Annotated in this window: 92 protein-coding genes and 3 pseudogenes; 46 read left to right on the top strand and 49 right to left on the bottom strand. The window is 62.7% G+C overall.

What is annotated here, in order from left to right; all coding sequences use genetic code 11:
- The coding region (locus BM160_RS16435) for a dihydrodipicolinate synthase family protein (protein ID WP_092007250.1) at positions 1 to 905 on the bottom strand (905 nt) is incomplete at its 3' end.
- Positions 906 to 1,730: 825 nt separating this feature from the next.
- Positions 1,731 to 2,675 (bottom strand): LysR family transcriptional regulator, encoded by a 945-nt coding sequence (locus BM160_RS16425; RefSeq protein WP_092007249.1) that lies wholly within the window; start codon positions 2,673 to 2,675, stop codon positions 1,731 to 1,733.
- Between the two features lie 112 nt (positions 2,676 to 2,787).
- On the opposite strand from BM160_RS16425, the gene BM160_RS16420 reads away from it, so the two are divergent.
- From BM160_RS16420 to BM160_RS16410, 3 genes are read left to right on the top strand one after another with little or no spacing between them, the layout of a single operon-like run.
- The gene (locus BM160_RS16420) at positions 2,788 to 4,626 is read left to right on the top strand and encodes a gamma-glutamyltransferase family protein (RefSeq protein ID WP_092007248.1); all 1,839 of its coding nucleotides are present in this window, start codon (positions 2,788 to 2,790) and stop codon (positions 4,624 to 4,626) included.
- Between the two features lie 52 nt (positions 4,627 to 4,678).
- The gene (locus tag BM160_RS16415) at positions 4,679 to 5,644 is read left to right on the top strand and encodes a Bug family tripartite tricarboxylate transporter substrate binding protein (protein ID WP_092007247.1); all 966 of its coding nucleotides are present in this window, start codon (positions 4,679 to 4,681) and stop codon (positions 5,642 to 5,644) included.
- Positions 5,645 to 5,666: 22 nt separating this feature from the next.
- Positions 5,667 to 6,227 (top strand): GAF domain-containing protein, encoded by a 561-nt coding sequence (locus tag BM160_RS16410; RefSeq protein WP_092007246.1) that lies wholly within the window; start codon positions 5,667 to 5,669, stop codon positions 6,225 to 6,227.
- A 14-nt stretch (positions 6,228 to 6,241) separates the two neighbouring features.
- Here the strand turns inward: BM160_RS16410 and BM160_RS16405 are convergent, their stop codons facing one another.
- Positions 6,242 to 6,433 carry a hypothetical protein gene (locus tag BM160_RS16405; protein WP_092007245.1) on the bottom strand — a complete coding sequence of 64 codons (192 nt, stop codon included), beginning with the start codon at positions 6,431 to 6,433 and terminating at the stop codon, positions 6,242 to 6,244.
- On the opposite strand from BM160_RS16405, the pseudogene BM160_RS22975 reads away from it, so the two are divergent.
- A pseudogene (locus BM160_RS22975) lies at positions 6,431 to 6,675 on the top strand (hypothetical protein); the annotation flags it as partial. The gene BM160_RS16405 and the pseudogene BM160_RS22975 sit on opposite strands and share 3 nt — an antisense overlap.
- A 267-nt stretch (positions 6,676 to 6,942) precedes the next feature.
- Entirely contained in the window at positions 6,943 to 8,184 is a 1,242-nt protein-coding gene (locus tag BM160_RS16400; RefSeq protein ID WP_092007258.1) for a M24 family metallopeptidase, read from the top strand.
- A 268-nt stretch (positions 8,185 to 8,452) separates the two neighbouring features.
- Here BM160_RS16400 and BM160_RS16395 read toward each other — a convergent pair whose 3' ends face one another.
- The gene (locus BM160_RS16395; protein WP_092007244.1) at positions 8,453 to 8,956 is read right to left on the bottom strand and encodes a MarR family winged helix-turn-helix transcriptional regulator; all 504 of its coding nucleotides are present in this window, start codon (positions 8,954 to 8,956) and stop codon (positions 8,453 to 8,455) included.
- Between the two features lie 169 nt (positions 8,957 to 9,125).
- Here BM160_RS16395 and BM160_RS16390 point away from each other — a divergent pair, with 169 nt between their 5' ends.
- Genes BM160_RS16390 through BM160_RS16380 form a run of 3 tightly spaced genes read left to right on the top strand, consistent with a single transcriptional unit; the run spans position 9,126 to position 11,371 of the window.
- Positions 9,126 to 10,013, top strand: a complete 888-nt coding sequence (locus BM160_RS16390) for an alpha/beta fold hydrolase (protein ID WP_092007243.1) — start codon at positions 9,126 to 9,128, stop codon at positions 10,011 to 10,013.
- 24 nt (positions 10,014 to 10,037) lie between these two features.
- The gene (locus tag BM160_RS16385; RefSeq protein WP_092007242.1) at positions 10,038 to 11,027 is read left to right on the top strand and encodes a Bug family tripartite tricarboxylate transporter substrate binding protein; all 990 of its coding nucleotides are present in this window, start codon (positions 10,038 to 10,040) and stop codon (positions 11,025 to 11,027) included.
- Between the two features lie 56 nt (positions 11,028 to 11,083).
- A complete protein-coding gene (locus tag BM160_RS16380; RefSeq protein ID WP_092007241.1) occupies positions 11,084 to 11,371 on the top strand; it encodes a helix-turn-helix domain-containing protein in 288 nt (95 codons plus the stop codon).
- A 39-nt stretch (positions 11,372 to 11,410) separates the two neighbouring features.
- Here BM160_RS16380 and BM160_RS16375 read toward each other — a convergent pair whose 3' ends face one another.
- Positions 11,411 to 11,959, bottom strand: a complete 549-nt coding sequence (locus BM160_RS16375) for a PaaI family thioesterase (RefSeq protein WP_092007240.1) — start codon at positions 11,957 to 11,959, stop codon at positions 11,411 to 11,413.
- Positions 11,960 to 12,007: 48 nt separating this feature from the next.
- Between BM160_RS16375 and BM160_RS16370 the strand changes: the two genes are divergently transcribed.
- From BM160_RS16370 to BM160_RS16340, 7 genes and pseudogenes are all read left to right on the top strand, one after another.
- Entirely contained in the window at positions 12,008 to 12,493 is a 486-nt protein-coding gene (locus BM160_RS16370; protein ID WP_092007239.1) for a MarR family winged helix-turn-helix transcriptional regulator, read from the top strand.
- A complete protein-coding gene (locus tag BM160_RS16365; RefSeq protein ID WP_092007238.1) occupies positions 12,486 to 13,742 on the top strand; it encodes an MFS transporter in 1,257 nt (418 codons plus the stop codon). The genes BM160_RS16370 and BM160_RS16365 overlap by 8 nt, the downstream gene beginning before the upstream one ends.
- Before the next feature lie 437 nt (positions 13,743 to 14,179).
- A pseudogene (locus tag BM160_RS16360) lies at positions 14,180 to 14,290 on the top strand (chemotaxis protein CheW); the annotation flags it as partial.
- 96 nt (positions 14,291 to 14,386) lie between these two features.
- The gene (locus BM160_RS16355; RefSeq protein WP_092007237.1) at positions 14,387 to 16,030 is read left to right on the top strand and encodes a methyl-accepting chemotaxis protein; all 1,644 of its coding nucleotides are present in this window, start codon (positions 14,387 to 14,389) and stop codon (positions 16,028 to 16,030) included.
- Positions 16,031 to 16,255: 225 nt separating this feature from the next.
- Complete coding sequence (locus BM160_RS16350; RefSeq protein WP_092007236.1) at positions 16,256 to 16,798, top strand: chemotaxis protein CheW; 543 nt, start codon at positions 16,256 to 16,258, stop codon at positions 16,796 to 16,798.
- 29 nt (positions 16,799 to 16,827) lie between these two features.
- Positions 16,828 to 18,561, top strand: coding sequence for a methyl-accepting chemotaxis protein (locus BM160_RS16345; RefSeq protein WP_092007235.1), 1,734 nt, complete (start codon positions 16,828 to 16,830; stop codon positions 18,559 to 18,561).
- A gap of 189 nt (positions 18,562 to 18,750) precedes the next feature.
- On the top strand, positions 18,751 to 20,439 hold the full coding sequence (locus BM160_RS16340; RefSeq protein ID WP_092007234.1) for a methyl-accepting chemotaxis protein: 1,689 nt from the start codon (positions 18,751 to 18,753) through the stop codon (positions 20,437 to 20,439).
- Positions 20,440 to 20,570: 131 nt separating this feature from the next.
- Here the strand turns inward: BM160_RS16340 and BM160_RS16335 are convergent, their stop codons facing one another.
- The 7 genes from BM160_RS16335 to BM160_RS16305 form a co-directional block, all read right to left on the bottom strand.
- The gene (locus tag BM160_RS16335) at positions 20,571 to 21,257 is read right to left on the bottom strand and encodes a DNA-3-methyladenine glycosylase I (protein WP_092007233.1); all 687 of its coding nucleotides are present in this window, start codon (positions 21,255 to 21,257) and stop codon (positions 20,571 to 20,573) included.
- A gap of 31 nt (positions 21,258 to 21,288) precedes the next feature.
- Complete coding sequence (locus BM160_RS16330; RefSeq protein ID WP_092007232.1) at positions 21,289 to 21,636, bottom strand: SorU family sulfite dehydrogenase c-type cytochrome subunit; 348 nt, start codon at positions 21,634 to 21,636, stop codon at positions 21,289 to 21,291.
- 44 nt (positions 21,637 to 21,680) lie between these two features.
- The gene (locus tag BM160_RS16325; protein ID WP_092007257.1) at positions 21,681 to 22,892 is read right to left on the bottom strand and encodes a SorT family sulfite dehydrogenase catalytic subunit; all 1,212 of its coding nucleotides are present in this window, start codon (positions 22,890 to 22,892) and stop codon (positions 21,681 to 21,683) included.
- A 54-nt stretch (positions 22,893 to 22,946) separates the two neighbouring features.
- Entirely contained in the window at positions 22,947 to 23,525 is a 579-nt protein-coding gene (locus BM160_RS16320) for a hypothetical protein (protein ID WP_092007231.1), read from the bottom strand.
- A 1-nt stretch (position 23,526) separates the two neighbouring features.
- Positions 23,527 to 24,075, bottom strand: coding sequence for an RNA polymerase sigma factor (locus BM160_RS16315; RefSeq protein ID WP_092007230.1), 549 nt, complete (start codon positions 24,073 to 24,075; stop codon positions 23,527 to 23,529).
- A 118-nt stretch (positions 24,076 to 24,193) separates the two neighbouring features.
- Positions 24,194 to 24,595, bottom strand: a complete 402-nt coding sequence (locus tag BM160_RS16310) for an RcnB family protein (RefSeq protein ID WP_092007229.1) — start codon at positions 24,593 to 24,595, stop codon at positions 24,194 to 24,196.
- A 118-nt stretch (positions 24,596 to 24,713) separates the two neighbouring features.
- Positions 24,714 to 25,925, bottom strand: coding sequence for a multidrug effflux MFS transporter (locus BM160_RS16305; RefSeq protein ID WP_092007228.1), 1,212 nt, complete (start codon positions 25,923 to 25,925; stop codon positions 24,714 to 24,716).
- Positions 25,926 to 26,057: 132 nt separating this feature from the next.
- Between BM160_RS16305 and BM160_RS16300 the strand changes: the two genes are divergently transcribed.
- Positions 26,058 to 26,276, top strand: coding sequence for a SlyX family protein (locus tag BM160_RS16300; protein WP_092007227.1), 219 nt, complete (start codon positions 26,058 to 26,060; stop codon positions 26,274 to 26,276).
- A 5-nt stretch (positions 26,277 to 26,281) separates the two neighbouring features.
- On the opposite strand, the gene BM160_RS16295 is transcribed toward BM160_RS16300, so the two are convergent.
- From BM160_RS16295 to BM160_RS16280, 4 genes are all read right to left on the bottom strand, one after another.
- Positions 26,282 to 26,986, bottom strand: coding sequence for a 2-dehydro-3-deoxy-6-phosphogalactonate aldolase (locus tag BM160_RS16295; RefSeq protein ID WP_092007226.1), 705 nt, complete (start codon positions 26,984 to 26,986; stop codon positions 26,282 to 26,284).
- Positions 26,987 to 27,017: 31 nt separating this feature from the next.
- Positions 27,018 to 27,905 (bottom strand): 2-dehydro-3-deoxygalactonokinase, encoded by an 888-nt coding sequence (locus BM160_RS16290; protein ID WP_092007225.1) that lies wholly within the window; start codon positions 27,903 to 27,905, stop codon positions 27,018 to 27,020.
- Between the two features lie 357 nt (positions 27,906 to 28,262).
- Positions 28,263 to 28,955, bottom strand: coding sequence for an NAD-dependent epimerase/dehydratase family protein (locus tag BM160_RS16285; RefSeq protein ID WP_255368962.1), 693 nt, complete (start codon positions 28,953 to 28,955; stop codon positions 28,263 to 28,265).
- The gene (locus tag BM160_RS16280; protein WP_092007223.1) at positions 28,855 to 30,585 is read right to left on the bottom strand and encodes a DEAD/DEAH box helicase; all 1,731 of its coding nucleotides are present in this window, start codon (positions 30,583 to 30,585) and stop codon (positions 28,855 to 28,857) included. The genes BM160_RS16285 and BM160_RS16280 overlap by 101 nt, the downstream gene beginning before the upstream one ends.
- A 354-nt stretch (positions 30,586 to 30,939) precedes the next feature.
- Here BM160_RS16280 and ettA point away from each other — a divergent pair, with 354 nt between their 5' ends.
- The 6 genes from ettA (at position 30,940) to BM160_RS16250 (ending at position 37,574) form a co-directional block, all read left to right on the top strand.
- Positions 30,940 to 32,601, top strand: a complete 1,662-nt coding sequence (gene ettA / locus BM160_RS16275) for an energy-dependent translational throttle protein EttA (RefSeq protein WP_092007222.1) — start codon at positions 30,940 to 30,942, stop codon at positions 32,599 to 32,601.
- Positions 32,602 to 32,743: 142 nt separating this feature from the next.
- Positions 32,744 to 33,286, top strand: a complete 543-nt coding sequence (locus tag BM160_RS16270) for a DUF1415 domain-containing protein (RefSeq protein ID WP_092007221.1) — start codon at positions 32,744 to 32,746, stop codon at positions 33,284 to 33,286.
- Between the two features lie 45 nt (positions 33,287 to 33,331).
- Complete coding sequence (locus tag BM160_RS16265) at positions 33,332 to 35,668, top strand: DUF1631 family protein (RefSeq protein WP_092007220.1); 2,337 nt, start codon at positions 33,332 to 33,334, stop codon at positions 35,666 to 35,668.
- 136 nt (positions 35,669 to 35,804) lie between these two features.
- Positions 35,805 to 36,182 carry a COG4315 family predicted lipoprotein gene (locus tag BM160_RS16260; protein ID WP_092007219.1) on the top strand — a complete coding sequence of 126 codons (378 nt, stop codon included), beginning with the start codon at positions 35,805 to 35,807 and terminating at the stop codon, positions 36,180 to 36,182.
- A gap of 36 nt (positions 36,183 to 36,218) precedes the next feature.
- Positions 36,219 to 36,731 (top strand): RNA polymerase sigma factor, encoded by a 513-nt coding sequence (locus tag BM160_RS16255; RefSeq protein WP_092007218.1) that lies wholly within the window; start codon positions 36,219 to 36,221, stop codon positions 36,729 to 36,731.
- 3 nt (positions 36,732 to 36,734) lie between these two features.
- Positions 36,735 to 37,574 carry an anti-sigma factor family protein gene (locus tag BM160_RS16250; protein WP_092007217.1) on the top strand — a complete coding sequence of 280 codons (840 nt, stop codon included), beginning with the start codon at positions 36,735 to 36,737 and terminating at the stop codon, positions 37,572 to 37,574.
- A gap of 6 nt (positions 37,575 to 37,580) precedes the next feature.
- Here BM160_RS16250 and BM160_RS16245 read toward each other — a convergent pair whose 3' ends face one another.
- From BM160_RS16245 to BM160_RS16200, 10 genes are all read right to left on the bottom strand, one after another.
- Positions 37,581 to 38,789 carry a M20 aminoacylase family protein gene (locus tag BM160_RS16245; RefSeq protein WP_092007216.1) on the bottom strand — a complete coding sequence of 403 codons (1,209 nt, stop codon included), beginning with the start codon at positions 38,787 to 38,789 and terminating at the stop codon, positions 37,581 to 37,583.
- Between the two features lie 22 nt (positions 38,790 to 38,811).
- The gene (locus tag BM160_RS16240) at positions 38,812 to 40,194 is read right to left on the bottom strand and encodes a TAXI family TRAP transporter solute-binding subunit (protein ID WP_092007215.1); all 1,383 of its coding nucleotides are present in this window, start codon (positions 40,192 to 40,194) and stop codon (positions 38,812 to 38,814) included.
- Between the two features lie 147 nt (positions 40,195 to 40,341).
- Complete coding sequence (locus BM160_RS16235; RefSeq protein ID WP_092007214.1) at positions 40,342 to 40,647, bottom strand: copper-binding protein; 306 nt, start codon at positions 40,645 to 40,647, stop codon at positions 40,342 to 40,344.
- Positions 40,648 to 40,667: 20 nt separating this feature from the next.
- On the bottom strand, positions 40,668 to 41,165 hold the full coding sequence (locus BM160_RS16230; RefSeq protein ID WP_092007213.1) for a DUF411 domain-containing protein: 498 nt from the start codon (positions 41,163 to 41,165) through the stop codon (positions 40,668 to 40,670).
- 30 nt (positions 41,166 to 41,195) lie between these two features.
- Entirely contained in the window at positions 41,196 to 41,708 is a 513-nt protein-coding gene (locus BM160_RS16225) for a cupredoxin domain-containing protein (protein WP_092007212.1), read from the bottom strand.
- A gap of 20 nt (positions 41,709 to 41,728) precedes the next feature.
- Complete coding sequence (locus tag BM160_RS16220; protein ID WP_092007211.1) at positions 41,729 to 43,126, bottom strand: multicopper oxidase family protein; 1,398 nt, start codon at positions 43,124 to 43,126, stop codon at positions 41,729 to 41,731.
- Between the two features lie 29 nt (positions 43,127 to 43,155).
- Positions 43,156 to 44,331, bottom strand: a complete 1,176-nt coding sequence (locus BM160_RS16215; RefSeq protein ID WP_143093275.1) for a TolC family protein — start codon at positions 44,329 to 44,331, stop codon at positions 43,156 to 43,158.
- Positions 44,328 to 44,663, bottom strand: coding sequence for a hypothetical protein (locus BM160_RS16210; protein ID WP_143093274.1), 336 nt, complete (start codon positions 44,661 to 44,663; stop codon positions 44,328 to 44,330). The genes BM160_RS16215 and BM160_RS16210 overlap by 4 nt, the downstream gene beginning before the upstream one ends.
- Positions 44,664 to 44,775: 112 nt before the next feature.
- Positions 44,776 to 45,207 (bottom strand): hypothetical protein, encoded by a 432-nt coding sequence (locus BM160_RS16205; protein ID WP_092007208.1) that lies wholly within the window; start codon positions 45,205 to 45,207, stop codon positions 44,776 to 44,778.
- A gap of 42 nt (positions 45,208 to 45,249) precedes the next feature.
- On the bottom strand, positions 45,250 to 45,528 hold the full coding sequence (locus BM160_RS16200; protein ID WP_092007207.1) for a hypothetical protein: 279 nt from the start codon (positions 45,526 to 45,528) through the stop codon (positions 45,250 to 45,252).
- 153 nt (positions 45,529 to 45,681) lie between these two features.
- Between BM160_RS16200 and BM160_RS16195 the strand changes: the two genes are divergently transcribed.
- On the top strand, positions 45,682 to 46,590 hold the full coding sequence (locus BM160_RS16195; RefSeq protein ID WP_092007206.1) for an ion transporter: 909 nt from the start codon (positions 45,682 to 45,684) through the stop codon (positions 46,588 to 46,590).
- A gap of 8 nt (positions 46,591 to 46,598) precedes the next feature.
- Here BM160_RS16195 and BM160_RS16190 read toward each other — a convergent pair whose 3' ends face one another.
- Positions 46,599 to 47,156: a YaeQ family protein gene (locus BM160_RS16190; protein WP_092007205.1), complete on the bottom strand. Its 558-nt coding sequence runs from the start codon at positions 47,154 to 47,156 to the stop codon at positions 46,599 to 46,601.
- Between the two features lie 112 nt (positions 47,157 to 47,268).
- Here BM160_RS16190 and BM160_RS16185 point away from each other — a divergent pair, with 112 nt between their 5' ends.
- From BM160_RS16185 to BM160_RS16160, 6 genes are all read left to right on the top strand, one after another.
- Positions 47,269 to 48,270, top strand: coding sequence for an LLM class flavin-dependent oxidoreductase (locus BM160_RS16185; RefSeq protein WP_092007204.1), 1,002 nt, complete (start codon positions 47,269 to 47,271; stop codon positions 48,268 to 48,270).
- A 156-nt stretch (positions 48,271 to 48,426) separates the two neighbouring features.
- Positions 48,427 to 49,101 carry a glycine zipper 2TM domain-containing protein gene (locus BM160_RS16180; protein WP_092007203.1) on the top strand — a complete coding sequence of 225 codons (675 nt, stop codon included), beginning with the start codon at positions 48,427 to 48,429 and terminating at the stop codon, positions 49,099 to 49,101.
- A gap of 46 nt (positions 49,102 to 49,147) precedes the next feature.
- Entirely contained in the window at positions 49,148 to 49,606 is a 459-nt protein-coding gene (locus BM160_RS16175) for a hypothetical protein (RefSeq protein ID WP_092007202.1), read from the top strand.
- A 70-nt stretch (positions 49,607 to 49,676) separates the two neighbouring features.
- Positions 49,677 to 49,958, top strand: coding sequence for a DUF427 domain-containing protein (locus BM160_RS16170; protein WP_092007201.1), 282 nt, complete (start codon positions 49,677 to 49,679; stop codon positions 49,956 to 49,958).
- 125 nt (positions 49,959 to 50,083) lie between these two features.
- Positions 50,084 to 50,521 (top strand): universal stress protein, encoded by a 438-nt coding sequence (locus BM160_RS16165; protein WP_092007200.1) that lies wholly within the window; start codon positions 50,084 to 50,086, stop codon positions 50,519 to 50,521.
- A gap of 43 nt (positions 50,522 to 50,564) precedes the next feature.
- A complete protein-coding gene (locus BM160_RS16160; protein ID WP_092007199.1) occupies positions 50,565 to 50,804 on the top strand; it encodes a YdcH family protein in 240 nt (79 codons plus the stop codon).
- A 108-nt stretch (positions 50,805 to 50,912) separates the two neighbouring features.
- Here BM160_RS16160 and BM160_RS16155 read toward each other — a convergent pair whose 3' ends face one another.
- The 7 genes from BM160_RS16155 to BM160_RS16130 form a co-directional block, all read right to left on the bottom strand.
- Positions 50,913 to 51,680, bottom strand: coding sequence for an SDR family NAD(P)-dependent oxidoreductase (locus BM160_RS16155; RefSeq protein ID WP_092007256.1), 768 nt, complete (start codon positions 51,678 to 51,680; stop codon positions 50,913 to 50,915).
- Between the two features lie 41 nt (positions 51,681 to 51,721).
- Positions 51,722 to 52,390, bottom strand: coding sequence for an RluA family pseudouridine synthase (locus BM160_RS16150; RefSeq protein WP_092007198.1), 669 nt, complete (start codon positions 52,388 to 52,390; stop codon positions 51,722 to 51,724).
- Positions 52,391 to 52,422: 32 nt separating this feature from the next.
- The gene (locus BM160_RS16145; RefSeq protein WP_092007197.1) at positions 52,423 to 52,743 is read right to left on the bottom strand and encodes a VF530 family protein; all 321 of its coding nucleotides are present in this window, start codon (positions 52,741 to 52,743) and stop codon (positions 52,423 to 52,425) included.
- A gap of 7 nt (positions 52,744 to 52,750) precedes the next feature.
- Entirely contained in the window at positions 52,751 to 52,894 is a 144-nt protein-coding gene (locus BM160_RS22650; protein ID WP_177219043.1) for a hypothetical protein, read from the bottom strand.
- 34 nt (positions 52,895 to 52,928) lie between these two features.
- Positions 52,929 to 54,239, bottom strand: a complete 1,311-nt coding sequence (locus BM160_RS16140; RefSeq protein WP_092007196.1) for an NAD(P)/FAD-dependent oxidoreductase — start codon at positions 54,237 to 54,239, stop codon at positions 52,929 to 52,931.
- 189 nt (positions 54,240 to 54,428) lie between these two features.
- The gene (locus BM160_RS16135; protein ID WP_092007195.1) at positions 54,429 to 55,703 is read right to left on the bottom strand and encodes a cytochrome c; all 1,275 of its coding nucleotides are present in this window, start codon (positions 55,701 to 55,703) and stop codon (positions 54,429 to 54,431) included.
- The gene (locus BM160_RS16130) at positions 55,700 to 56,467 is read right to left on the bottom strand and encodes a c-type cytochrome (RefSeq protein WP_092007255.1); all 768 of its coding nucleotides are present in this window, start codon (positions 56,465 to 56,467) and stop codon (positions 55,700 to 55,702) included. Before BM160_RS16130 ends, BM160_RS16135 begins: the two co-directional genes overlap by 4 nt.
- A gap of 154 nt (positions 56,468 to 56,621) precedes the next feature.
- Between BM160_RS16130 and BM160_RS16125 the strand changes: the two genes are divergently transcribed.
- On the top strand, positions 56,622 to 58,085 hold the full coding sequence (locus BM160_RS16125; RefSeq protein WP_092007194.1) for an aminotransferase-like domain-containing protein: 1,464 nt from the start codon (positions 56,622 to 56,624) through the stop codon (positions 58,083 to 58,085).
- A 92-nt stretch (positions 58,086 to 58,177) separates the two neighbouring features.
- Here the strand turns inward: BM160_RS16125 and BM160_RS16120 are convergent, their stop codons facing one another.
- The gene (locus BM160_RS16120; protein WP_092007193.1) at positions 58,178 to 60,682 is read right to left on the bottom strand and encodes a PAS domain S-box protein; all 2,505 of its coding nucleotides are present in this window, start codon (positions 60,680 to 60,682) and stop codon (positions 58,178 to 58,180) included.
- A 292-nt stretch (positions 60,683 to 60,974) separates the two neighbouring features.
- Complete coding sequence (locus tag BM160_RS16115) at positions 60,975 to 61,319, bottom strand: 2Fe-2S iron-sulfur cluster-binding protein (RefSeq protein WP_092007192.1); 345 nt, start codon at positions 61,317 to 61,319, stop codon at positions 60,975 to 60,977.
- Between the two features lie 132 nt (positions 61,320 to 61,451).
- On the opposite strand from BM160_RS16115, the gene BM160_RS16110 reads away from it, so the two are divergent.
- Positions 61,452 to 61,973: a GNAT family N-acetyltransferase gene (locus BM160_RS16110; protein WP_092007191.1), complete on the top strand. Its 522-nt coding sequence runs from the start codon at positions 61,452 to 61,454 to the stop codon at positions 61,971 to 61,973.
- 26 nt (positions 61,974 to 61,999) lie between these two features.
- On the opposite strand, the gene BM160_RS22355 is transcribed toward BM160_RS16110, so the two are convergent.
- Positions 62,000 to 62,179 (bottom strand): hypothetical protein, encoded by a 180-nt coding sequence (locus BM160_RS22355; protein ID WP_143093273.1) that lies wholly within the window; start codon positions 62,177 to 62,179, stop codon positions 62,000 to 62,002.
- A gap of 153 nt (positions 62,180 to 62,332) precedes the next feature.
- On the opposite strand from BM160_RS22355, the gene BM160_RS16105 reads away from it, so the two are divergent.
- The 4 genes from BM160_RS16105 to BM160_RS16090 all read left to right on the top strand — a co-directional run bounded on the left by BM160_RS16105 (position 62,333) and on the right by BM160_RS16090 (position 66,588).
- Positions 62,333 to 63,274, top strand: a complete 942-nt coding sequence (locus BM160_RS16105) for a DUF808 domain-containing protein (protein ID WP_218156623.1) — start codon at positions 62,333 to 62,335, stop codon at positions 63,272 to 63,274.
- Between the two features lie 27 nt (positions 63,275 to 63,301).
- A complete protein-coding gene (locus tag BM160_RS16100; protein WP_092007189.1) occupies positions 63,302 to 63,883 on the top strand; it encodes a DNA-3-methyladenine glycosylase in 582 nt (193 codons plus the stop codon).
- A gap of 264 nt (positions 63,884 to 64,147) precedes the next feature.
- Positions 64,148 to 65,398 carry a methyltransferase gene (locus tag BM160_RS16095; RefSeq protein WP_092007188.1) on the top strand — a complete coding sequence of 417 codons (1,251 nt, stop codon included), beginning with the start codon at positions 64,148 to 64,150 and terminating at the stop codon, positions 65,396 to 65,398.
- A 161-nt stretch (positions 65,399 to 65,559) separates the two neighbouring features.
- The gene (locus tag BM160_RS16090; RefSeq protein WP_092007187.1) at positions 65,560 to 66,588 is read left to right on the top strand and encodes a tRNA dihydrouridine synthase; all 1,029 of its coding nucleotides are present in this window, start codon (positions 65,560 to 65,562) and stop codon (positions 66,586 to 66,588) included.
- On the opposite strand, the gene BM160_RS16085 is transcribed toward BM160_RS16090, so the two are convergent.
- Positions 66,555 to 67,403, bottom strand: coding sequence for an IclR family transcriptional regulator (locus BM160_RS16085; RefSeq protein ID WP_092007186.1), 849 nt, complete (start codon positions 67,401 to 67,403; stop codon positions 66,555 to 66,557). The genes BM160_RS16090 and BM160_RS16085 overlap by 34 nt on opposite strands.
- A gap of 146 nt (positions 67,404 to 67,549) precedes the next feature.
- On the opposite strand from BM160_RS16085, the gene BM160_RS16080 reads away from it, so the two are divergent.
- From BM160_RS16080 to BM160_RS16070, 3 genes are all read left to right on the top strand, one after another.
- Complete coding sequence (locus BM160_RS16080; protein ID WP_092007185.1) at positions 67,550 to 68,518, top strand: Bug family tripartite tricarboxylate transporter substrate binding protein; 969 nt, start codon at positions 67,550 to 67,552, stop codon at positions 68,516 to 68,518.
- A 93-nt stretch (positions 68,519 to 68,611) separates the two neighbouring features.
- Positions 68,612 to 70,960, top strand: coding sequence for a cytochrome P450/oxidoreductase (locus BM160_RS16075; RefSeq protein ID WP_092007184.1), 2,349 nt, complete (start codon positions 68,612 to 68,614; stop codon positions 70,958 to 70,960).
- 182 nt (positions 70,961 to 71,142) lie between these two features.
- Positions 71,143 to 71,652, top strand: coding sequence for a DUF1993 domain-containing protein (locus BM160_RS16070; protein WP_092007183.1), 510 nt, complete (start codon positions 71,143 to 71,145; stop codon positions 71,650 to 71,652).
- 46 nt (positions 71,653 to 71,698) lie between these two features.
- Here the strand turns inward: BM160_RS16070 and BM160_RS16065 are convergent, their stop codons facing one another.
- Positions 71,699 to 72,286: a hypothetical protein gene (locus BM160_RS16065; protein ID WP_177219041.1), complete on the bottom strand. Its 588-nt coding sequence runs from the start codon at positions 72,284 to 72,286 to the stop codon at positions 71,699 to 71,701.
- A gap of 310 nt (positions 72,287 to 72,596) precedes the next feature.
- Positions 72,597 to 73,778 (bottom strand): NO-inducible flavohemoprotein, encoded by a 1,182-nt coding sequence (gene hmpA / locus BM160_RS16060; protein ID WP_092007182.1) that lies wholly within the window; start codon positions 73,776 to 73,778, stop codon positions 72,597 to 72,599.
- Positions 73,779 to 73,977: 199 nt separating this feature from the next.
- Here hmpA and norR point away from each other — a divergent pair, with 199 nt between their 5' ends.
- The gene (norR, locus tag BM160_RS16055) at positions 73,978 to 75,549 is read left to right on the top strand and encodes a nitric oxide reductase transcriptional regulator NorR (protein WP_092007181.1); all 1,572 of its coding nucleotides are present in this window, start codon (positions 73,978 to 73,980) and stop codon (positions 75,547 to 75,549) included.
- A gap of 128 nt (positions 75,550 to 75,677) precedes the next feature.
- Here the strand turns inward: norR and BM160_RS23055 are convergent, their stop codons facing one another.
- Complete coding sequence (locus tag BM160_RS23055; protein ID WP_092007180.1) at positions 75,678 to 76,406, bottom strand: hypothetical protein; 729 nt, start codon at positions 76,404 to 76,406, stop codon at positions 75,678 to 75,680.
- Between the two features lie 188 nt (positions 76,407 to 76,594).
- Positions 76,595 to 77,062 carry a DUF4864 domain-containing protein gene (locus BM160_RS16045; RefSeq protein ID WP_092007254.1) on the bottom strand — a complete coding sequence of 156 codons (468 nt, stop codon included), beginning with the start codon at positions 77,060 to 77,062 and terminating at the stop codon, positions 76,595 to 76,597.
- A 176-nt stretch (positions 77,063 to 77,238) separates the two neighbouring features.
- Here BM160_RS16045 and BM160_RS16040 point away from each other — a divergent pair, with 176 nt between their 5' ends.
- Positions 77,239 to 77,901: an alpha/beta hydrolase gene (locus BM160_RS16040; RefSeq protein WP_092007179.1), complete on the top strand. Its 663-nt coding sequence runs from the start codon at positions 77,239 to 77,241 to the stop codon at positions 77,899 to 77,901.
- A 127-nt stretch (positions 77,902 to 78,028) separates the two neighbouring features.
- On the opposite strand, the gene BM160_RS16035 is transcribed toward BM160_RS16040, so the two are convergent.
- Positions 78,029 to 79,282, bottom strand: a complete 1,254-nt coding sequence (locus BM160_RS16035; protein ID WP_092007178.1) for an MFS transporter — start codon at positions 79,280 to 79,282, stop codon at positions 78,029 to 78,031.
- Positions 79,283 to 79,562: 280 nt separating this feature from the next.
- Here BM160_RS16035 and gshA point away from each other — a divergent pair, with 280 nt between their 5' ends.
- Positions 79,563 to 81,116 (top strand): glutamate--cysteine ligase, encoded by a 1,554-nt coding sequence (gshA, locus tag BM160_RS16030; protein ID WP_092007177.1) that lies wholly within the window; start codon positions 79,563 to 79,565, stop codon positions 81,114 to 81,116.
- Here gshA and BM160_RS16025 read toward each other — a convergent pair.
- Genes BM160_RS16025 through BM160_RS16015 form a run of 3 tightly spaced genes read right to left on the bottom strand, consistent with a single transcriptional unit; the run spans position 81,113 to position 82,577 of the window.
- Positions 81,113 to 82,075 carry a ketopantoate reductase family protein gene (locus BM160_RS16025; RefSeq protein ID WP_092007176.1) on the bottom strand — a complete coding sequence of 321 codons (963 nt, stop codon included), beginning with the start codon at positions 82,073 to 82,075 and terminating at the stop codon, positions 81,113 to 81,115. The genes gshA and BM160_RS16025 overlap by 4 nt on opposite strands.
- A complete protein-coding gene (locus BM160_RS16020) occupies positions 82,072 to 82,293 on the bottom strand; it encodes an oxidoreductase-like domain-containing protein (RefSeq protein ID WP_092007175.1) in 222 nt (73 codons plus the stop codon). The genes BM160_RS16025 and BM160_RS16020 overlap by 4 nt, the downstream gene beginning before the upstream one ends.
- 5 nt (positions 82,294 to 82,298) lie before the next feature.
- Positions 82,299 to 82,577, bottom strand: a complete 279-nt coding sequence (locus BM160_RS16015; RefSeq protein ID WP_177219040.1) for a hypothetical protein — start codon at positions 82,575 to 82,577, stop codon at positions 82,299 to 82,301.
- 215 nt (positions 82,578 to 82,792) lie between these two features.
- Here BM160_RS16015 and ylqF point away from each other — a divergent pair, with 215 nt between their 5' ends.
- Positions 82,793 to 83,785 carry a ribosome biogenesis GTPase YlqF gene (gene ylqF / locus BM160_RS16010; RefSeq protein ID WP_092007174.1) on the top strand — a complete coding sequence of 331 codons (993 nt, stop codon included), beginning with the start codon at positions 82,793 to 82,795 and terminating at the stop codon, positions 83,783 to 83,785.
- Positions 83,786 to 84,193: 408 nt separating this feature from the next.
- Here ylqF and BM160_RS22345 read toward each other — a convergent pair whose 3' ends face one another.
- On the bottom strand, positions 84,194 to 84,448 hold the full coding sequence (locus tag BM160_RS22345) for a hypothetical protein (protein ID WP_143093272.1): 255 nt from the start codon (positions 84,446 to 84,448) through the stop codon (positions 84,194 to 84,196).
- Positions 84,449 to 84,892: 444 nt separating this feature from the next.
- On the opposite strand from BM160_RS22345, the gene BM160_RS16005 reads away from it, so the two are divergent.
- Positions 84,893 to 85,828: a DHH family phosphoesterase gene (locus BM160_RS16005; protein ID WP_092007252.1), complete on the top strand. Its 936-nt coding sequence runs from the start codon at positions 84,893 to 84,895 to the stop codon at positions 85,826 to 85,828.
- Between the two features lie 403 nt (positions 85,829 to 86,231).
- Here BM160_RS16005 and BM160_RS16000 read toward each other — a convergent pair whose 3' ends face one another.
- Positions 86,232 to 86,879, bottom strand: a complete 648-nt coding sequence (locus BM160_RS16000; RefSeq protein ID WP_092007173.1) for a GDSL-type esterase/lipase family protein — start codon at positions 86,877 to 86,879, stop codon at positions 86,232 to 86,234.
- A 374-nt stretch (positions 86,880 to 87,253) separates the two neighbouring features.
- On the opposite strand from BM160_RS16000, the gene BM160_RS15995 reads away from it, so the two are divergent.
- Complete coding sequence (locus tag BM160_RS15995) at positions 87,254 to 87,919, top strand: ankyrin repeat domain-containing protein (protein WP_092007172.1); 666 nt, start codon at positions 87,254 to 87,256, stop codon at positions 87,917 to 87,919.
- Positions 87,920 to 88,254: 335 nt separating this feature from the next.
- A complete protein-coding gene (locus BM160_RS15990) occupies positions 88,255 to 88,860 on the top strand; it encodes a hypothetical protein (RefSeq protein ID WP_092007171.1) in 606 nt (201 codons plus the stop codon).
- A 120-nt stretch (positions 88,861 to 88,980) separates the two neighbouring features.
- On the opposite strand, the pseudogene BM160_RS15985 reads toward BM160_RS15990, so the two are convergent.
- Positions 88,981 to 89,502, bottom strand: a pseudogene (locus BM160_RS15985) (IS5 family transposase); the annotation flags it as partial.
- Positions 89,503 to 89,605: 103 nt separating this feature from the next.
- On the opposite strand from BM160_RS15985, the gene BM160_RS15980 reads away from it, so the two are divergent.
- Positions 89,606 to 90,457: IS110 family RNA-guided transposase (locus tag BM160_RS15980; RefSeq protein ID WP_092007251.1), on the top strand; the 852-nt coding region annotated here is incomplete at its 3' end.

Here is a 90,457-nt window from a genome sequence, read left to right as displayed (position 1 = left end):
GACTGGTATTGAAGCGGGCGTGTTGCGAGTGCTTTGTTCACGATCGTTTCAATGTATTCACGCTCGGCGCCAATCAGCGGCAGGCGGGGACGGCGCATGTGCTCGGTGCTCACACCGGCCAAGACGTCGATGAGCTTGAGGTTTTGCACCAGCTTGGTGGACACGTCCAGGTGCAGCATGGGTGTCATCCACTGGTAGAGCTTGAGTGCCTCGGCGAACTTGCCGGCCTTCATCAGGTCATACAGCGCCACGGTTTCACGCGGGAAGGTGCAGCCGACACCGGCGAGCAGGCCGTCACAGCCCAGTGCCAGGCCTTCGTAAGCCAGATCATCCACGCCCAGAAAGAGCTGGTAGCGCTCGCCCAGCAGGTTACGCAAGTCGGTGATGCGGCGGATGTTGTCCGTGCTTTCCTTGATGGCGACAATCCATTCGCAATCGGCCAGCTCAACCATGTGCTCGGGCTTGAGGTCCACGCGGTAAGCGACCGGGTTGTTGTAGACCATGATGGGCTTCTTCGCAGCCTCGGCCATGGTGCGCACATTGAGCATCGCCTCGCGGGCGTCGGCGACATAGATGACCGAGGGCATCACCATGTAACCGTCCACGCCGAGTTCATTGGCGCCACGGATGTAGCGCAGCGCTTCGCGCGTGCTGGTTTCCGAGACGTTGGCCAGTACCGGGACGCGACCCGCACTGGCCTTGATGGCGATGTCGGCAACCTGGAGCTTTTCTTCCAGCGTCAAGGTGCTGGCTTCACCGAGCGAGCCGCAGGTAACCAGACCGTGGACGCCGTTGCGGATCTGAAAGTCGATGTGCTTGGCCGTGCCTTCGGCGTCTATGCTTTCATCGGCATGGAACTTGGTCGTGATGGCGGGAAAAATGCCTTGCCAGCGGGGATTCTTCATAAAGGCGGCTTCTTTATTGAGTGGAGAAAATCTATACGATTGCCTATCTGTTGATATATTAATAACATATCAATAATATTTTCAAGTATTTGTACTGAGTCGCTCATTTGCGTTTTGTGATATTTATGCTGCTCGCGATGCTCGACGTTTAGCCATCGCGGGGGAGCCTGTTTCGCAATCCAGCAGATTGCGTCGCCTTCGAGCCAGATCATCCAGCGCGCCGGAATCAACCTTCGCTGAGCTCACTCTGACTGGCGTGCTGGGGCACTGCCCACATTGCAATTCAGCAAACCTGCGGCTGTGCTTATGACGACGTAAGGCTAGGCGGCTGGGTGTGCGAATCGGTGCACATCTGGTCAAATCTGCTTCGGCATCATCAGAGCGGTCAACCAATCCAGCGAATCTCTGGCTGCTTGCGAGAGACAGGCGCTTGCGTAACCTTTAGATGGCCTACGGTGAGAGGCACAACGGGTACCTTGTTGCAGGCAGGTCGAACGTGTTCTTCCCGGCAGGGGCGCGAGCATGCGGAATTTTGCGTCACGCGAGATGCAGTCCAGCAACCCTTGATCGTGCACCACCGTGAATCTCCAAGGCAGCTGGTTGATTGCACTCGATACCTGAAAAGCAGCGTCGGTCAGCAGGCCAATGGCGGACTCATCCACCGACCTGGTCCGTCTAGTCGCGCATGGAACGGCGTCCGAAAATCGCTGCATTGAAATCCATGGCAAGGTACCTCCAAGGGCATCATGGATGACCAGTATTAGCTGTCAATGCCTGACCTAATTTGATGCCAATCAAAGTCAGCGTCGGATGCGCAGCTCCCCTTTATGCGGCCAGGCGTACAGCGGCCGCCAGTGCGGCAATGACAGCCGCCTTGGGTGAGTCGCGCAGCCACGCCAAACCGACTGGCGGCAGGTTCCACGGCAGCGGCTGCGGCAGCACCACGGCGCCGCTCATGTCTGCTACCGTCTGCGCGATATCGCGCGGTAGTACCGTGATGCCGCGCGGCAACTGCTGCAAGGCAGAGGCGATCGTGCGCGGCGCATCGGCCTCGATCAACGGGATTGGCACCGTCCGGCCGGCCGCGATAAAGATGGCGTTGATCATTTGCCGGATCGGCGTGTCCTGCGGCGGAAATATCCAGTCCATTTCCGCCAGCTGGGGGATATCCAACGCGGCCTGTTTTTTCAACCGGTCGGCGCAGGCCCCCGCCACGACGAGGCTGGCTTGCTGGTGGTAGAGCAACTGCTGTACCAAATCACCATCGGTGCTGTCGTGCGAGAAACGGCAAATGGCGCAGTCCAGCATGCGGCTGCGCACCGCCTGAATCAGGTTGTGGGTAGTGTCTTCGTGGGCCAGCAGCGCGAGCTGGGGGCGCAACGCAAAGAGATGCTGCCAGGTCGCATTGAGCGCTTGCGTTGACACATAAGGGATCACGCCAATGCGCAAGCGCCCCTGGCGACCGGCGCTGACGGCCTGCAGTTCCTGCTGCAGCGCCGCGTTGTCGGCCATGACCAGCCGGGCGCGCGCGAGCACCACGATACCGGCGGGCGTGGGCTCCAGGCCGCGCCGATGGCGAACGAACAGTGGCGTCATGAAGATGTCTTCGATATCGGCCAATGCCCGCGTCACTGTGGGCTGGGTCAGCGAAAGCTGCTCAGCCACGCGAGTGATGGAACGGTGCTTGTCCACCGCCACCAGCAGCGCGTAGTGCCGCATCTTGAGGCGAGTTTCCAGGCGGTGGGTGAGAGGGTCTGGCGAAGAAGGCATGGTCAACTATTACATAGAAGTTAATGCATGCAATCATAGAAAAACTGTTGAATTTGTCTATTTCATGCTTTTAAACTGGCGCTTTCCTTCACGCAATTGACGCAAGACAAGCATGAGCCAATTCACCACCCGACCCGAAATCACCGGCACCCACGGGGTTGTCGCTTCCACCCACTGGCTGGCCTCGCAGACTGCCATGGGCGTTCTTGAACGCGGCGGCAACGCCTTCGACGCCGCCGTCGCGGGGGGCTTTGTGCTGCAGGTGGTGGAGCCGCACCTCAACGGTCCGGGCGGCGAAGTCCCCATCCTGTTGTGGAGCGAGCGCGAGCAGCGCATGCTGTCGGTCTGCGGCCAGGGCCCGGCGCCAGCCGAAGCCTCGGCCGCGGCCTTTCGCGGGCTGGGCCTGGAGCAGGTACCCGGCATCGGGCTGCTGCCGGCCACCGTGCCCGGGGCCTTCGGCGCTTGGCTGACGATGTTGCGCGACCACGGCACCTGGTCGCTGGCCGACGTGCTGGCGCCGGCCATTGGCTATGCCCGCGATGGCTTTCCGCTGATTCCGCGCGCGGTGCAGGCCATCACGGCGGTGCAGGACCTGTTCCGCCAGGAATGGACATCTTCGGCCCAGGTCTGGCTGCCCGACGGGAAGGTGCCGGCGCCAGGTGCGCTGTTCCGTCTGCCGGCGCTCGCAGCCACTTACGAGCGCCTCATCCGCACGGCCGAGGGCCAGGCCCAGACGCGAACCGCCGTGATCGACGCCGCCCTGCAGACCTGGTACAAGGGCTTTGTGGCGCAGGAGATTGACCACTACTACCGCACGGCAAAGATTCGGGACAGTAGCGGGGAGCGGCACAGCGGCTTGCTGCGCTACGAGGACCTCGAACGCTGGACACCGACCGTCGAAGCGCCGCTGACCATGGACTTCGGCCGCTACACGCTGGCCAAGTGCGGCTTCTGGAGCCAGGGGCCAGCCTTTCTGCAGCAGATCGGCATGTTGCGCCACGCCGGGCTGGAACAGCATGCGCCGGACACTGCCGGCTTTGTGCACCGCATCGCCGAGGCCGCCAAGCTGGCCATGGCCGACCGCATGGCCTGGTACGGCGCCGCTCCCGGCGCCTCGCGCGAGGCCCAGATGGCACTGCTGTCAGACGACTACCTGCGGCAGCGCTGGCAGGGTGTCAGCAACCAAGCCGCGCGGGAACTGCAGCCTGGCGCGCCCGGCGGCCATCTGCCGCGCCTGCCGGACCTCGACGTGGCCCGCCGCACCCTGCTGACAGCCGACACCCGCTTTGGCGTCGGCGAGCCGACCTTCGCGGCACTTCCGCCGGTGTCCGAATGGCTGGAGCGCGAAGTGTTCGTCGGCGACACCTGCCATATCGACGTCATAGACAGGGATGGAAATATGGTCGCCGCCACGCCTTCAGGCGGCTGGCTCTCGTCGAGCCCGACCATCCCGGCGCTCGGCTTTTCCATCAACACCCGGCTGCAGATCACCTGGCTGGACGACGGCTTGCCCAACACCGTCACGCCCGGAGTGCGGCCCTGCACCACGCTCTCGCCTTCGCTGGCGCTGCGCGACGGCGAACCCTATATGGTCTTCGGCACGCCCGGCGGCGACCAGCAGGACCAGTGGTCGCCCGCCTTTTTCCTGCGCCATGCGGTGCACGGCATGAATTTGCAGGAAGCCATCGACGCGCCGGCCTGGCACATCAACCACTTTCCCTCATCCTTCTGGCCGCGCGAGACCATTCTCAACCGCCTGACTGTCGAGTCACGCTTTGAACCCGCCGTGATCGAGGCGCTGCGCGCCGCCGGCCACGACGTCAGGGTCGGCGACCCGTGGTCCGAGAGTCGCATGTCCGCCTGTAGCCGCAGCCGCGATCGGGAGGGGCGTTTGGTGCTGCGCGCCGCCGCCAACCCGCGCGGCATGCAGGGCTATGCCGTCGGACGTTGAAGCCGGCCCGCGTCGCTTTCGTCCTTATCCATTTTTTGAAGGAGTACTCGCCATGTTTTTCCGTATCCGACGCTATATGACCCTGACCGCACTGTGCGGTTTTGCCCAACTGGCCAGCGCCGCCTGGCCCGAGAAGCCAATCACGCTGATCGTGCCCTGGGCAGCCGGTGGCTCCACCGACATCCTGGCCCGGGCACTGGCTGAGCAATTGACCAAGTCATTAGGCCAGCCGGTGATCGTCGACAACCGTTCCGGCGCCTCCGGCAACATCGGCTCAAACTTTGTCGCCAAGGCCAAGCCCGACGGCTACACGCTGCTGATCGGCTCCATGAGCACCCATGTCATGAACCCGGCACTGATGCCCAAAATGCCCTTCCGGGGCGTGGAGGACTTCACGCCCATCGCGCAACTGGCCAACGTGGTCAACACGCTGGTGGTCAACGTCGCGGTGCCCGCGAAAAACGTCACGGAGCTGATCGCCTACGCCAAGGCCCACCCGGGCAAGCTGGCCTATGCCTCGGCCGGTGCCGGCTCTCCCAATCACCTGGGCGCGGTGCTGTTCGAAAAGGCCGCAGGCATAGAGATGCAGCACGTGCCCTACAAGGGGGGCGCTCCCGCCGTCGTGGACACTGTCGGCAACCAGACCCAGGTGCTGTTTTCCGCAGGGACCCAGACCCTGCCGCACGTCAAAACTGGCAAGCTGCGCCTGCTGGGTGTGACTGAGGCGAAGCGCTCCGCCTTGCTGCCCGAGGTTCCGACCGTCGGCGAGACCTTGCCGGGCTACGAACTCGGCGTCTGGTACGGTGCTTTCGGCCCCGCCGGCATGCCCAAAGACCTGGTGGCCAAGCTCAACGCCGAGACGAACAAGGCCCTGTCCAACCCCGAGGTCCGCGCCCGCATGGACGCTATCGGCGTGGAAATCGTGAACGGTACACCGCAGGAGTTCGCCACCGTGCTGCGCCGCGATGCGGACCGCTACGGCAAGATCATCCGCGAGCTGGGCATCAAGAATGACTGAGTCGCCTATTCGTGAAACGGCTATGCGCCAGGAATATGCGCTGTGCCTGCCGCCCGCCGCTTGCGTGGCGCTGTTCCAGGAGCTGCCGCGCGCGCCCGACCTCAACGCGGCGCTGTGCATTCTCGAGCAGGTGCGGCAGTCCCTGCTGGGTGACGGCCTGCTGACGATCAACGTCAACGTTACGCCGGACCGCGCCGAGGACGAGGCTGTTGAGTTGCAGCGCCTGTGGTCCTCCAAGCCTGGGGCCTATCCCGTGGGCGGCCGCAAGCACAAACCCATGACGCCCTGGGCACGTCAGTTGCTGCGCCGCGGCGAGATCTTCGTCGGGGAGGGTGATGCGACCCTGGCTGAGGTCTTCGACGACCATGCGCAAATGACGTCGATGGGCCTGCACGCCATCGTCAACGTGCCGCTGCTCGCTGGCGGCCGCTGCGTCGCGACCTTTAACGTGACGGGCTCTCGCTCGCAGTGGCAGCCGCACGAGGTGATGTTGACTCGCTTGCTCGCCGCGCTGGCGACCCCTTGGGTGCTGCAATCGGCCGCCGGGATCCAGCGAGCGAACGCTGCGTTGCCGCTGGCATAGCGAGACGCGACGAATCAGTTCGTCGCGAAGCCTCCGACGTGCTCGACGTCGGATACGTCGGATTGATGCCCAGTGGGGGCAATAGTTTTAATTTCGAGCGAACGTACGCTGATCTCCCGCGTCGCACTCAACGGAATCGCTGTATTGCCCTTGCCGGTGTGCAGCACACCGATGGTGATCATCGCCAACCATTTGCTTTCCGGCATGCGCCGACCGAGAGCTTCTGGGGATGATTGAAAACCCCAGCTTGTACGGCAGGAAGTTCGCTACGCGGCGCGAGGCGATGTATGTGGTGCTGGACTAGATGGCTTTCTAGAATCATCGACAGTTGCACTCGACTCTGGGATATCTCAGTCTGATGTCGTACGAGCAACACTGGGACGAGACACAGCGCAAAACGCTGCGTAATCCGTGGGCTAAGAACTCCACGGAAACAGGGGTAAGGTGACTTGGTGTGCACCTCAGGTTTTCAAAGTATTGCGGTACACCAAAATCGTCAGTTTGAGTATGCAAAAAAACACCTACAGATATTTAATACATATCTTTGTAATATATTAACAATCTGTTTGTTCAAATGGATTTCGATTCAACCGTTATTGTGAGTACGTCGAATGAACAACTTCTCGCTGACAAGATCTTCATCAAAGCTGCCTGTGAACCACACAGCCAGTATTTCAACCATGGGCGCAACAGCGGCCGCGAAACGGATACTTCTATGACTATTGGTGTAGGCGGAAAAACCCCGGCGCAGGCCCTGCAAGCCCTGCATGTCATGACTGCGGGGAGCACCCCCATCTCTTTGGCGCAATACCGTCAGCGCATAGAGACAGCCCAAAAGCGTATGCGCGAGCTGGGCATTGCGGCCATTTACCTGAATGCTGGTACCAACTTGCTTTATTTCACAGGCATGCAGTGGCGGCCTAGCGAGCGCCTGGTCGGGGCGCTGCTTCCGGCTGAAGGCGCACTGGAATTCATTGCACCGTGGTTCGAGGTGGGCACAGTGCAGGAATATATGGTGCTGCCTGGCGCCGTCAACGCTTGGCACGAGCACGAGAGTCCGTTTGCGCTATGCATACAAGTGCTGGCGCGCATGGGCGTGCAAGCCAGCCCAACGCAAGCTGTAACGCTGGGCATGGACGAAAGCGCGGCGTTCTTCGTTGCCGATGGCATTGCACAGTGCGCCCAGGGCCTGCGCGTAATAAACGCCTACGAGGTGACGGCGTATTGCCGCATGCGCAAATCCACCGAGGAAATAGCCTTGATGCAGCGCGCCAAGGACATGACCCTGGCCGTACATCAGGCGACCGCGAGCATGCTGCACGAGGGAATAACGACCACAGAAGTGGAAGCCTTCATTGCCCAGGCGCATCGCCAGGTAGGTGCGACGGGCTCTTTCTTTTGTATCGTGCTGTTTGGCCAGGCTACAGCCTTTCCTCATGGGGTGAAAGACCCGCAAGTGTTGAAGTCGGGCGATATGGTGCTGATCGACACAGGTTGCCGGTTGCATGGCTACCTCTCGGACATCACGCGCACCTACGTGTTTGGTGAGCCGAACGAACGCCAGCGCCAAGTCTGGAACGCGGAGAAATCCGCGCAAGCTGCCGCCTTTGCCGCAGCGCAGCCGGGTATACCGTGCGCAGACGTGGACCGTGCCGCGCGTCACCAGCTGGCGAACGATGGCTTTGGCCCCGGCTACACCTTGCCTGGCTTGCCGCATCGCACCGGTCACGGCATTGGACTGGACATCCATGAGTGGCCCTACCTGGTGCAAGGCGACGCCACACCGCTGGCCGAAGGCATGTGCTTCAGTAACGAACCCATGATTTGCGTTCCTGGTGAGTTCGGAGTGCGATTGGAAGACCACTTCTACATGACGGCGACCGGCCCGCGCTGGTTCACCACGCCCAGCCACAGCGTGGACGATCCGTTCGGCTTAGGCGCCGGAAGCTGTTCCTGAGGTCTGGCGAAGAATCGGCGACTGTGGAAGAACTGCGAGAGGCTCCCTTGCAGTCCTTGTCATTTTCAATTGGCTTGGGGCTGCTTTTAGCTGGCGTAGTCTGGCTGGACTGTCCTGATTGGGATGCTTGGGTTGCAATCGTGATGCGTTTGCCACAGCCTTTCCTGGCTGAATCGAATCGGAATGGGGGCTGTTTGAGCTGTACGACGCACTAAAAGCGTTGGTTACAGAAACCATTGCAAATCAGCAACTTGGACCTTGCTAATTGTTAGTACGGATCGGAAGGCTTGCTGGCTAGCCGCCAATGCTCCTTGCAGTTCCACTCTGGCCCATGAGCGCACAGCTTTTGCAGCAAGGCCTCGAATGTCCGCTGCTCCGCAACTGACAGGCAGGCCATCATGTCATCCTCACGCTGTTTGAGCGCAGGCATGAATCTGTCATGCATACGGCGTCCGTCGGCGGTGATGTGAATGATGAGCCGCCGCTGGTCTTGCGGATCGGACTCCCGGCGCACCAGCCCTTTGCCTTCAAGCGCTGTGATGGCCCGGCTGATGTTGTTCTTGAGGTGACCGGAAAAATCGCAGATGTCTGCGGCGGAGATGCCGTCCCTGAAGTACAGGAAGATGAGCGAAAGAATCTCCGGCCGCGTCAAACCGTGGGTCGCCTCGATGGCGCGAAACGACGGCTCGCGGTACGAGTTAATCATGTACCCCATCTTGTAGGCGAAGGGAATGGCTACCCCGTCGAGGATGTCACTGTGCGGACTGTTCATGGTGCGATTGAGCTGAGCATCCATCAAGTATAGGTAGCTGGCTGGCTGACCGACGCTGGTCGATGGCAGGCCTTTTGAGGGAAAACCCGCATCGCCATATGGTTCTATATGGAACTATATCGACCTATACTGCGCTCTGTTTTTACGCTCGAGATGGATCCAAAAGACAATGCAACGGACATACCTTTACTCCGGTACGGCGGAGCACCCGGTTTTTGCGGACGTGCTGACTGCCGAGGGGGAATCGCGCAAGCCGCCCATCGTCATGATTCATGGCGGCTTTCACAACGGTACGGCGTACTTGGCGACTCCCGACGGCCGTGAGGGCTGGGCTGTGTTCTTTTCCCGGCGGGGGCATGACGTCTATGTGATGGATTGGCCCGGCCACGGCCGGTCGCCGACGACTGCCGCCTTCCTGGAGCTGTCTATGGCCGATGTCGGGCGCTCGCTAGGCGTTCTGTTGCAGGAAATCGGCCCAGCCATCGTGTTCGCTCATTCAGCGGGTGGTCCTATTGCTTGGTGGGTGGCGGAGAACTATCGTGCGCATGTTGCGGCCGTTGTCGGCATCGCACCAGGGGCACCTGCCAACTTGGTGCCGGCACTCCCTGCCGAGCCTACGCAGACTTTGGATGAGGATGCAGCAAGCCACCCCATCTATGCGCCAACCGACAGACCGGCCTTCGTGGACAGGGCATTCATGAAAGAGTTCTGGGCCAACAGTCCGCGCTTTCCTCACGGCGCTTTCGAAGCCTATGCCCGCTCCATCGGACACGAAAGCCCACGCATTCTGAACGAACGCTTCAATATTGGCGGTAGTGGCCTGTACTTGGAACGCCCCGAACAACTCAACAGCCTGCCCATGCTGGTGTTCACCGGTGACGCAGACCCGCGCCATCCGAAGGAAGTGGACGGCGCGTTGGCGCGGTTTCTGGGAGCCGACTTCATCTGGCTTCCCGACCTTGGCATCACGGGCAATGGCCACATGCTGATGATTGAAGACAACCACGAACAGCTTGCAGGCTGCATCAGCTGCTGGCTCGACAAAAAAGGCCTCTGAGCTCGAACAACCAAAGGAGACACCATGAGTACAAGCTTGACGCGCCGCAACGCTCTGCGCATTCTTTCGATGCCTGCCATTGGCGGTATGACGCTGACGTCCTGGGCGCAAGGCAACGCCTACCCATCGCGTCCCATCAAAATCATCGTTCCGTGGGCTGCGGGTGGCGGCGGCGATGCACTGGTACGAGCCATGGGGCCTGTTCTTTCTCAACGCCTTGGGCAGCCAGTCATCATCGACAACCGTCCGGGCGCCATTGGCACGATTGGTAGCCTGGTGGGTGCCAGAAGCCCGGCGGACGGCTACACGCTGATTTACGGGGCGGCCGATTCGCATTCCATCGCGCCGCATATTCTCAAGCCCGCGCCCTATGACGCGAAGAAGGATTTCATGGCGGTGGCGCCGCTGGGCTTCACGCCCTTGACCGTGATGGTGCATGCCTCGCATCCGGCCCAGACGCTGACCGAGTTCCTGCAAATGGCACGGCAGGCCAAAGAGCCGCTGACCTACGGCTCATGGGGCCAAGGCAGCTCCGGGCAAATCATCATGGAAGTCCTCAAGCAGACGAAGAGCGCCGCGCTGCTGCACGTGCCGTACAACGGCACGGCACCGCTAATACAGGCGCAAATCAGCAAGCAAGTCGACTGCGCCATCATTCCCACTCTGGTGGCAGAGCCACATGTGGCCGCTGGTACGATTCGGATGCTGGCCATCACAGCGCCTCAGCGTATGGCTGCACACCCCAATGTGCCCACGTTAAAGGAGTTTGGTGTCGACATCGACATCGGGCCCTGGCTCGGCTTTGTGGCCCCGGCGAAGACACCAGCGGACATTGTGGCGCGCCTGCACGACGCCATCGAAGCTTCGCTGGCCGACGCGAAGGTGGCAGAAACCATGCGCAAGATGTCTATGGTCATGACGCCAATGACAGCAACTGCGTACCAGCAGTTCTACACGCGGGAATACGACCGCTGGGGCAGCTATATACGGTCGGCGAACATCACGCTGAACTGAGTTTGGGTTCGTGGTTTATCTTCCCATAGACAGACAACAATGGCTGCAGGACCTACATGAACATGATCACCAAGCTGGAAATGCCGATACCTAGTGGCAATGAACTCAAGGCTGCGCGCATGGCGGCAGGCTTGAATCAGGCGCAGGCGGCCGAATTGATGGGATACCCCGTACAGATAGGAAGCCGTGGTGGTGTTCAGTCACGTACTTGGCAAGCCCTGGAAAGCACTGCTGACAACAGGAATATGCAGGGGCCTACATTTGCCATGTTCTTGCTTCTTACGGGTCAACATCCAGAATTTGGCTTGGTCAAAAAGCTTGCAACCGAAGCTGATCCTGCTTGAGCTGTGTCCCTAAGCTGGCACTGCTTGACATCCCCGGCGCTACCCTTGTGCCGGCACTTCAAACACCAGACAGGTTGTGGTGGCATGCGCATACAGCTTGCCGTCCGGACCGACGATGCGGCCTTCGGCCGTGGCCAGTTGGCGGCCGCAGTGGATGACGCTGCCTATGGCGCGCAGCGGCCCGCTTGCATGTGAGGCAGCGCGCACGATATTGACGCTTAGCTCGGCCGTGGTGTAAGCCCGGCCCGCCGGCATCATGGTGTGCACGGCGCAGCCCACGGCCGAATCCAGCAGGGTGGCGTACCAGCCGCCATGCACCGTACCCAGTGGGTTGTAGTGCTTGAGTTGCGGCGTGCCCTGAAAAGTGGCTTTGCCGGGCGCTATTTCTATAAGGGCGAAGTCCAGCGTTTCTGCAATGTGCGGGTAGGGCAGTTCACCAGCCAGCATGGCCTGCATGATTTCCATGCCGGTTTTCCCGGCCACCTGAGCGGGACCAGCTAGGCCAGGCTTGCCGCCACCGGCCAGCATGCGGGCGTGAACCGCAGCGCTTTGTTCCAGCCATTGAGTCAAGGTGTCTTGTGGGGTCATGTCATTTAATTAAGTTGCATATACAATTATTGTAGCTACAATTTAATCATGCGTAAAACACCTTCACAGTCATCACTTACCGAACTGAAGGCGCAGGGCTGCACCAATATGAGGCTGCGTCAGCTGATGCGGCGTGTGGCCCAGCACTACGACCTTGAAATGGCCAGGGCGGGGCTCAAAACCACGCAGTATTCACTGCTCAGTCATGTCTACAAGCTGGGCCCCCTGCGGCCCGGCGAGCTGGCACTGAGCATGAAGGTCAGTGCCTCTACCCTGACACGCAACCTGAAGCCATTGATAGACGCCGGTTGGCTGGAGCTGACGGCCGGCACGGACGCACGCAGCCGCACCGTCAGCCTGACCGCTGCGGGCCGTGCCAAGCGCGATGAGGCGCGGCATCGCTGGAAGGTGGCGCAGGACAGCCTGAACGAACGGTTGGGCGTGGAGCGCGTGCTGGCGCTGCACCGGCTGATCAATGAATCCCTGGAGCTTTTATCCCTGGCAGGCGCGGACTCTGGAGCTGATGATGAATAAGGCCTCTGACAACTCATCGTCTGTGGCCCCACCCGGCATCCCCATCTGGCTGGTGCTGCTGGCGGCCGGTGGCACTTTTGCCTTGACCATGGGCGTGCGCCAGTCCATGGGGCTGTTTCTGTCGGCGCTCAATACATCGACAGCGCTGGGCGTTGGCAGCATCAGTCTGGCGTTTGCCTTCGGCCAGCTCTGGTGGGGTCTGACCCAGCCTTTTGCCGGCGCCATTGCCGACCGTGTGGGCGCCGGGCGCGTAATCTTCGTCGGGATACTGCTGGTGGCCCTGGGGACTTTCATCACCCCACTTATGAGCACCACGGCGGGGCTGATTTTTGCGATTGGGGTACTGGCCGCCGGTGGTGCAGGCATGGCGGGAACTTCTGTCCTGATGGCCGCCAGCGCGCGCCTGGTGCCGGCGCAAAAGCGTGGCCTTGCCACGGGCATCGTCAATGCGGGAGGCTCCTTCGGTCAGTTCGCCATGGCCCCGATTGCGATCGGTCTGACCGCCGCCGTCGGTTGGGCCAGCGCCATGCAGTGGCTGGGCGTGATCTTGCTGTTGGCGCTGCCGGCAGTGTGGGTGCTCAAGGGTAATTCCAGGGCGCTGGCCGCGCAGGCCGCAGCGACCTCGGGCCTCAAGCCCTTGAGCGCCCGTGAGGCCATACGCCAGGCCCTGGCAACGCCGAGCTTTGTCTACCTGAGCCTGGGTTTTCTGGTGTGCGGCTTCCATGTGGCGTTTCTGGCCACGCACTTGCCCAGCGTGGTGGCGGCTTGTGGCTTGCCGCCTGAAGTCGGCGGCTGGGCGCTGGCAACCATAGGCCTGTTCAACATCATTGGCAGCCTGGCGATGGGCTGGGCCGTCGGCCGCTGGCGCATGAAATCTTTGCTGGCTCTGCTGTACGCCATACGTGGCGCGGCCGTCCTGATCTTTCTGCTGGCGCCGAAGACGCCGGCCGTGATGCTGATATTTGCCGCCGTCATGGGCGTCACCTTTCTCTCGACGGTGCCGCCAACGGCAGGGCTGGTCGTGAAAATGTTTGGTACTGCCAACATGGCCATGCTGTTCGGCATCGTGATGCTGGCGCACCAGATAGGTGGTTTCTTGGGCGCCTTCCTCGGTGGTTATGTGTTCCAGGCAACCGGCAGCTACGACTGGGTCTGGTACATCGATATTGTGCTGGCCGTGGGTGCCGCGCTGGTGAATCTGCCGATTCGTGAAGCACGGCTGCCGCTTGCATCTAGGGGCGCGGCGTGAGCCGCCTGGTCCGCAGTAACTGCAGGATTTGAACCTCATTAAATCGGCGGCTTCTGTGCTGCCTGTGCCGCCAGCGCAGACTGGCGGCTGAAGCAGCCTTGCCGGGGCCTGCTCAGCGGGCCCATGGCGGGCTCACAAAATCCCAGCCGAATTTCTGGCCTGTTGGGCTTGACTGCTACCAGCTGACAGACGTGCCCTGGCGAGCGGAGCAAGGTCGCGGCAAGCGCACTAGCCTCCATTAAATCCTAGGGTAATCCCTTTAAGTTTTCCAGCGGCTGGCCGATAAGTGGATTGAGGCCTTGCTAAGGCATGGCTTTCAGCTGTGCTCTGCAAATGGCGGGGCGGCTTTGCCTCGTCTATATCGTTCAAAGGGATGCTCAATGGATACGAAAACAAGGACGGCTATCTCCTTGGCAGCTTCGAGCGCCAAGGCGCTGGAGTTTTTGTCCGGTCTGGGCACGCTGGACGAGCGCATGCTGATTCTGGTGGCACTGGAAAAACTCATGTCCAGCGAAGACATGGGGCTGGTCCAAAAATTGGCGGCCTGATGAGGCCCATGGATGCGCCAAAGGCATCCACATACCGCTCATGGCTGGGTTGAGAAGGCCATGTGCAGCTTAAAAAATGATACGTAGGACTTTGACATGAACTGGTTAGCAAACTTGAAGGTCAGCACCAAGCTGATGGGGGGCTTTTTGATCGTGGCCGCCATTGGCGGCATCATTGGAATCCAAGGCATTCTGAAAGCCGGAGAGATCAATGACTTGGCAAGCCAAATGTACGAACGTGAAACGACCGGTTTGCGGCATGTGGCGCAAGCCAATATGCATCTGCTGGGCGCCGGTCGTTCGGTGCGTTCCGCCATACTGGCGTCTACGACAGAGGATCGCAACCACCAGATCGAGGCGGTCCAGCAGCGCCTTCAGGGAATGCACAAGGAACTGGAACTGGCCACTCCCAAGTTCGTGACTCCGCAAGGCAAGGTGTTGCTCGAGGACGCACGTACTGCCGCCCAGGCCTTTGCGGTCGACCTCAATCAGGTGATGCAAATGCTGCGGACGGAGCCACTTGGCGAAGCGCGCAATTCGACCGCGCAGCTATTTGGCGAGGCGCGCGAGGTGGGGAATAAAGCCGACGATTTGATGACCAAGCTGGTCGACGGCAAGATGGCTACGGCATCCAGGTTGAATGATAAAACAGACCTGATCTATGCCAATATCCGGCTGCTGTTGATCAGCCTCACGGCGGGCGGTGTGCTCGCGGGTATTGTCATCGGCATCGTGATTTCCCGCTCTATCACCCGCCCCCTGAGCCAGGCCCTCAAGCTGGCGGAGACGGTGGCCGGCGGCGACCTGAGCAGCCACATCGAAGTCACCAGCCGCGACGAAACCGGCCAGCTGATGCAGGCCTTGAAAGACATGAACACCAGCCTGGCCAAGGTGGTGGGCGAAGTGCGCCAGGGCACGGACACCATAGCCACGGCGTCCAGCCAGATCGCTGCGGGCAACCAGGACCTTTCTTCCCGCACCGAAGAGCAGGCCAGCTCGCTGGAAGAAACCGCTGCCTCGATGGAGGAGCTGACCTCCACGGTCAAACAAAATGCCGACAACGCGCGCCAGGCGAACCAGCTGGCGGTATCCGCTTCCAGCGTCGCCGTCAAGGGCGGTAGCGTGGTGTCCCAGGTGGTGGACACCATGGGCTCCATCAACGCCTCCTCGCGCAAGATCGTCGACATCATCGGTGTCATCGACGGCATTGCCTTCCAGACCAATATCCTGGCCCTGAACGCCGCCGTGGAAGCGGCGCGGGCCGGTGAGCAAGGCCGCGGTTTTGCCGTGGTCGCTGCCGAAGTGCGCAACCTGGCGCAAAGAAGTGCGGCAGCTGCCAAGGAAATCAAGACCCTGATCGATGACTCGGTCAGCAAGGTCGAAGAAGGCTCCAGCCAGGTGGCCGAGGCCGGCAAGACCATGGACGAGATCGTTGACAGCGTCAAACGCGTCACCGACATCATGGCCGAGATCACCGCAGCCAGCCAGGAGCAGACCTCGGGTATAGAGCAGATCAACCAGGCCATCACCCAGATGGACCAGGTGACGCAGCAAAACGCGGCCTTGGTGGAAGAAGCCGCAGCGGCCGCGCAGTCGCTGCAGGAGCAGGCCAGCGGCCTGTCCCAGGTGGTCAGTGTCTTCAAGCTGGATCAGACACGGCCGGGTGATGGCACCGGGCGGGTTGAGCCTGCTTTCCAGTGGATCGACCTGGCACAGCCGCCCGCGCCCAGGTTTGTCTAGACCGTCGAACGAGGCACCCAGTCCCAGCTTCAATGAAGCCGGCTGAGGCTGGCCGGGAGGGTAGGAATTCTTTTAAGTCGAGTCGGGTAAACCCCCGGGAAAAGGGGCTGGAGTTTCTTCGGCGCTCGCCGTTAAGCAGTAGTAGGTATCTGTTTACGGCATGGCCTTTCGGATCCAAGTCATATGGACGCTGGGTCGGGCATGTCATTCCTTCAAGGAGTGCTTATGCACGCGTCAGCAAGCAAACCTCATCCCACGGCAGTCGCCGTGTCGCCCCATGGCCCATCAGGCGCCAGCGCCCTGGAATTCCTGGCCTTCACGCTGGGTCAGGAAGAGTACGGCATCGATATCCAGAAGGTGCAGGAGCTGCGTGGTTACGACGCAGTCACACGTATCGCCAATGCACCGGAACACCTCAAGGGTGTGGTCAATCTGCGCGGCATCATCGTGCCCATCATAGATATGCGTATCAAGTTCAAGCTTGGCACGCCAACCTACGACCCCTTCACGGTAGTGATCATTCTCAACATCGCCAGCCGGGTCATGGGCATGGTGGTGGACAGCGTCTCGGATGTGATCACCTTGAGCCCGGATCAAGTCAAGCCCGCACCCGAGATGGGGACGGTGCTGGACACCGACTACCTGATTGGCCTGGGCACGATCGACGAACGCATGCTGATCCTGATGGATATCGACAAGCTCATGTCCAGTTCAGAACTGGGACTGATTGAAAAAGCCGCTGCGCCGGCCGACTGCATTGCTCATTGATTCGCTGACTATTCACAAGGGGAATTGGCATGAAAAACTGGAAAATCGGTCAACGGCTGGCTGTGGGCTTTGCTGCCATGCTGCTGCTTCAAATGGCGATCACCGGCATTGGCCTGCTGCAGATGAGCAAGCTCGCGGACCGGATCACGTTCATCACGGAGGTGGGTGAAAGCAAGCTGGCGGCGGTGAACAATATTCAGGCTGCCATTTTGATACGCGCCATTGCGGCTCGCAACCTTGCGCTGGTTTCCGACCCTCAGGCACAAAAGCCCGAGGTCGATCTGGTCAAAAAATCCCAGGCTGACATCGACACCGGCTTGGCAACACTGTCAAGCCTGTTGAGGGAGCAGCCCTCCACTACCCCTGAAGAACGCCAGATGCTGGAGCAGCTTATGGCGTTTGAAGCCAGGTATCTGCCGATCGCAAACAAGATAGTGGGGCTTGCGACCTCACAAAAAAATGACCAGGCCATCGTGCTTTTGACGCAGGACTGTATGCCGCTGCTCAAACAGGTCATCGCGCATGTGACGGCTTTCGAGCGCTTGCTCAAGCAGAAGTCTGATGACAGTGTGGCGGTCTCCAAAGTTGACTATCAAAACTCGAAGTGGACACTTCTGTTGATTAGCGCCATTTCGCTGCTGACAGGTATTGCCATCGCATGGCGGCTGACACGTTCTATCAGTCGCCCACTGGTGGATGCGGTGCAGGTGGCCCAGCGCGTGGCTGCTGGCGACCTGAGCAGCCACATCGAAGTCACCAGCCGCGACGAAACCGGCCAGTTGATGCAGGCCTTGAAAGACATGAACACCAGCCTGGCCAAGCTGGTGGGCGAAGTGCGTCAGGGCACAGACACCATAGCCACCGCCTCCGGCCAGATCGCCGCCGGCAACCAGGACCTTTCTTCCCGCACCGAAGAGCAGGCCAGCTCGCTGGAAGAAACCGCCGCCTCCATGGAAGAGCTGACCTCCACGGTCAAACAAAACGCCGACAACGCTAGACAGGCGAATCAGTTGGCTGTTTCCGCCTCCAGCGTCGCCGTGCGCGGCGGCAGCGTGGTGGCCGAAGTTGTGGGAACCATGGGTGCGATCAATGCGTCTTCGCACAAGATTGTTGACATCATCGGGGTGATAGACGGCATTGCCTTTCAGACCAACATCCTGGCGCTGAACGCCGCCGTGGAAGCGGCGCGGGCCGGCGAGCAGGGCAGAGGTTTTGCCGTGGTCGCAGCCGAGGTCAGAAACCTGGCGCAACGATCCGCTGCCGCGGCCAAGGAAATCAAGACCCTGATCGATGACTCGGTCAGCAAGGTCGAAGAAGGCTCCAGCCAGGTGGCCGAGGCCGGCAAGACCATGGACGAGATCGTGGACAGCGTCAAACGCGTGACCGACATCATGGCCGAGATCACCGCAGCCAGCCAGGAGCAGACATCGGGTATAGAGCAGATCAACCAGGCCATCACCCAGATGGACCAGGTGACGCAGCAAAACGCGGCCTTGGTGGAAGAGGCCGCGGCGGCCGCGCAATCGCTGCAGGAGCAGGCCAGCGGCCTGTCTCAGGTAGTGAGTGTGTTCAAGCTCGATGGCGCGCAGGCGCAGCCAATCCATGTGGCCCAGGCCAGACGCGCTATGCCGGCCAAGGCGGCCAAACCCGGCGCGGCCCCGCGGCAGCCGCCGGCGGCCAATCCATCGATTGCCGCGCCCAGGCGCACGCAACTGGCACAGGCCGGCGTGCCGGCTGCGGTCGGAAATTGGGAAACGTTTTAAGGACGGCCGGGAAGCGCTCAGCTGAGAGGATCCTAAAGTTTCTCCAGCTGTTGCCGATATACAGAGGTGGGTATTCGTCAACGGCATTGCCTCTCCGGTCCGGAGTGCGCGATGGCCTGGGGGCGGGCGCCTGCAAGCACCGCCGTGTCAATCCGCTGTCATGCGGCAAATTTTTAAAAGAAGAGAGTCATGAGTTTGAAAAACCTGAAAATCGGGATGCGCTTGGGTCTGGGCTTTCTCGCCATGCTGTTGCTGATGGCCTTTATTGCCGGCATCGGCATCTGGCGTTTGCAGACCGTGGCCGATGCGACCCGCGACATGATGGAACTGCCGCTGGCCAAGGAACGCATGATCAGCGATTGGTCCCGTCTGGTGTATGTCGGCGTCACACGTACCAGCGCCGTCGCCAAGAGCAGCGATCCGTCGCTGGCGGCATTTTTTGCCAAGGACTCCGCGGCCTCATCCTTAGAGGCCAGCGCGTTCACGAAGAAGCTGGAGCCGCTGCTGACTTCCGATGCGGAAAAGGCCGGCATGCAGGCCATGCAGGACAAGCGCAAGCCCTATGTGGCGGCACGCGACGCCATCTACAAGGCCAAGGCCGCAGGCGACAGCGAGGAAGCCGCTCGCCTGATCGAGGTTTACTTGCCTCTAGGCGCCAGCTACCAGTCGGCCTTGCAAGACCTGGTGGACTTGCAGCGCAAGAGCATCGATGGCATGGCCGGCCATGTTGACGAACTGGCGCAGGCCAGCCGCACGCTGATGGGCGTGCTGGGCCTGCTGGCGACGGTGTTTGGCGTGGTATGCGCCTGGCTGCTCACCCGCAGCATCACACAGCCGCTGAGCCAGGCGTTGAAGCTTGCCGAAACGGTGGCCAGCGGCGACCTGAGCAGCACGATTGTTGTGAACTCTCGGGACGAAACCGGTCAGCTGATGCAGGCCCTGAAAGCCATGAACGACAGCCTGGCCAAGCTGGTGGGCGAAGTGCGCCAGGGCACGGACACCATAGCCACCGCCTCGGGCCAGATCGCCGCCGGCAACCAGGATTTATCCTCGCGCACCGAAGAGCAGGCCAGCTCGCTGGAAGAGACCGCCGCCTCGATGGAGGAGCTGACCTCCACGGTCAAACAAAACGCCGACAACGCGCGCCAGGCGAACCAGCTGGCGGTGTCCGCCTCCAGCGTCGCCGTCAAGGGCGGCAGCGTGGTGTCCCAGGTCGTGGACACCATGGGCTCCATCAACGCGTCCTCGCGCAAGATCGTCGACATCATCGGTGTGATCGACGGCATCGCCTTCCAGACCAACATCCTGGCCCTGAACGCCGCCGTGGAAGCGGCGCGGGCCGGCGAGCAGGGCAGAGGCTTTGCCGTGGTCGCCGCCGAAGTGCGCAACCTGGCGCAAAGAAGTGCGGCAGCTGCCAAGGAAATCAAGACCCTGATTGATGACTCGGTCAGCAAGGTCGAAGAAGGCTCCAGCCAGGTGGCTGAGGCCGGCAAGACCATGGACGAGATCGTGGACAGCGTCAAACGCGTCACCGACATCATGGCCGAGATCACCGCAGCCAGCCAGGAGCAGACCTCGGGCATAGAGCAGATCAATCAAGCCATCACGCAGATGGACCAGGTGACGCAGCAAAACGCCGCCCTGGTGGAAGAGGCTGCGGCGGCCGCGCAATCGCTGCAGGAGCAGGCCAGTGGCCTGTCCCAGGTGGTGAGCGTGTTCAAGCTCGATGGTGCGCAGGCGCAGCCAATCCATGTGGCCCAGGCCAGGCGCGCTATGCCGGCCAGGTCTGCCAAACCCGGCGCGGCCCCGCGACAGCCGCCGACGCTCAAGCCGGCGATTGCCGCACCGGCCGCCGCTGGGGACTGGGAAACGTTTTAAGGCTGCTCAGAGATCGGTTGGCGCGGCCCGCCCTAAAAGGCTTCTTCTGTTTGGCAGATAGGCAGATGTAGCTCTCTGTCTGCACCATGGCTTGAAGGCCTACCTTTGCACGCCTCTCAAGCCACGCCGCCTCAAGGCGGCGTGAATGCCGCCCGCGCTGCCAATGCGGCCTGGCGACTGGCGCAGCCTTCGTGGTGGTCATTCACCAGGCCCATGGCCTGCATGAAGGCGTACATGGTGGTGGGGCCGACAAAGGACCAGCCACGTTTTTTCAGGTCCTTGGACAGCAGCGTGGAGGCGGGCGAGGTACTGGCCGTTTGCAGGAATTCCATGTCTATGCGTGCGGGCCGGCTGGCTGCGGTTGGCTCCAGGCGCCAGACGTAGGCGCCCAGCGAGCCGAACTCGCGCCGCAATTCGAGCACGCGCCTGGCATTGTTGATGGTGGACACGATCTTGCCGCGGTGCCTGACGATGGCGGCGTCGTTGACCAGGCGCTGGATGTCGGTGTCGTCAAACTGCGCCACCTGCTCGGCGTCGAAGTTGGCAAAGGCCTGACGAAAGCCTTCGCGCTTGTTCAAAATGGTCAGCCAGCTCAGGCCGGCCTGAAAGCCTTCCAGGCAAATTTTTTCGAATAAGCGGCGCTCGTCCGCCACCGGAAAGCCCCACTCGTTGTCGTGGTAGTGACGGTAAAGCGGCGTGGCCCGACACCAGGCGCAACGAGGCTGGCTGGCGTCGTCGATGAATAAGCCAGCCGGCGTTTTGATGGCTGCTGTTGCAGCGTTTGAGGTGTCGGGTGTGTCGGAAATGTCAGAAGCCATGCCGGATTTTAGGCATGGCTTGTGACCTGGTTTACTTCTCGCCGCCAGAGGCCCGGGAGACGTAGTGGGCTAGTGCGGCAATCTGGGCTTCCGACAAGGTTGCCTTGAAGGACGGCATGGAGCCAATCCCATCGCGCAAGGCCTTGCTGACGCGGGCGGAATTTGGCTTGAGCTCGTCAAGCACCGGTCCAACCGCGCCTTCGGCGCCTGCATCCTTGAGCGTGTGGCAAATGGCGCAGGCCGGCACAGACGTGGCGAAGAGCTTTTTTCCCAGTTCCATCTGGGCCGGGTCGGTGGCCGCCAAGGCCGGCAGGCAGGCCAGCGCCAGCAAGGGGGCGGAAAGGGTGCGCGCCAGGCGCGCGGAAGAGAAGGAGTTCATGGTTCTGATATTGGATGGCATGGATAAATGGATGGCGGCAGGCCTTAGGCGACCGTGACCTTGACGGCGTGATCGGCCCAGCTGGTGTTGTTGTAGCCACTCTGGTTTTCGCCGCGGCTTTCGGGCTGAACGTTGCCGGCTGCATCGGTGGCACGGCTGGCCAGGCTGTAGGTGCCGGCGGGCAGGCGTGCCTGCAGCACAAACTGGCGCCAGGCGTACTTGCCCAGGTCGGGGCCGACCAGGCGAGCGGTTTGCCAGGTCTTGCCGCCGTCGATAGACACCTCAACCCCCTTGACCGCATTCATGCCTCCAAATGCCACGCCGTGGATTTGCGCCAGGCCGGCCTTGAGCAGCCCGCTGTCCGGATGAGGGGAGTTGATCCATGACTTGACGGTCATCTCCTGCACCGAAGGCTGGCTTGGGTCGCCCTTGCCACCGGGTGGCGAGATGCGGTAGCCGTGCGACATGATCTTGGCGTCGCTCTCTTTCGCCGTGAAAGCCAGCTGCTTGATGTACTTGATGTTGTTGACGCCGGTGTAGCCTGGCACGATGAGGCGCAGCGGGCCGCCGTGGGCCAGCGAGATAGGCGCGCCGTTCATTTCCCAGGCCAGCATGGCATCGGCCATGGCCGCGGCCGGCACCGAGCGCTCGACGATGATGCTTTTTGGATCCAGGCCGTCGGGCAGCTTCTCGCCGCCTGTGCCTGTCATGTAACCCATGCCGGCGTTCACGCCGCCCAGGGCTTCAACAACCGCGCGCACCGGCACGCCGCTCCACACTACACAGCCGGCGGCGCCCACGGTCCAGGGCGTGCCACTGGGCTTGCTGGGGAAGAAGCCGCGGCCGTTGCCCGAGCACTGCAGCACCATGGCCACGGTTTCCAGGCCCATGGATTTCAGATCGCGCACCGTCAGCTTGCGTGGGTTCTTCACGCCTTCCAGCGTGATTTCCCAGGCATCGCGATCGGCCACGATGGAGGCATCCGGCGTGGGCAGGTTGTTGCGCAGGTAGAGCTGCTCGGCCGGCGTGATGACGCTGGTGCCGAAAGCGCCGCGCTTGGTTTCTATGGTGGTGCTGCTGTGCACGATGATGCTGGATGCGTCTTTCCATCCGACAAAGGCTGGCAGGGGCTTGACAGCGGCTGCTGCGGTCTGCGCCATGGCGCCTTGCGTCCAGCTGGCCAGGCCGACGGCGGCCAGGGCACTGGCGCTACTGGCCAGCAAATGACGACGGGGCAAAGATTGGGGCGTATTCATCTGGGTTGACTCCATGTGGTTGAGTTGAGGACAGGGGAAAAGGGATTCGCCGGCCTAGCTGGCCGACTTGGTTAAGGTGTTTTGCGCCACGGCCAGGGCCTTTTTCTTCTGTGCCACCAGCACCAGCGGCTTACCGTCGCGCGAGGTCAGCACTTGCCAGTAGACATCGTTCCACCAGCCGCTGTCATCTTTCAGCGTGACCGGCTGGTCAAAGGCAAACACGGTCACCATGCCGCCCTTTTCAAAAAAGGTGGTCAGGTGATAGGCCAGGCGGCCATCAATGTCGCAGGGGCGCATTAGCTGCGGGTAGCCGGGAATGGCTTGCTTTGGTGTCAGTCCCAGGTGGGCGAGAATTTTTTCGCTGTCTATGAAATTTCCGCGCAATGTGCGTTCGTAATATTCATGTTCAATCGCGCTGCGTACCAGCTCGGGCGGGCGCATGGCCAGCACGGTGCCGGCACCGGTGCCACTCAGCAGCAGGGCCGCCAGGCCGCGCTGAAAGCCGCGCCGCGACAGCAGCGGGGTGTTTCTGAACAGCTGCTCGGGTGGCTGGCCGGGGTCAAAGGCCAGCGCCAGCTCGGCGCGCACGCGCAAGTCGAAGGCGCTGTCCTGGAATTCGGGTAGATCTTTCATGTCAGACCTTTCTGAGCACGGCAAGCGATGCTGTGGCGGTTGTGGGCGCAACTGGCTTGCGGGCCGGTGCTGATAAGGCCGTCTTGAGCGCCTCGCGGGCGCGTGCCAGGCGCGACAACACCGTGCCCGGTGCGATGTCCAGTGCCTCGGCCATTTGCGCCGTCGGCATGTCGTCGAAGTAAAACAGCACCAGCACCTCACGGTGTATCGGTGCGATGCGGGTCAAGGCCTTGACCACGTCCAGCTGGTCGTCCAGGCCCTCGGGTGAGGATTTCTCGCAGGCCAGTTCGCTCTCTTCGTCATGGCCAAAAGACTGCGTCCCCGGCACCACATGCCGCAGCGCGTGACGCCGCATGATTCTGAAGAGCCAGGCCCGCGCCAGTTCCGGCTGGCGCAGTTGGCGCCGGTATTTCCAGGCACTGGTGAAGCAGTCCTGCACCACATCCTCGGCAATCGCCCGCGAACCCGTCAATCCCCACGCGCTGCGCAGCAGAAAGCGATAGTGCTCGCGCACCCATTGGTTGTAGCGGGACTCGGCCGTGAGGATCATGCGTATAAGAGCGTGGCTTGCGGGACTTTATTCCATAAGTTTGAAAATATTTTTTAGCGCTTGACTCAGAGCGCCCAATCAGGGCTGATTTTGGCAGCAGCCCGGCTTGATGGCTGAATTAACGGCTGAGTACCAGTTGCGCAATCACGCCGGTGGCGATGGCGATCAGCGCGTAGTCTGCGCCCACTTGCACCCAGGCCTGGCCACGAGGCGGCGGGCTCAGATGATGGCCGCGCCAGTTGTTCACCATGTAGCGCTGGTTGCGGTACTGCATGGGGATGTGGCCGCCGCGATAGAACTGCGGACCACGCGCGCCCATGGGCCTGTCATAGCGCGCATCGCGATGATCGAAGTGGCGCGGGCCGGGGCCGTAGCCAGGCCGGTTCATGGGCGCGCGCTGGTCGTAGTGCTGCGCCTGGCCGCCGCCGGGGCCGCGTTGCTCATAGCCTTGTGCGAAAGACAGGGAGCCAAAGCCCAGGGTGGCGACGGTGATGGCGCAAACAAGTGTGGTCGATTTCATGAAGGTCTCCTGTGTGTAGCTGAGTCTTCATGATCTGCCGGCCGGGTGTAGGCGGCGCAAAGCCCCCGCTGTCCTTTTGTAAAGTGTCGTTGCCAGCTGTGGCCCAGCCAGCCTGGCCTTAATCTGATTTGTGTTGATGGGTGGCGCCGGCCTCGCTGCCTCCCAGCGTGGCGCGGGTCATGGCCAGGGCCAGCAGCGCGCAGCCGGCGATGCCGGCCACCATGGGGCGGGCCGTGCCATCGACAAACAGACCCACCAGCGCCATCACCGCTGCGCCGATCACGAACTGCAGCGTGCCCATCAATGCCGAGGCGGTGCCGGCAATGCTGCCATGCTCTTCCAGCGCCAGCACGGCAGTGGTAGGCACGACCAGACCCAGAAAGCCAAAGCCTATGAAGAGCAGGACCAGCATGACATCGAGCCGCACCACGCCCAGCAGATTGAGCACCAGCAGCAGCGCCATCACCAGCGCATAAGCGGTGACGGCGAACTTCACGATGGGCACCAGGCCAAAGCGCGCGGCCAGCCGGCCGGTGAATTGCGACACGCCTATGAAGGAGGCCGCGTTGGCGGCGAAGGCCAGGCTGTACTGGCGTGGCGTCAGTCCGTAGTGGTCTATCAGAATGAAGGATGAATTGGCCAGGTAGGCAAAAAAGCTGGAGATCCCGAAAGCGCCTATCAGCACCAGCCCCATGAAATGGCGATCACGCAGCAGCACGCCGTAGGCTGACAGGGCGCTGCCCATGCTGCTGTGCACGCGCTGCTCCGGCGGCCGGGTTTCGGGCAGGCCGGTGGCCAGCAGCACCAGTCCAACGGCCGCTGCGATGGTGACGGCCCAGAACACGCTGCGCCAGCCGAAGGATTCGATCAGCACGCTGCCGACCAGCGGCGCCAGAATCGGCGATACGCTGAACACCAGCATCAGCAGCGACATCAGCCGCGCCGCGTCGTGGCCGGTATGCAGGTCGCGCACGATGGCGCGCGGCACCACCATGCCGGCGCAGGCGCCCAGGCCCTGCACAAAGCGCAGCAGCACCAGGGTCTGGATGTCTGGCGCCAGCGCGCAGCCTATGCTGGCGGCGGCAAACAGCAGCAGGCCGAAATAAAGCGGCGCCTTGCGCCCCACCATGTCGGAAACCGGGCCGTAGATGATCTGGCCTATGCCCAGCGAGATGAAAAAAGCCATCAGGCTGGCTTGCACCGCGCCCATGGAAGCGCCCAGGCTCTGGCCAATCGAAGGCAGGGCGGGCAGGTACATGTCGATGGCGAAAGGGCCTATGGCGGACAGCAAGCCCAGGACCAGGGCGGCGTGCAGGAAGTTCTTTTTCATGGAGCAGAATTTTTTGACAAACCCGGCATGGGTGTTGCCGGCGGCCGTTTACCCCAACATGGGATAAGCGCCATCTTTGAGAAGCGTTGGAGGGGGGCTGGGCAGCCTGAAAAATTCGTGTCCAATAGACGCATGGAACACTCTAACGATATTGAAAAACGCCTGACCGATCTGGAAATCAAGGCCAGTTTCAATGAGGACTTGCTGGATCAGCTGAACCTGGTCATCGTGCGTCAACAGCAGCAGCTCGACAGCCTGATTCGCGAGCTCACCCAGCTCAGGCAACAAGCCCCGGAGGCCGAGGCCGGCCGCTTCAGCCGGGCGGTCGACGAGCTGCCGCCACATTACTGATCTGATCAGCACCCCAGGCCGGCAAAGCCAGGGGCGGCTGCGCTGGCGCTAAATTCTAAGGAAAATAGGGCCTGAGCCCTCGTCGTACCTGCGCAAGCAGCTATGAACTTAATAGCATTTTCACCCACTTCGGCGGCCGACATGCCCGGCTTGTAAAGGGCTGAGCCTATACCAAAACCATTGGCCCCGGCGGCCAGATAGGCCGCCATATTGTCTGGCGTGATGCCGCCTACCGGCATCACCACCGTGCTGGACGGCAGCACGGCGCGCAGTGCCTTGACGATGGCCGGGCTGATCATTTCGCTGGGGAAAAGCTTCAGGCCAGTGGCACCGGCTTCCAGGGCGCCGAAGGCTTCGCTGGCGGTCATCACGCCGGGCAGGCAGATCATGCCCAGGCGGGCGGCTTCCTGCACCACGGCCGGGTTGAAGTTGGGCGAGACGATCAGCTGGCCGCCAGCGGCCTGCACCTGGCGAACGTCTTCGGCGCTCAGCACGGTGCCGGCACCAATCAGGGCTTGCGGAAAGGCCTTGGCCATGGCGGCAATGCTTTCCAGCGGCTGCGGCGAGTTCAGCGGAATTTCTATCAGCGACCAGCCGGTGGCGACCAGCGCCTGGCCGACGGGCAGGGCTTCTGCCGGCTGTAGGCCGCGCAAGATCGCGACCAGGGGAATGGTTTTCAGGGCGGCGGAGAATTTTTGCTGGGCATTCATGAGGTGTTTTTTCGTTCAGTGAGTGAGAGATTCAGGCGCGGCTCAGGGTCTGGGCGATGGCGTGCAAGCCTTGCCAGGTGGCGTTGGAGCCGACCCGCTGGACAGATACGCCCAGGTGCGCCAGGGCTTGCTGATAGCGCGCCGACAGGCTGTCATTGGCCATGACGACGACCGACTCGCCGGGCTGCAGCGCTTGCGACTTGAGTTCTTCGCCTATCACCAGCCCGGAGAGATAGCTGGGCAGGGCCTCGGCGGGCAGGCGTTTGAACAGCGCTAGGGTGCGCATGCTGAAGGCGGTGTTGAGCAGACTCTGGCTGCGCAGCGCGTGGACCACGCCCTGGTCAAAGGCGTCGGCATCCGGCGCCGGCTCGCCTTCGGGCAGGCTGCGCGCCAGCAGCGAATGCTGGCGCAGCAAGGCGTAGAACTCGCCGGTCATCCAGCTGGAAAAGTCGGTGATGCGGCGCTGCTCCACGCGCACCCATTTGCTGTGGGTGCCGGGCAGTACCAGCTTGGCGTCGCTTAGCCCCAGCAGTTGCAGGGCGCCAAACACCTGGGTTTCCTCGCCCCGCATCACATCGGGCGCGCCGCCCGTGTCTATGCTCAAGCCGGGCACGATGGCGATGCGGCCGGCTTCCACCCATTGCAGCTGGGCGGCGATGTCGTCAAAGCCGGCCGGGCAGGGGCAGTAGGCCGCTTCGCGCCAGCCTTGCTGGCTGCCGGCCATGCCGGAGATCAGGCAAAGGGATTGCGGCGTCATCCAGTCGCCGAAACATTCATCAAAGACGGCAGGAAACTGGCCAGGCGCGACGCTTAGGATGCCGCGCGCCAGCGAGCGCTCTTGCAGCACCGCACCGTTGGTGTCTATGAGCGCGCCGCGCAGCGAGGAGGTGCCCCAGTCCAGGGCCAGCAGCGGCCTCATGGGCGCTCCTTGGCGATGCGGCGGCCAGGCGTGGTTAGCTCAAATCTTGGGGAAGGCATGAAATATCCTGAAATGCAGTGGCTTGGCGCGTGCGCCCTGACTGGTGTCAATGGCGTCCGGGCGTGAAATAGGGAGGGCGAAAAGTCGGTGAGCGTCTGCTGACGATGCGCCGGGATTCGAGTCGCCAATGGTACTCGCCCCGCTCAGCGCCTTTGGTAACCGCTTGGTACCCGCGCGGCTGGACTATGCGGCTTGGGCGGCTGGCCTTTGTGGCTATCTTCAGAGAGTAGGTTGCTATAAAAATACTAGCTGCTTGCGCCCGTGTTTATTGGGCTGCAGGCATTATTTTTATAAATTTCAGGCGCAGGGGCTCGTTGCCTGGTGCTGGGCCATATCGGCCGACAGCAAAAGATGTCGTCCGGCGCGTGCGGACTGCAGCGTGTCAACCAGCGCGAGGGCGACTTGTTGTGCGGCGATCGGCCGGTAATTGGCGGGCAGCAGTGGGCTCAAGCATTTGAAGGCGCGCGCTGCCCATTGCTCGCCGGCACGTTGGCTTTGCTTGAGCGCCGTGCGGTCACCTGTCAGCAGGGCCGGGCGGGCGATCACCACGGTGGTGTAGCCCAGGCCTGAGATGGCGGCCTCCATCACTCCCTTGACGCGGTTGTAAAACAGTGGGGAGCGGGGATTGGCGCCCATGGCGCTGACCACGCCCAGGCGACTGGCGCCGCCAGCACGGCCGGCGCGGGCCAGGGTGAGCACGGCATCGAGGTCGACCGCTTCAAAGGCCGCACGGCTGCCGGCGACCTTGATGGTCGTTCCCAGCGCAATGAAGACCTCATCGACCGGCGGCGCGACAAAGTCCTTGAAGAACTTTGTCAGGTGAACCACCAGCCTGGGGTCTTGTTGCTCGGGAGCGCGGCGGCCCACGCAGTGAACCGCCGTATAGCGCTTATCGGCCAGTAAACGAGCCAGGACCGCCTGGCCGACGAGGCCCGTTGCCCCGGCCACCAGCGCCACCCGCGCCGCCGCCACCGGAGCGGTTGCCGCCACGGAAGTTGCCGCGGTTGCCGCCAGTGGGTTGGCCGGAAGAGGGGAATCCTGAGGAGGCGTGGCTGGCTGGCTGCTGGTTGTCGAAATCATGGTGTGGCTGGCTGTCACGTTGTTGACGGGGTGCCTGCGCATGGGCGTTACGTGGCTGGCCCGAAGGCTGTCCACCTTGTGAATAGCCAGCGTTCTGGCGTGGCTGGGCTGGGCCCGGGCCGCGGCGTCCGCCAGCACCACCGCCGTTACCACCATTGCCGCCATTACCACCACCGGCAGGAGCGCGGCCGCGGCCAGCGCCACCACCGCCACCGCCAGCATTGGCGCTGCGCTCGCCGCCACGGCCCGACTGGGGTTTGTTTTCGCGGATACGCGTCATCATTTCGCTGCGGGCGGCCTTGGCGGCTGCCTGCATTACGTCGCGGCTAGGTGGTTTGCCCAGGCCGCCCCAGATGGTCTGGCGGCCCATAGCCAGTGGCTCGGCTTTTTCGCCGGGATCGGCTTCAAAACCAGGCACCACGACCTTCTCGATGTTTTGCTTGGTGAAGCGCTCGATGTCCTGCATGAAGCCTTCTTCGTCCAGGCAGACCAGGCTGACGGCTTCGCCGCTGTTGCCGGCGCGGCCGGTGCGGCCGATGCGGTGAACGTAGTCTTCGCTGACGTTGGGGATTTCGTAGTTCACCACGTGCGGCAACTCGTCGATGTCAATGCCGCGGGCGGCAATGTCGGTGGCTACCAGCGCGCGGATGTCGCCGTTCTTGAAGCCTTGCAGGGCCTGGGTGCGGGCGGTCTGGCTCTTGTTGCCGTGCAGCGCCATGGCGGGAATGCCGTTTTTGGTCAGGTGCTCGGCCACATTGTTGGCGCCGAACTTGGTGCGGGTGAACACCAGCACCTGGCTCCAGTTGTGCTCGTTGATGATGTGGGTCAGCAGCGCCTTTTTCTTGGCGCGGCCCACCGGGTGAATGGTTTGCGTGATGCGCTGCACCGTGGTGTTGCGCGGCGTGACCTGGATGGACACCGGATTGCGCAGCAGGCCGTTGGCCAGTTCGCGGATTTCATCGCTGAAGGTGGCGCTGAAAAGCAGTGTCTGCTTTTGCTTGGGCACCAGGGCCAGGACTTTCTTGATGTCGTGGATGAAGCCCATGTCCAGCATGCGGTCGGCTTCGTCCAGGATCAGGATTTGCACCTGGCTCAGGTCCAGCGTGCCTTGGCTCGCATGGTCCAGCAGGCGGCCTGGGGTGGCCACCAGAATGTCCACGCCGCGGCGCAGTTTTTCGATTTGCGCGCCCATGCCGACGCCGCCAAACATCACCATGGAGGTGAGGTCCAGGTATTTGCCGTAGGTGCGTACGCTTTCTTCCACCTGGGCCGCCAGCTCGCGCGTCGGCGTCATGATGAGAGCGCGTACGGCGTTGACGCCGCGGCGGTTGGTCAGACGGGGTTCGGTGGACAGGCGATGCAGCAGCGGTAGGGTGAAAGCCGCGGTCTTGCCGGTGCCGGTCTGGGCGCCGCCCAGCAAATCACCGCCGGTAAGCACGGCCGGAATGGCCTGTGCCTGGATGGGCGTGGGTGAGTCATAGCCCTGTTCGAGCACGGCTTTAAGAATGGCCGGGGCCAAATTCAATTCTTCAAATGTCATGGTGTTGCGCCGCTCGGGCGCTATAGATCGGCCTGTTGGGTGCCTTGTTTGGAGGCAACCCGCCAGTCATAGGCAGATGGGATCAGGAAGTCGGGCTGAAAACACCGGGAGTAGTTACAGCAATGTAGTACTCAAAATGTGCCCAAATGTTGAGGGCAACTGGAGCCAGCAACCCATGTATTGTCGCACGGAACGATAATCTAGGTATTCACGCCAGAAATCCACCTCGATTTGACAGGGTCCGGCGTGTGGTTTAGCCCGCAAGAAAGCTGCAAACAAGGCCTGCCAGCAGGCAGCATGCAGTCTCTTTCCTTGCGCCGTCCTCCCTATTCATTCGCTTATTACTTGTAAAAAATGGCTCAATACGTTTTCACCATGAACAAGGTCGGCAAGATCGTGCCGCCCAAGAGGCAAATTCTCAAAGAGGTTTCCCTCAGCTTTTTCCCCGGCGCCAAGATCGGCGTGCTGGGCACCAATGGTTCCGGCAAGTCCACGCTGCTCAAGATCATGGCCGGCCTGGATACCGAAATCGAAGGCGAAGCCACGCCCATGCCTGGCCTGAACATCGGCTACCTGCCGCAGGAGCCCAAGCTGGACCCCGAGCACACGGTGCGCGAAAGCGTTGAGGCCGGCATGGGCGCGGTATTTGCCGCCAAGACCCAGCTCGAAGCCGTCTACACCGCCTATGGCGAACCCGATGCCGACTTTGATGCGCTGGCCGCCGAGCAGGCTCGCCTGGAAGCCATCATCGCCACCGCCGGTACCGATTCCGAGCACCAGCTTGAGATCGCTGCCGATGCGCTGCGCCTGCCGCCCTGGGATGCCAAGATCGGCCTGCTCTCGGGCGGTGAGAAGCGTCGCGTGGCTTTGTGCAGCCTGCTGCTGTCCAAGCCCGACATGCTGCTGCTGGACGAGCCCACCAACCACTTGGACGCGGAATCGGTCGACTGGCTGGAACAATTCCTGCAGCGCTACTCAGGCACCGTGGTGGCCATTACCCATGACCGCTACTTCCTGGACAACGCCGCCGAATGGATTCTGGAGCTTGACCGCGGCCACGGCATCCCCTGGAAGGGCAATTACAGCACCTGGCTGAGCCAAAAGGGCGAGCGCCTGGCGCAGGAGCAAAAGGGCGAGGAAGCCCGCGCCAAGGCCTTGAAGAAAGAACTCGAATGGTCGCGCCAGAACCCGAAAGCGCGCCAGGCCAAGAGCAAGTCACGCCTGGCACGTTTTGAGGAGCTGTCCGATTTCGAATACCAGAAGCGCGTGGAAACCAACGAGATTTTCATCCCCGTGGCCGAGCGCCTGGGTAATGAGGTCATCGAGTTCAAGAACGTCAGCAAATCGTTTGGCGAGCGCGTGCTGATTGACGATCTGAGCTTCAAGGTGCCGGCTGGCGCCATCGTCGGCATCATCGGCCCCAACGGCGCCGGCAAGTCCACGCTGTTCAAGTTGATTGCCGGCAAGGAGCAGCCAGACAGCGGCGAAGTGGCGATCGGCAAGACCGCCCGCATGGCCTTTGTCGACCAGCACCGCGATGACCTGGCCAACGAAAAAACCGTCTGGGAAGATATCTCCGGCGGCCTGGACCTGCTGACCGTCGGCAAGTTCACCATGCCCAGCCGCGCTTATGCCGGCCGTTTCAACTTCAACGGCGCCGACCAGCAAAAACGCGTTGGCATGCTGTCGGGCGGCGAGCGCGGTCGCTTGCATCTGGCCAAAACGCTGATCGCTGGCGGCAACGTGCTGATGCTCGATGAGCCGTCCAACGATTTGGACGTGGAAACCCTGCGCGCGCTGGAAGATGCGCTGCTGGAGTTTGCCGGCTCGGTGATGGTGATCAGCCACGACCGCTGGTTCCTGGACCGTATCGCCACGCACATTCTGGCGGCCGAGGGCGATAGCCAGTGGACCTTCTTCAACGGCAACTACCAAGAATATGAAGCCGACAAGAAGAAGCGTCTGGGCGAAGAGGGTGCCAAGCCCAAGCGCGTGCGTTTCAAGGCTTTGCATTAATGCCCCCACGCTTCCCCACTGCGTGTGGGTCGCTGCCCCCCGAGGGGGCCGTTGCGCCTGCGGTCTGGCGGAGCCAGTCCCGCGGCCCCTGCTTGGTTGATGAGCCCTCGTGGCCGTTGCGTGTGGCTCCCCGGAGATGCTTATGACCGACGACGAAGTCCTGATTCAAACCCGGCACTGGCTTGAAAAAGCCGTGATCGGGTTGAACTTGTGCCCGTTTGCCAAAGCGGTTTACGTCAAAAACCAGGTTCGCCTGGTGGTGAGCAAGGCGCGCCATGCCGACGACTTGCTGGAAGAGTTGGACCGCGAGCTTGAGCTGCTGGTGGCAACGCCGGCCGAAGAGGTGGACACCACGCTGCTGATTCACCCCACGCTGTTTGACGACTTCCTGGATTTCAATGATTTCCTGGAGATCGCTGAAGGCGTGGTCGATGAGCATGGCCTGGAGGGCGTGGTGCAGCTGGCCAGCTTTCATCCGCAATTCCAGTTTGATGGCACCGAGCCGGACGACATCAGCAACTACACCAACCGCGCGCCGTTTGCCATCTTGCATTTGCTGCGCGAAGACAGTGTGGAGCGCGCGGTGGCGGCCTTTCCCGATGCCGACGCGATTTTCGAGCAGAACATCGCGACCTTGGAAAAGCTCGGACATCAGGGGTGGCAGGACCTGGGCCTGAAGCCCTGACACCGCAGCTGTGGCGCCCAGGGCCTGCGTGCCCCGGGGCGTTTCATGTGGATGCCACCATGTTTTGTGATGCTGGTTTTTTGCCTGAAAGGGGCCGCCAAAGCCATGTCTTCTTCATCCCAAGTCTTGCCGGACGCTTACCAAGCTTGTCTTAACGAGAGCTTCAGACAGTCTCCATTGTTGATGGAACGTTGGTGTGCAAGCTTGGTGGAGCGCTTGTATGAGCGCTCCCTGCAGGTTCCCGATGTCACAGAAAAACGCCGGCTGCAAAATGCCATTGCCGCACTCAAGCAGAACCAGCTCACCCTTGTACAGGGCTTTGCGAGCGAGCTGACCAAGGCCATCGCCGAGGATACGCGGCCCGGTTTGCTCAAGAAGTCTGACGGCGCCACACGCTCCTTCTCGTCCATGAGCTTTGGTGAGCTCGAGCTGATGGGCGATCAGCAGGTCCAGCAGGCGGTAGACAGCGCACGCTTGCAGCAAACCGTCGCCTTGGCTTGCGAAGCCGGTCTGTCTGGTTTTTCGGCGCGCCTGAGTACGGTGCAAGGCTTCAAGGTGGTCAAGTCGGACAGGAATCCGCTGCGACCCGAGATCGTCTCGCAGGCCTTGCTCAGGCTGCTGCAGAGTCTTCCGGTTGGCAGCGATGCGCGCACGCTCTGGCTGATTCATGGCGCGCAGCCCATGGGCGATGAGCTGCAGTCACTGTATGTGTTGCTTGATGACTTGTTGGCCGGGCAAGGCGTGGCGCTGGCTGCCTATGGTGTGCTGGCCTCGCCAGAGAGCCATCGTGAAAAGTCCGGCAGGTCTGCGCCAACGGCCGCCGTGCCGGCTGAAACCGGGCGCGAGTCCGTGCTCACACTTGATCATTTGCGGCATTTGCTGGCGGGCAATTACGACGGTTACTTCAAGGGTCGGTCTTTGGCCGCTGACCATGCATTGGAGCCCAGTGTTTATCCGGACTTTGCCCACACACTGCCGGCGGCGCTGGATGTGCTGGCGGAGCTTGACATCAAGAGGCCGCCCACGACGAGCGCCAAGGCAACCGGCTTGGCTGCTCCGCAGCCACTGGCGCAGTTGCGCGAACATCTGAAAACAGGCGCCAAAAGCCTGGGTCAGTCGCTGGCGGTCGAAGTGGTCAGGCTGATGATCGAACAAATGACGCAGGACAGGCGCTTGCTGCTGGCGGTCAGACAAGTCATTGCCGAGACCGAACCGGCATTTTTGCGGCTGGGGCTGACGGACCCGCGTTTTTTCAGCGACAAGAGCCACCCGGCACGGCGCCTGCTTGATGTCATCACCAGTGCCAGCCTGGCCTACGCCAGCGAAAATGCGGCGGGTTTTTCCGGCTTCATGGAAAACCTGCGTGCGGTCGCCGCCTTGCTCACCGAAGAACACGCTAGCGATGCCCGGCATTTCGCTGCCTTGCTGGAGGACTTTGAGCATAAGCAGGCCAGCTATAACCGGGAAGCCCGCGAGTCCCAAAACCGCGCCGTGCAGGCCTTGCTGCAGGCCGAGCAGCGCAACTTGCTGGCGGAAAAAATTGCCGCTGAAATCAGGGGGCGCGCCGACTTCGTTCCTGGCAATCGCATCATCACGAATTTTCTGACCGGCCCATGGGCGCAGGTCATGGCCAAGGAGCGCCTGCTCGGTGAACATGGTGGTCTGGGGGCCAGCAAGGCCGTGTTCAGCCTGACCTTGGGCGATGTGTTGTGGAGTCTCAATCTGGCCCAGATAGCCAGTCATCGCAAGCGCTTTCTCAAGGTCGTTCCTGACATGCTGGCTTCTTTGCGCGAAGGCTTGCTGTCCATCGACTATCCGCTGGCGGACTCCAGGCCATTTTTTGATGAACTGATGAAAACCCATCAGGCCGCCCTCAGGGGCACGCCGCAGGCGCATGAAGACCTGAGCCGCGGCCATCACCATCTTGAGGAAACATTTGCCGCCGGGGACCTGGCTGGCATGACTCAGCCCTGGCTAGCGCCTTCCGAAGCCCAGCATTCCGGCTTCATGGACGACTGGGTCGCTCAGAGTCAATCCAGCTTTGAGTCAACCCAGCTGCAGTTGCACGAAGACGCCGACCCCATTCCAGCAGCGCCGCCTGCTGCCGATGCGAGCCCGGCCCTGCAACTGGGTGACTGGGTAGAGCTGCTTGTGGACATGCAATGGTTGCGTGCGCAGCTGACCTGGGTCAGTCCCTACAACACCTTGTACATGTTCACCAGCAAGGGCGGGCGTCAGCATTCCATGACTAGCGGCGTGTTGCAGCAGCTGCTGGTAATGCAACTGGTCAAGGTGATCAGTCAGCAAGGTGTGCTTGAGGGGGCGCTGGACGGCGTTGCCCGCACGGCCATGCGCAACAGCTTGGAGGGCAGCGGCTCTTAGTGGCAGGCCAAGGGCCGCGGTGGTTGGTTTCGGTCCAGCTGGATTTATTTTTTCAAGAACTTGAAGATGGCCGGAATAAAAGGACAAGCTGTTGCGTCTATCGCAGTGTCTCTTTTAACTTTTTCAAGGAAAACCCATGAAAATCCGTTTGATTCCAACACTGGCCCTTTCCCTTCTTGCTCTGGCTTCAACTTTTTCCCAGGCTGATATGGCTGTCAAAGGCTCTGCCGGGCTGATGGTCAATAGCACCGGCATGACGGTCTACACCTTTGACAAGGATGTGGCGGGCAGCGGCAAGAGTACTTGCAACGGCCCCTGCCTGACCCTCTGGCCTGCCGTCATGGCCACGGCGGATGCCAAGCCCCAGGGTGACCTGAGCATCGTGACGCGTGACGATGGCGGCAAACAATGGGCCTACAAAGGCAAGCCGCTGTATCTCTACTCGGCAGACGGCAAGCCCGGCGACAAGATGGGCGACAACTTTAAAGACGTGTGGCACGTCATCAAGTTCTAAAACTGCGCTGCTAAACGCTCGGCTTCACACTGACCCATGCGCGCCCAGGACGAAACCGACATCGTTGCCTGCATTCCCAGTCTGCGTCGCTATGCGCGCGGACTGACGGCGGATCGTGATCGCGCCGATGACCTGGTGCAGGACACGCTGGAGCGCTCCTGGAGCCACTTTTCGATGTGGCAAAAGCGTGGCGAGATCCGGGCCTGGATGTTCGGCATCATGCACAACGCCTTTGTGGATCGCCTGCGCTCCCAGCGCTCGCGCCCCGAAGACGGCGCTGGCGACGCGCTGCCGGAGCTGCCCGAGCGGGCCACCCAGGCCGATCGACTTGAAGTGCGTGACCTTGACCGGCTGCTGCAGCGTCTGCCTAACGAGCAGCGCGAGGTGCTGCTTTTGGTCGGAGTTGAGGAGTTCAGTTATCAGGAGGTTGCCAGCACGCTAGGCGTGCCCGTCGGCACAGTGATGTCTCGCCTGTCACGGGCGCGCGAGCGTTTGCGCGCCGAAATGGAGGGACGCGAGATGGTCAGCAAAATTCAGCGCGTCAAATAAGTCATGGACGAAATCAAATCCCTCGCGTCCGCGGCTGCGGCGCCCATCACCGAAGCGGATCTGCATGCTTATGTGGATCAGCAGCTGACTGCGGCACGTCGCCTCGAGATTGAACACTTTCTGGCCAGCCGCCCCGATGAGCGTCAGCGTGTGCTGGCGTGGCAGCGCCAGAATGAATTGCTGAGAGCCTGGCTTGATCCCGTGGTGCGGGAGCCGCTGCCGCTTCGCTTGCCGCTCAAGCCTGAGGCCACGCCATGGCCTTGGGGCAGTTTGGCGGCAGGCATTGTCATTGCCGCAGTGAGCGCGGGCTCGGCCTGGTTTGCCCGTGGTGCCATGGACAGCGGCGAGGCACGCCTTGCCGCTGCCAGCCCAGGCATGTCGGCTGGCGCGCTGGTTTCTTCGGCCAGTTTGCCGGGCTTCGCGCAGCGTGCGGCCATCGCCCACCTGGTTTACAGCCCCGACCTGCGCCGCCCGGTAGAAGTAGGCGCCGACCAGGAGCAGGCCCTGGTGGCCTGGCTAAGCAAACGGCTGGGTACGCCGGTGCATCCCCCGTCCCTGAGTGCCCTGGGTTATGAACTGGTGGGTGGCCGCTTGCTGCCAGGCGGCAAGGGCGCGGTGGCGCAGTTCATGTACAGCACGGCCAGCGGCCAGCGCCTCACCCTGTATGTCACGCGCGAGGCCGCCGGGCAGGAGACTGCCTTCAAGTTTGGCCAGGACGGCGCGGTCAACGTGTTTTACTGGGTGGACAAGAATTTTGGCTATGCGCTGTCGGGCGGCGTAGACCGCAAGGAGCTGGCGCGTGTCGGCCAAGAGGTCTACCGCCAGCTTGAACCCACTTTATAAATCGCCTCAGGCCTGGCTGGGCTGGTTCAGCCAGCGCTTGGCCAGTTGCACCCAGTAAGTGCCGCCCAGCGGAATCAGCTCGTCATTGAAGTCGTAGTTGGGGTTGTGCAGCGTGCAAGGGCCTGCGCCGTGGCCCATCTCGCGGTGAGCACCGTCGCCGTTGGAGATGAAGCAATAGGCGCCGGGCTTGGCCTGCAGCATGTAGGCAAAATCTTCCGCGCCCATGGTGGGTTCCTGCGCCAGCACCTGGTCGGCGCCCACGATGTCGCTCATCACCTGGCGCGCAAAATCAGCTTCGGCGGCGCTGTTGACGGTGGGCGGGTAGTTGCGAACAAATTCGAATTCGCATTGCGCTTCAAAGGCCGCGCAGGTGTGCTCGGCAACCTCTTTCATGCGTTTTTCAATCAGGTCCAGCACCTCTATGCTGAAGGTGCGCACCGTGCCCTGGAGTTCGCAGAAGTCGGGCACCACGTTGGTGGCCTCGCCGGCGTGGATCATGGTCACGGAGATGACGCCGGCATCCACCGGTTTCTTGTTGCGGCTGATGATGGTCTGAAAGGCCTGCACCATCTGGCAGGCCACCGGCACCGGGTCTAAGCCCAAGTGCGGCATCGCGGCATGGCATCCTTTGCCGCGAATGGTGATCTTGAACTCGTTGCTTGAGGCCATGACGGGGCCGGCGCTGACGGCGAATGTACCTACCGACGCACCGGGCCAGTTGTGCATGCCGAAGACGGCTTCCATGGGGAATTTCTCGAACAGGCCATCCTTGATCATTTCGCGCGCGCCGCCGCCGCCTTCTTCGGCCGGCTGAAAGATCAGATAGACCGTGCCGTCGAAGTCGCGGTGCTTGGCCAGGTGTTGGGCGGCGGACAGCAGCATGGCGGTGTGGCCGTCATGGCCGCAGGCGTGCATCTTGCCCGCGTGCGTGCTGGCATGGGCAAACTGATTGAACTCCTGCATGGGCAGGGCGTCCATGTCGGCGCGCAGGCCCACGCCGCGGCCGCACTGGCCGGCGTCGCGTCCCTGCACTATGCCCACCACCCCGGTGGTGCCCATGCCGCGGTGAATCGGAATGCCCCACTCGGTGAGTTTTTGGGCCACCACATCGGCGGTGCGTACTTCCTGGAAGCACAGCTCGGGGTGGGCGTGCAGGTCGCGACGAACGGCGGCGATGGCCGCTGCATCGGTCAACAGCGAGTCAATGAGTTTCATGGCGGTGCTCCTTAAAAACGGGTTAAAGCAAACCCGTCGTTGCCGGGCTTGCTGGGGTCAAATTAGGTCTTTGCAGCTTCTTGCGCACCAGCTGAATGTTGCCGCGCAGCGCGTACAGCTCGTCGGTGTAAGACAGCGGCACGCTGATTTTCTCGGCCCTATGTTCCAGGCGATTGAGCTCTTCAAGCAGTGTATTTTGAGTGGCGTTGTCGCGGCTGCTTTCAATGCGGTTTTCAATCTCCCTGAGCTGGCCGTACCACCTGAAAATGCGTGAACGCACGCGAAAGGCGTAGAGCGGCGGAATGATGCGCGTCAGCGGCAGCATGACGGCCAGGATGATACCCATGACCAGCCACATGCGATCGACCAAGTTGGCGACCCAGAAGGGCAGGTAACGCTGAAGAAAAGGTTTGTCGTCCTTGATGCTGCGCTCGGCCTCGGCCGCAATCGGCAATTCGTTGTTGGACAGGTTGGGGAAATCGCGGGCGCGCCTGAACCAGCCGGCGCCGCCATGAATCTGTTTGCCGGCCTGCACAAACAGCTGCAGCAGGGCCGGGTGGGTGCCCTTGTGATTGATCAGCGCCGTGGTGGGCGCCACCAGGTGCACGTCTTGCGGCGGAATGTTGGCCGCCAGATCAACCACGCCGCGCGGCAGCACGACCGGGCTCAGAAAGGCAAAGCGCCGCGAATAGGCCTCGCTTTGCGGGAAGTTCATCAGCTTGATGCCTGGCGTTTGCAGCAGCATCTGCACCATCAGCGATTCGGGCGCCGAGGCAAACACGATGGCGTCCAGCTTGCCTTCCAGCAAGGCCATGGTGGCGGGGGTCTGCTCGAGCCCTGAAATGCTCAAGCTCGATAGCTCCACCTTGTTGCTGGCCAGCAGCCGCATCATCAGGTTGGGGATGCCGCTGCCGGCGGTGCCGGTGTTGACGCGCAAGCCCTGCAACTGCGTCAGGGCATCCAGGCTGGCCCCCACGCTGGTCCTTGTACCGGCCGATTTCGCTACCGCGCCTTCCCGGTAAAACAACCACACCGGCTCGACAAAGAGGCTGCCCAGCGACTCCAGCTTGTCTTCGTCTGCGGGCTCCACCTCACTGGTGCCGCCCTGCACAAAACCCAGGTCGGCCTGGCCATTGCGCAGCAGCTGCAGATTGTCGGCCGAGCCCTGCGAGGGCAGCAAGGTGACGGTGATGCCTTCCTGGGCCAGGAGTTTGGCGTAGCGTTTGCCGAACTCCTCATAGGCACTTTGCGCCGGCCCGGTGGCCAGCGTGACGCGCTTGGGCGGATTGGGGTCCAGCCACCAGTAAGCCAGCACCAGCAGCGTGATGCCCAGTAGCGCGAACGGTCCGACGGAGATGGCCAGATCGCGCAGCGAGAGCAAGGTGTAGCGTATGGTTTTTGGCATGCCTGAATCTTAGAACGTTCTTGGCATGAGCCAGGCTGAGACTGGCTTTGCGGGCCAGTATTTTGGCCTACAGGCCAATAGGGACGAGCGCAAGCAGCTATTGAATTGATAGTTGCTTGCGCTTGCGCTTGCGGATAGGCTGGCCGCTTATAAAGCCGGCTCTATCGAGAGCACGGTCAGCACGCCGTTGACGTTGTCGGCGGTAAAGCGCACCTTGTCACCGACTTTGACCTGGTCGAGCAGCGCGCGCTCCTTGACCTGAAACACCATGCTCATGGGCGGCATGTCGAGGTTTTTGATCTCGCCGTGCTTGAGCGCGATCTTGCCGGCTTCTTTATCGACCTTGCGGACTTCGGCGTCGGCTTGCGGCAGAGCGCTTTGGGCAAACGCCGCAAGCGTTGCGAAAGTGGCCACGGCCAGCAAGCTGGCCTTCAGGGGGGTGAGGTATTTCATGGCTATGACTTTCAGAGCGCTCAGACGGTTTTCGCGCGGTGATAGCTTTGGTAAACACGGGTGCTGCCATCGGTGTTGATGAGCAGCACGTCATAGGGGTCCTGGCGACCGCCATATTCCGGCCCATCCATGCCGGGAGAGCCTATGGGCATGCCGGGAACGGTCAGGCCTATGCCTGCCGGCCGCTCCTTGATCAGGCGCTGCACGTCGCCGGCCGGCACATGGCCTTCCAGGGCGTAGGCGCGTCCCTTCACTATCAGCTGCGCGGTATGGCAAGAGCCCAGTTTTTGCGGCACGCCCATGCGGGCTCTGGCAGCGGTGTTGCCGGTGTCGTGCACCTTTACGTCAAAGCCGTTGGCCTGCAGATGCTTGACCCAGTCCTGGCAGCAGCCGCAGTTGGGGTCTTTCCAGACTTCGACGCGGGGCTTGGCCTGCGCCATCAGCGTGGGGCTCAGCGTGGCTGCGGCCGCCAGGGTCGTCAGCGTGGAGATGGCTTGAATCAGTTGTCGTCTTTGCATGGTGGTTTTCTTTGTCGGTGGTGTCAGTGGTTATTGGGAGGCGCGTGCTGTGACGCTGATCTTGCCGACCATGCCGGCCTGGAAGTGGCCGGCGATCAGGCAGGCAAAGTCAAACTCGCCGGCGCGGTTAAAGGTCCAGACCAGGTCTTGCTGCTTGCCTGCGGCCACATGCGCCATATAGGGCTCGTCATGCTCCATGGTCGGAAATTTTGCCATCATGGCGGCGTGCGCCTCGAGGTCCTGGCGAGTGCCTATGACCATCTCGTGCCGCAGCTTGCCTTGGTTGCGGATGACGAAGCGCACGGTTTCACCCTGCTTAAAGGCCAGCTTGTCGGGTGTGAAGCGCATGTTGTCGTCCATCGTCAGGGTCACGGTGCGGGTGACCGATTTGGCGTCGCCGGCCACCCCCCATTCCTTTTGTTCCTTTTTGACGGCCGCCGGCTTGGCCCCGTCATGGCCTTCATTTCCATGGGCAAAAAGGCCACTGGCACTTATGGATAGGGCGCAAGCCGCTATTAATTTGAGAGTTTTCTGGTGTTTCATGGAAGTTTTCATGGGCGTGATTAATGATGGCCGGCATGGCCAGCGGGTTTGCGAATCTGTACTTCGGTGCTGACGGGGGCTGATGCCGGCGTGTTGCCGGCGCCGGCTGGCTGGCGTGCCGGATCGGGCAGGGCGCCCGTCCATTCAAAGGCCTGGCTGCCGGGCGGCTGCTGGTACCAGCCCGGGTTCTTGTAGTCGCCGGGCTTTTGATCCTTGCGCACCTTGAGCACGCTGAACATGCCGCCCATCTCCACGCCGCCATAGGGGCCTGTGCCCGTCATCATGGGCGCGGTGTTGTCGGGAATCTGCATTTCCATCTGCCCCATGTCGGCCATGCCGCGCTCGCCCATCACCATGTAGTCGGGCAAGGCTTTTTGCAGTTTTTTGACCAGACCTCTGTGGTCCACCCCAATCATGGTGGGGACGGCGTGGCCCATGGCGTTCATGGTGTGGTGGCTCTTGTGGCAGTGAAAAGCCCAGTCGCCTTCCTCGTCGGCCAGGAATTCAATCTGCCGCATCTGGCCGACAGCGATATCGGTTGTCACTTCGGGCCAGCGCGCGGCCATGGGCCAGGGCCCGCCGTCGCCGCCCGTGACCTTGAACTCATGGCCGTGCAGGTGGATGGGGTGGTTGGTCATGGTCAGATTGCCCACGCGTATGCGCACCTTGTCGCCCTTGCGCACGTTGAGCGTGTCTATGCCCGGAAAGATGCGGCTATTCCATGACCACAGGTTGAAGTCCGTCATGGTCATGATCTTGGGCGTCGCGCTGCCGGGCTCGATGTCGTAGGCATTGAGCAGAAAGACAAAGTCGCGGTCCACGTCCTCAATCAGCGGGTGTTTTGCCTTGGGGTGGGTGACCCAGAAACCCATCATGCCCATGGCCATTTGCGTCATTTCATCGGCATGTGGGTGGTACATAAAGGTGCCGGGGCGGCGTGCCTCGAATTCGTAGACAAAGGTCTTGCCGACGGGAATGGCCGGCTGGTTCAGGCCGGCCACACCGTCCATGCCGTTGGGCAGACGCTGGCCATGCCAGTGCACGCTGGTGTGCTCGGGCAGCCGGTTGGTGACGAAGACGCGCACCCGGTCGCCCTCCACCACCTCTATGGTGGGGCCGGGCGACTGGCCGTTGTAGCCCCACATATGGGCCTTGAAGCCCGGAGCCATCTCGCGCACTACCGGCTCGGCCACCAGGTGAAACTCCTTCACGCCCTGGTTCATGCGCCAGGGCAGGGTCCAGCCGTTCAGGGTGAGTACGGGCTTGTAGGGCCGGCCGTTTTCCGGCGTCAGCGGTGGCGCGCTGTCGGCGCTGGTCATGATGACCGGCTCGGGCAGGACGGCCATGGCCACTTTGCTGACCGATGCGGCGGCCACTGCCGAGACGGCCGCGCCACTGAAAAAATGTCGTCGATTCATGAAGATGTCCTTGCGGGTTGGGGCGGGCGTCAGTGCGCGGCCGCGGCGGCGGCGCCGGCGGGGCGGGCCGTCGATGAAGGGGCTGAGGTGGCTGAGGCGCCTGCCAGCACGGTCTGCAGGTCGGCCTCGGCCAGCCAGAAATCACGACTGGCTTCAATCGCGGCGATGTGGCCCAGCGTCTGGGCCCGGCTATCGCTCAGCAGCTCGAACACGCTGGCCAGCATGCCGTTGTAGCGCAGCAGCATTTCCTCGTTGATGAAATTGTGCAGGGGCAGCACGTCGCGCTGCTCACTCAGGGCCAGGTCGTAGGCCGTGCGGTAGCCGTGGTAAACCTCGCGCGCCTCGCTGCGCACCTTGAGGGCTATCTCGCGCACCCGGGCCGAGTCGCGCAGGGCGTCCCACAAGCCATCGGCGCCGAACTCGCGTGTCGTGGCCTGCTGCCGCTGCCAGGTGGCCACGGCTTGTCGCAAGTCCTGCCGCTCCTGCAGCGCACGCGCTTCGACATCGGGAATGTCTTGCGGCTGCGCCGGCAACTCGGGCAAGCGGGCGGGCAGCTCGAATTGGATTTGCCTGCCCCACAAGCCCATCAGGACGATGAGCTTTTCACGCGCGCTGAAAGCGGCTTGCCGGGCGCGCGCCAGTTGGGCCGCGGCATCGCTCAGCAAGAGCTGCTCGCGCGCCTGTTGCAAGGCGCTCCAGTTGCCAACGCGCGTCAGGCGGCGGGCCAGTTCGTCACCGGCTTGGGCAGCCTCCATGGCATCTTGCCGGAGCGCGGTGGTCTGCTCGGCGGCGACGGCGTTGAGCCAGGCTTTGCGCGTCTCGGCGGCCAGGCGGGTGATGTCCTGGCGCGCCTTGAGCTTGTCCAGGCCCTGGGCCGGCATGGCATCCGAAATGCTGATGCCGGCGCTGGCCAGGGACAGTTGAAACGCCGGGTTGTTCAGCAGCGCTATGCGCACCGCTGCTTCGGCGCTCAGCGGGGTTTTCAGCAACTCATCAATGGCCGCTTGGGTATTGATGCCGGGGCGGCTAATGGCGACGGCGGCGCCGGCCGAGCCCGGGGTTTTGCCGCTGGCGAGTTCCTGCAGTCCGCTCACGCCGCCATCGGGCGCGACCGCGGCGCAGCCGGTGAGCAGCGCCAGCAGCGTCGCGATGGAGACCAGGCGCAGGGATGGGCGGCATGCCCGGCTTGGGTTGGGCGCGCTCATGGCTGGGCCGCGCGGGCCGGCGCGCTGCTGGGCTGGCTGGCCTGGGCGGCTTCCCACTTCAGCAGATCGGCATGGCCGTTTTTGAATTGGCCGACCTCGGCGTTGGCCTTTTTCCAGTCATCGCGGCGCTGCTCCACGCCGTTGGAAAGCTTGGCAAACGCCGAACGATAGGGGACGGCCGGAACCGGCGTGGCGGGGTCGGCGGCCTGCGCGGTGGGCTGCGGGTCGGGCCTGGGGTAGGGCAGGGCTTGCGCGGACGCGGCGCTGGCCCAGGCCGAAAAAAGCAGCCAGGCCAGCCAGGTCGGCCGGTTTGAAATAAAGCGGGTGTTCACAAAAATCTCCTGAAATACAAGCGGGGCCATGCCTTGGCATGGCAGTTATCCGGCGAAATCGGCCGATAAGGCCGTGCCGCAGGCAAGTACAGACCCACTACGGGCCTGGAGATCAGGAAATGGGTGGTTTGTGGCTCAGTGCTGCATCGGCACTGGCAAAGGGAGCTGCCGCAAGGCGCGGCATGGTGGGCGCGCTGAACACCCGGCTAGCGTCGGCTACGGCCGGCGACAGGGCGACCGTGTGACAGGTCTGGCAGACGCTGCAGGATTCGCAGTGCGCGCTGGCTGCATGCGATGCGTCATCGCCGGCGCAGTCATGCGCAAGCGTCATCGCATGCGGCGCTTCGGCTGCACTGGCTTGTTGCATGGCATGCGCATCCATTCCGACTTCATGGGCCGGTGACGCCATGCTGCTCATCGCGTGTTGCGGCGACTGCAGTTGGGTCAAGGCCATCTCCATCGCCATGGCATCACCGACCCAGCCGCGCAGGGGCAGCAGGGCGATCATCAGGGCGATCATCAGGGCGAAGAGCAGAAAACGCATGGGTCAATGATAGGTGATGCGTTTGAAAAGTTCCGCCCGGCCTCAGCTTTTCTCAAGCTGCAACTGCGCCTGCTCAATCCACAGCTGCAGGCCGTCCAGCAAGTCTTTTTGACTGAAGGAGCAGCTTTCCTCGGTAAAGAGCGCGCTGGATTCGAGCCGGTCCAGCAATTGCATCTGCACTTCCTGAAAGCGCGCCGGCAGCGCGGCCGCCAGTGCCGACTGGCTTTGCGCCAGCCGCGACAAGGCGGCCGCGCTCAGGCTGTCGCTGCGCAAGGATTGCAGGGCGTCTTGCAGCGCAAGGAGTTGCGTCTGGGGCGTCATGGCGGTACTCCAAAAAAGGGCGTTCACGGACACTCAGGGATGCTGTGTGGGCAAAGCCAAGAGTGTAGGCAAGAACACGCTGGCCTGGCTGGGTTATCCTGCCAGGCTGACGAGAACAAGAAGCGCAGCGCTGCCTAGGCGTTGCCCACAAGCATGACCCCCACACCCTCCAAAGTTTCCTCTTCCCCATTTGAAAAGCCATTGGCGGGCTGGCGGCTGCGCTGGTACACGATTATTTTTGAAGCCGACACGCGCGCCGGCCGGCTGTTTGACAAGGCCTTGATCGCCGTCATCCTGATCAGCATTGCCGTGGTGATCGCCGATAGTGTGCAGGCCCTGAACCTCTCGCATGGCCGGATGTTTACGGTGCTGGAGTGGTTTTTTACCTTGCTGTTCACGGCCGAATACATTGCGCGTCTGCTTTGCGTGCGCAAGCCGCTGCGCTACGCCACCAGTTTTTTCGGCATCATTGACCTGATTGCCGTGCTGCCGACCTATCTGGCGCTGTTTGTGCCTGAGCTTTACGCGCTGATTGATGTGCGCGTGCTGCGCCTGCTGCGCGTGTTTCGGGTGTTCAAGCTCGCCGCTTATGTGGCTGAGTACCAGTCCCTGGGGCGAGCGCTGGGGGCCAGCCGTCGCAAGATTCAGGTGTTTTTGTCGGTGGTGTTGATGCTGGTGCTGGTGATGGGCACGGTGATGTATGTGGTCGAGGGTCCGGCCAATGGCTTTACCAGCATTCCGACCTCGGTTTACTGGGCCATCAGCACGGTGACGACGGTAGGCTTTGGCGACATCACGCCCAAGACCGATCTGGGGCGGCTGATTGCTTCTTTCATGATGCTGATGGGCTGGGGCATTCTGGCCGTGCCTACCGGCATCGTGACGGCGGAGATGGCGGCGCAGCGCCAGCAGTTAGCTCAATTGCCGCTGGCGCTGACCACGCGCACCTGTCACGACTGCCTGACTGAAGGCCATCTACCCGACGCCTATTTTTGCCTGCACTGCGGTGCCCGCTTGCCGCCATACCAGCATCAGGCCGAAGTGCCCAGCGCCCAGCCCTGACGGGAAGATCAGCCGCCCGCGGTCAAGCGGCGTGGCGTGATTTCGACGGAGTCGGCGGCGGTGCTCATCCACACCGAGCCGTCTTGCACCGTCACCTGCAGCTGCATGCCGCGTTCGGCCAGCTTGGCCAGCGCCTGGCTTTGGGCCGCTTCGATCTGCCACACCACCAGGTTGGAGGCGCGCGTCAGCTTGGTTTCAATACCTTTCCACCACACCGGCGTGCTGCTGGAAAAGCTGTACACCGTAAGCCGTTCGGTGCGGCCGGCAGCGCGCATCAGGCGCTTGTCATCGGGCTGGCCGACGTCTATCCAGTGTTGGATGGCGTCGGTGTAATCCTTGTGCCACAGGGCGGGCTCATCCACGTCCCATAGGTCTTTGGCAAATTCAAGCTTGCCCTGTTTGTCGTCGGCCGGCACGTTGAGCGCAAAGGCCAGCAGGCGAATCATCATGCGCTCGTCGGTTTCGGACGGATGGCGCGCAATGATGACGCTGTGGTCGGCATAGACGCTGCGGTCCATGTCGGCGATTTGCAATTGGGCTTTGTAAATGGTGGCTTTGATGGCCATGGGGCATTGCTCTCGGGTGGCGGCCTGTTGAGGCTTGGCGTTAAACCCTCTATTGGAACAGCCTTTTGGCAGAGCTTGGAAACGGAACCGCCACGCTGGCTATAGTTCGCCCATGCCAAGTTTGTCCGTACTCGATCAGTCGGTAGCCGTCACCGGCCGCACCGAAGACACCTCCATCCGTGAAACCCTGGCCCTGGCCCAGCACTGCGAAGCGCTGGGCTACCGCCGTTTTTGGGTCAGCGAGCATCACAGCAACCCGGCCATTGTGGGCTCGGCGCCGGAAATCCTGATGGCCGCCATCGCCGCCACCACCCAGCGTATCCGTGTCGGCAGCGCCGGCGTGATGCTGCCCCACTATGCCGCGCTGAAAGTGGCCGAGCAGTTTCGCGTGCTCGAAGCCTTGGCGCCCGGGCGCATAGACCTGGGCGTGGGACGTGCGCCTGGATCGGACTTTCACACGGCGCAGCTGCTGAACGCCGACCCGAACCAGTCGGCTGAAAACTTCCCGGTGCAGGTGCGAGAGCTGCAGGCCTGGGTGTCGGGTGCAGATCTGCCCGAAGGCCACCCGGGGCGAGGCGTGACGGCCAACCCGACCAGTCCCAGCAGTCCGGAGTTGTGGATGCTGGGCAGCTCCAACTATGGCGCGCAACTGGCGGCCCACTACGGCCTGCCTTATGCGTTTGCCCACTTCATTACCGACGGCCAGGGCGCGGCCCAGGCGCTGGATGTGTACCGTCAGATGTACCGACCCAGCCCACGCCATCCCAAGCCACAGGCCGTGCTCTGCGTCTGGGCGCTGGCGGCCGATACCGAGGGCGAGGCCTGGCATCACTTCTCCGGTCGCGAGCGCTGGAAAATAGACCGCAAGAAGGGTGCGCTGGGGCCGCTGCTGTCCCCGGCCGAGGTGGCGCAAAGGCCTTATGACGTGGCCGAGCAGGCACAAGCCGAGCAACTCAGGCGCACGGCCCTGGTGGGCAGCGGCGCGCAGGTGGCCGACAAACTGAGCCAACTGGCCGATAGCCTGCAAGTCGATGAGCTGGCGGTGATCACCTGGACGCACGATGCCGCCGCCCGCCGCCGGTCTTACGAGTTGCTGGCCGGCCAGTTGCTCTGAGGGGTGGAGCACAGGGAGCGGGTTAAGGTGAACCAAACGCCTGGGCGAGGTGGTTTATCTGCGCTTTGGAAAGCTTTACTTACGAATGTCACTTCGTCCTACGCGAGGTATCCGTCGCACTGGTTACAAATGGGGCACATGAAAAGGAATGCCTCTATGGACAGCCGTCCAGTCACCGACCACACGACCCCCTCAAACCAGGCCCAGCCGGCCTTTGTCGAAAAATTGCGCCACAGCAAAGCGCTGCTCCCTACCATGGCGGTGATGGGCGTCACGCTGATGGCCTTGACCGCAGCCTTGGCCGTCAACCATTCGGAGGCCCGAACCGGCGCCGCCGCGCCAACGGCGAATGCCGCGATGGCGCCAAGCCAGGCAACAGCGCTATTGCCCGATACCCGCCATGCCGCTGCCGCCGTGACGCCGGCTCCCCGGGCGCGGGCGTGCGCCAACTGCGGCACGGTGGAATCCATGGTCGCCGTGCAGCGCCAGGGCAAGGTCAATGGCGTGGCCGTTGGCGGCACCACCGTCGGCCTGGGTACGGTTGCCGGCGGTGTCGTCGGTGGTCTGCTGGGCCATCAGGTGGGTGGCGGCAGCGGCAAGACCGCCATGACCGTGCTGGGTGCGGCAGGTGGTGCTTATGCGGGCAACACCATAGAGAAAAACATGAAAAAGACCACGGTCTACCAAATGCGGGTACGCATGGACAATGGGACCGTGCGCACCATAGAGCAGGCCAGCGCCGTTGGCGCCGGTTCGCGGGTGCTGGTCGAGGGCAAGGCCCTGAGACTGGCCCCGGTCAACAGCTCGTCGGCCGTCCCTTATCAGGGCTGATGTGCGCGTCTGGCCTGATTGAATTGATTTGCAAAAGAAAGCCCTAATGAAAAAAACTGTCAAACCCTTGCTGTTGTCGGGACTGGTGGCGCTGGGCTGTGCGACCGCCCTGTGGACGGGGACGGCTCAAGCCGCAACGCCTTATGTGAGCGCCACGGTTGAGGGGGCGCTGGCGCCAGGCGTTTACGGCCGCGTGGATATTGGCAATGCGCCACCGCCGCCGCTGATTTACGCGCAGCCCATCATCATTCAGCGTCCCCCTGTGATGGTGCAGCAGCCTCCGTTGTATTTGCACGTGCCGCCCGGCCATGCCAAGAAGTGGTCCAAACATTGCGCCCGCTACAACGCTTGCGGCCAGCCGGTTTATTTCGTCAAGGTCAGGGGTGACGACAACTACGAGCGGCGCGGCGGTCGGGACAAGCATCACGGCAATGACGACCATGACGGCCATGGAAAGCGCCATGGACATGACAAGGACAAGCACGGCGGTGGCCATCGTCATTGAGGGCTACTTGCGCCAGCGCCGGCATAAGGGATTAGCATTGCATGAAGTTCAACTGCACATTTGAGAAAACATGAAAGCCATCTGGAACGGCGCGCTGATAGCGCAAAGCGATGACACCGTCATCCTCGAGGGAAACCATTATTTCCCCGAGAGTTCGCTCAATCGCGAACACGTGACCTTTAGCAACCACCACACCATGTGTGCCTGGAAAGGCCAGGCCAGCTACTACTCCTTGCTGGTCAACGGCGAAATGAACACCGACGCGGCCTGGTATTACCCTGACCCCAAGCCCGAGGCCGAGAACATCAAAGGCCATGTGGCCTTCTGGAAGGGCGTGAAAATCGAAGCCTGAGCGGGGGCGCACGGGCATGGTGGCGCTTTTCCGCCCGCTGATTTATAAAGTCTGCAGGGCCAGACATTGACGCGGCAGCGGGCTGCGCTTGAGAAGCTTTTCATGGTGATCAAGGAGATTCGCGCATGTTCAACCACATACTGGTTCCTGTCGACGGCTCATCCACCGCAGGCCAGGCCATCGACAAGGCGCTGGCTCTGGCCGAGGCCTTCAAAAGCGCGGTCACCATCATTTACGTCATAGATCCTTACGCCTTCACCGGTGTAGGCACGGATTTTTCCTATGGCCAGGCCGAATACCTCAGCGCGGCCAACGCCGAAGCCAACGAGGCCATCAAGACCGCCAAGCAGGCCTTTGAGGCGCGCGGCATTGCCGCCACCGGCTCCGTGGTTGAGGGGCATGCGATTTATCGCGGCATTCTTGAAACGGCGGTGTCGCTGAATGTGGATTTGATTGTCATGGGTTCCCATGGCCGCCATGGACTGGAAAGGCTGGTGCTGGGCAGCGTGACGGCGCAGGTCTTGTCACATGCCCATTTGCCGGTATTGGTCGTTCGCGAATGAATCTTTGCGGGCGGGTGTTGTCAGTTTTTCACAAGGAGTTCCCATGGGTCTTTTGAATCACGATCTGGCGCATGAATTTCCACAGTACCTGCAGAAAATGCGCGACCTGACGGCCTCCGATGCGCGGTTTGCCAGCTTGTTTGCCCGCTATGACGTCGATAACCAGACCATAGCCACTTACGAGCAGGGCGTGGGCACGATCTCCGACGAAGCGCTTGAGGAGATGAAGAAAAAGCGTCTGAAAACCAAGGATGAGATTTATCAGATGCTGAAGGCGTCCTGAGATGGGCCGCTCGCCGTCATGCGGCGGGTCCATCAAGTAGCCACGAATTCAAGAAAAAAAGGCCTGTAGCCCATGCTGCATGGGCGCAGGCCGCTATGAAAAGAAGAGTTACTGGTCTCTGACGTCGGCCACCGGCCGGGTGCCGAAGTCGGGCCGCGCCAGATAGGCCAGTACGCGGCGCGCCGCATCTTCGGGCGAGCTCAGCTGTCCGCCGGTCTTGAGGCGGGCAAAATTTTCCCAGTCCGGAAAAGCGCTGGGAGCGGCGTTGCGCAGTTGCTGCTGCATGTCGGTATCTATCACGCCGGGGGCCAGTGAGCAGACCTTGGCGCCCTGAGCTTTCAGCGCTTCTTCCAGCGCCACGCAGCGGGTGAAATGATCCATGCCGGCCTTGACCGCGCAATAGGCCGCTTGCGCGGCCATGGCCTTGCGCCCCAGCCCCGACGAAATATTAAGCAGCTTGCGCTCGGCCGGCCAGGCGGCGGTGGCGCGCAGAAAAACCGCCGACAGCTGCATGGGCGCTTCCAGCCCGACGCGCAAGGCCCTGGCCAGATCGTTGGCCTCGGCCTCACTGAGCGGGTTGATGTGCGGAATCACGCCGGCGTTGTTGATCAGGGTGACGCTGGCCCAGGCCTTGCTGTCTTGTTGGTCCAGCCAGGTTTGCAGGCGCGCGCTGAGCGTGGCGCTGTCGGCCAGATCGTGCGTCCATTGCAGCAGCGTGGCGCTGCTCTGTTCGGCGTGCTGTGTCAGGGCGTCTTGCTGGCTGCGTGAGATGCAGAGCAGGGTATGGCCCTGGCTGAGCAACTGATGCGCCATGGCCAGGCCCATGCCGCGTGAGGCGCCTGTGAGCAGGGTGAGATGTTGGCTTGCTTGAGTCATGAGCTGCATGGTAATGCCAGTCATGTCCGCAATGCCAGAAGCTAAAAGGCTGGCGCGCTTTCAAACGCCAGCCGGGCGCCGCTGACGGGGTGTTCGAAGTGCAGGGCGCAGGCATGGAGCAACAGGCGCGGCGCCTTGGCCTGCACCGCCTCGGGCGCGTACAGGCTGTCACCCAGTATCGGATGGCCCAGTGCCTGCCAGTGCACGCGCAGCTGGTGGGAGCGGCCGGTGACGGGTTCCAGCTCCACGCGGGTGCTGTGGCTGGCGTCGTCAAAGGCCAGCACGCGCCAGCGTGTCTGGCTGGGTTTGCCGCGTTGCGCGTCGATGATGCGCAGCGGCCGGCGCGGCCAGTCCACCACGATGGGCAGGTCTATCAGCTGCCAGCCGTCAGCGTCTGGCGGTTGGCACGGTTCGTTCACGTGGCCATCGACCACGGCGATATAGCGTTTATGCACCGCGCGGTTTTCAAACAGGGCGCTGAGCGCACGTTGCGAGGCGCTGCCGCGTGCCATCAGCAGCAGGCCGGAGGTGGCCATGTCCAGCCGGTGCACGATCAGCGCGTCGGGGTAGTGCTGCTGCACCCGGCGACTCAGGCAGTCCTGCTTGTCTTCGCCGCGCCCGGGCACCGAGAGCAGGCCTGCGGGCTTGTTCAGCACCAGCAGGCTGTCGTCGGCATAAAGCAGTTCAATGTCTTGGGGGGGCGCAGCCATGCTGTTGACGCTGGCCGGCCGGCTTGGCGGGTTCAAGTGCGCGGCGGCGGAAAGTTGTGCTGGGTCGGGCTGTTGCGTTTGATCTCACGCAGCATGAAGAGGTAGAGGCTTTCCACCTTCTCGCGCGCCCAGGGGGTTTTGCGCAAAAACTTCAGGCTGGAGGCCACGCTGGGCTCGCTGGTAAAGCAGCGGATGTTGATGCGCTGCCCCAGTTCTTCCCAGCCATAGTGAGTGGCCAGCGCGCTCACGATGGCTTCCAGCTTGATGCCGTGCAGCGGGTTGCCAGGCTGCTGCACCGAGGTGCTGGCAGCCTCTGGCGCAGGGGCGGCGCTGGGAGCGGAAGGCGTAGCCATGGCCGGCTTATTTGTTCTTCAGCTTGCCCCGCAACGGGATCTGGGTGACGATGGTCGGGCGCACCGCATCGGGCGACACCGTTTTCGGTGGCGATGTGTCCTTCTTCGGCTTTTTGACCATCTTGTCGTTGTGTTGTTGACCTTTTGCCATGACGTTCTCCAGTAAGGGTTGATACCAGAGATTATCAATGCAACTTGATACGTGGGCGGTGGGTGCGGTCAATCATTTCCGACAGCGTAATCAAGGCGGTTTTCTTGATGCCGCCCAGCGCCAGCTGGTGCTGTTTGTGCAGCGCCCAATACATCAGCTTGGCCAGCTGGCCTTCGACAAAAAAGCTGCCCTTGGTCAGGCTGCCCATCAGGCTGCCGACCGAGGAATACTCGGACAGCGATACCAGCGAGCCCTGGTCCTTGAAGACAAAGGGCGGGGCGGTTTCGCCGGCACTCAGACGCGGCAGCGCCCGCGCCAGGTACATGGCTTGCTGGTAGGCGGCCTGGGCGCGCGGCGGCACCCAGGTGCCGTCCGGTTGCTGGCAGGCGGCGCAATCGCCAAAGGCATAGATATTCGGGTCGCGCGTGCTTTGCAGATTGCCGTTGACCAGCAACTGGTTGAGCCGGTTGCACTCCAGCGGCGCGTCACCGCCCAGGGCTGTCAGGAAGTCGCCGGCCTTGACGCCGGCCGCCCATACCGTGATGCTGGAAGAGACCACCTTGCCGCTGGCCATTTTCAGGCTGTCTTCGGTGACTTCCACCACCTTTTCATTGGTGTGCACCTCGATCGCCAGCTTGCGCAACTCGCGCAGCGCCGATTCGCTCAGCCGCTCGGGCAGTTGCGCCAGCAAGCGCGGTGCGGCTTCGATCAGCACAATCTGCAAATCCTTTTCGGGATGGATATTGTCCAGGCCATAGCTGGCCAGCACGCGCGCCGCCGCGTGCAGCTCGGCCGCCAGCTCTACGCCGGTGGCGCCGCCGCCCACGATGGCGACCGTGAGACGGCCACTGCCGGCGCTGCGCGGCACGGTTTGCGCGCGTATGCAGGCATTGATCAGGCGGTTGTTAAAGCGCTTGGCGGCCTGCGGGCTGTCCAGCTTGATGGTGTGCTCGGCCGCACCCAGCGTGCCAAAGTCGTTGGTCTGGCTGCCCACGGCAATCACCAGGGTGTCGTAGCCCAGCTGCTGCGCCGGCGTGATCTCGCGGCCGGCTTCGTCGTGGCTGGCCGCCAGCTGCACCGTCTTGTTGTGGCGGTCCACGCCAACCAGGCTGCCGAGGCGGAACTTGAAATGGTTCCAGCGCGCTTGCGCCAGATATTCGATTTCCTCGGCATGGGTGTCAAAGCTGCCGGCCGCCAACTGATGCAGCAAGGGTTTCCAGACATGGGTGCGGGCGGCATCGACCAGAGTGATCTCGGCCAGCCCTTTTTTCCCCAGACGTTTGCCGAGTTGGGTGGCCAGCGCCAGTCCTCCAGCGCCTCCTCCGACGATGACGATACGTTGCATAAGCTTTATTCCTGGTCAAGCGGTCTAGCAAGCATGGTAACTGCCGTTGTGCTCCGCCTCCAGGCCATAGGCCTTGTTCCCGTCGCCGCTGTGGCCGCCATCAGGCCTTGCCTTGTCGCGATGTTTATGAATGAAATATAGCTGCAGCCCTTTTGAAATGGGCACAAGCAGCTATTGAATTGTGAGCGATTAAGGTGCGCGGTTGGCGCGCAGGCGGCTCACGTCAAAGGGCGTGATTTCGCTCGCCTGGTTGCCCCAGGAGCCGCGGACATGGGTCAGCACCGCCGCCATGTCGGCGTCGTTCATCACCAGCACAAAGGGCGGCATGCCATAGGGGCGCGGATTGCCTGCTGTGGACGGCGCGTAGCCGCCGTTGAGCACGATCTGCACCAGGTTGGCGGTGGATTTCATGGTCACTGCACGGTTGCCCGCCAGCGCCGGATAGGCATTCGCCACCCCTTCGCCGGCCTTGCCGTGGCACTGGGCGCAATGCTGTTCGTAGAGCTTGGCGCCCTTGACCGAGGACATGGCCGGGGTGCCGGGCTTGTCGGAGTCCGGCGCTGCGGCTGGCAGCGTTTTGAGAAACTGCGCCATCGCGCCCAGGTCTTGCTCGTTCAGGTACTGGGTGCTGTTCAGCACCACGTCGGCCATGGGGCCGGTGACCGAGGCGCGTGGCGAGACGCCGGTTTTCAGCAGGCTGACGATGTGTGCCTTGTCCCAGTCGGCCACGCCGGCTTCATGCGGCGAGGTCAGCGAAGGGGCGTACCAGTTTTGCATGGGAATCAGGCCGCCGGCCAGGTTCAGGCTTTCGTTGCTGGCGCCCAGTGCGTTGCGTTCGGTGTGGCAGGCGGCGCAGTGACCCAGGCCTTTGACCAGATAGGCGCCGCGATTCCACTCGGCATCGCGACTGCTGTCGGCTTGGTAGACACCGGGGCTGAAATACAGCGCGCGCCAGACCGCCAGGGCGGCCTGCGAGTTGTAGGGGAAGCGCACCGTGTGGGCGTGGTTGGGCTGGGCCACGGCCGGCAGGCTGTGCAGGTAGGCATAGAGGGCGTCCGAATCTTCACGTGTCACCTGGGTGTAGTCGGTGTAGGGGAAGGCCGGATAGAGCAGGCGGCCATCCTTGGAGCGGCCGTTGTGCATGGCGCGCCAGAAATGGGCGGACGACCAGCTGCCTATGCCGGTCTTGTTGTCGGGCGTCAGGTTGGAGGTGTAGACGGTGCCGAAAGGCGTGGCGATGCCGCGGCCGCCGGCATAGCTTTCGCCGCCTTTGGCGGTGTGGCAGGTCATGCAGTTGCCGGCGCGCGCCAGGTAGGCGCCGCGCGCCACCAGGGCCTCGCTGGGGGCGTAGGCCACGGGGGCGCTCAGGTCCACTTCGTCGCGCAGATTCAAAAACCAGACCAGCGCTGCCGCACAGGCGATGAGCAGGCCCAGGGCGAGGGAAAACTTGACGGTTCTTTTCATTTCTCTGCCTTCAGTTGAGCCGCTGCGGGCGCGCTGCCGCAGCTGATGGCGCGGGCGCCGGGCGCCAGCGCAGGCAGGGCCGTGGCCGGCTTGGTGCTGGCCGGCAGGGGCTGCGCCGCCAGCCAGCTGGCCACCGCATGGATGTCTTCCAGGCTGAGCTTGCTCACCACTTCCTTCATGCAGTCGGGCGCATGGCTGCGGCGCTGGCCGGCCTTCCAGGCGCCCAGCTGCGCATTCAGGTAGTCGCGCGGCAGGCCCAGCAGGCCGGGGATATTCGGCGCCACACCGGTCATGGCCTGGCCATGGCATTGCACGCAGGCCGGTACCTGGCGCGCCGCGTCACCGTCGACGACCAGGCGCTGGCCGTGCTGCAAGACCGCGGCCGATGCCGTGCTGGGCTGCGGCGCGGGGTAGGGTACTTCCAGCCCGGAAAAATATTGTGCGATCTCCAGCAGGTAGGCGTCACCCGCCGGGCCGTCCAGCGGCTCCAGCAACTGCGTCATCAGGCCGTAGTGGCGCCGCCCATCGCGGAAATTGAGCAACTGGTTGTAGAGGTAGCCGGCCGGCTTGCCGGCCAGGCGTGGGTAGTAGCCGTCGGGCGCGGCCCGGCCCTGCGGGCCATGGCAGGCGGTGCAGGCCATGGTGCGCTGGGCGATGCTGTCTTCAAAAGGGGCGGCGAGCGCCGGGCTGGCGGCCATCCAGGCGGCGCAGCTGAGGGCGCTGCAGGCGGCCAGCCGGCGTAAAAAAAAGAAGGTCTTGAGCATGGGCGAATCATGCCCTAGCCAAGCGGCAAGCGTAAGCATCAGATGGGGTGTAAAAAACCATATCAGATGGAAAATATTTGAAAATTAGAATATCAGATGAGTGATTGACGCCGCCCCGACCGGGACCGGCCATGGACAGGACACTGAACAAACGATGAAGCGCTACGAGCAACTGGTGGAACTGCTGGCCACCGACATTCGCAACGGCCGCCTCAGCCCCGGCACCCGCCTGCCCTCGATTCGCACCATCACGGCCCAGCATGGGCTGAGCGCCTCCACCGCCTTCAAGGCCTATTACCGGCTGGAAGAAAAAGGCCTGGTGCGGGCGCGCCCGCGGTCCGGCTATTACGTGACGGCTTCGGCCATGCAGCAGCTGGCCGCGCCCGCCCTGGGGGCTGCGCCAGGCAAGGCCAGCAGCGCGCCGGCCCGGGTGGCGCCCAGGCTGGACATCAGCGAGCTGGTGTTTGCGGTGCTGGGCGCGGCGCAAGACCCGGGCATTGTGCCGCTGGGCTCGGCCTTCCCGGCGCCCGAGCTGTTTCCGCTGCAGCGCCTGGGCAAGTCGCTGGCCCGGGTGGCGCGCCAGCTGCACGGGCCGGACACCGTCGCCAGCCTGCCGCAGGGCCATCTGGCGCTGCGCCAGCAGATTGCGCTGCGCTACCTGGGCATGGGCATGGCGCAGTCGGCCCAGGAGCTGGTGGTGACCAATGGCGCGCTGGAGGCGCTCAACCTGTGCCTCACGGCGGTGGCGCAGCCGGGCGATCTGATCGCCATCGAGTCGCCCGGCTTTTATGCCAGCCTGCAGGCGCTGGAGCGGCTCAAGATGAAGGCGCTGGAAATTCCCGTGCACCCGCAGGACGGCCTGGACCTGGCGGCGCTGGACCAGGCGCTCAAGCGCCACCCGGTCAAGGCCTGCTGGTTCATGACCTCGTTTCAAAACCCCCTGGGCGCCAGCCTGTCGCTGGAGAAAAAGCAGGCGCTGGTGGCCCTGCTGGCCAGTCACGAGGTGCCGCTGATCGAGGACGATGTGTATGGCGAGCTCTACTTTGGCAGCCGCTGCCCCTTGCCGGCCAAGGCCTTTGACCGCAAGGGCCTGGTGATGCATTGCAGCTCCTTCAGCAAGACACTGGCGCCGGCTTACCGCGTCGGCTGGGTCGCGCCCGGGCGGTTCGGCGCGCAGATCGAACGCCTCAAGCTGATGACCACGCTGTCGGCCAGCCTGCCGGCGCAACTGGCTCTGGCCGACTATCTGCAGCATGGCGGCTACGACAAGCATTTGCGCAAGCTGCGCCATGCGCTGGAGTCGCAGCTGTCGAGCTTGCTGGCCGCCATTGCGCGCCACTTTCCGCCTGGCGTGCGAGTGTCGCGCCCACTGGGGAGTTATTTTGTCTGGGTGGAGTTTGCCCAAGGCTTTGACACCCTGGCCCTGCACCAGGCGGCGCTGGAGCACAACATCAGCGTGGCGCCCGGGCCGGTTTTTTCGGCGCGCCGCCATTTCAGGCATTGTCTGCGGCTGAACTACGGTCATCCCTGGAGTGAGCGTTTTGAAGCGGCCATGCAAACCCTGGGCAGGCTGGCGCGGCAGCAAAGCCCGTATGCGGCAGTGGCGCCCAGAATTTGAATGAAATAGGCCGCCAGGGCAGGCTGGACGAGCGCTGGCAGCTATTTAAAACATAGCATTTGAGCGCTGGCCCAGAATTGCCAGGCAGGGTGTCAGGCGGCGGCTGCAGCCGCTTGCGGCGGCGCGGCGCCCAGCGTGAAGTAAAAGGTGGCACCCCGGCCTGGCGTGGACAGGGCCCAGATCCGCCCGCCATGGCGGCGGATGATGCGCTGGGCGCTGGCCAGGCCAGTGCCATTGCCAGGAAATTCCGATGGCGAGTGCAGGCGCTGAAAGTTGTCGAACAGCTTGGCGGCGTAAGCCATGTCAAAGCCGACGCCCTGATCCCTGACAAAGTAAATGGTGTCCTGGCCTGGCCCGCGCTCGCTGCCGACTTCTATCGTGGTCTGCGGCATTTTCGAGCTGAACTTCCAGGCGTTGCCAATCAGGCTGTCCATCACCACCGTCAGCAGTTGCGCGTCGCCGACGGTCTGGAGCTTTGGGTGAATGTGGCACTGCACCTGGCGCTGGGGTTCGAGCAGCATGCGGCGTGCCACAAGGTTTTGCGCCATCACCGACAAATCTATCTTTTCCCAGCGCAAATCAATGCTTGACAGCTTGACCAGCGCCAGCAGGGCGTCGGTCAGCTCGCCAATCTGGTGGACGCCGGCGCGTATTCGCGTCAGATAGTGTTTGCCGCGCTCGCTGGTTTGCTGCTTCAGCTCGCGTTCCAGCAAATGGCTGAAACCCATGATGGAGCTGAAGGGCTGGCGCAGGTCGTGCGCCACCGAGTGGGAAAAGCCGGCGATCTCCTGGTGGGCAAACTGCAACTCCCGCGTGCGTTGCCGCACCCGCTCCTCGAGTTCGACATTGAGCCGGCGGATTTCGTCCTGGGCCTGTTTGCGCTGGTTGATGTCCTGCAGCTGGGCAATAAAGTGCAAGGGCTGGTCATCCTCGTCGCGCACCAGGGACACGGCCAGCGAAGTCCAGACCGAATGCCCCTGCTTGTGCACATAGCGCTTTTCCACCTGGAAATGCGCGTTCTCACCTTGCAGCAGCTGCTGGGTACGCAGCTGCGATATGGCCATGTCATCGGGGTGGGTGATCTGCCGAACGCTGGCGGACATCATTTCTGCCTCGGTGTAGCCCAGCATCTGGCACAGCGCACGGTTGACTTTGAGCCAGCGCCCCTCGGGGCTGCTCAAGCCCATGCCTATGACGGAATCCTCAAAGGCGCTGGACAGTTGCTGGTCGCGTTGGCGCAGGGCCAACGCCATACGCTTGCGCTCGGTGATGTCCTGAAGCGCTGAAATGAAGTAGCTCGGGCTGTTGGCGGTCTTGAGCACCAGCGAGACGGAAATCAGCGCCCAGATCAAGGAGCCGTTTTGATGCAGGTAACGAATTTCCAGCATGCTGGACGGCTGCTCTTGCCGGGCCGTCCGCAAGTCATCAAGGAGCATCTGGTGGGCAGCGCGATCGGCGGGAAACACCCGTTCGTCAACCAGGCTGCCGGTCAATTCTGTGGCGCTGCAACCCAGCAGGCGGCACAGCTTGTCATTGACCAGCAGGTAGCGGCCGTCCCGGTCGAGGTAGGACATGCCAATGGCCGAGAGATTGAACGAGGCCCGCTGCAAGGCCTGGGTGTTATGCATGGTCAGCTGCAGGGCACGCGAGCGCATGAGCAGCCAGATCAGCAAGGTGCCAATCAGCAGCACCGCCAGCGTGGCCAGGGTGGCATTGGCGTAGTACTTTTTTTCCCGCTGGAAAACCTCCGCCAAGGCTTGCGCCTGGGAGGTCCCCACGGCAACCAACAAGGGGTAGTCCTTCAGCGTGCGGTAGCTGAAAAGTCGTGTCACACCGTCAAAGCCGCCCACGCCCAGCAAGCTGCCTTCGGGCTGGCGCGCCTGTGCCAGCAAAAGCGGGCCCCGGCTGACGTTGTCCCCGGTGGTGGTCTGCTTGCCAACCCGGCGTGCGCGCACGACTCCGTCCAGCCCGATCAGCGACACAATGCCCTGGGTTCCGACATCGGTTTTCAGGTAGAAGTCGGTGAAGTAGGCTGGGTCAATGCCGGCCATCACGACGCCGGCGAAAGCGCCATCGGGCCGGTTGATGCGCCTGGAAACGGGGATGGACCATGTCCCCGAGACCTGGCTATAGATGGGCTTGCCGATGTACAGCCGGTGGCTGTCCAGTGCCTGGTGATGCCTGAGCGCGTCTTCGCCGCTGACCTTGACAGGGGCTGTCTGCTTCAGTCCGGCCACGAGCAGGCCCGCTTCGTTGATCACCGCGAGGTCGCTGAAAGCCTTGAAGCTCAGGTCCCCGTCGAGCTGCAGGCGCTTGAGCTTGATGCCGCTGCCCTGTTGGCGGTAGGTCTTTTCGATGAGGTCTAAGGACTGCTCCACGCTTTTGAGGCTGTGATCCGTGTGTTCTTCAATCACTGCCGCCAGGTTGGCGTTATGAATGTACTCATGGCGGCTGGCCTCGGCCTGCTCGTACTGGCTGCGTTCAAACGTCAGCTGCCAGATGAAGACAATCTGCGCTGCGCCAATCAGCGCAATGCTCAAGTAGGTCAGGCTCGGGCGCCCATGTTTTTGCCAGAGTTTTTTTGGCGCGATAGTCAATGCTGTTCTTCTTCCTTCTGATGGCAAATGGGCGCATGTCGTGACGGTTTGAAAACGGCACGAATAGGCTGTCAATAAGCGGCAAAAAAAGCGTCCGCCGTCGGGGCGGGACGTTAAAGATGCTTGACCAGGCCTCTGGTTGGGCTTGAGCTGGCGCAGCAAAATCGGATTGTCAGCGCTTGGCGCCGGCGCGCGCGCCGCAGGCCCGCAGCAATCGCTCCCTAGCGTTAAAAATTGCGCACAATCGCCAGAAATCTGGCCGCGGCTTGGGTCCCAGGAAGGCGGGTGACGACTAAGGCAGCGCGATCACGACATCGCTGGCGGGATAGGCCACGCAGGGCAAAATCCAGCCTTCTTGCTTTTCCTCCAGACTCAGGCCGGGCCAGGCGATGTGGTAAATCACCCGTCCCTGGGTCAGGCGGCAGATGCAGCTGCGGCAAGTGCCGTTGCGGCAGGAACTGGGCAGTGCCAGGCCTGAAAATTCGGCCGCCTCCAGCAAAGACAGCGCCGCCGGCGCTTCAAAGCCTTGGCCTGTCGTTTCAATGCGGGCCGTAAAAACCGGGTCGGCCGCCGCCGCCGTCGGGATCTGATTCGTGGCCTGATTCGGGGCGGAGGGAAGGGTGTCGTGAGGTGGCATGAGCTGAAGCGATGGCGGTTCGGCGGGAGCGAAGAACTCCGAATGTAACCGGGTCCGGGCAGGCCGGATTTCGATTTGCGCGACAATCCTGCCTCCCGAGTATTTCCCTTTCTGATTCACAAGCGATTTTTCATGTCCAGCTATTCCGTTCGTCCTGCCACTGCCCGCGATGCCAAAGCCATTGCCGAGATTCACGTTGCCACCTGGCATGTCGCCTACAAGGATCTGATCCCCGAGGACTACCTCAAAAAGATGACGCAGGAAAAGCGTCAGGCTTACTGGCGTGAAGCGATCGAGTACAGCGAGCCGCAATTGCTGGTGGCCACGGAAGACGACAAGGTCGTCGGTTTTGTCGGCTATGACCGCTCACGCGATGCCAACACCCGCTCCACCGTCGGCGAAATCTGGGCCATGTATGTGACGCCTGCCCACTGGCGCAAGGGCGCAGGCCTGGTGCTGTGGGACGGCGCGCGCGAGGGCCTGAAGGAAGAGGGCTGCACCCAGGTCACCATGTGGGTGCTGTTGCGTAACGAGCAGGCCTTGCAGTTTTGCGAACACGCCGCCGGTTTCAAGCGCGAAATGCCTTCGCTCAAGACGGTGGCCTTTGGCGATGTCAAGCTGGAAGAAATTCGTCTCAAGCGCTCAGTGGACTAAAACTGGCGCAAGCCAGGCGCCTGCGCTCAGGACGGCGCCTTCACCTCGCCTTCCTGATCCGGCGCTAGGGGTAGGCCCTGGTCGGGGTTCACCGGCAACTCCAGACCATCCTCATCTTCTTTGGCTTCCTCGGCCGGTCCCTTGCGGGGCGGCAGACTGTGGCCGGCGCCGCCGGCTGACATCTGAGCTCTGGCAATTCGGGGCATGGTGACTCTCCTTGCGATGTTTTCTGCTGCTGATGGCTTGCCGCCATACGGTTCGCGGCTGCGCTCCCGAATTTAGTACAGTGGCGGAACATTGTTGGCGTCCAGGGTAAGCCTGCGCCAAGCCCGGCTCAGGCCAAACACCCTAGGAACATGATGGCCACCAGCCTGCTCGCCTTGATCGATGACATCGCCACCGTGCTTGATGATGTGGCCCTGCTGACCAAGGTGGCGGCCAAAAAAACCGCCGGCGTGCTGGGCGACGACCTGGCGCTCAATGCCCAGCAGGTGAGTGGCGTGGCGGTGGATCGCGAGCTGCCCGTGGTCTGGGCCGTGGCCAAAGGCTCCTTCATCAACAAGCTGATTCTGGTGCCGGCGGCCCTGCTCATCAGCGCCCTGGCGCCTTGGGCGGTGACGCCGCTGTTGATGCTGGGCGGCGCTTTTCTCTGCTTTGAGGGCTTTGAAAAACTGGCTCACAAATTCCTGCACAGCCCGGCCGAGCAGGCGGCCGAACATGCGGCGCTGACCCAGACGCTGAGCGACCCGGCCCTTGATGTGGTGGCGCTGGAAAAAGACAAGATCAAGGGCGCGGTGCGCACCGACTTCATTCTTTCGGCCGAAATCATTGCCATCACCTTGGGCACGGTGCAGGCCAGCCCCTTCATGACGCAAGTGGCCGTGCTCAGCGGCATTGCCGTGATCATGACCATAGGCGTGTATGGCCTGGTGGCCGGCATTGTCAAACTCGATGATGGCGGGCTTTACCTCAGCCAGCGCAGCGGCAGCGGCGCCCTGCAGGGTCTGCAGCGCAGCTTGGGACGGGGCATTTTGCGCGCCGCTCCCTGGCTGATGAAAGGCCTGTCCGTGGCCGGCACGGCGGCCATGTTTCTGGTCGGCGGCGGCATACTGACGCATGGCATCGCACCGCTGCACCATGTCATTGAAACGCTGACGCAGCAGGCTGCAGCGCTAGGCAGCATTGGCGTGGTGCTGGCCGCCGTCACGCCATTGCTGATGGATGCCGCAGTGGGCCTGCTGGCGGGCGCGCTGGTCTTGCTGGCCGTGACGCTGATCAAGCGGGCCAGGCCCAAGACTTGAATCAGGTTTTCAAACCCGGGAGTCCATGTGTCTCCAGTCCGCGACCGGCTTGCCGGCATAGACTTTTTGGCGCCGTCCCATGAGGTGGCGCGCGCGCTGATAGGCGTGCAACTGCTGGTCGATGGTGTGGGCGGCCTCATCGTCGAGACCGAGGCCTACGACGAACAAGACCCGGCCTCGCACTGCTTTGGCGGCCCAAGCCTGCGCAATGCGGCCATGTTTGGCCCGCCCGCCTGCGCCTATGTGTATCGCTCTTACGGCATTCACTGGTGTCTCAATCTGGTCTGCGCCAGTGCCGGGCATGGTGCGGGCGTGCTGATACGCGCGCTACAGCCCACCCATGGGCTGGATCGCATGCGCGCCAGGCGCGGTGTTGACGAGCTACGGCTGCTGTGCGCCGGCCCGGGCCGGGTCGGCCAGGCGCTGGGCATAGACCGGCAATACGGTGGCATGCGGCTGGATCAACCGCCGTTTGAGCTGCTCGCGCCGGCGCCGGCTGCGGCGCGCCCGCTGCTGGTGGGGCCGCGCATCGGCATCTCCAAGGCGCTTGAGCAGCCCTGGCGCTTTGGCCTGGCCGGCTCGCGCTTTCTCAGCCGGCCGTTTCCCTAGGGCTGAGGCGTCAGCCGCTGGCGGCTGGGTCAAGTAACAAATGGGATACATCCAAATTGCTATTAAAATAGTAGCTGTCTACGCATGACCTGTATGCGCAAAAGCCCTGTTTTATTCATAAATTTGGATGATTCACGCCTGGGCTCAGTCATCTCAGCACAGGCGGGAATGTCCGGCTTTGTCTGAGTGCTCTCCGGCCCCAACAGGGGCAAACACCGTCCATCTGTTAAAACACTTGCTCTTTTCTTTCTGACTGCCTTCCCAATGCCTACCTTCTTTTCCGTGACTTCCGTCGCGCTTGCTGACACTGCCGCGCCGGCCTCAACCCTGATTCAGTGGAAGGAAGCGGGTGTGGAGCATTCAGCGCTGTGGCGTTCCGAGCGCGGCGCGCAGCCGCCCCGGCGCATCGTGGAGGCCGATGACACCATGGCCGCCGACACCGCCTACAAGCTGGCCTGCGAAGGCACCGGCCTGCTCTGGCGCGGCGACTTCCAGAACGCCAGGCAGATGGTGCAGGCGCTGGCCAGGCGCATTGACAAGCCGCCCAAGGCCTCCAAGCTGGCCAGGGTCAAACTGAAGAAAGCCGCCGATGCCGCGGTGGCTGGCGTTCCGGCCGGGCAGGATTTCCACCTGCATCGCCAGGCCCAGTCGCAGCGGGCGCGGGTGCTGGGCATGGTGCTGATCGAGTTTGGCGCCGACTACGGCATTGACCTGCGCCGCGCCCCTGATGCCAAGCAGGCCTGTATCGAGGCCTGGGGGCCGGCCGGCGAGTCGGCCCAGCCCAGCGTGGCTTCCCTGCGCGAGTTGATGGGCGTGATCAGCGCCCACGAGTGGCGCAAGAAGGGCGTTGAAATTCCGGCCTTGGGCAAGGCGCCCAACAACCGCATTCATCCGCATTACGGCGTGTTTTCACCGGTGCGCGGCGAGTATGTGGACCTGGTGGCCAACGCCCCCTTGCCTGCCAACCCGGGCTCCAAATACGTCGCCTTTGACATAGGCACCGGTACCGGCGTGCTGTCGGCCGTGCTGGCGCTGCGCGAGGTGGATCAGGTCGTCGCGACCGACATGGACCCGCGCGCGCTCGAATGCGCGCGCGAAAACATTTACCGCTTGCGCCTGCCCAATCCGGTCAAGGTGATGCAGGCCGACCTGTTTCCCGAAGGGCTGGCTTCCGTTATCGTCTGCAACCCGCCGTGGCTGCCGGCCCGGCCCAGCTCGCCGCTTGAAGGCGCGGTCTACGACGAAGGCAGCCGCATGCTGCTGGGTTTCTTCAAGGGGCTGGCGTCACACCTGGCGCCCGGCGGCGAAGGCTGGCTAATCCTGTCCGACTTTGCCGAGCACCTGGGCTTGCGCACGCGCGCCGAATTGCTGGCGGCCATCAAGGCCAATGGCCTGAAAGTGCTGGGCCGCATAGACGCCAAGCCGGAACACCCCAAGGTGGCCGATGAGAGCAACCCGCTGCACAAGGCGCGCGCCGCCGAAGTGACCTCGCTCTGGCGCCTGGGCGCCATTTAGGATTTCACAAGAGATGAGGGCAGTGCTAGAAATTCGATTGTCGGGATGCAGGGCAAGGCGCACGGAGCGCAGGACACCGGAATGCACTTCGGTGCATGAGGATTCCGAGCACCGCGCAACGCCGCCATGTGCCCGAGAATCGGGTTTATAGGTCTGCGCCCATGACGATTCTGCTTGCGCCCATGGAGGGGCTGCTGGACTTCGTGCTGCGCGACATTTTGACGCGGGTGGGCGGCATTGACCGCTGTGTGTCCGAGTTCATACGCATCACCGACCAGTTGCTGCCCGAGCGCGTCTTCACCCGCATCGTGCCCGAGCTGCACAACGGCGGCTGCACCCTGGCCGGGGTGCCGGTGCGGGCCCAGTTGCTGGGCTCCGATCCGGTCTGCCTGGCGGAAAACGCCGCCCGGCTGGCGACGCTGGGGCCGGCTGGCATAGACCTGAACTTCGGTTGCCCGGCCAAGGTGGTGAACCGCCATGGCGGCGGCGCCTTGTTGCTGGAAACGCCGGACATCATCCACGCCATCGTGGCGGCGGTGCGCCGTGCCGTGCCGGCCGAGATGCCAGTATCGGCCAAGATGCGGCTGGGTTTCAACGACGATTCGCGCGCTGTCGAGTGTGCGCTGGCGATTGCCCAGGGCGGTGCCGACGAGCTGGTGGTGCATGCGCGCACCAAGGAGCAGGCCTACAGGCCGCCGGCCTACTGGGAGCGCATTGCGGACATTCGCGCCGCGGTGAGCATCCCGGTGGTGGCCAATGGCGAAATCTGGACGCTGGACGATGCCCGGCGCTGCATGGCGGCCTCGGGTTGCGACATGCTGATGTTGGGGCGCGGCGTCGTCACCGATCCCGGCCTGGGCCTGGCCATCAAGGCGGCTACGAAGAACGGATGGGCCGCGGAGCCGGCAGGCATCGGCTGGCCGGAATTGGTGCCGCTGCTGGCCGAGTTCTGGCACATCGTGTGTACCCGGCTGGATGCCCGCTCGCGCGCCGGCCGACTCAAGCAGTGGCTGAACTTTTTACGGCGCCGTTTTCCGCAAGCAGAAGTGGCTTACCAGCAGCTCAGGACGATTAACGAGCCGGCGCTGATTGATGCGTGGCTGGCGGGGGTGATGCAGGCCCAGCCGATGAGCCACCGCCATAATGGCGGCGCGCCTCACTTGCCCTCGGGGGCGGCCTCGGCGGGATGACCCAGTAGCGCGCTTGCCGCCTGGGCCTCGCGCCGCACGGCAATCGCGATCTCGCCGTCGGCAGACGGATCAAAGCCGCCCGTGGCGCCCAGGGCCGTGATCACCGCGCAGACCCGCCCGGCATAGTCGTACAAGGGGGCCGCCACGGCGCTGATGCCGCGCAAATTGGTGTCTTTGACCACCGCGCAGCGTGCGGCATGGACTTCTTGCCTGAGCTGGCCAATCGGGTCATGGGCGCTGAGTTGGGCGCGCAATTCCGGCGCTGCCAGGGCCAGCTCTTCTTCCGCCAGCGCACGCACGCGCGACTCGTCCAGCAAGCCCAGGAAGGCGCGGCCGGTGGCCGACCACAGCATGGACAGCACCGAGCCCACGCGCACGTTGACCGTGACGGGTAAGCCTGGCTCCTCGAAGCGAATGATGGTGGGGCCCTTGTTGCCCATGACCGCAAGGAAAGAGGTGACTTCAAGGGTTTCGCGCAGACGGATCAGCGAAGGCTCGGCGACGCGGATCGGATCGGCTTGACGCATGGCGGCCAGGCCTATTTGTATGGCTTCACCGCCCAGTTGGTAGTGCTGCGAGCCGCTGTCCTGGTAAACCAGGCCTTCTTCCATCAGGCTGGCCAGGTAGCGGTGCACCTTGGCCGGACTTTCTTCAATGTAGGCGGCCAGCGCCGTCAGGCTGGCCCTGCCGCCCAGGCGGGACAGGCCCTTGAGTACCGCCATGCCGGTGACGGCGGACTGCACACGCTGGCGGCGTTCGCGCCCCTCTGCTGGCGGTTTGGCTTTGTTGTGCGCGGGTACGGGCGGGTTTTTCATGGGTGTCGATGTTAAGCCGGCCGCCTCTGGCGGCTTGGGTCTGAAAAAAGCTCAGGGTTATTACGAGTCTGAAATTACGCATTGCGTACTATGATTACGCAAAATATACTACCAATCCCGTAAACCGCAACCCCCAAGGAGACACGATGAAAAAATACCTGGCCTCTTGCCTGATGGCCTTGCCCTTGCTGATGACTACCAGCGCCATGGCGCAGTCTTATCCAAGCAAGCCGATTCGCTGGCTGGTGCCTTATGCCGCAGGCGGTGGTTCCGACTTTCTGGCGCGCACCGTGGGCCAGGCACTGTCGACCCAGACCGGGCAGCCCGTTCTGGTCGACAACAAGCCGGGCGGCAACACCGCGCTGGCGGCCGCGGAAACGGCGCGCTCTGCTGCGGATGGCTATACCGTGCTGTCGGCCGACAATGGCACCATGGTGTTCAATCCGGCTTTGTACAAATCCCTCTCTTACAGTCCAGCCAAGGATTTGGCACCGGTCACCTTGATGGGCCGCTTCCCCATGATTCTGGTGGTGGGTTCGGGGTCTAGCATTACCAGCGCAAAAGACTTTATGGCCCAGGCCAAAGCCAAGCCCGGTGGCTTCAGCTACGCCTCGGCCGGCGCTGGCAGCCCTCATCACCTGGCCATGGAAATGCTCAAGGCGGAGACCGGGCTGTTCATGGTTCACGTGCCTTACCGTGGCGCTGCTCCCGCCCTGGCTGATGTGGCCGGTGGCCAGTTGCCCGCCATGATGGTGGATCTCGCGGCCGGTGCCGGTTTCATCAAAGGCGGCAAGGTCAGGCCGCTGGCAGTGGCGAATGCCACGCGCCTGGCGCAACTGCCGGACGTCCCCACCTTTGCCGAACTGGGCTACAAAAACGTCGAAGCCGCCGCGCTGGTTGGCATGGTGGTGTCATCGTCCACGCCGCCCGACGTGATTGCCGCGCTCAACAAAAAGGTGGTGGCAGCCATCAACGAACCCGCCGTGCACAAGCGGCTGGTGGATTTCGGGGTTGAGCCTGTCGGCAATACGCCGGCCCAGTTTGCCGCCTTGCTTAGCAGCGAAACAACGCGCTGGCACAAGCTGATTCGTGACCTGAAGATCACGCTCGATTAAACCCAGCTGTTTTGCGTCATGCCCTGTGTCAATGAGTGCCTTTGCCGTGCTCAGGACCGGGGCACTTTCCTCATTGCGAATTGAAGATTTCATATGGCCACGCTTTCTCCTCCTTCCACTACGTCAGGCTGCCCCGTTGCGCACGGGCGCCTATCCGCGCAACAAACGCCGACCGGCTGCCCCGTCAGTCAGCGCGCCGCTGAATTTGATCCTTTCGAGGACGGCTATCAGCAGGATCCGCCGGAGTATGTGCGCTGGGCGCGCGAGCAGGAGCCGATTTTTTATAGCCCCAAGCTGGGCTATTGGGTGGTGACGCGGTACGAGAACATCAAGGCCATCTTCCGCGACAACATCACCTTCAGCCCCTCCAATGCGCTGGAGAAAATCACGCCGACCGGCGACGAAGCCAATGCGGTGCTGGCCTCCTATGGCTACGCCATGAACCGCACCCTGGTCAATGAAGACGAGCCCGCGCACATGCCGCGCCGCCGGGCGCTGATGGAGCCCTTCACGCCCGAGGCGCTCAAGCACCACGAGCCCATGGTGCGCCAGCTGGCCCGGGAATACGTAGACCGCTTCATCAACGACGGCAAGGCCGATCTGGTCGACCAGATGCTGTGGGAAATTCCTCTGACCGTGGCGCTGCACTTTCTCGGCGTGCCCGAGGAGGACATGGACACGCTGCGCAAATATTCGATTGCCCACACCGTCAATACCTGGGGCCGTCCCAAGCCGCAAGAGCAGGTTGCCGTGGCGCATGCCGTGGGCAACTTCTGGCAGTTTGCCGGCAAGGTGCTGGACAAGATGCGGCAAAACCCGTCGGCCTCGGGCTGGATGCAGTACGGCATTCGCAAACAGGCGGAGCACCCTGAGGTGGTCACCGACTCCTACTTGCACTCCATGATGATGGCGGGCATAGTCGCGGCCCACGAGACCACCGCCAATGCAACGGCCAATGCCATGAAGCTGCTGCTGCAGCACCCAGCGGTCTGGAAGGAAATTTGCGAAGACGCGAGCCTCATTCCCAATGCTGTCGAGGAATGTTTGCGGCACAACGGCTCCGTTGCCGCCTGGCGACGCTTGGTCACCCAGGAGGTGACTATCGATGGGGTGAGGCTGCCCGCCGGCTCCAAGCTGCTGATCGTGACCTCCTCGGCCAATCATGACGAAGCGCACTTCGCCGATGCCGATTTGTTTGATATCCGGCGTGACAACGCCAGTGATCACCTCACCTTTGGCTATGGCTCGCATCAGTGCATGGGCAAGAATCTGGCCCGCATGGAGATGCAGATTTTCCTGGAGGAATTCACCCGGCGCTTGCCCCACATGAAGCTCATGCCGCAAGCCTTCAGTTACTTGCCCAACACCTCATTTCGCGGCCCCGAGCATCTGTGGGTGAGCTGGGATCCGCAGGGCAATCCGGAGCGCAGTCAGCCTGAGGCGCTGCAGCCCCGGGTGCCGGTGCGCATGGGTGAGCCATCCCGGCGCGACATCACCCGCCCGGTGGTGGTGCAAAGCGTCACCACGGTCGCCCAGGGTGTTGTTAAGCTGCGCCTGGCATCTCACGATGGCAGGGCGTTGCCGCGCTGGACGCCGGGCTCGCACATCGACATCGAGTGTGGCAGCTCCGACTTGTCCCGCCAGTATTCGCTGTGTGGCAACCCGGCCGAAACCAATGTGCTGGAAATCGCGGTGCTGCGGGAAGCCGATGGCCGCGGTGGTTCTGCCTGGATCCATAGCCGGGTCAGCGCCGGAGACACGCTCAGGATTCGCGGTCCGCGCAATCACTTCCGTCTCGATGAAAGCCTGGCGAAGGTGATCCTGATTGCCGGCGGGATTGGCATCACGCCGGTCAGCGCCATGGCGCTCAGGGCCAGGGAACTGGGCATGGACTACGAGCTGCATTACAGCGGCCGCCAGCGCGCCGGCATGGCTTTCCTGGACGAGTTGGCCGAGTTGCACGGAGATCGCCTGCATGTTTATGCCGGAGATGAAGGGCGGCGTAACGACTTCCAGGCGCTGCTTGCACAGCCCACGCCAGATACCCAGATCTACGCCTGCGGCCCAGCGCGGATGTTGCAGGCGCTCGAGGATTGCTGCCTTGCCTGGCCCCAAGACTCGCTGCGCATAGAGCATTTCGAGTCCACTCTGGGAACGCTGGACCCCTCCCGCGAGCATGCTTTTGAAGTGGAACTGAAGGACTCTGGCATCGTCGTGCAGGTTCCGGCCAACCAGACGCTGCTGGCGGCCTTGCGCCAGGCGAATATCGAGGTGCCCAGTGATTGCGAAGAAGGGCTTTGCGGCTCCTGCGAGGTGCGTGTTCTGGATGGCAAGGTTGACCACCGCGACGTCGTGCTGACGCGCTCGGAGCGGGAGGCCAACGCCAAGATGATGGCTTGCTGCTCGCGTGCCTGCGCTACCAGGCTGGTGCTGGAGCTCTAAGCCCGCTGGAATATCGACCCACAGTTTTCAGGCCATTGCAGCGCTTCAGGTGCGTGTCGTTGAATCCGGTGAAAATCCCGAAGTCTTCGCAGCGGCGATCAGGACCGATCAGCGGTCTTGTTCGCCGTCGCCATTGGCCGTCACGCTGTCCGCAGCCTTTATTGACTTAAGGAAAATTTCCCATGACCAGCGCTATCTACACCACCTCGATTCCCGTTTTCAAGCAAATGCTGGGTGGCCTCAGCCAGGTTCTGGCCAAGGCCGAGGCCCATGTTGCCGCCAAAAAAATCGACCCCAACGCGCTGCTGCAGGCCCGCCTGTTCCCCGACATGTTTGCGCTGCTGCGCCAGGTTCAGGTGGCAAGCGATTTCGCCAAAAGCGTCTCGGCGCGCCTGGCCGGTGTCGAGGTGCCCAAGCTGGAAGACAACGAGCTGACGTTTGCCGAGCTGCAGGCGCGTATCGCCACCGTGCTGGCATTTATTGAAGGCCTGGATGTCGCCAAGTTTGACGACGCCGCCACGCGCGAGATCGTCACGCAAGCCGGCACGCCCAAGGAAAAACGTTTCAGCGGCCAGTCTTATCTGCTGAACTACGGCCTGCCACATTTCTTTTTCCACACCACCACGGCCTATGCCATCTTGCGCCACAACGGCGTGGAAGTGGGCAAAAAAGACTACATCGGCAGCTATTGAGCGTGTGATCCGGCCGCGGGCAAAATCAATGCCCGCGGGCCCTTTGCTAGTGGGTTAGGGCCTGGGGTTGTGTCTGGGCATAGTCGCCCATGAAGTCGTTTGTAAGCGCTTCGCCGCGCATCAGCATGTCGGCATCGCGAATGGCGAATATGCGCTCCAGATCCTGCTGCACCTGGTGCGAATGCTCCACGGGTTGGGGCGGCGGTTCTGTCCAGACCGAGCGATCGGGCAGCTCCTGATAGGGGCAGGCGTTGCCGAGTTCGAGTTGCCACGAGACGCCGAACAGCCAATGAACGGACTGGGGCTCAAAACGCGAGATGTCCATCATCAGGGTGTTCTGGAAGGCGTGGGCATAGTTCAGCAAACGGGGATCCCAGTGCTTGATGATCAGGCGCACATACATGCCTTCGCCGCGGCTGCGGCTGGAGACCACCAGCAGCTGGCAGTCGATCCAGGCAGAGGGAATGCCGTGGCGGCGCATGACGTCGCGCAGTAAAACCTGCACCAGCTGACGGCGCAAGGAGTTGGGCGAGCCCTCTTCTATGGTGGACAGGCCGCCATCGGCGGCAGGCTGGGCTGCGGCGAGCGTTGGTTTTTTGTGGTTCTTAAAACCAAACCATTGGCTGATCTTCATGGCGTTCTCCCTAGTCCCGATTTGAATGCCAGCTTGCAGGACGTCTGGCTCGCCCATTAGTACGTTTTGTTATTGTTACTAAGTGTTATCGATGGTCTCTTGGCCGCTCACTCGCGTCAAGCCGCTGCGCTTTCTCGAAGACCGGAAACAGGTAATTTGTCACTAAAACGGCGTTTACCGCCGTGTCGTGAGCGCAGGGCTGACGACCGGCAGCAAAGGCTGTTTTAGCTGGATTTATAGCCAAATAGGCCATTAGCCCAATACAGACGAGCGCAAGAAGCTATTGAAAACATAGCAACTCGCAGGCCGCTCATTCCAGCGCGCTGGCCGGGCCGAAAAACTCGTAGCGTGTCTGGGCTTCGGGCACGCCCAGCTCACGCAGTTGCTTCTTCACATGGCGCATGAAGGGCTTGGGACCGAGGAAATAGGCGTCCACGTCGCGTGAGGCGGGCAGGCACTCGGCCAGCTGCGCGCTGCTGAGCAGGCCGGTGGCGTGCGGCGCATCCAGCTCGTCGGCATGCTCGTCGTAGACGTAAAAGCGCTGCAGCTGGGCGTGCTTGGCCTGGCGGGCATTGACGGCGTCGCGAAAGGCGTGCACCGACTTGTTGCGGGCAAAGTGAATGAAGTGCACCGGCCGCCGGCTTTGCAGGGCGGCGTCCAGCATGGCCAGCGTGGGCGTGATGCCGACGCCGCCGCTGATCAGTACCACCGGCTTGTCGCCGCCTTCCAGCACGAAGTCGCCGGCGGGCGGGAACAGCTCCAGCGTGTCGCCCACGTGCAGCTGCTCATGCAGATAACCAGAGGCCAGGCCGCCCGGCTCGCGCTTGACGCTGATGCGGTAGTCCCGGCCATTGGGCGCCGCCGAGAGCGAATAGTTGCGGCGTATCTCCTGGCCGTTCACCACCAGGCGCAGGCCTATGTACTGGCCGGGTTGGAAGCTGGCCAGCGCGCCACCGTCTTGTGGTTCCAGGTAAAACGAGGTGATCTCCGCGCTTTCGACCTCTTTGCGCACCAGCCGGAAGGCGCGCGCACCGCGCCAGCCGCCGCTGGCGGCGGCCGTGGCGGCATAGATTTTTTCCTCGGCGCCTATCAGGATGTCGGCCAGCTGGCCGTAAGCGGCGCCCCAGGCGGCCAGCACTGCGTCGGTGGCAATGTCGGCGCCCAGCACTTCGCGAATGGCGCGCAGCAGGCAGGCGCCCACCACGGGGTAGTGCTCCGGCAGGATTTGCAGCGACACATGCTTGTTGATGATTTGCGATACCAGACCGCCCAGTTGTTCCAGCCGGTCGATGTGACGGGCATACATCAGCACGCCGCTGGCCAGCGCGCGTGGCTGGTCGCCGTTGGCCTGATGGGCCTGATTGAAGAAGGGCCGGACCTCGGGGTGCTCGGCCAGCAGAATCTTGTAGAAGTGGGTGGTCAGCGCCTCGCCGCCACTCTCCAGCAAGGGCACGGTGGATTTGACGATGGCACGTTGCTCTGGGGTCAGCATGAGTTCTCCGTTAAGGGCAGACCCGCTTCGCACCATGCGAAGCCGGACAGTCTGCCGGGCTTTTGGCCGCTATTCCTTACTCACTATTCGTGCCACCCAGGCGCTTGATATGAATCAATGACTTAGCCGCCATGAAAATACAAAAGAGTCAAAATGATGCTTTAATTTGGCAGTCAAAAAGATACATAAAAGAGTCAAAATGATTGCCAAACCGATGTTGCAGGCGCTGGTGCCGCTGGTCGATGACCTGTCGCGCGAGCTGCCCGACGGCGAGCGCTACCGCCGTCTGCTCGAATCCCTGCGTGCCTTGCTGCCCTGCGACGCGGTGGCCTTGCTGCGGCTGGACGGCGCCTGGCTGGTGCCCCTGGCCGTCAACGGTCTGAGCGGCGATACCCTGGGCCGGCGTTTCAGGATTGACGAGCACCCGCGCCTGCGCTTGCTGCTGGAGGCCGGCGGCCCGGCGCGTATTCCCGCCGACAGCCAGCTGCCCGACCCCTACGACGGCCTGGTGCTGGGCCTGCAGGGCCAGTTGGAGGTGCACGACTGCATGGGCTGCCCGGTGCTGGTCGGGGAAAAGCCCTGGGGCTTGCTGACCATGGATTCGCTGGACAAGGAGCAGTTTTCGGCGGTGCAGTTGGGTGACTTGCAAGCCTTTGCCAGCTTGGCCGGCGCCACCGTCAGCGTGGTGCAGCGCATGGCCGGCCTGGCCCTGCGCGCCGAGGACGAGCGCCAGCGCGCCGACAGCTACCGCGCACTGGCCGCCGAGAAAAGCGCGCCGCCCACTTTGATTGGCCAGAGCGCGGCGCACCAGCGCCTGCTGGAGGAAATCGCCAGCGTCGGCAACAGCGAGCTGACGGTCTTGCTGCTGGGCGAAACCGGCGTCGGCAAGGAACTGGTGGCGCAGGCCCTGCATGCTGCCTCACCGCGCGCCGCGCGCCCGCTGATCAGCCTGAATTGCGCGGCCTTGCCCGAAACGCTGGTGGAAAGCGAACTTTTCGGCCATGTGCGCGGCGCGTTTTCCGGCGCCGTGGCGGAGCGGCGCGGCAAATTCGAGCTGGCCGATGGCGGCACGTTGTTTCTCGATGAGGTCGGCGAGCTCTCGCTGGCGGTGCAGGCCAAGCTGCTGCGCGTGCTGCAGGGCGGGCAGCTGCAGCGCCTGGGCTCGGATCGCGAGCACCGGGTCGATGTACGAGTGATCGCCGCCACCAACCGCGACCTGGCGCAAGAGGTGCGCGCCGGCCGCTACCGTGCCGATTTTTACCACCGGCTCAGCGTCTATCCGCTGGTGGTGCCGCCGCTGCGCGAGCGCGGCCACGACGTGCTGCTGCTGGCCGGTTATTTTCTGGAGCAAAACCGTTCCCGCCTGGGCCTGGGCAGCCTGCGCCTGGATGGCAGCGCGCAGGCGGCACTGCTGGCGCACGACTGGCCCGGCAATGTGCGCGAGCTGGAGCATTTGGTGGGCCGCAGCGCGCTAAAAGCGCTGGCCGGCCTGGCCACCCGGCCGCGCATTGTCAGCCTGACGGCGGCGCATCTTGATTTGTCTGCGCCAAGCGCCAGGGCAGAAGCGCTTGACGCCAGCGACAACACGCAGCCGACAGCGGTTTCAGTGGACCTGCGGACCTCGATGGAGGCGCACCAGCGCCAACGCATTGAAGCCAGCCTAGCGCGCCATCAGGGCAACTGGGCCTCGGCGGCGCGCGAGCTGGGGCTGCATCGCGCCAACCTGGTCAGGCTGGCGAAAAGACTAGGGCTACGCGGCACAGGTGGCTAGATCAGCCCTGCCCAGGCGCTGACCAGGGCGAAAAAAAGCCACCAGAACAGTCAAGTCTGGCGGCTCGTTTATGGGCATGAGGAGGTGAGTGCTTAGATCGCAAACACGCTCATAAGGCCAGGAGTGAATTATTTGTGACCGCCGCCGCCACCGCCGCCGCCACCGCCACCGCCGCCGCCACCGCCACCGCCACCGCCACCGCCACCGCCACCATTGCCGCCGCCGTGACCACCGGCGTTGCCGCCACTGTTGCCCCCGGCGTTGCCGCCTTTTCCATGGCTGCCCGCATCCTTGCCGGTAGCGAGTCCTTTGCCGGCGTGATCCGCATTTGCAACGTTGTCAGCTTTTGCTGCGTGATCGGCTTTTTTACCGCTTTTGTCGGTGTGGGAGGCGCTCACAACGGAACCGAGCGTGACTCCCATGCTCTTGGCAATGTTGCCCCAGCCCATGCCCTGGCTTCTTTGCCCCAAGATGCCGCTCAAGGCGGTGGAAAGCTGCGCTGGCGTGGGTTGGGTAATGCCATCCTTGGCAAGGGCGGTTTTGGCCAGCGAGAGAGCTGTATTGATGTTGCCATAGCCCATCTTGCTGGTTGCGGGCGAAAAGCTCGCTGCCGGTGCGCTCGCGTTAGGACCGGTCAGGCTGGGCCCCAGCGTGATGCTGGAACCCGTACGCATGCCGTCGACCAGCGACTTGGCATTGGCTGGCGAGCCAGCAAATGAGGCGTAACTGGCAGCCAGCTTGTCACCCTGCGGGCTGCTGGTTGTGGTGGCCGTAACTGTTTGCGCCCCAACCAAGCCGTTGCCCAGCAGGACAAGACTGGCGACACCCAAAGCGACGATAGTTTTTTTGATCAACATGGCATGACCCTTGAATGGATAAAACTGCGGAGTGCAGTTCTTGCGGCCTTGATCTTAGGTGGGGCCACCGTTCGGATGCGTAGTCCGGCAGCCTTGTTTCAAACAAACACCTTTGATGGAAAAAGTAACACCTTGCCGCCATCCGGACCCGAGCGACACGCACTCGCACGGGCTGATGCCAAGCAGGCCTAGGCCATGCGGCCCTTGTTTTCCACCACCACGCAACCGGTGATGCGCCAGACCTTGCCCTTGCTTCGTTGCAGGCTGTAAATCGCCAGCCAGGCGTCCCCGCTGGCGTCCAGCATTTGCACCCGCTGTATCACCACATTTTGTTTAGCCTCAGGCTTCAGAAAGGCCACCAGGGTAGGGCGGTAAATCATGGGGTATTCGCTGCGCACCACGGCGAGAAATACCGCGGCCGAACCCATGGTCTCGCGCACATTGGGGGCGACGTAGGAAAACGCCTTGTGCGCGTCGTCCTTGGCGAAGGCCGCGAGCTGGGCCTGAATCACGGCGCGCACGCTTTTTTCATCGGCCGGGCTGAGGGTCGCCGCGTTGCCTGGCGCCGGCAGCATCAGAAAGCAGGCCGCGGCAGCCAGCAGGCCGGCCAGGCGGACAAGGTAGAAATGCAAGAGGTGCGACGAATAAGTGCGCATGATGACGCCTCCTCCGATCAGCTCCGACAACTGCAAAGATGCAGCCACTCCATCATGCCGCAATTGACTCTGAATGTGTATCTGTGTGGTCGGGTTTGGGAGGCATGCACGACTAAAATTTGGACCTGCTCCGGCAGCGCCTCATCCCATCCATCCACTCTTTGAATCGCTTACGCATGTCCCTAGAAGTTCTTGAAGCCCAGACCGGCGAAAACCCCGTTGCCACCATCATCATCATGCACGGCCTGGGGGCCGACGGGCGTGACTTCTTGCCGATTGCCGAGCAGCTCGATCTGTCTGGCGTCGGGCCGGTGCGCTATCTGTTTCCCAATGCGCCAGTCATGCCGGTGACCATCAACGGCGGCTACGAAATGCCGGCCTGGTATGACATCCTGGGCGCCGACCTGGTCAGCCGCCAGGACGAGTCCGGGCTGCGCCAGTCGCAGGCCTCTATCGAGGCGCTGATCGCGCATGAAAAGTCACGCGGCATTGCGGCGCACCGCATCGTGGTGGCTGGCTTTTCGCAGGGCTGCGCCATGGCCCTCATGATCGGCCTGCGCCACCCCGAGCGCCTGGCCGGTGTGGCCGGCCTGTCGGGTTATTTGCCGCTGGCCGACAAGACCGCCGTCGAGCGCAGCGCCGCCAATCAGGACCTGCCGATTTTCCTGGCCCATGGCACGCACGATGGCGTGGTGAGCCTGCCGCGCGCCAGCGCCACGCGCGACGCGCTGAGCGCGCTGGGCTATCCGGTGGAGTGGCATGAGTACCCGATGGAGCATTCGGTCTGCCCCCAGGAAGTGGCCGATCTGGAGCGCTGGCTGCAGCGTGTTCTGGCCTGATTTTCTTGATAAAATATGGCTTTAGCCCTTGTGTATAAAGCGCTAGCAGCTATTGAAAGCATAGTAATTCAATCGCCTGAGCTCATCGCTGTGCGCGTTGAAACGCCTGGGTGATGCGCGCCGGCACTCAGGCTGTCACCGCCTGTGGGCCGCGCTGGGACAGGCGGTAGAACAGGAACATGGCGATGCTGAGGTTGAGCAGATTCCAGGCGATGCCGTTGAGAAAGGCGGCCTGGTAGGAGCCGGTCAGGTCAAACACCTTGCCCGACATCCAGCCGCCCAGCGCCATGCCCAGCATGGTTGCCATGATCACCGTGCCGACGCGCGCGCCGGCTTCGGCAGGTAGGAAATATTCGCGCACGATGATGGCGTATGCCGGCACGATGCCGCCCTGGAACAAGCCGAACAGCCCGGCAATCACATACAGCGACACCATGCCCTTGAAGGGCAGAAACAGCAGCAGCGCAATGCCCTGCAGCACCGAGCCCAGCAGCAGCGTGCGCAGCCCGCCTATGCGGTCGCAGATCAGGCCGGATACCAGCCGGCTCACCACGCCGCAGGCCAGCATCAGCGAGAGCATTTCGGCACCGCGCGCCGGGCCGTAGCCCAGGTCAGTGCAGTAGGACACGATGTGTACCTGCGGCATGGCCATGGCCACGCAGCAGGCCACGCCGGCCACGCACAGCAGGGCTTGCGCCTGGCCGGGCGCCAGGCCAAAGGGCCGGCTGCTGGGCCTGGCCGCCACGCGCGGATTGGCGGGAGCCAGCATGGCCGCCGGCGGGCGCGGGCGCATCAGCAGGGCCAGCGCGGCCATGGCGACAAAGCTGAAGAGGCCGAGGCCGAGATAGGTCTGGCGCCAGCCTACGGTCTCGACAAAATGCTGCACGATGGGCGGCCAGATGGCGCCGCCAATGTAGTTGCCGCTGGCGCACACGGCTACCGCAATGCCGCGTCGTCGCACAAACCACATCGAGGTGTCGGCCAGCAGCGGCGCAAACGTGGCCGAGCTGCCCAGCAGGCCGATCAGCAGGCCATAGGCCAAGGTGAACATCCAGATGCTGCTGGCCATGGCGGCTAGGACATAACCCAGGCCCAAGCCGATCGCCCCTATGAGCAGAGGCAGCATCACGCCGAAGCGGTCGGCCAGCCGGCCCATCAGGATGCCGCCCAGGCCAAAACCTATCATCATGGCGGTGTAAGGCAGCGAAGCATCGGCCCGCGCCACGCCAAATTCGGCCTGCACGGCGGGCAAGACCACGGCCACGCCATACATGCCGCTGGCGCCGACGGTCATCAGGGCCAGGGTGATCATCAGGCGCATCACGGCATAGCGTGAATCGGCGAGCCGGGGTGAGGTAGGGGAAGCGCTTGCGGGTGTCATGCGGGTGAGCCTATCACTGTGTGCCGACCTGGTTTTTGGGTACTGCTGCGCTGCCAAAGCGGCCCAGGCAAGCCGGCAAAGTTTCTATAACATGGCTGTCATGCGTGGTTTGCTGTCCGCAGCAGGGCGGTAAAAGGGGAATTTATGCCTGAAAACGCGTGATCTTGCTGGCAGCGCTCGGCGCAGCCACCTGGCCGTGCAGGCAAGCAGCCCGGCGGCAGCGTGAAGCGCCGGCCTGTGATAACTTCCACGCCAATCCAAGAATCAGAGGAATATTGATATGACTTCATTGCAGACGCCTACGGGCGCGCTTTTGCAGGATCGCCTGAAAGCGCTCACCCCGGCCAGGCTCAAAGGCATGCGTCGCGGCATTGAAAAGGAAAGCCTGCGCGCCCAGCCCAGCGGTGGCCTGGCGCTGACGCCGCACCCGGCGGCGCTGGGTTCGGCCCTGACGCACCCCAGCATCACCACCGATTTCAGCGAATCGCAGGTGGAGCTGGTCACGGGCGCGCATCAAGACCCCGAAGTCGCGCTGCAAGAGCTGACCCAGTTGCACCAGTTCACCTATCGCAGCATGCAGGACATGGGCGACGAAATGCTGTGGGTCTCCAGCATGCCCTGCGATTTGCCGACCGACGAAACCATTCCCATCGCCCGCTTTGGCTCCTCCAATGTTGGTCGCGCCAAGAGCGTTTACCGCATGGGCCTGTCCCACCGCTATGGCAGGCGCATGCAGACCATCTCTGGTATTCACTACAACTGGTCGCTGCCCGATGTCACGAGCGAGCAATACTTTGCGCTGATCCGCAATTTCCGCCGCCACGCCTTTTTGCTGCTCTATCTGTTTGGCGCCTCGCCCGCCGTTTGTTCCAGTTTTGTGGCTGGCCGCCAGCATGAGCTGCAGGCGCTGAACGAACACACCAAATACATGCCCTACGGCACCTCGCTGCGCATGGGTCGCTTGGGTTACCAGAGCGATGCGCAGGCCTCGCTGGCGGTCAGCTATAACAGCCTGGAGGGCTATGGCGCCTCTTTGCAGGACGCACTGACCCGGCCCTATCCGGCTTACGAAGCGGTGGGCATACGCAACCCGGGCGGCGACTACAACCAGCTGGCCACCACCTTGCTGCAGATTGAAAACGAGTTCTACGGCACGATACGGCCCAAGCGCGTGATCAAGTCCGGCGAGCGTCCGCTGCACGCGCTGCGCGAGCGCGGGGTGGAGTACATCGAAGTTCGCCTGATGGACCTGGACCCCTTCGAGACCATAGGTATCAACGCGCAAACCATGCGCTTCCTCGATGTGTTTTTGCTGCACTGCCTGCTGGCCGATAGCCCGCCAGATACGCCGGAAGAAATTGCCGAGCTCAAGCACAACCAGCACCAGACCGCCGCGCGCGGCCGCGAACCCGGCCTCAAGCTCAAGCGCGCCGGTGCCGAGGTGGGGCTGAGCGAATGGGGTGCCGAGGTGCTGGCCGCCTGCGCGCCGATTGCCGCCGCACTGGACGCCGCCCAGGGCGGCAGCGACTACCGCGATGCGCTGCAGGGCGCGCAGACTCGCCTGGCCCAGCCGGACACCACGCCCTCGGCGCGTGTGCTGGCGGTCATGGCCCAGGATTTCAACAACTCCTTCAACCGCTTTGTTCGCGCGCAGTCGACCCAGACCAAGGCCAGCTTGCTGGCATTGCCGTTTACGGCCGAGCAGCAGGCGCACTATGCCGCGCTGACGCAGCAGTCCGTGCAGGCGCAAAAGCAAATCGAGGCGGCCGATAGCCTGCCGTTCGAGAGCTACCGCGAGCAGTATGTGTCGGCCGCGCGACTGGGCCTGGGCTAGATTTTCCCGGCCAGGCCACCTTGCAGGTAGGGCTTGAGGCAGGCATAAGCCATGCTGTGAAAGGGCGTGGCGATGGCGTGCTGGCGCCCCAGTCGCGCTACCAGTCCGCTGATGCCGTCCAGTTCCAGCGGCCGTCCGGCCATCAGGTCGTGGTGCATGGAGGCATACAGTTCCGCCGGGAAGCCCTGCAAAATCGCCAGCGTGTCTTGCGCCTGCGTGGGTACAAACACCGCGCCTTCGGCCCGGCCCACGGCCATCACTTCCGCGATCGAGGCCTGGGCCAGCGCCAGCAAGTCCGCATCGTGGTAAACCACGCCGGCCGGCTGGCGCGTCAGGCAGGTCAGGGCGGCATTGGTGGCCAGCACCGTGAATTTGGCCCATTGCGCGCTGCCTATGTCTTGCACCAGGTGCGCTTGCAGCGCGTCGGCGCCGCTGGTGGCGTTGATCGATGCGGCAAAGGCCTGCAGCAGCGGATGGGTGGCGGCGTCATCCCCGCCAAAGGTGATGGACGACATGTCGGACAGGTAGCGAACGACCCCCGGCGCCTCCAGCCGGCCGGCAATATAGGCCAGGCCGCCATAGACCCTGGCGCCCGGTGCGCCGCGCCTGATGCGCTGCACGCCGTCAATGCCGTTCTGCAGGCTGATCACGGCGCCGGCCGCTTCCAGCGCGCTGCGCCATTGCTGCGCGGAACTCTCAGCGTCATACAGCTTCACGCAAGACAGCACCAGCTCGGGCATCGCCTGTTCACCGCGCTCGAAGGCGGCCGCATCCGTCGCCATGACATTCGTGATGCGCCAGTCGCCGCGCGGCCCCAGTAGCTGTATGCCGTTGTTGGTAATGGCCTGCAGGGCGCTGCCACGCACGCCAAAAGTAACCTCGTGGCCGGCCCGGGCCAGCAGTCCGCCCACATAGCCGCCAATCGCGCCCGCGCCTATGACCAGAATTCGCAAACTCATGGGCTTAATTGAAGCAGAGCTTCTTCCCGCCAGTAGTCCACCGCGCCGTAATAGCCCTCCCAGACGCAGCCATTGCAGCCGCGCCCGCAGCAACTGGTGGGTTCGGGCGGCGGCGCGCGCAGGCTGATGCCGGCGGCCAGGGCGCGTTGCTGCAGGGTAAGGAACAGGGCCTGCGCGGTGTCGCGATCAACCAGCCCGGCGGTGCTGCCGTCCTGCATGGTTTTCAGGGTTTGTTGCTGGTCATGCGTCGGCGCGCGTAGACGCCGATAAAGGCCAGGCCCAGCACCAGCGCAAACCAGCCCACCAGCGATGCGTTGGCCACGATACCCTGCATGCCGGGCGAGGTGATGAAGTAGGGCGAGATCAGCACGCCCAGGCCTATGAGGCTGCACAAAATGCCTTTGAGCAGCAATTCGTTGTTGGCTTTGCGCTGGGCCGTGTCAGCAGGGGTGCTGTAAATGGCCTTGCTGGGGCGGCGTTTGGGGGGCTTGGGCAGTGACATGAGCGGGGAGTAGGTGAGGGCTGTGGCGCAATGGGCGAACGGGTGTTTCCCCGATTCTCCCCCAATCACCCGGCCTGGCCGGCGTGGGGTTTTGCGCAGACCCTGGCGGGCCGTCGATAATCGGGACTAGCTGATGGGCCGTGGACGCCAAACATCTCCGGCCGCTTATTCCGCTTACCCTGCTTTTCCCTCCCCGAACAAGAAAGAACCTCCCGATGGCCATCCAATGGTTTCCCGGTCACATGCATCTGACCAAAAAAGCCATCAGCGAGCGCATCAAGGAAATTGATGTGGTGATCGAGCTGCTGGACGCCCGCCTGCCCGGCTCCAGCGCCAACCCCATGCTGGCCGAGTTGACCAGCGGCAAGCCCGCGCTCAAGGTCCTCAACAAGCAGGACCTGGCCGACCCGGCGCGCACCGCGCTCTGGCTGGACCACTACAACAGCCTGCCTGCCACCCGCGCGATCGAGTTGGACGCCAGCGCCACCACGCCCGCGCGCCGCCTGATCGATGCCTGCCACGCGCTGGCGCCGACACGCGGCAGCATGGTCAAGCCCATGCGCGTGCTGATCTGCGGCATTCCCAACGTCGGCAAGTCCACGCTCATCAACACCTTGACCGGCAAGCGCGCCACCAAGACCGGCGACGAGGCTGGCATCACCAAGGTCGAGCAGCGTCTGGTGCTGGCCGACGGCTTTTACCTCTGGGACACGCCAGGCATGCTTTGGCCGCGCATCATCGTGGCCAAGAGCGGCTACAACCTGGCCGCCAGCGGCGCCATTGGCCGCAATGCCTTCGAGGAAGAAGAGGTTGCGCTGGAGCTGCTCGATTACCTGATCAAGAACTACCCGGCCGCGCTGGAGGCACGCTACAAGGTCAAGGTCACGCCCGGCATCACCGACGAACAGCTGCTGGAAGAAATCGGCCGCAAGCGCGGCGCGGTGCTGGCCAAGGGGCGCGTCAATTTGCAAAAGGCCGCTGAAATCGTGATTTACGAATTCCGCTCCGCCACACTGGGCCGCGTCACACTGGAAACGCCGGACGAGTTCGCCGGCTGGCTGGCCGCCGGGCAAAAGCTCGATGCCGAGCGCCAGGTGAAAAAAGACAAGATAGAAACCAACCGCCTGATCAAGTTCAAAAAGATTCCCCGGCCAGTCAAGCCGCGCCACGCCGAGTCTGCCGATCCTGACGCGTCCGATACGCCCTGAAGATTGGGCGCCCAGGCAGCCCTCGCAGGCTGGTCAATTGCTGGGTACCGCGTTGCAAGCCTGCACTGTTGGGGTCAGGTCATTGTTTTGTCGGTGAAATAGGCCTCTAGTGCTTTCTGGATAAGAAAAGATAGCTATCAAAACAATAGTTATTTGGCGCAAAACTCGGTCTGCACCCAGGCCGGCTGATCATTTCATGGGCAATGTGTGCAAAGCCAGCACTGGCGCGGCCTGCCGGCCTTCCAAGGGCGCTTATCCACAGAGTGGCCCACAGGGACTGGGGGTAAACCCTAGATTCGGTGCCAGCCTGGCCTGGCGCAAGCTTTTCAAGCTAAACAGGCTTGATCCCCAAGCCTTGGGTGCCTGAGCGCAGCTTGGCCTGCTTAGGGAAGCGCAGCTGTCTGTGTATCAAACGCCTTTGAAGCCGGTCAGGCCGGGATAGGCGCGGCCAAGTTGCTGCACCAGGTGGTGTTCATTGTTGGCGACAAAAATCTTTTCAGTGCTTTGCGCATCATCGCCGGCAACATCCGCTTGCCGCACGACCCCGCCGGGCGGGAGTAGCTTGACCAGGAACTTCCCATCCAAATGAGCCGGGAGTTGCCGGTACTCCCCAGTGACCTCGTAGTGATGATCGAGATGTTTGAAATGGTATTTATGTTGCACGGTCAGCCTTATAGGTTGGGGTGTCAAATTGCAAGGCTCTGGTCAAATCCCGGGCAGCGTCCGCAAAGCCAGTGCTGGCGCGGCTTTCGGGGCTTGTGAACATTCTTATCCACAGGGTGGCCCACAGTAAACGGGGGTAAACCAGAGGCCCTGCTGACCAGGGAGCTCAGCCAGGTGGAGCAAGCCAAAAAACAGCCCTTCATTGGGAAAAGAATGACACCTTGGCAAGCGCAGCAGTGGTCTTGGTGCATTTCAAGGCAAGGCCCGCCAAGCCAGCACTGGTGCGGCTTTGCTGCTTTGTGAACATTGTTATCCACAGGGTGGCCCACAGAAACTGGGGGTAAAAACCTATAGCCTTTGGTGGTTAGAGTGGCTGACAGGGCTGCAGGGCTAGTTAGAGGCCGGCGCGCCAAACCAGTGCCGGCAGCGACAATGCTGAGCTTCATGAAAACCATTCTTCCCCTGCAGCTTCTGGTCGCTCCCGACCTGAACGATCCCCAACCCCTGATCATTTACCATGGCCGCCGCTGCCCTGACGGCTTTGGCGCCGCGCTGGCGGCCTGGCTTTTCTACGGTGGTCAAGCCGAGTTTCTGGGCCTGGATCACGGCGACGTCAAAACGTTGGATGATCTGCCTGCGCTGGCCGGCCGCGCCGTCTACATCCTCGACTTTTCCTTCTCGCCGGAGCTACTGCGCGCCATCGAAGAGCGCGCCGCCAAGCTGGTGATGCTGGACCACCACAAGAGCGCGGCGGAGAAACTCACCGGCTTTGCCTGCCGCTGCGGCGTGGTGCACTTTGACATGAGCAAGTCGGGCGCCCGGCTGGCCTGGGAGTTTTTTCATCCCGCCGCGCCGCTGCCGGACCTCGTGCGTTTCATCGAAGACCGCGATATCTGGGTCTGGCAATACCCCGAAAGCGCCGGCTTTCTGGCGGCGCTGGACATGGAGGCCTTTGACTTTGCCCGCTGGGCCGAGATCGCCGCCTTCAGCCCGGCCCAGCTGAACGATTTCATGGCCCGTGGCCAGGCCATGGACGAAAAGTTCAGCAAGCTGGCCGCCGACATTGCGGAGGGCGCGCAGCCTGTCAGCTTCAACGGCCAGACCGGCCTCATGCTCAATGCGCCCGGCGTCTTCCACAGCCTGATTGGCAACCTGCTGTCGGCCCAGTGCGGCAGCTTTGCGCTGATGTGGCATGTGGGCAAGAGCGGCGGCGTCAAGGTCGGGCTGCGTTCGCAGCCTGGTTTTGACTGCATTCCCCTGGCCGAAAGCATGGGCGGCGGTGGCCATGCGCAGGCTTGCGGCTTCAAGATGGGGACTGAGCGCCTGCCCGAATTGCTCAGCGGCGTGTTTCAGGCCGAGCCGGCTCAGCCTGCGGACTGATCAATTCCGAGGCAGGCCCCGCAAAGCCAGCGTTGGTGCGGCTTTGAGGGCTTGTCAACATTGTTATCCACAAGGTGGCCCACAGTCAGCGGGGGTAAGTTGGGGCTGATTTTGCGGTCAAACCCTTGTTTGACCCCGGCCTTGATATATCTGCAAAAAACAGTTTGCCATTGGTAGTTATCCCCTCTTGCGCTGAAAACCGGCCGGGTGTTGATCAATTCTGTGGCATTGTGTTGAAAGCCAGTGCTGGCGCGGCTTTGAGGGCTTGCGAACATTGTTATCCACAAGGTGGCCCACAGTTGACGGGGGTAAGTTTTGGCACTGGCACTGGCACTGGCACTGGCGGGGGTGGTGGTCCGACTTCAAGACTTGCCACTGGCAACCTGGCCGGCCCCAGCCGCACTCAGCCAACAAACTTCATCTTGCGCAGCCATTGGTCCAGGCGCTCGGCAAACACCTCATAGCCTTGGGCGTTGGCGTGGATAGGGTCTGAACGCAATTCGGCCCGCGACAGCACATAAGACCAGCCCTCGGCAAACAGCGCGGTGCCGGTTTCCTGGGCCAGATCGGCATAGAGCTCGTGGTCTTTCAGCGTACCGCTGGCGGCCGCCAGCAGCACCGGCTTGGGTTGCGCCAGCAGCACGACCTGCGCGCTGCCGGCCGCCGTCTGCAGCAGCGTTTTCAGCGCCGCACGGGTGCGCTCCAGCGGCAGGCCGCGCAAAAAATCATTGCCGCCTATAGACACCAGCACCAGGCCAGGCCGACTTTCCTGCAGCAGGCCGGGCAATCGCGCCAGCGCGCCTTGCGCCGTGTCGCCGTTCAGGCCGGCATTTTGCGTGACATGGCCGCTCAGTTGCTCCAGCCGTTGCGGATAACTGCTGCCAGCCGCTGCGCCATAGCCATAGGTCAGGGAGTCGCCCAGGCACAGCAGGGTGGCATCCTTGGCCAGGGTCTTGCCCTGGGGCTTGGCGGAGCGAGAGCAGCCACCGGCGAGTAGCAGCGTGGCGCTGAGGCCGCCCAGCAACAGGCGGCGGCGAAGTGGGTGCGGCATGGGAGCAATCCTTGGTCACAAATGCCTAGCACTTTAGCCGCTGCAGATTTTTTGCGTTTTCCTGCATCGCCCTGGTGCGTAGCCCTGTCAGGGCACAGCTCGCCGGCGATGGCCTGAGCACCGCTCAGCTCCAGGGTTTGGGGCTGCGCTTGCCGGGCCTCAAGACGGGCTGATGCCAGCCGCTTGAAAACGCTTGCTAGCCCGAATTTTCAGCCCTTTCCATCCTCTGCCCAAACATTGAGCATGCCTTGCAAAGCCAGTGCTGGCGCGGCTTTCAAGGCTTGTTCAGGGGTTTATCAACAGGGTGATTCACAGTGCCTGGGCATAACTGTGCCGTCCAGCTGCGCGCCACTCAGGCGCGGCACAATGGGCGCATGATTCACCGTTTTGCCCTGTTTGCTGTGCCTTTTCTTTTTCTGTGCCTGCCCATGGTGGCGCAAGCTGGCTCTGCCAGCGCGCCGCTGGTCGACGCCGCCGCACGCGGGGATTTGCCGCAGTTGCAAACACTGCTGGTGCGGGGAGAAGCGATAGAGCAGCGCGATGGGCGCGGCCGCACGGCGCTGCTGGCCGCCACCGACGGCCAGCACCTGGCGCTGGTGCGCGTCCTGATTGCCCATGGTGCTGACGTGAATGCCCAGGATGCGCAGCGCGACAGCGCCTTTTTGCTGGCCGGCGCACGCGGCTACACCGACATCGTGCGCGCCACGCTGGCCGCCGGTGCCGACCTCAAGCTAACCAACCGCTACGGCGGCACCGCGCTGATTCCGGCCTGCGAGCGCGGCCATGTGGATACCGTGCGGCTGTTGCTGGACACCGCCATCGACGTTGACCATGTGAACAAGCTGGGCTGGACCGCCTTGCTGGAGGCGGTGCTGCTGGGCGAGGGCGGCGCCGCTCACCTGGAGATCGTGCGCCTGCTGCTGGCGCATGGCGCCCAGGTCAATCTGGCCGACCGCGATGGCGTCACGCCGCTGCAGCATGCCCGCCAGCGCGGCTTTGGCGCCATGGCCGAGCTGCTGCGTGCCGCCGGCGGGCGCTAAAGCATCGCATCGCCTAGGCGTTTGGCGCGGCTTGATGGCTGGTTTTCCAGTCCTGCCTGTTTTTTGATCGCCCCTGACAAACCCAAGCCTGGCGCGGCTTTGGCGGCTTATCCAAGGGCTTTTCCACAAGGCCATTCACCGGCCGTGGGCATAAGTTTTTTGCCCTCAAATACCTAGTCGCAAGCATTTCGACACCTTTGTAGTCGCGAGGTAATGAGGGGGTAAATCTCCGTTTGCCTTACATGACCTTCACAAATGCAGGCCAACAATGGAGTTACTCGATCACAGCGCCGCGCTGTGTGTCTAGTGTTTCATTTGAAAAACGGGAGATCCACATGACATCAAAACTATTCACCGCTTCCCTGTTGACCACGGCCCTGTTTGCCGGCCTGGGCATGTCGCCGGCCATGGCGCAGAACAACTACACGCCGGCCATAGACCAGACGCAGCACGCCATCAGCGACCGCATCCAGCAAGGCCTGGCCTCCGGCCACATCACGCCTTCGGAGGCGCAGGCCTTGTATCGACGTGACCGTGAAATCTCCATGCGCGAAAGCCGCTACAAGGCGGACGGCCAGGTCACACCGCAGGAGCGCGCGCAACTGCGGGCCGACCTGGACGGCCTGCGCGCCGACGTTGAACCCCTGATGGCCAACAACGTTGTCGTGAGGCCAGGCTATGGCGGCCCTGCCGACGGCATAGACAAGCAGCAGCTCAGCATCAGCCAGCGCATTGATGCGGGCGTGCGAAGCGGTCGCCTCAACCCGCGCGAAGCGCGCGAGCTGCAGGGCCGGGAGCGCATGATTGCGCGTCACGAGGCTGGCTACAAGTCCGATGGCGTGCTGAGCCCGCAAGAGCGTCGGCAACTTAACCAAGAGCTCAGCGTGCTGCGCGATGAGGTGGAACGGATGATGCGCAATGGCCGCCACGGTCGCGGTTAAAAGCCGCTAACAAAACCCTCCTGACGTCGTTGTGCCGCCTTGCCGTGCTGCAACACTGTCTGCGGCAACACGCCTAGCCAGGACCGCTGCGCTGGGTTTTGTTAGGTTCTTAGAACCTGTTCAAGATCTTTTGTGCAAGAGGGCCAAGAACGCCAGATGGATGAACTGCAAGCTGGTGTTCAGATGCCTCTCACAGCTCTTCCACAGCCGCCTGTTCTTCTCCAGTCACGCAAAGCTGCGTTCCACCACCCAGCGCTTGGGCATGACCTTGAAGGCGTGCAGTTCACTGCGCTTGCTGATCTGCACCGTCACGTGCTCGCCCAGGATGTCTTTTACGCCTTGGGCAAAGGGCTGGCCCACGTAGCCGCTGTCACACAGCAGGCGTTGCACCTTGTTCAGGGTCAGTTTGCAGCGCTGCAGTGCCTGCAAGGCCCCCTTGCGATCTGTCACTTCTGCGGTGGTAACTGCGATAGCGTGTGGCAGCCCTTGTGTGTCCACTGCAATGTGGCGCTTGATGCCCGAGACTTTTTTGCCTGCGTCATAGCCCTTGAGGGCCGCCGTGTCCGTGTTCTTCACGCTCTGCGCGTCCAAGATCAAGAACGCGCTGGAGGCGTTGCGCCCCTGTCTCTCTCGGGCCGCGCCAACCTGAATACGAAGGGACTTCCCGTTCCCCGGTAACGGCATCGGAGTGCCAAGATTGGCGTACTGGAAGTCAATCTGCAACCATTTTGGAAGGAGAAGTCCCATGAGCAACGTTACACGAGTCGGTGTTGATTTAGCCAAAAATATGATTCAAGTCCATGCTGTGGACGCTGCTGGCAAGGTGATCACCAACCGGGCATTGAAGCGCGAGAAGTTCTTGCCGTGGTGTGCCGAATTGCCCGCAGGCTGCCTGGTGGCGATGGAGGCGTGCAGCAGTGCTCACCACTGGTGTCGAAAATTGCGTGAGCGCGGTCTCGATGCCCGTATGATTCCTGCGCAATTTGTAGCGCCGTACCGGATTCAAGGCAAGAGCGGCAAGAACGACGCCAATGATGCATCTGCTGTTTGCGAGGCAGCCTCGCGGCCGCACATGAACTTCGTACCAGCCAAGACACTGGCTCAGCAGGGCATGCTGTGCGTGCACCGCCTGCGCGAAGGACTCAAGGAGGAACGGACTGCCTGCATCAACCGCATCCGAGGGTTAATGGCCGAATTCGGACCGGTGTTGCCGCAAAGCCCGCAAGTGCTGCGCCAACATTTGAGCGACCTGATTGAGGACGCCAGCAACGACATCGCCGGTATGGCCCGGCTGGTGCTGCAAAGGGCGCAGGCGCATTGGCGAGAGCTCGACGAGCACATCAAGTGGTGTGACCTGCGTATTGCGGCCCACCAAAAGGACGACGAGCAGGTTCAACGCGCTGCTGAACTCAAAGGCATTGGCCCCATCACAGCGTCTGCGGTCATAGCGACGGTGGGTGACTTCAAGCAGTTCAAGAACGGAGCCCAGTTTGCGGCGTGGATAGGGCTGACCCCAAAACAAAATTCCAGCGGCGGCAAGATCAGTTTGGGGCCAATCACTAAACGTGGCAGCACCTATTTGCGTACCTTGCTGATT

Source organism: Polaromonas sp. OV174 (genome assembly GCF_900112285.1).
In the GTDB taxonomy this organism is placed as follows: Bacteria; Pseudomonadota; Gammaproteobacteria; order Burkholderiales; family Burkholderiaceae_C; genus Polaromonas.
This window is presented reverse-complemented; position numbering and strand designations above follow the sequence as displayed.

Excerpts from the sequence above, each read along its gene's own strand:
- norR (WP_092007181.1), top strand. The coding sequence starts at position 73,978 with ATGATTGCCAAACCGATGTTGCAGGCGCTGGTGCCGCTGGTCGATGAC.
- BM160_RS16135 (WP_092007195.1), bottom strand. The coding sequence starts at position 55,703 with ATGAAAAGAACCGTCAAGTTTTCCCTCGCCCTGGGCCTGCTCATCGCC.
- BM160_RS16385 (WP_092007242.1), top strand. The coding sequence starts at position 10,038 with ATGAGTACAAGCTTGACGCGCCGCAACGCTCTGCGCATTCTTTCGATG.
- BM160_RS16230 (WP_092007213.1), bottom strand. The coding sequence starts at position 41,165 with ATGCAAAGACGACAACTGATTCAAGCCATCTCCACGCTGACGACCCTG.
- BM160_RS16265 (WP_092007220.1), top strand. The coding sequence starts at position 33,332 with ATGTGGATGCCACCATGTTTTGTGATGCTGGTTTTTTGCCTGAAAGGG.
- BM160_RS16020 (WP_092007175.1), bottom strand. The coding sequence starts at position 82,293 with ATGCAGGACGGCAGCACCGCCGGGCTGGTTGATCGCGACACCGCGCAG.
- BM160_RS16260 (WP_092007219.1), top strand. The coding sequence starts at position 35,805 with ATGAAAATCCGTTTGATTCCAACACTGGCCCTTTCCCTTCTTGCTCTG.
- BM160_RS16330 (WP_092007232.1), bottom strand. The coding sequence starts at position 21,636 with ATGAACTCCTTCTCTTCCGCGCGCCTGGCGCGCACCCTTTCCGCCCCC.
- BM160_RS16400 (WP_092007258.1), top strand. The coding sequence starts at position 6,943 with ATGACTATTGGTGTAGGCGGAAAAACCCCGGCGCAGGCCCTGCAAGCC.
- BM160_RS16025 (WP_092007176.1), bottom strand. The coding sequence starts at position 82,075 with ATGAGTTTGCGAATTCTGGTCATAGGCGCGGGCGCGATTGGCGGCTAT.
- BM160_RS16075 (WP_092007184.1), top strand. The coding sequence starts at position 68,612 with ATGGCCACGCTTTCTCCTCCTTCCACTACGTCAGGCTGCCCCGTTGCG.
- BM160_RS16255 (WP_092007218.1), top strand. The coding sequence starts at position 36,219 with ATGCGCGCCCAGGACGAAACCGACATCGTTGCCTGCATTCCCAGTCTG.
- BM160_RS16115 (WP_092007192.1), bottom strand. The coding sequence starts at position 61,319 with ATGCCACCTCACGACACCCTTCCCTCCGCCCCGAATCAGGCCACGAAT.
- BM160_RS16380 (WP_092007241.1), top strand. The coding sequence starts at position 11,084 with ATGAACATGATCACCAAGCTGGAAATGCCGATACCTAGTGGCAATGAA.
- BM160_RS15990 (WP_092007171.1), top strand. The coding sequence starts at position 88,255 with ATGACATCAAAACTATTCACCGCTTCCCTGTTGACCACGGCCCTGTTT.
- BM160_RS16220 (WP_092007211.1), bottom strand. The coding sequence starts at position 43,126 with ATGAATCGACGACATTTTTTCAGTGGCGCGGCCGTCTCGGCAGTGGCC.
- BM160_RS16205 (WP_092007208.1), bottom strand. The coding sequence starts at position 45,207 with ATGCGTTTTCTGCTCTTCGCCCTGATGATCGCCCTGATGATCGCCCTG.
- BM160_RS16215 (WP_143093275.1), bottom strand. The coding sequence starts at position 44,331 with ATGAGCGCGCCCAACCCAAGCCGGGCATGCCGCCCATCCCTGCGCCTG.
- BM160_RS16240 (WP_092007215.1), bottom strand. The coding sequence starts at position 40,194 with ATGCCAAAAACCATACGCTACACCTTGCTCTCGCTGCGCGATCTGGCC.
- BM160_RS16095 (WP_092007188.1), top strand. The coding sequence starts at position 64,148 with ATGCCTACCTTCTTTTCCGTGACTTCCGTCGCGCTTGCTGACACTGCC.
- BM160_RS22650 (WP_177219043.1), bottom strand. The coding sequence starts at position 52,894 with ATGGCAAAAGGTCAACAACACAACGACAAGATGGTCAAAAAGCCGAAG.
- BM160_RS16420 (WP_092007248.1), top strand. The coding sequence starts at position 2,788 with ATGAGCCAATTCACCACCCGACCCGAAATCACCGGCACCCACGGGGTT.
- BM160_RS16375 (WP_092007240.1), bottom strand. The coding sequence starts at position 11,959 with ATGACCCCACAAGACACCTTGACTCAATGGCTGGAACAAAGCGCTGCG.
- BM160_RS16195 (WP_092007206.1), top strand. The coding sequence starts at position 45,682 with ATGACCCCCACACCCTCCAAAGTTTCCTCTTCCCCATTTGAAAAGCCA.
- BM160_RS16320 (WP_092007231.1), bottom strand. The coding sequence starts at position 23,525 with ATGAAAGATCTACCCGAATTCCAGGACAGCGCCTTCGACTTGCGCGTG.
- BM160_RS16165 (WP_092007200.1), top strand. The coding sequence starts at position 50,084 with ATGTTCAACCACATACTGGTTCCTGTCGACGGCTCATCCACCGCAGGC.
- BM160_RS16110 (WP_092007191.1), top strand. The coding sequence starts at position 61,452 with ATGTCCAGCTATTCCGTTCGTCCTGCCACTGCCCGCGATGCCAAAGCC.
- BM160_RS16345 (WP_092007235.1), top strand. The coding sequence starts at position 16,828 with ATGAAAAACTGGAAAATCGGTCAACGGCTGGCTGTGGGCTTTGCTGCC.
- BM160_RS16040 (WP_092007179.1), top strand. The coding sequence starts at position 77,239 with ATGTCCCTAGAAGTTCTTGAAGCCCAGACCGGCGAAAACCCCGTTGCC.
- BM160_RS16425 (WP_092007249.1), bottom strand. The coding sequence starts at position 2,675 with ATGCCTTCTTCGCCAGACCCTCTCACCCACCGCCTGGAAACTCGCCTC.
- BM160_RS16390 (WP_092007243.1), top strand. The coding sequence starts at position 9,126 with ATGCAACGGACATACCTTTACTCCGGTACGGCGGAGCACCCGGTTTTT.
- BM160_RS16250 (WP_092007217.1), top strand. The coding sequence starts at position 36,735 with ATGGACGAAATCAAATCCCTCGCGTCCGCGGCTGCGGCGCCCATCACC.
- BM160_RS16350 (WP_092007236.1), top strand. The coding sequence starts at position 16,256 with ATGCACGCGTCAGCAAGCAAACCTCATCCCACGGCAGTCGCCGTGTCG.
- BM160_RS16410 (WP_092007246.1), top strand. The coding sequence starts at position 5,667 with ATGCGCCAGGAATATGCGCTGTGCCTGCCGCCCGCCGCTTGCGTGGCG.
- BM160_RS16150 (WP_092007198.1), bottom strand. The coding sequence starts at position 52,390 with ATGGCTGCGCCCCCCCAAGACATTGAACTGCTTTATGCCGACGACAGC.
- BM160_RS16355 (WP_092007237.1), top strand. The coding sequence starts at position 14,387 with ATGAACTGGTTAGCAAACTTGAAGGTCAGCACCAAGCTGATGGGGGGC.
- BM160_RS16140 (WP_092007196.1), bottom strand. The coding sequence starts at position 54,239 with ATGCAACGTATCGTCATCGTCGGAGGAGGCGCTGGAGGACTGGCGCTG.
- BM160_RS16175 (WP_092007202.1), top strand. The coding sequence starts at position 49,148 with ATGAAAAAAACTGTCAAACCCTTGCTGTTGTCGGGACTGGTGGCGCTG.
- BM160_RS16290 (WP_092007225.1), bottom strand. The coding sequence starts at position 27,905 with ATGAGGCCGCTGCTGGCCCTGGACTGGGGCACCTCCTCGCTGCGCGGC.
- BM160_RS16315 (WP_092007230.1), bottom strand. The coding sequence starts at position 24,075 with ATGATCCTCACGGCCGAGTCCCGCTACAACCAATGGGTGCGCGAGCAC.
- BM160_RS16245 (WP_092007216.1), bottom strand. The coding sequence starts at position 38,789 with ATGAAACTCATTGACTCGCTGTTGACCGATGCAGCGGCCATCGCCGCC.
- BM160_RS16270 (WP_092007221.1), top strand. The coding sequence starts at position 32,744 with ATGACCGACGACGAAGTCCTGATTCAAACCCGGCACTGGCTTGAAAAA.
- BM160_RS16015 (WP_177219040.1), bottom strand. The coding sequence starts at position 82,577 with ATGTCACTGCCCAAGCCCCCCAAACGCCGCCCCAGCAAGGCCATTTAC.
- BM160_RS16090 (WP_092007187.1), top strand. The coding sequence starts at position 65,560 with ATGACGATTCTGCTTGCGCCCATGGAGGGGCTGCTGGACTTCGTGCTG.
- BM160_RS16185 (WP_092007204.1), top strand. The coding sequence starts at position 47,269 with ATGCCAAGTTTGTCCGTACTCGATCAGTCGGTAGCCGTCACCGGCCGC.
- BM160_RS16105 (WP_218156623.1), top strand. The coding sequence starts at position 62,333 with ATGGCCACCAGCCTGCTCGCCTTGATCGATGACATCGCCACCGTGCTT.
- BM160_RS16160 (WP_092007199.1), top strand. The coding sequence starts at position 50,565 with ATGGGTCTTTTGAATCACGATCTGGCGCATGAATTTCCACAGTACCTG.
- BM160_RS16190 (WP_092007205.1), bottom strand. The coding sequence starts at position 47,156 with ATGGCCATCAAAGCCACCATTTACAAAGCCCAATTGCAAATCGCCGAC.
- BM160_RS16155 (WP_092007256.1), bottom strand. The coding sequence starts at position 51,680 with ATGACTCAAGCAAGCCAACATCTCACCCTGCTCACAGGCGCCTCACGC.
- BM160_RS16000 (WP_092007173.1), bottom strand. The coding sequence starts at position 86,879 with ATGCCGCACCCACTTCGCCGCCGCCTGTTGCTGGGCGGCCTCAGCGCC.
- hmpA (WP_092007182.1), bottom strand. The coding sequence starts at position 73,778 with ATGCTGACCCCAGAGCAACGTGCCATCGTCAAATCCACCGTGCCCTTG.
- BM160_RS15995 (WP_092007172.1), top strand. The coding sequence starts at position 87,254 with ATGATTCACCGTTTTGCCCTGTTTGCTGTGCCTTTTCTTTTTCTGTGC.
- BM160_RS16280 (WP_092007223.1), bottom strand. The coding sequence starts at position 30,585 with ATGACATTTGAAGAATTGAATTTGGCCCCGGCCATTCTTAAAGCCGTG.
- BM160_RS16080 (WP_092007185.1), top strand. The coding sequence starts at position 67,550 with ATGAAAAAATACCTGGCCTCTTGCCTGATGGCCTTGCCCTTGCTGATG.
- BM160_RS16235 (WP_092007214.1), bottom strand. The coding sequence starts at position 40,647 with ATGAAATACCTCACCCCCCTGAAGGCCAGCTTGCTGGCCGTGGCCACT.
- BM160_RS22355 (WP_143093273.1), bottom strand. The coding sequence starts at position 62,179 with ATGCCCCGAATTGCCAGAGCTCAGATGTCAGCCGGCGGCGCCGGCCAC.
- BM160_RS16170 (WP_092007201.1), top strand. The coding sequence starts at position 49,677 with ATGAAAGCCATCTGGAACGGCGCGCTGATAGCGCAAAGCGATGACACC.
- BM160_RS16065 (WP_177219041.1), bottom strand. The coding sequence starts at position 72,286 with ATGAAGATCAGCCAATGGTTTGGTTTTAAGAACCACAAAAAACCAACG.
- ettA (WP_092007222.1), top strand. The coding sequence starts at position 30,940 with ATGGCTCAATACGTTTTCACCATGAACAAGGTCGGCAAGATCGTGCCG.
- BM160_RS16340 (WP_092007234.1), top strand. The coding sequence starts at position 18,751 with ATGAGTTTGAAAAACCTGAAAATCGGGATGCGCTTGGGTCTGGGCTTT.
- BM160_RS16295 (WP_092007226.1), bottom strand. The coding sequence starts at position 26,986 with ATGAATGCCCAGCAAAAATTCTCCGCCGCCCTGAAAACCATTCCCCTG.
- BM160_RS16395 (WP_092007244.1), bottom strand. The coding sequence starts at position 8,956 with ATGAACAGTCCGCACAGTGACATCCTCGACGGGGTAGCCATTCCCTTC.
- gshA (WP_092007177.1), top strand. The coding sequence starts at position 79,563 with ATGACTTCATTGCAGACGCCTACGGGCGCGCTTTTGCAGGATCGCCTG.
- BM160_RS16370 (WP_092007239.1), top strand. The coding sequence starts at position 12,008 with ATGCGTAAAACACCTTCACAGTCATCACTTACCGAACTGAAGGCGCAG.
- BM160_RS16300 (WP_092007227.1), top strand. The coding sequence starts at position 26,058 with ATGGAACACTCTAACGATATTGAAAAACGCCTGACCGATCTGGAAATC.
- BM160_RS16335 (WP_092007233.1), bottom strand. The coding sequence starts at position 21,257 with ATGGCTTCTGACATTTCCGACACACCCGACACCTCAAACGCTGCAACA.
- BM160_RS16145 (WP_092007197.1), bottom strand. The coding sequence starts at position 52,743 with ATGGCTACGCCTTCCGCTCCCAGCGCCGCCCCTGCGCCAGAGGCTGCC.
- BM160_RS16225 (WP_092007212.1), bottom strand. The coding sequence starts at position 41,708 with ATGAAACACCAGAAAACTCTCAAATTAATAGCGGCTTGCGCCCTATCC.
- BM160_RS16045 (WP_092007254.1), bottom strand. The coding sequence starts at position 77,062 with ATGCGCACTTATTCGTCGCACCTCTTGCATTTCTACCTTGTCCGCCTG.
- BM160_RS16415 (WP_092007247.1), top strand. The coding sequence starts at position 4,679 with ATGTTTTTCCGTATCCGACGCTATATGACCCTGACCGCACTGTGCGGT.
- BM160_RS16365 (WP_092007238.1), top strand. The coding sequence starts at position 12,486 with ATGAATAAGGCCTCTGACAACTCATCGTCTGTGGCCCCACCCGGCATC.
- BM160_RS16200 (WP_092007207.1), bottom strand. The coding sequence starts at position 45,528 with ATGACGCCCCAGACGCAACTCCTTGCGCTGCAAGACGCCCTGCAATCC.
- BM160_RS16130 (WP_092007255.1), bottom strand. The coding sequence starts at position 56,467 with ATGCTCAAGACCTTCTTTTTTTTACGCCGGCTGGCCGCCTGCAGCGCC.
- BM160_RS16035 (WP_092007178.1), bottom strand. The coding sequence starts at position 79,282 with ATGACACCCGCAAGCGCTTCCCCTACCTCACCCCGGCTCGCCGATTCA.
- ylqF (WP_092007174.1), top strand. The coding sequence starts at position 82,793 with ATGGCCATCCAATGGTTTCCCGGTCACATGCATCTGACCAAAAAAGCC.
- BM160_RS16180 (WP_092007203.1), top strand. The coding sequence starts at position 48,427 with ATGGACAGCCGTCCAGTCACCGACCACACGACCCCCTCAAACCAGGCC.
- BM160_RS16405 (WP_092007245.1), bottom strand. The coding sequence starts at position 6,433 with ATGCCGGAAAGCAAATGGTTGGCGATGATCACCATCGGTGTGCTGCAC.
- BM160_RS16325 (WP_092007257.1), bottom strand. The coding sequence starts at position 22,892 with ATGAATACGCCCCAATCTTTGCCCCGTCGTCATTTGCTGGCCAGTAGC.
- BM160_RS23055 (WP_092007180.1), bottom strand. The coding sequence starts at position 76,406 with ATGTTGATCAAAAAAACTATCGTCGCTTTGGGTGTCGCCAGTCTTGTC.
- BM160_RS16085 (WP_092007186.1), bottom strand. The coding sequence starts at position 67,403 with ATGAAAAACCCGCCCGTACCCGCGCACAACAAAGCCAAACCGCCAGCA.
- BM160_RS16005 (WP_092007252.1), top strand. The coding sequence starts at position 84,893 with ATGAAAACCATTCTTCCCCTGCAGCTTCTGGTCGCTCCCGACCTGAAC.
- BM160_RS16305 (WP_092007228.1), bottom strand. The coding sequence starts at position 25,925 with ATGAAAAAGAACTTCCTGCACGCCGCCCTGGTCCTGGGCTTGCTGTCC.
- BM160_RS16070 (WP_092007183.1), top strand. The coding sequence starts at position 71,143 with ATGACCAGCGCTATCTACACCACCTCGATTCCCGTTTTCAAGCAAATG.
- BM160_RS16125 (WP_092007194.1), top strand. The coding sequence starts at position 56,622 with ATGAAGCGCTACGAGCAACTGGTGGAACTGCTGGCCACCGACATTCGC.
- BM160_RS16310 (WP_092007229.1), bottom strand. The coding sequence starts at position 24,595 with ATGAAATCGACCACACTTGTTTGCGCCATCACCGTCGCCACCCTGGGC.